General features: G+C 62.7%; 103 protein-coding genes, 1 tRNA gene, 1 other RNA gene and 1 pseudogene (2 of these 106 running past the window's edge). 30 read left to right on the plus strand and 76 right to left on the minus strand.

Going from position 1 to position 115,343, the window contains the following annotated elements; all coding sequences use genetic code 11:
• Positions 1-695, plus strand: the 3' portion of a protein-coding gene (locus NA29_RS14430) for a Bax inhibitor-1/YccA family protein (RefSeq protein ID WP_039399081.1). The gene continues 7 nt to the left of window position 1, outside the view; only the last 695 of its 702 coding nucleotides appear in the window; the start codon falls outside the window, past its left edge; it ends in the stop codon at positions 693-695.
• A 137-nt stretch (positions 696-832) separates the two neighbouring features.
• Here NA29_RS14430 and rlmD read toward each other — a convergent pair whose 3' ends face one another.
• The 12 genes and pseudogenes from rlmD to NA29_RS14485 form a co-directional block, all read right to left on the minus strand.
• A complete protein-coding gene (gene rlmD, locus NA29_RS14435) occupies positions 833-2,290 on the minus strand; it encodes a 23S rRNA (uracil(1939)-C(5))-methyltransferase RlmD (RefSeq protein ID WP_052252943.1) in 1,458 nt (485 codons plus the stop codon).
• 196 nt (positions 2,291-2,486) lie between these two features.
• Positions 2,487-3,263: a 3'-5' exonuclease gene (locus NA29_RS14440; RefSeq protein ID WP_039399083.1), complete on the minus strand. Its 777-nt coding sequence runs from the start codon at positions 3,261-3,263 to the stop codon at positions 2,487-2,489.
• Positions 3,264-3,370: 107 nt separating this feature from the next.
• Positions 3,371-4,351: pseudogene (gene rpoS, locus NA29_RS14445) on the minus strand (RNA polymerase sigma factor RpoS); the annotation flags it as partial.
• A 132-nt stretch (positions 4,352-4,483) separates the two neighbouring features.
• Entirely contained in the window at positions 4,484-5,269 is a 786-nt protein-coding gene (locus tag NA29_RS14450) for a peptidoglycan DD-metalloendopeptidase family protein (protein WP_084104235.1), read from the minus strand.
• An 85-nt stretch (positions 5,270-5,354) separates the two neighbouring features.
• Complete coding sequence (locus NA29_RS14455) at positions 5,355-6,506, minus strand: protein-L-isoaspartate(D-aspartate) O-methyltransferase (protein ID WP_371328935.1); 1,152 nt, start codon at positions 6,504-6,506, stop codon at positions 5,355-5,357.
• Between the two features lie 41 nt (positions 6,507-6,547).
• Complete coding sequence (gene surE, locus NA29_RS14460) at positions 6,548-7,309, minus strand: 5'/3'-nucleotidase SurE (protein WP_039399092.1); 762 nt, start codon at positions 7,307-7,309, stop codon at positions 6,548-6,550.
• A gap of 101 nt (positions 7,310-7,410) precedes the next feature.
• Positions 7,411-8,229 (minus strand): ABC transporter permease, encoded by an 819-nt coding sequence (locus tag NA29_RS14465; RefSeq protein ID WP_039399094.1) that lies wholly within the window; start codon positions 8,227-8,229, stop codon positions 7,411-7,413.
• 45 nt (positions 8,230-8,274) lie between these two features.
• Positions 8,275-8,397 carry a hypothetical protein gene (locus tag NA29_RS26345; protein WP_257125701.1) on the minus strand — a complete coding sequence of 41 codons (123 nt, stop codon included), beginning with the start codon at positions 8,395-8,397 and terminating at the stop codon, positions 8,275-8,277.
• Positions 8,398-8,403: 6 nt separating this feature from the next.
• On the minus strand, positions 8,404-9,216 hold the full coding sequence (locus NA29_RS14470) for an ABC transporter ATP-binding protein (RefSeq protein WP_039403543.1): 813 nt from the start codon (positions 9,214-9,216) through the stop codon (positions 8,404-8,406).
• The gene (locus tag NA29_RS14475) at positions 9,216-10,247 is read right to left on the minus strand and encodes an ABC transporter substrate-binding protein (protein ID WP_039399096.1); all 1,032 of its coding nucleotides are present in this window, start codon (positions 10,245-10,247) and stop codon (positions 9,216-9,218) included. Before NA29_RS14475 ends, NA29_RS14470 begins: the two co-directional genes overlap by 1 nt.
• A 108-nt stretch (positions 10,248-10,355) precedes the next feature.
• Entirely contained in the window at positions 10,356-11,558 is a 1,203-nt protein-coding gene (locus NA29_RS14480) for a CaiB/BaiF CoA transferase family protein (protein WP_039403545.1), read from the minus strand.
• 394 nt (positions 11,559-11,952) lie between these two features.
• Positions 11,953-12,678: a response regulator transcription factor gene (locus NA29_RS14485; RefSeq protein WP_052252944.1), complete on the minus strand. Its 726-nt coding sequence runs from the start codon at positions 12,676-12,678 to the stop codon at positions 11,953-11,955.
• Positions 12,679-13,055: 377 nt separating this feature from the next.
• Between NA29_RS14485 and NA29_RS14490 the strand changes: the two genes are divergently transcribed.
• Positions 13,056-13,481 (plus strand): hypothetical protein, encoded by a 426-nt coding sequence (locus NA29_RS14490; RefSeq protein WP_039399098.1) that lies wholly within the window; start codon positions 13,056-13,058, stop codon positions 13,479-13,481.
• Between the two features lie 21 nt (positions 13,482-13,502).
• Here the strand turns inward: NA29_RS14490 and NA29_RS14495 are convergent, their stop codons facing one another.
• The 12 genes from NA29_RS14495 to ffs all read right to left on the minus strand — a co-directional run bounded on the left by NA29_RS14495 (position 13,503) and on the right by ffs (position 25,628).
• On the minus strand, positions 13,503-14,834 hold the full coding sequence (locus NA29_RS14495; protein ID WP_039399100.1) for a hypothetical protein: 1,332 nt from the start codon (positions 14,832-14,834) through the stop codon (positions 13,503-13,505).
• 398 nt (positions 14,835-15,232) lie between these two features.
• A complete protein-coding gene (locus tag NA29_RS14500) occupies positions 15,233-15,982 on the minus strand; it encodes a hypothetical protein (RefSeq protein ID WP_052252945.1) in 750 nt (249 codons plus the stop codon).
• 12 nt (positions 15,983-15,994) lie between these two features.
• Positions 15,995-16,705 (minus strand): C39 family peptidase, encoded by a 711-nt coding sequence (locus tag NA29_RS14505; protein WP_371328936.1) that lies wholly within the window; start codon positions 16,703-16,705, stop codon positions 15,995-15,997.
• A 54-nt stretch (positions 16,706-16,759) separates the two neighbouring features.
• The gene (locus tag NA29_RS14510) at positions 16,760-18,136 is read right to left on the minus strand and encodes a FapB/FapC family functional amyloid domain-containing protein (RefSeq protein WP_052252947.1); all 1,377 of its coding nucleotides are present in this window, start codon (positions 18,134-18,136) and stop codon (positions 16,760-16,762) included.
• 30 nt (positions 18,137-18,166) lie between these two features.
• Entirely contained in the window at positions 18,167-18,808 is a 642-nt protein-coding gene (locus NA29_RS14515; RefSeq protein WP_039399102.1) for a FapB/FapC family functional amyloid domain-containing protein, read from the minus strand.
• Positions 18,805-19,308, minus strand: a complete 504-nt coding sequence (locus tag NA29_RS14520) for a FapA family amyloid fibril periplasmic chaperone (RefSeq protein WP_150660624.1) — start codon at positions 19,306-19,308, stop codon at positions 18,805-18,807. Before NA29_RS14520 ends, NA29_RS14515 begins: the two co-directional genes overlap by 4 nt.
• A 5-nt stretch (positions 19,309-19,313) precedes the next feature.
• Entirely contained in the window at positions 19,314-19,862 is a 549-nt protein-coding gene (locus NA29_RS14525) for a hypothetical protein (RefSeq protein ID WP_039399103.1), read from the minus strand.
• A 696-nt stretch (positions 19,863-20,558) separates the two neighbouring features.
• Entirely contained in the window at positions 20,559-21,917 is a 1,359-nt protein-coding gene (locus NA29_RS14530) for a sigma-54 dependent transcriptional regulator (protein ID WP_039399105.1), read from the minus strand.
• A gap of 251 nt (positions 21,918-22,168) precedes the next feature.
• Positions 22,169-22,771, minus strand: a complete 603-nt coding sequence (gene recR, locus NA29_RS14535) for a recombination mediator RecR (RefSeq protein WP_039399107.1) — start codon at positions 22,769-22,771, stop codon at positions 22,169-22,171.
• A gap of 34 nt (positions 22,772-22,805) precedes the next feature.
• Positions 22,806-23,132, minus strand: coding sequence for a YbaB/EbfC family nucleoid-associated protein (locus tag NA29_RS14540; protein WP_010807314.1), 327 nt, complete (start codon positions 23,130-23,132; stop codon positions 22,806-22,808).
• 147 nt (positions 23,133-23,279) lie between these two features.
• The gene (gene dnaX / locus NA29_RS14545; protein ID WP_039403560.1) at positions 23,280-25,217 is read right to left on the minus strand and encodes a DNA polymerase III subunit gamma/tau; all 1,938 of its coding nucleotides are present in this window, start codon (positions 25,215-25,217) and stop codon (positions 23,280-23,282) included.
• 312 nt (positions 25,218-25,529) lie between these two features.
• Positions 25,530-25,628, minus strand: an RNA gene (gene ffs, locus NA29_RS14550) — signal recognition particle sRNA small type.
• A gap of 302 nt (positions 25,629-25,930) precedes the next feature.
• Between ffs and trxA the strand changes: the two genes are divergently transcribed.
• The 3 genes from trxA (at position 25,931) to NA29_RS14565 (ending at position 28,977) form a co-directional block, all read left to right on the plus strand.
• The gene (trxA, locus tag NA29_RS14555; RefSeq protein WP_039399110.1) at positions 25,931-26,257 is read left to right on the plus strand and encodes a thioredoxin TrxA; all 327 of its coding nucleotides are present in this window, start codon (positions 25,931-25,933) and stop codon (positions 26,255-26,257) included.
• A 187-nt stretch (positions 26,258-26,444) separates the two neighbouring features.
• Complete coding sequence (gene rho, locus NA29_RS14560) at positions 26,445-27,707, plus strand: transcription termination factor Rho (RefSeq protein WP_039399112.1); 1,263 nt, start codon at positions 26,445-26,447, stop codon at positions 27,705-27,707.
• 238 nt (positions 27,708-27,945) lie between these two features.
• Positions 27,946-28,977, plus strand: a complete 1,032-nt coding sequence (locus NA29_RS14565; RefSeq protein WP_039399114.1) for a tetratricopeptide repeat protein — start codon at positions 27,946-27,948, stop codon at positions 28,975-28,977.
• A gap of 147 nt (positions 28,978-29,124) precedes the next feature.
• Here the strand turns inward: NA29_RS14565 and NA29_RS14570 are convergent, their stop codons facing one another.
• Positions 29,125-30,180 (minus strand): Fe(3+) ABC transporter substrate-binding protein, encoded by a 1,056-nt coding sequence (locus NA29_RS14570; protein ID WP_052252949.1) that lies wholly within the window; start codon positions 30,178-30,180, stop codon positions 29,125-29,127.
• Positions 30,181-30,639: 459 nt separating this feature from the next.
• On the opposite strand from NA29_RS14570, the gene NA29_RS14575 reads away from it, so the two are divergent.
• On the plus strand, positions 30,640-31,698 hold the full coding sequence (locus tag NA29_RS14575) for a patatin-like phospholipase family protein (RefSeq protein WP_052253268.1): 1,059 nt from the start codon (positions 30,640-30,642) through the stop codon (positions 31,696-31,698).
• 92 nt (positions 31,699-31,790) lie between these two features.
• On the opposite strand, the gene NA29_RS14580 is transcribed toward NA29_RS14575, so the two are convergent.
• The 5 genes from NA29_RS14580 to NA29_RS14600 form a co-directional block, all read right to left on the minus strand.
• Positions 31,791-32,483 carry a C40 family peptidase gene (locus NA29_RS14580; RefSeq protein ID WP_052252950.1) on the minus strand — a complete coding sequence of 231 codons (693 nt, stop codon included), beginning with the start codon at positions 32,481-32,483 and terminating at the stop codon, positions 31,791-31,793.
• Between the two features lie 322 nt (positions 32,484-32,805).
• A complete protein-coding gene (locus NA29_RS14585) occupies positions 32,806-34,401 on the minus strand; it encodes an ABC transporter ATP-binding protein (RefSeq protein WP_039399116.1) in 1,596 nt (531 codons plus the stop codon).
• Positions 34,398-35,492 (minus strand): ABC transporter permease, encoded by a 1,095-nt coding sequence (locus NA29_RS14590; RefSeq protein ID WP_039399117.1) that lies wholly within the window; start codon positions 35,490-35,492, stop codon positions 34,398-34,400. The genes NA29_RS14585 and NA29_RS14590 overlap by 4 nt, the downstream gene beginning before the upstream one ends.
• Before the next feature lies 1 nt (position 35,493).
• Positions 35,494-36,549 (minus strand): microcin C ABC transporter permease YejB, encoded by a 1,056-nt coding sequence (locus NA29_RS14595; RefSeq protein ID WP_039399120.1) that lies wholly within the window; start codon positions 36,547-36,549, stop codon positions 35,494-35,496.
• A gap of 2 nt (positions 36,550-36,551) precedes the next feature.
• Positions 36,552-38,567 carry an extracellular solute-binding protein gene (locus NA29_RS14600; protein WP_084103772.1) on the minus strand — a complete coding sequence of 672 codons (2,016 nt, stop codon included), beginning with the start codon at positions 38,565-38,567 and terminating at the stop codon, positions 36,552-36,554.
• A gap of 303 nt (positions 38,568-38,870) precedes the next feature.
• On the opposite strand from NA29_RS14600, the gene NA29_RS14605 reads away from it, so the two are divergent.
• The gene (locus NA29_RS14605) at positions 38,871-39,767 is read left to right on the plus strand and encodes an aspartyl/asparaginyl beta-hydroxylase domain-containing protein (protein WP_224786831.1); all 897 of its coding nucleotides are present in this window, start codon (positions 38,871-38,873) and stop codon (positions 39,765-39,767) included.
• Between the two features lie 117 nt (positions 39,768-39,884).
• Here NA29_RS14605 and NA29_RS14610 read toward each other — a convergent pair whose 3' ends face one another.
• The 8 genes from NA29_RS14610 to cysS all read right to left on the minus strand — a co-directional run bounded on the left by NA29_RS14610 (position 39,885) and on the right by cysS (position 48,873).
• Entirely contained in the window at positions 39,885-41,135 is a 1,251-nt protein-coding gene (locus NA29_RS14610; RefSeq protein ID WP_072633297.1) for an MFS transporter, read from the minus strand.
• Positions 41,136-41,290: 155 nt separating this feature from the next.
• The gene (locus NA29_RS14615) at positions 41,291-41,632 is read right to left on the minus strand and encodes an FKBP-type peptidyl-prolyl cis-trans isomerase (protein WP_039399124.1); all 342 of its coding nucleotides are present in this window, start codon (positions 41,630-41,632) and stop codon (positions 41,291-41,293) included.
• Positions 41,633-41,753: 121 nt separating this feature from the next.
• Positions 41,754-41,847 (minus strand) — tRNA-Ser (locus NA29_RS14620).
• A 257-nt stretch (positions 41,848-42,104) separates the two neighbouring features.
• The gene (locus NA29_RS14625; protein WP_039399126.1) at positions 42,105-43,355 is read right to left on the minus strand and encodes an aspartate kinase; all 1,251 of its coding nucleotides are present in this window, start codon (positions 43,353-43,355) and stop codon (positions 42,105-42,107) included.
• A 214-nt stretch (positions 43,356-43,569) separates the two neighbouring features.
• The gene (gene tilS, locus NA29_RS14630) at positions 43,570-44,898 is read right to left on the minus strand and encodes a tRNA lysidine(34) synthetase TilS (RefSeq protein WP_052252952.1); all 1,329 of its coding nucleotides are present in this window, start codon (positions 44,896-44,898) and stop codon (positions 43,570-43,572) included.
• A gap of 226 nt (positions 44,899-45,124) precedes the next feature.
• Positions 45,125-46,093, minus strand: coding sequence for an acetyl-CoA carboxylase carboxyltransferase subunit alpha (locus tag NA29_RS14635; RefSeq protein ID WP_039399128.1), 969 nt, complete (start codon positions 46,091-46,093; stop codon positions 45,125-45,127).
• 177 nt (positions 46,094-46,270) lie between these two features.
• A complete protein-coding gene (locus NA29_RS14640) occupies positions 46,271-47,443 on the minus strand; it encodes an endonuclease III domain-containing protein (RefSeq protein ID WP_084104237.1) in 1,173 nt (390 codons plus the stop codon).
• 26 nt (positions 47,444-47,469) lie between these two features.
• Positions 47,470-48,873, minus strand: a complete 1,404-nt coding sequence (gene cysS / locus NA29_RS14645) for a cysteine--tRNA ligase (RefSeq protein ID WP_039399129.1) — start codon at positions 48,871-48,873, stop codon at positions 47,470-47,472.
• A gap of 256 nt (positions 48,874-49,129) precedes the next feature.
• On the opposite strand from cysS, the gene NA29_RS14650 reads away from it, so the two are divergent.
• The 4 genes from NA29_RS14650 (at position 49,130) to NA29_RS14665 (ending at position 51,929) form a co-directional block, all read left to right on the plus strand.
• Complete coding sequence (locus NA29_RS14650) at positions 49,130-49,846, plus strand: tetratricopeptide repeat protein (RefSeq protein WP_224786832.1); 717 nt, start codon at positions 49,130-49,132, stop codon at positions 49,844-49,846.
• A 64-nt stretch (positions 49,847-49,910) separates the two neighbouring features.
• Entirely contained in the window at positions 49,911-50,516 is a 606-nt protein-coding gene (locus NA29_RS14655; protein WP_371328937.1) for a peptidylprolyl isomerase, read from the plus strand.
• A gap of 45 nt (positions 50,517-50,561) precedes the next feature.
• Complete coding sequence (locus NA29_RS14660) at positions 50,562-51,056, plus strand: peptidylprolyl isomerase (RefSeq protein WP_039399132.1); 495 nt, start codon at positions 50,562-50,564, stop codon at positions 51,054-51,056.
• Between the two features lie 135 nt (positions 51,057-51,191).
• Positions 51,192-51,929 carry a UDP-2,3-diacylglucosamine diphosphatase gene (locus tag NA29_RS14665; protein WP_231965071.1) on the plus strand — a complete coding sequence of 246 codons (738 nt, stop codon included), beginning with the start codon at positions 51,192-51,194 and terminating at the stop codon, positions 51,927-51,929.
• Positions 51,930-52,007: 78 nt separating this feature from the next.
• Here NA29_RS14665 and cysE read toward each other — a convergent pair whose 3' ends face one another.
• Positions 52,008-52,817 (minus strand): serine O-acetyltransferase, encoded by an 810-nt coding sequence (gene cysE / locus NA29_RS14670; protein ID WP_039399136.1) that lies wholly within the window; start codon positions 52,815-52,817, stop codon positions 52,008-52,010.
• A 317-nt stretch (positions 52,818-53,134) separates the two neighbouring features.
• Entirely contained in the window at positions 53,135-53,953 is an 819-nt protein-coding gene (locus NA29_RS14675; protein ID WP_052253270.1) for an RNA methyltransferase, read from the minus strand.
• A 422-nt stretch (positions 53,954-54,375) separates the two neighbouring features.
• Here NA29_RS14675 and NA29_RS14680 point away from each other — a divergent pair, with 422 nt between their 5' ends.
• Entirely contained in the window at positions 54,376-55,239 is an 864-nt protein-coding gene (locus NA29_RS14680; RefSeq protein WP_039399138.1) for an inositol monophosphatase family protein, read from the plus strand.
• Positions 55,240-55,377: 138 nt separating this feature from the next.
• Here NA29_RS14680 and gltX read toward each other — a convergent pair whose 3' ends face one another.
• The 6 genes from gltX to ssuE all read right to left on the minus strand — a co-directional run bounded on the left by gltX (position 55,378) and on the right by ssuE (position 61,041).
• Complete coding sequence (gltX, locus tag NA29_RS14685) at positions 55,378-56,769, minus strand: glutamate--tRNA ligase (RefSeq protein ID WP_039403596.1); 1,392 nt, start codon at positions 56,767-56,769, stop codon at positions 55,378-55,380.
• Positions 56,770-56,998: 229 nt separating this feature from the next.
• On the minus strand, positions 56,999-57,214 hold the full coding sequence (locus NA29_RS14690) for a TOBE domain-containing protein (RefSeq protein WP_039399140.1): 216 nt from the start codon (positions 57,212-57,214) through the stop codon (positions 56,999-57,001).
• A 99-nt stretch (positions 57,215-57,313) separates the two neighbouring features.
• Positions 57,314-58,333: an ATP-binding cassette domain-containing protein gene (locus NA29_RS14695; protein WP_039399142.1), complete on the minus strand. Its 1,020-nt coding sequence runs from the start codon at positions 58,331-58,333 to the stop codon at positions 57,314-57,316.
• Complete coding sequence (gene ssuC / locus NA29_RS14700; RefSeq protein ID WP_052252954.1) at positions 58,330-59,184, minus strand: aliphatic sulfonate ABC transporter permease SsuC; 855 nt, start codon at positions 59,182-59,184, stop codon at positions 58,330-58,332. The genes NA29_RS14695 and ssuC overlap by 4 nt, the downstream gene beginning before the upstream one ends.
• A gap of 70 nt (positions 59,185-59,254) precedes the next feature.
• A complete protein-coding gene (ssuD, locus tag NA29_RS14705) occupies positions 59,255-60,412 on the minus strand; it encodes an FMNH2-dependent alkanesulfonate monooxygenase (protein WP_039399144.1) in 1,158 nt (385 codons plus the stop codon).
• A gap of 14 nt (positions 60,413-60,426) precedes the next feature.
• Positions 60,427-61,041: an NADPH-dependent FMN reductase gene (ssuE, locus tag NA29_RS14710; RefSeq protein WP_072633298.1), complete on the minus strand. Its 615-nt coding sequence runs from the start codon at positions 61,039-61,041 to the stop codon at positions 60,427-60,429.
• A gap of 263 nt (positions 61,042-61,304) precedes the next feature.
• Between ssuE and NA29_RS14715 the strand changes: the two genes are divergently transcribed.
• The 4 genes from NA29_RS14715 to NA29_RS14730 all read left to right on the plus strand — a co-directional run bounded on the left by NA29_RS14715 (position 61,305) and on the right by NA29_RS14730 (position 65,905).
• The gene (locus NA29_RS14715; protein WP_039399146.1) at positions 61,305-62,069 is read left to right on the plus strand and encodes an AraC family transcriptional regulator; all 765 of its coding nucleotides are present in this window, start codon (positions 61,305-61,307) and stop codon (positions 62,067-62,069) included.
• A 163-nt stretch (positions 62,070-62,232) separates the two neighbouring features.
• Entirely contained in the window at positions 62,233-62,598 is a 366-nt protein-coding gene (locus tag NA29_RS14720) for a tRNA-binding protein (protein ID WP_039399148.1), read from the plus strand.
• Positions 62,599-62,813: 215 nt separating this feature from the next.
• Positions 62,814-64,454, plus strand: coding sequence for a phosphoethanolamine transferase (locus NA29_RS14725; RefSeq protein WP_224786833.1), 1,641 nt, complete (start codon positions 62,814-62,816; stop codon positions 64,452-64,454).
• A 104-nt stretch (positions 64,455-64,558) separates the two neighbouring features.
• Positions 64,559-65,905: an MFS transporter gene (locus NA29_RS14730; protein ID WP_084103780.1), complete on the plus strand. Its 1,347-nt coding sequence runs from the start codon at positions 64,559-64,561 to the stop codon at positions 65,903-65,905.
• 124 nt (positions 65,906-66,029) lie between these two features.
• Here the strand turns inward: NA29_RS14730 and hisC are convergent, their stop codons facing one another.
• The 25 genes from hisC to NA29_RS14855 form a co-directional block, all read right to left on the minus strand.
• The gene (hisC, locus tag NA29_RS14735; RefSeq protein ID WP_039399151.1) at positions 66,030-67,100 is read right to left on the minus strand and encodes a histidinol-phosphate transaminase; all 1,071 of its coding nucleotides are present in this window, start codon (positions 67,098-67,100) and stop codon (positions 66,030-66,032) included.
• A 16-nt stretch (positions 67,101-67,116) separates the two neighbouring features.
• Entirely contained in the window at positions 67,117-68,304 is a 1,188-nt protein-coding gene (locus NA29_RS14740) for an O-succinylhomoserine sulfhydrylase (RefSeq protein ID WP_052252956.1), read from the minus strand.
• A 276-nt stretch (positions 68,305-68,580) separates the two neighbouring features.
• Positions 68,581-70,101, minus strand: coding sequence for an amidophosphoribosyltransferase (gene purF / locus NA29_RS14745; protein WP_039399152.1), 1,521 nt, complete (start codon positions 70,099-70,101; stop codon positions 68,581-68,583).
• Positions 70,102-70,156: 55 nt separating this feature from the next.
• Positions 70,157-71,101 carry a CvpA family protein gene (locus NA29_RS14750; protein WP_052252957.1) on the minus strand — a complete coding sequence of 315 codons (945 nt, stop codon included), beginning with the start codon at positions 71,099-71,101 and terminating at the stop codon, positions 70,157-70,159.
• A 1-nt stretch (position 71,102) separates the two neighbouring features.
• Positions 71,103-72,068, minus strand: a complete 966-nt coding sequence (locus tag NA29_RS14755) for an SPOR domain-containing protein (protein WP_039403613.1) — start codon at positions 72,066-72,068, stop codon at positions 71,103-71,105.
• A 113-nt stretch (positions 72,069-72,181) separates the two neighbouring features.
• Positions 72,182-73,480 carry a bifunctional tetrahydrofolate synthase/dihydrofolate synthase gene (gene folC / locus NA29_RS14760; RefSeq protein WP_039403616.1) on the minus strand — a complete coding sequence of 433 codons (1,299 nt, stop codon included), beginning with the start codon at positions 73,478-73,480 and terminating at the stop codon, positions 72,182-72,184.
• A gap of 222 nt (positions 73,481-73,702) precedes the next feature.
• Positions 73,703-74,578: an acetyl-CoA carboxylase, carboxyltransferase subunit beta gene (gene accD / locus NA29_RS14765; protein WP_039399154.1), complete on the minus strand. Its 876-nt coding sequence runs from the start codon at positions 74,576-74,578 to the stop codon at positions 73,703-73,705.
• A 150-nt stretch (positions 74,579-74,728) separates the two neighbouring features.
• Positions 74,729-75,553 (minus strand): tryptophan synthase subunit alpha, encoded by an 825-nt coding sequence (gene trpA, locus NA29_RS14770; RefSeq protein WP_039399155.1) that lies wholly within the window; start codon positions 75,551-75,553, stop codon positions 74,729-74,731.
• A complete protein-coding gene (locus NA29_RS14775; protein ID WP_095178547.1) occupies positions 75,507-76,340 on the minus strand; it encodes a DNA-methyltransferase in 834 nt (277 codons plus the stop codon). Before NA29_RS14775 ends, trpA begins: the two co-directional genes overlap by 47 nt.
• 147 nt (positions 76,341-76,487) lie before the next feature.
• A complete protein-coding gene (gene trpB / locus NA29_RS14780; protein ID WP_039399156.1) occupies positions 76,488-77,690 on the minus strand; it encodes a tryptophan synthase subunit beta in 1,203 nt (400 codons plus the stop codon).
• Positions 77,691-77,756: 66 nt separating this feature from the next.
• The gene (locus tag NA29_RS14785; RefSeq protein ID WP_039399157.1) at positions 77,757-78,431 is read right to left on the minus strand and encodes a phosphoribosylanthranilate isomerase; all 675 of its coding nucleotides are present in this window, start codon (positions 78,429-78,431) and stop codon (positions 77,757-77,759) included.
• Positions 78,428-79,228: a tRNA pseudouridine(38-40) synthase TruA gene (truA, locus tag NA29_RS14790; protein ID WP_039399158.1), complete on the minus strand. Its 801-nt coding sequence runs from the start codon at positions 79,226-79,228 to the stop codon at positions 78,428-78,430. Before truA ends, NA29_RS14785 begins: the two co-directional genes overlap by 4 nt.
• Positions 79,229-79,347: 119 nt before the next feature.
• Positions 79,348-82,347, minus strand: a complete 3,000-nt coding sequence (locus NA29_RS14795; RefSeq protein WP_167370899.1) for a motility hub landmark protein FimV — start codon at positions 82,345-82,347, stop codon at positions 79,348-79,350.
• Positions 82,348-82,547: 200 nt separating this feature from the next.
• Positions 82,548-83,678 carry an aspartate-semialdehyde dehydrogenase gene (gene asd, locus NA29_RS14800; RefSeq protein WP_072617453.1) on the minus strand — a complete coding sequence of 377 codons (1,131 nt, stop codon included), beginning with the start codon at positions 83,676-83,678 and terminating at the stop codon, positions 82,548-82,550.
• Positions 83,679-83,738: 60 nt separating this feature from the next.
• Complete coding sequence (leuB, locus tag NA29_RS14805) at positions 83,739-84,806, minus strand: 3-isopropylmalate dehydrogenase (protein WP_039399163.1); 1,068 nt, start codon at positions 84,804-84,806, stop codon at positions 83,739-83,741.
• Between the two features lie 35 nt (positions 84,807-84,841).
• Positions 84,842-85,492 carry a 3-isopropylmalate dehydratase small subunit gene (gene leuD, locus NA29_RS14810; protein ID WP_039403621.1) on the minus strand — a complete coding sequence of 217 codons (651 nt, stop codon included), beginning with the start codon at positions 85,490-85,492 and terminating at the stop codon, positions 84,842-84,844.
• 119 nt (positions 85,493-85,611) lie between these two features.
• On the minus strand, positions 85,612-85,740 hold the full coding sequence (locus NA29_RS14815; RefSeq protein WP_023596599.1) for an entericidin A/B family lipoprotein: 129 nt from the start codon (positions 85,738-85,740) through the stop codon (positions 85,612-85,614).
• Between the two features lie 55 nt (positions 85,741-85,795).
• The gene (leuC, locus tag NA29_RS14820; RefSeq protein ID WP_039399166.1) at positions 85,796-87,205 is read right to left on the minus strand and encodes a 3-isopropylmalate dehydratase large subunit; all 1,410 of its coding nucleotides are present in this window, start codon (positions 87,203-87,205) and stop codon (positions 85,796-85,798) included.
• 283 nt (positions 87,206-87,488) lie between these two features.
• On the minus strand, positions 87,489-88,790 hold the full coding sequence (gltA, locus tag NA29_RS14825) for a citrate synthase (protein WP_039399168.1): 1,302 nt from the start codon (positions 88,788-88,790) through the stop codon (positions 87,489-87,491).
• Positions 88,791-88,819: 29 nt separating this feature from the next.
• The gene (locus NA29_RS14830) at positions 88,820-89,092 is read right to left on the minus strand and encodes an FAD assembly factor SdhE (protein ID WP_039399170.1); all 273 of its coding nucleotides are present in this window, start codon (positions 89,090-89,092) and stop codon (positions 88,820-88,822) included.
• A gap of 10 nt (positions 89,093-89,102) precedes the next feature.
• Positions 89,103-89,807 carry a succinate dehydrogenase iron-sulfur subunit gene (locus NA29_RS14835; RefSeq protein ID WP_039368514.1) on the minus strand — a complete coding sequence of 235 codons (705 nt, stop codon included), beginning with the start codon at positions 89,805-89,807 and terminating at the stop codon, positions 89,103-89,105.
• 12 nt (positions 89,808-89,819) lie between these two features.
• Complete coding sequence (sdhA, locus tag NA29_RS14840; protein WP_039399173.1) at positions 89,820-91,595, minus strand: succinate dehydrogenase flavoprotein subunit; 1,776 nt, start codon at positions 91,593-91,595, stop codon at positions 89,820-89,822.
• Positions 91,596-91,598: 3 nt separating this feature from the next.
• Entirely contained in the window at positions 91,599-91,964 is a 366-nt protein-coding gene (sdhD, locus tag NA29_RS14845; RefSeq protein WP_039399175.1) for a succinate dehydrogenase, hydrophobic membrane anchor protein, read from the minus strand.
• A gap of 1 nt (position 91,965) precedes the next feature.
• Positions 91,966-92,379 carry a succinate dehydrogenase, cytochrome b556 subunit gene (gene sdhC, locus NA29_RS14850; protein ID WP_039399176.1) on the minus strand — a complete coding sequence of 138 codons (414 nt, stop codon included), beginning with the start codon at positions 92,377-92,379 and terminating at the stop codon, positions 91,966-91,968.
• A gap of 218 nt (positions 92,380-92,597) precedes the next feature.
• Positions 92,598-93,458, minus strand: a complete 861-nt coding sequence (locus tag NA29_RS14855; RefSeq protein ID WP_039399178.1) for a GntR family transcriptional regulator — start codon at positions 93,456-93,458, stop codon at positions 92,598-92,600.
• A gap of 351 nt (positions 93,459-93,809) precedes the next feature.
• On the opposite strand from NA29_RS14855, the gene NA29_RS14860 reads away from it, so the two are divergent.
• The gene (locus NA29_RS14860; protein WP_039399180.1) at positions 93,810-94,793 is read left to right on the plus strand and encodes a malate dehydrogenase; all 984 of its coding nucleotides are present in this window, start codon (positions 93,810-93,812) and stop codon (positions 94,791-94,793) included.
• Positions 94,794-94,997: 204 nt separating this feature from the next.
• Here NA29_RS14860 and NA29_RS25795 read toward each other — a convergent pair whose 3' ends face one another.
• Positions 94,998-95,144: a hypothetical protein gene (locus NA29_RS25795; protein ID WP_157127405.1), complete on the minus strand. Its 147-nt coding sequence runs from the start codon at positions 95,142-95,144 to the stop codon at positions 94,998-95,000.
• 288 nt (positions 95,145-95,432) lie between these two features.
• On the opposite strand from NA29_RS25795, the gene NA29_RS14865 reads away from it, so the two are divergent.
• From NA29_RS14865 to NA29_RS14885, 5 genes are all read left to right on the plus strand, one after another.
• Positions 95,433-95,927 carry a hypothetical protein gene (locus NA29_RS14865; protein WP_039399182.1) on the plus strand — a complete coding sequence of 165 codons (495 nt, stop codon included), beginning with the start codon at positions 95,433-95,435 and terminating at the stop codon, positions 95,925-95,927.
• 241 nt (positions 95,928-96,168) lie between these two features.
• Positions 96,169-98,877, plus strand: a complete 2,709-nt coding sequence (gene acnA / locus NA29_RS14870) for an aconitate hydratase AcnA (RefSeq protein ID WP_039399184.1) — start codon at positions 96,169-96,171, stop codon at positions 98,875-98,877.
• Positions 98,878-99,269: 392 nt separating this feature from the next.
• A complete protein-coding gene (locus NA29_RS14875; RefSeq protein WP_039399186.1) occupies positions 99,270-100,766 on the plus strand; it encodes a DNA-3-methyladenine glycosylase 2 family protein in 1,497 nt (498 codons plus the stop codon).
• On the plus strand, positions 100,763-101,338 hold the full coding sequence (locus tag NA29_RS14880) for a methylated-DNA--[protein]-cysteine S-methyltransferase (RefSeq protein ID WP_052252959.1): 576 nt from the start codon (positions 100,763-100,765) through the stop codon (positions 101,336-101,338). The genes NA29_RS14875 and NA29_RS14880 overlap by 4 nt, the downstream gene beginning before the upstream one ends.
• A gap of 165 nt (positions 101,339-101,503) precedes the next feature.
• A complete protein-coding gene (locus NA29_RS14885; protein WP_039399188.1) occupies positions 101,504-102,682 on the plus strand; it encodes a DUF2863 family protein in 1,179 nt (392 codons plus the stop codon).
• Between the two features lie 62 nt (positions 102,683-102,744).
• Here the strand turns inward: NA29_RS14885 and trmB are convergent, their stop codons facing one another.
• Entirely contained in the window at positions 102,745-103,431 is a 687-nt protein-coding gene (trmB, locus tag NA29_RS14890) for a tRNA (guanine(46)-N(7))-methyltransferase TrmB (RefSeq protein ID WP_039403626.1), read from the minus strand.
• Between the two features lie 500 nt (positions 103,432-103,931).
• Here trmB and NA29_RS14895 point away from each other — a divergent pair, with 500 nt between their 5' ends.
• On the plus strand, positions 103,932-104,579 hold the full coding sequence (locus NA29_RS14895) for a BspC domain-containing protein (RefSeq protein ID WP_052252960.1): 648 nt from the start codon (positions 103,932-103,934) through the stop codon (positions 104,577-104,579).
• A 503-nt stretch (positions 104,580-105,082) separates the two neighbouring features.
• On the opposite strand, the gene NA29_RS14905 is transcribed toward NA29_RS14895, so the two are convergent.
• On the minus strand, positions 105,083-106,231 hold the full coding sequence (locus NA29_RS14905) for a M14 family metallopeptidase (protein WP_039399192.1): 1,149 nt from the start codon (positions 106,229-106,231) through the stop codon (positions 105,083-105,085).
• A 65-nt stretch (positions 106,232-106,296) separates the two neighbouring features.
• A complete protein-coding gene (gene yaaA / locus NA29_RS14910) occupies positions 106,297-107,076 on the minus strand; it encodes a peroxide stress protein YaaA (protein WP_039399194.1) in 780 nt (259 codons plus the stop codon).
• 58 nt (positions 107,077-107,134) lie between these two features.
• Here yaaA and NA29_RS14915 point away from each other — a divergent pair, with 58 nt between their 5' ends.
• Both NA29_RS14915 and NA29_RS14920 read left to right on the plus strand, forming a co-directional pair.
• Positions 107,135-107,647: a putative toxin-antitoxin system toxin component, PIN family gene (locus NA29_RS14915; protein ID WP_095178457.1), complete on the plus strand. Its 513-nt coding sequence runs from the start codon at positions 107,135-107,137 to the stop codon at positions 107,645-107,647.
• Positions 107,648-107,743: 96 nt separating this feature from the next.
• Positions 107,744-108,931, plus strand: a complete 1,188-nt coding sequence (locus tag NA29_RS14920; RefSeq protein ID WP_039399198.1) for a pyridoxal phosphate-dependent aminotransferase — start codon at positions 107,744-107,746, stop codon at positions 108,929-108,931.
• 96 nt (positions 108,932-109,027) lie between these two features.
• Here NA29_RS14920 and NA29_RS14925 read toward each other — a convergent pair whose 3' ends face one another.
• Positions 109,028-109,675: a glutathione S-transferase family protein gene (locus tag NA29_RS14925; RefSeq protein WP_039399200.1), complete on the minus strand. Its 648-nt coding sequence runs from the start codon at positions 109,673-109,675 to the stop codon at positions 109,028-109,030.
• Positions 109,676-110,124: 449 nt separating this feature from the next.
• On the opposite strand from NA29_RS14925, the gene NA29_RS14930 reads away from it, so the two are divergent.
• The 5 genes from NA29_RS14930 to NA29_RS14950 form a co-directional block, all read left to right on the plus strand.
• On the plus strand, positions 110,125-111,690 hold the full coding sequence (locus tag NA29_RS14930; protein WP_052252961.1) for a 3-hydroxyacyl-CoA dehydrogenase: 1,566 nt from the start codon (positions 110,125-110,127) through the stop codon (positions 111,688-111,690).
• 15 nt (positions 111,691-111,705) lie between these two features.
• Positions 111,706-112,485 (plus strand): oxepin-CoA hydrolase, alternative type, encoded by a 780-nt coding sequence (locus NA29_RS14935; protein WP_039399202.1) that lies wholly within the window; start codon positions 111,706-111,708, stop codon positions 112,483-112,485.
• 140 nt (positions 112,486-112,625) lie between these two features.
• Positions 112,626-113,381: a histidine phosphatase family protein gene (locus NA29_RS14940; RefSeq protein ID WP_052252962.1), complete on the plus strand. Its 756-nt coding sequence runs from the start codon at positions 112,626-112,628 to the stop codon at positions 113,379-113,381.
• Between the two features lie 137 nt (positions 113,382-113,518).
• Positions 113,519-114,637 carry a phosphotransferase gene (locus NA29_RS14945; protein ID WP_039399204.1) on the plus strand — a complete coding sequence of 373 codons (1,119 nt, stop codon included), beginning with the start codon at positions 113,519-113,521 and terminating at the stop codon, positions 114,635-114,637.
• A gap of 51 nt (positions 114,638-114,688) precedes the next feature.
• Positions 114,689-115,343: the 5' portion of an acyl-CoA dehydrogenase family protein gene (locus NA29_RS14950; protein ID WP_039399207.1), read on the plus strand. The gene runs 575 nt beyond the window's last position; only the first 655 of its 1,230 coding nucleotides appear in the window; it begins with the start codon at positions 114,689-114,691; its stop codon lies off the right edge, out of view.

A 115,343-nucleotide genomic window follows, 5' to 3' on the forward strand; every position in this document is an offset into this window, starting at 1 on the left:
AGGATTTCCAACGCTTCGGCTACGGCGGAACGGGGGGCGTCGCGACCGCACAGGTGCGCAACAAGGTGCTGCGTAATACGTATTGGCTGCTCGCACTGTCGATGCTGCCGACGATTGCGGGCGCCTGGCTGGGTGTGACTTACGGCTTCGCGCTGTTCGCGGGCAGCCCGATGGTCAGCGTGATCCTGTTCCTCGCGATTGCTTTTGGCTTCATGTTCGCGATCGAGCGCTTCAAGAATAGCGGCGTCGGTGTGGCACTGCTGCTGGGCTTCACGTTCTTCATGGGCCTGATGCTCACGCGTCTGCTGAGCTTCGTATTGGGCTTTTCGAACGGCGCATCGCTCATCATGCTGGCGTTCGGCGGCACGGCCGTGATCTTTACCGTGATGGCAACGGTGGCCACGGTCAGCAAGCGCGATTTCAGCGGCCTGGGCAAGTGGCTGTTCATGGGCGTGATCGTGATCCTGCTCGCCTCGATCGCCAACATCTGGCTGCATCTTCCGGCACTGATGCTGACGGTTTCGGTTCTCGCCATCGCAATCTTCTCGGCGTACATCCTGTTCGATGTGCAGCGCGTGGTGAATGGCGGCGAAACGAACTACGTCACCGCGACGCTCGCGATCTACCTCGATCTTTACAACATCTTCACCAACCTGCTCGCCATCCTCGGCGTGTTCGGCGGCAACCGCAACTAAGCGGCGAGCCAGCAGCAACAAAAAAAGCCAGTCCTTCGGGACTGGCTTTTTCTTTGGGGGAATCGGATTCGCGGCTAGCCGTCGCCCGCCCGGCGCGGAGTGCCCCGGCCTATCCAGCCGGGCCCTTCCGCGAATACTCAGGTGTTCTCGTGGATCACACCCTCTCCACCGACTGCACCGGCAATCGCTTCGACACCCTCGTCGGCAGCACCCTCGACGACATCCTCCGCCCCGTCCGACATGCGCACGCGCGGCACCCACGGCTGCCCGATGCTCTCGTGCTCGAAAACGGCCATCGATTCCACGTGCGAAGTGTGCGGGAACATGTTGACGACACCCGCAAGCGTCAAACGATATCCAGCCTCATGCACCAGCAAACCGGCGTCGCGCGCGAGGGTTGCCGGGCTGCAAGAGACGTACACGATACGCTTAGGCAGCCCCTCATATCCTTGTTGCGCCAGTTCGGCCAGCGCCTTCGACACCGCCAGCGCTCCCTCGCGCGGCGGATCGATCAGATAGCGGTCGAATGCACCGAGCGCGCGCATATCGTCCGCCGTGATATCGAACAGATTGCGGCACGCGAACTCCGTCCGTTCGGCCACGCCGTTGCGTTGCGCGTTAGCCAGCGCACGCTCGGTCAATGCCGTGCTGCCCTCAATGCCCATCACCGTGCCAGCACGGCGCGCCAGCGGCAACGTAAAGTTGCCCAGCCCACAGAACAGATCGAGCACGCGCTCGTTCGACTGAGGTGCGAGCAGACGCAGGGCACGATGCACGAGCACACGGTTGATCTGATGATTGACCTGCGTGAAGTCCGTCGGCTTGAACGGCATCCGGATCTGGTATTCCGGCAGCGTGTAATGGAGTTCCGGTTCGAGCGGATAGAACGGCACGGCCGTGTCTGGCCCCTTGGACTGAACCCAGAACTGGACGTGATTTGCATCCGCAAAGGCACGAAGAACGTCTTCGTCCGCCGGCGTCAGCGGTTCGAGAATGCGCAGCACGAGTGCCGTGACATCGGCACCGATCGCCAGTTCGATTTGCGGCAGACGCTCACGAATCGACAATGATTCGACCAGGCGACGCAGCGGAACCAGCATGTCCGATACGTGACGCGGCAACACTTCGCACGAATCCATATCGGCGACGTAACTGCTCTTGCGCTCATGGAAACCGATGAGCACACCGCCCTTCTTGGGCACGTAGCGCACCGTCAGGCGAGCGCGGAAGCGGTAGCCCCAGTCCGGGCCCTGAATCGGACGCAGCATCGCCTCGGCTTTAACTTTCCCGAGTCGGGCGAGGTTGTCCTCAAGAACGCGTTGTTTAATGGCGATCTGCGCGCGCGGCTCCAGATGCTGCATCGAGCAGCCGCCGCATTTGCCGAAATGTGGGCATTGCGGTTTGGCGCGCATCGGGCTCGACCGAAGCACGCTCACCGTTTCTGCCTGCTCGAATTTGGGCTTGCGGCGATAGCTCAGATACGTGACGCGCTCACCAGGCAGTGCGCCTTCGACGAAAATAACCTTGCCGGGCTTGAATTCCGGCGTACCCGGCTCGCCCTCAGGGGCGGCGCGGCCAACGCCGCGCGCTTCCATGTCGAGCGATTCGATTTCGATGATGCCGGGCTCGGCACTGGGCCGGCCGCGCGAGGAGTTTCGGGAGGAGCGGGTCACGTCTTTGTTCTCATATGCGACAGCAAACCCGGCATTTTAATCGATTCGTCCGCATGTGAGACACGGCGAATGTTTGCCGCCCCGCCCAATTCGTGTAAGTGGAAGAAAGTGCGACGGATCACCCCCAGGCGCCGAGATACTCCTTCCAGTGTGCAGCAGGCTCCTGCTCGAGCGAGCGTTTCACAAATTCGATCTCCTGCTCGTATTCAGCCTGACGCAGGCCGCCGCGCATTAGCTGATACCGGCAATAGACCAGATACGTATTCACCACGTCGGTCTCGCAATAATTGCGGATCTCTTCGAGTTTACCGTCGCGATACGCCTCCCACACTTTGCTGCCGTCCATGCCGAGCTTGCCCGGGAAACCACACAGTTTGGCGAGATCGTCCAGCGGTGCGTTTGCGCGTGCCTGATACATGGCGAGCACGTCCATCAGGTCCAGATGGCGCTGGTGATAACGGCTGATGTAGTTATTCCATTTGAACTCGCGGTCGTCCTCGCCCAGGTCCCAGTATCGCGGCGCGGAAATCCCATGAATCATGGCGCGATAGTGCAGCACCGGCAGGTCGAAACCGCCGCCATTCCACGACACGAGTTGCGGGGCGTACTTTTCGATGGTGCGGTAGAAACCGGACACCAGCGCCCCCTCCCCGTCCTCCAGCGTGCCCAGCGATTTCACACGAAAGCCGTCGCGGTCGCGAAAGACGCAGGAGATCGCTGCCACGCGCTGCAAATGCAGCGGCAGGAAGTCGTGCCCCACTTTTTCGCGACGAGCAGCAAACGCCGCTTCGGCAACGGCGTCGTCCGACAGCCCGGCGTACGCAGGCTCGAGCCTGCGAAGGCCATCGACATCGGGGATCGTTTCAATATCGAAGACGAGAACGGGAGATGGCATGATGAAAATCAGAAGAAAAAATCAGAAAACGTCGGCATTCGACGCCGATGCATCAGAGGAATGAGCAGCAAGTGACGGCCGCGCGCACAACAGCGACGTACCGAATATCAGAGCACCGCGTCCTTGCGCACGCCGTTCGAGGCGAAATAGCGCTTGAGCTTTACGAGTGCCTCCTGCTGTATCTGGCGCACGCGCTCACGCGTGAGGCCCATTTCGTCGGCCAGTTCTTCCAGTGTCGCAGGCTCGACACGGTTGAGTCCGAAACGGCGTTCGATGACATAGCGATGCTTGGTCGACAGACGCGACAACCATAGCCGCATAAGGTCTTCCAGCTCACGATGCTGGACCTCGTGTTCCGGCGCCTCACTGCGGTCGTCGGAAAGCAGATCGAGCAGACTGCTGCCGGGGTCGATTTCAAGCGGAGCGTCGAGCGACGCCACATGCTCGTTGAGCGCGAGGATGTCGGTGATTTCCTCGGGCGTCTTCCCCGTCAGATCGGCGATGTCTTCGATGCGCGCGTCACGCTGCTCGCCACCATCGACATAAGCGGCACTCTTCTCAAGGTGACGCTTCGCGCGCAACACCTGATTGAGTTCCCGAATGACGTGCACCGGCAAACGCACCGTACGCGCCTGATTCATGATGGCGCGCTCGATGCTTTGACGGATCCACCAGGTAGCGTACGTCGAGAAACGGAATCCACGCCCCGGATCGAACTTTTCGATGGCGTGCATCAGACCGAGGTTGCCCTCTTCGATCAGATCGAGCAACGGTACGCCGCGATTGAGATATCCCTTGGCGATGCTCACGACGAGCCGCAGATTGCGCTCGATCATGACCTGACGCGCCGCGAACTCGCCCGCTTGCGCGCGCGTGGAGTAGTCGAGCTCCTCAGCAGGCGTTAGCAGCGGTTTGACACTGATGCGATTGAGATAGTGCTGAACGGTGTCGGCCGTGAGTTCGGCCTGCAGCACGGTGCCGAAGTCGTCGGCGTCGGCGGACTTGCGTTTGCGCCCGGTGGCGGAAGAGGACGAACCCTCTTCCCCGCCATCGGATGACGAGGCGTCGTCATCCTCCGCCTCGCGCTCGTCGAAAGCGTCGTCCACGTCCTCTTCCTCCCGGGACGGCCGATCGTCTGCTTCCTGATCGGACTCCGGGACAGCGAGGTCTTCCTCTTGCGAAGTGCGACGCTTTCTCTTGAGCATTCGACCCTGCCTTTTTTATCGAGGCGGCAAATACTTCTCCGGATCCACAGGCTTGCCATCTTTACGCACCTCGAAGTGCAGCATCACGCGATCTGCATCCGAGTTACCCATTTCGGCAATTTTCTGACCCCGCGTTACGGAGTCGCCTTCCTTGACCAACAGTTTGCTGTTGTGCGCATACGCCGTCAAGAAGGTGCCGTCGTGTTTAATGATGACGAGATTGCCATAGCCGCGCAGACCCGCCCCCGAATACACGACTTTGCCCGCACCTGCGGCGAAGACGGATTCACCGACCTTGCCGCCGATATTCACACCCTTGTTCTTCGAGTCGTCGAAGTGACCGATCACGGTGCCGTTGGCCGGCCACGACAATTGCAGCGCACCGCTGGAGACCGCGGAAGGCGCGGTCGCGTTCGACGACGTCGCGGGGGGCGGCACCACGGCAGGCGGCACAGCGGCCGGGCTGCTGCCATTGGTTGGTGGCGTACTGGCCACCGGCGGCGGCAGCGGCGTACCGGTGTCGCCGGCAGGCGGCTTCACGCGCAATACCTGACCGACCTCGATCTGATCCGGGTTCTGGATGTTGTTCCAGCGCGCGATATCGCGGTAGTTCTGCCCGTTCTCCAGCGCGATGCGATATAGGCGGTCACCCGGCTTGACGCGGTAGAAACCCGGCGGCACCGGCGTATTGTCGATCACCGGCGCAGTCGCGCCCGGCAAGCTGCTGTCGGTCGTCGTACCGCCTACGGTACGGTCGACGACCGGCGCCCCGACTTGTCGCGATGCGCACGCTGCCAGCATGCTCAGCAACAGGACACTGGCGACGCGTTGTTGGAAACCCGCTCGCAAATTCACTCAATTCCTCCGCAGAATAGACCCGACGGGCTTAAATGATGCCCGATTTTAAGGGGACGAATAACACCCTATCAAGCTGCGTCTCGCGCCACTGGCGCGCACCGATGCGCTCGATGAGGGTCAAAATTTGTTGCTCGCCACCCACTGGGGCGACAAGCCGTGCGCCGACGGCCAACTGATCGACCAGCGCGTCCGGAATTTCCAGACCGGCGGCAGCGATCACAATACCGTCGAACGGCGCTACCGCAGGCAATCCGAGCCGCCCGTCGCCGTAATGCAGGCGAATATTCGGCACGCGCAACGGACGCAGATTGGCTTTGGCACGTTCATGTAACGGACGAACCCGCTCAATGGAGTACACGTCCCGCGCAACACAAGACAATACCGCCGCCTGATATCCACATCCGGTGCCGATTTCCAGCACCTTTTCCAGCGGACGTCCGCCCGCGAGCAGCAGTTCGATCATGCGCCCCACGACCGAGGGCTTCGAGATCGTCTGCCCATGACCGATGGGAAGCGCTGCGTCCTCGTAAGCCTGATTGGCGAGCGCGGCGTCGACGAAACCATGACGTGGCACTGTGGCGAGCGCCGCCAGCACGCCCGGGTGTTTGACGCCCGATGCCGCGACGCGTTCAGCCATGCGTGCACGCACGCGCTCCGACGTCAGTCCGATGCCCTCAGGCGAATTCAGGACCGACGCGGTATTCGTACGCACCATGGCCCCTGCGCCTACGCCCGCTGAAGGCTTGGCCGACCCGATGGGCGCCGTGGCCGCCTTCGTCATTGTCTTGACTGTGGCTTTGCCCACGACGCCACCAACGGCACCGCCCTTCTGGGCGACACCCGCGCCGTGCGCCTTGCCCACCGGCTTCGGTGCGTGCTTAACGGCATGCGAGGCATGCGCGGCATGCGGTGCCGGTTGCGCGTGCGGTGCGACGGCCGGACGCGCCAACCCCTTCGGCACAACCGTGTGCGAGGTCTGTGCACCCGTCGGTCGGGCAGACGCGCCCGCCATAGGCGTCGACGCCACCCGCAAATTGTTACTGTTACCGCCGGTCGGCGCCTTCCCACTTCCCTGATTCGCCTGCGACGTACCACGCGTCATCGCGGCAGGCGGCGCACCGGCCGGGCTCGCGCGCGACGCCTTATCGAGCACCGGCGCTTTGCGCTGCCGGCGGGTCATGACTTCGGCCAGAGGGAGAGGAAAACGCTTCGGCGGTGTCGTCATCGTTGGGCCACCCCTGCGCTGGCCAGCCAATCGTGCACGACACCAAGTCGTGCGGTATGCGTGAGATCCAGTTGCAAGGGGGTGACCGAGACGTAATCGTGCGCCACGGCATGGAAGTCGGTGCCTTCACTGCTGTCGCGCGCGTCGCCAGCCGGACCGATCCAGTAAATCGCTTCGCCGCGCGGATTCACCTGACGGATGACCGGCTGCGATTGATGTCGCTTCCCAAGACGCGTCGACAGCGCGCCTTTGAGGCGCTCGTACGGCAAATTGGGAATATTGACGTTTAACAAGAAGGGCGCGCCCAGCGGCCGCTCCATATAGCGCTCGACCACCTCGCGCGCCACACGGGCTGCGCTGTCGAGATGATCCCAGCCCTTATTGACTTGCGAGAAGGCGAACGAAGGGATCCCGAACAGGAAGCCCTCGGTCGCCGCTGCCACCGTACCGGAGTACAGCGTGTCTTCGCCCATGTTCTGGCCGTTGTTGATGCCGGAGACCACGATATCGGGCCGCTCGTCGAGCAGCCCGGTCAACGCCACGTGGACGCAATCGGTCGGCGTGCCGTTGATGAAAGTGAAGTCATTGGGCGCTTTGAAGACAGAAAGCGGCCGTTGCAGGGTCAGAGAATTAGACGCACCGCTACAGTTCTGTTCGGGCGCCACCACGGTAATGTCGCCAAGCGGCGCCAACGCTTCGTAGAGCGCGGCCAGGCCCGGCGCCTGATACCCATCGTCGTTGCTGAGCAGGATTCGCATGCGGCAATTGTAACCGAGGAAAGGTGCTCGGATATGACGCCATCAAGGCATCGGTGGTATTGCGCCCCGCCCGCCTCATGGCGTCATTCCGTCAAATCCGGTTACATTTTTTCGGTCTCTCCGGCTTGCGGTTGCCAGACCAGCAAACGGCGCTCCACGACACCGACGAGCCCATCGAGCGCCAGCGCAAAGGCCGTAAGAATCAGCACCCCGGCAATCACCGCATTGATATCGAACGTGCCTTCGGCCTGCAAGATCAGGTAGCCGACGCCACGCGACGACCCCAGATACTCGCCCACCACCGCACCGACGAACGCGAGTCCGACCGAGTTATGGAGACTGGAGAACACCCAACTGGTTGCACTGGGCAAATACACACGGCGCAATAACTGACGTTGATTGGCACCGAGCATCCGCGCATTGGCCAGCACCACCGGGCTGACTTCCTTGACGCCCTGATAGACGTTAAAGAAGACGATGAAGAACACCAGCGTCACGCCCAATGCCACCTTCGACCAGATACCGAGCCCGAACCACACGCCGAAGATCGGCGCGAGAATCACGCGGGGCATGGAATTAGCCGCTTTGATGTACGGGTCCAGCAAAGCGCCGGCGCTCGGCGAAAGCGCCAGCCAGAGCCCCACCCCGAGCCCGAACACGGTACCGATGGCGAACGCCAGCACCGTCTCGAGCAACGTGACGCCCAGATGCAGATAGATCTCCCCGCTGGCGAACCACTGCCAGATCTGGAGCAGCACCTTCTGCGGCTCCCCAAAGAAGAAAGCCGCTTTGTCGGGGCTATCGAAATAGAACGCAGGCAGTAGCGTCGGGCTGGTGAGGACATACCAGACGAGAAATGCCACGACCAGCAGCAGCCATTGCCACAGACGCAGGTGCCGCATGATGGAACGATTACGCATGACGAACGAATTCCGGGAATATCAGACGTGCGGCCGGACCGGTCATCAGACCAGCCAGTCGAACAGGCCAAAGCCGTCCGGCAAATCGAACCAGTCCATCCAGTCGAGCCATCCCGGCCAGTTCAGCCAGTTCAGCGAGACCGTGAGAATGCCGGCGATTTGCCACATGGCCACTCAGACCGCCTTTAACTGTTGTGCGTAGCCCTTAAGGACTTCCTCGCGAAGCACATCCCATATCTGGGCGTGCAACTCGGTGAAGCGCGGATGGTTACGAATTTCCGCCACGTCGCGCGGACGCGGCAGATCGATCCGGAACTCCCCGATCGGATGCGTACCCGGTCCTGCGGCCAGCACCACCACCCGGTCGGACAACGCGATCGCCTCATCGAGGTCGTGCGTGATGAACAGCACGGCGCGGCGCTTTGCCGCCCACAGCTCCAGCAACTCGTTTTCCATGAGCTGACGCGTCTGGATGTCGAGCGCCGAAAACGGCTCGTCCATCAGAATGATGTCGGGATCGAGGATCAGCGTCTGCGCCATGGCCACACGCTTGCGCATGCCGCCTGAGAGCTGATGCGGATATCGATCACCGAAACCGCCCAGGCCCACGCGCTTGAGCCATTCGTGTCCACGCGCCTTCGCTTCCTCCGGCGCGACACCGCGAAACTCCAGCCCGGCGGTCACGTTGTCGATTGCGTTGCGCCAGGGCATCAGCGCTTCGGCCTGGAACATGTATCCAGCACGCGAATTGATGCCCTTGAGCGGCTCACCGAAGACCTTGATCGATCCGGAGGACGGGGTGAGCAAACCTGCGGCCACATTAAGCAACGTGGATTTGCCGCACCCGGTCGGCCCGACGACCGAAACGAACTCGCCCGGCGCGATGTCGAGCGACGTGTCTGCCACGGCCGTATAGCGCTTGGCGCGATCGTCGCGGGCGACGAAGGTGCACGTAATGCTGTCGAAACTCAGAGCCGGCGCAGTCATCATTTGTACTTGGCGTCGGCCTTCTTAGTGAACTCGTTCGTGAACGTCTTCGACAGATCGATCGTCTTGCCCTTGACCGTCTCGTCGAACGCTTGCAAGGTACGCAGCGCTGTCGCCGGACCATCCGCCGGGATCAGACCGTCCGGAGAGATTGCCTCTTTCACACGGCTCCAGGCATCGAGATACAACGCGCGGTCGCCCAGCAGATAGGCTTCGGGCACCGTCTTGATCAGGTCGGCCTGTCCAGCCGTCTGCAGCCAGCGCAGCGTACGCACCATCGCGTTGGTCAGGGCTTGCGTCGTATTCGGATTTTTCTGGATGAACGACTCGTTCGTGTAGAGACAACCTGCGGGCATATTGCCGCCGAACACGGAGACGGTCTCCTTGAGCGTGCGCGTATCCGAGATCACGCGGATCTCCTTGTCGCGCTCCAGCATCGTGATGACCGGGTCGAGGTTGACGATGGCGTCGATGTTGCCCGAGCGAATCGCGGCCAGCGCGCCTGACGACGCGCCCACACCGACAAAAGCGACCTCATTGGGCTTGATGCCGCCCTTGGCCAGCACGAAGTTCGCCATGATGTTGGTCGACGACCCCGGTGCCGTCACACCGATCTTCTTGCCCCGCAAGTCGGCAATCGACTTGTAGTTCGGCATCGTCTTGTTTGACACGCCGAACACGATCTGCGGCGCGCGGCCTTGCAGCACGAACGCACGGATGTACTGGTTCTTCGCCTGCAACAAGATCGTGTGCTCATAAGCGCCCGACACTACATCGGCGCTGCCGCCGACCAGCGCCTGCAGCGCTTTGGAGCCACCGGCAAAGTCCGAGATTTCGACGTCGAGCCCTTCGTCCTTGAAATAATTCAGACGTTCGGCAATCGTGAGCGGCAGGTAATAAAACAGGTTCTTGCCGCCGACTGCAATCGCGACCTTGGTCTTCTCAAGCTTGTTTTGCGCGAAGCCGGGGCGAATGCCTGCGCCGATCAGACCGGTCGCGGCCAGTGCCGTGACGAATTGACGTCTTTGCATGATGTTGTTGTCTCCGTGGTTGCAGCGTTCTTTCTTTGTAAGTTCGACGTGCTTGATGACGGGGCGCGGTCGTTGCCGCGCCCGCAGCGCTTTGCGCGTAGTGCTGCGTCAGATGACGCCGTTCTCGCGCAATGCTTTGATTTGCCCGGCATCATAACCCAGTTGCCCAAGCACTTCGTCCGTGTGTGCGCCAAGTTCCGGGCCGAGCCACTGGGTCTGTCCGGGGGTCTCCGAGAGCTTTGGCGAGATGTTTGGCAGATCGATCGGCGTGCCATCCGGGAAGGTATGACGCTGGATCATCTGGCGCGCAATGAACTGCGGATCCTTGAACATGTCGGCCACGGTGTAGATGCGGCTCGCGGGCACGTCTGCGCCCTGTAGCACCGCCAGCGCTTCATCGATGGGACGCGTTTGCGTCCAGCCACCAATGGCGTCGTCGATCTCCTGCGTGCGCGGCACGCGACCGTCGTTATGCGCCAGCCCCGGATCCTCCGCCAGATCGGCACGACCAATGGCATGCATCAGCCGCTTGAAAATCGGATCGCTGTTCCCACCCACGACGATCATGCCGTCAGCGCACGGATAGGTGTTCGAAGGCACGATCCCCGGCAGCGACGCCCCGGTGCGCTCGCGCACCATCCCGGCGACGCTGTACTCGGGCACCACGCTCTCCATCAGGTTGAAGACGGCTTCGTAAAGCGCGACATCGACGACCTGCCCTCGCCCGCCATTCACGTTGCGGTGATGCAGGGCCATCATCGCGCCGATCACCCCATGCAGCGCGGCAATCGAGTCGCCGATGGAAATGCCGATGCGCGGCGGCGGCAACTCCGGATAACCCGTGATATGCCGCAATCCCCCCATCGACTCGGCAATGGCGCCAAACCCCGGCCGGTCGCGATACGGGCCGGTCTGACCGTAACCGGACAGGCGCACCATCACCAGCCCGGGATTGTCGGCAGACAACTGTTCGTAGCCCAATCCGAAGCGCTCCAGCAATCCGGGGCGGAAGTTCTCGACGACGATGTCCGCCTGCGCCGCCAGCTTGCGCACGATGTCCTGACCTTGCGCTGACTTGAGGTTGATCGTCACCGACTTCTTGTTACGTGCCTGCACGGCCCACCACAGCGACGTGCCCCCTGCGTCAGGGTGCAACTTGCGCCACTTGCGCAAGGGATCGCCATGCTGCGGATCTTCGATCTTGATGACCTCCGCACCGAACTCGCCCAGCATGCGTGCGGCGAACGGACCGGCAATGAGCGTGCCGAGTTCGAGCACCTTCACGCCAGCGAGCGCGCCGAAGCCCGGCAGTCCGGTCGACGGCTTGGCCGCGTTGGCCGATTCGGAAGTTTGACGGGAGGCGTCGGAAGACTGGTTGGCGGGTGCCGCGGACGCATTGGCGCCTTGTGGCGAAGTGGATGCGAACGGCGTAGACGACTTGGACAACGCTTGGACTCCTGAGCCTCGTCGACGGCCATCGTCGTCGAGTTCGGGACGCAGCCATGAAGACCGCGTCCGTGCATAAATGAAGTTCGTATAGTAATTCGGCAATCGGCGATCGGCCAATAGCCTCAAGGGGAATCCCGGACGATTCCGATGCAGTTCGTCGTCGATTCCGAAGCTTGCACCGGCTCAGCGACGATTCTGCGACGAGCCCATCGACAAATCGGCGCCGATACAGCGGGTGATGCGCGTCAGCGGTCGATCACGTCTCGAACAGATGACGCGCGCCACGTTGCGCTGCAATATAAATGGCCTCGCCACGATTGCGCGCCCCCAGACGCCGGTAAAGCGCCGAGACGTGCGTCTTAGCAGTGCCTTCCGAGATGACGAGCTGCTGGCAAATGGTCTTGATGGACAGCCCTCGGGAAAGCAGCGCCAGAATTTCGTATTGCCGCTGGGAGATGCCGAGCAACGCAGACTCGGCCAGTTGCGTCGCCTTGTCCCCGCCCAGCGGAAACACCGGCAGACGGGAAAGCGGCAGCGCCTCGCCCAAAGCCTCCTGACGCCACAACACCAGCAACGCCGAGAGCGCCTCTTCCGGCACAAAGCGCCCACCGGAGAACGCCAGATCGAACACCGAACGAATACGCGCCACCGAGTTCGGCCACGGCAGACACGCCGTGACGCCTGCTTGTAGCCAGCGAATGATCTCATCGGGAAAACCCGTCTCGCCGACGACGATGACCGGCACGGGAGGAACACACTCGGCGGCCGCCGAGCACAAGGTGTCGAGCGCCGGCGTGCGCGCCACGGACTCATCGAGTACGAGCGCACGACGCGAAGGCAACTCGCGCAGCCATACCCAGTCCTGCGTCGCCACGCTATCGACGTGACGCAAGACGGGTGGCGTCGCGTTCGCTTCGGTCTGCAACGCGACCTGGAGGCCGCTCAGCCAGGCGGCAGCCTCACCTAGGACCAGCACACGCATGATTTCCCCTGTCATTCCGGTCGGCATCCCCATGCCGCCGCCCCGCTTTCTTCTCGAACGTGCTGCGCCTTTAGCGTTGTTTTTAGCAGGACGAAATTGAAGAAAATCCGAAGAAATCCTCCAACCTTCGTCACGGTTCACACATAAGGCGTCATCTTGCTTTCAAGGCAGTTTATGCGCTAAGCCCGCATGGCGGCGAATCCACCTCTCGCAGAGCCTTATCCCTGTTGCCTCAGCGCGACAATCCGCAATTTGCGTAAATTATTTACTCAAATATCAGAAATTCCGCTATTACTTTTTCCCCTTTCTTTTCTCATCCGACGCAATAGAATACAAAAAGTCTGAGAGGACAGTCAGCGGAGGCCGGGGGGCACGCCATGTTCAAAATTTCCGTCAGCACGACGCGCAGTGCGGTGTTTTGTCTTGCCGCCGCGTGCTTTGCGAGTACCGCGCAGGCCGACGTCATCGGCGTGGGCGGTATGCCGGCGACAGTCAGCGACGCGTTGCTCGCCAGTACTCATGCCGCGAACATATCGCGAAGCCTGGTCACAAGCATCGGCAGCGCCGGTCCGACCACCATCGCCCCCGTCAATTCAACGACCGTCGCCAACAATGTTCGTCTCTGGGACGAAGTGATTCCACCCGCCCCGTCACCCAAACCAACTCAGGCTTCGCTGCCTGCCACTGCGCAGCCGCGCACGACGATGGCCGTTTCCTCGACGCCGCAGACGACCGTCGGCATGATGGCTACGAATCTCAAGGTCAACGCAAGCGGCCGCATGGGATCTGCGGCCGCTCGCTGATTTCTCTTCCCCGATCAAGCCTCAGAACGTGTACGGGAAACGAACGCCGATCACGTAATTCGGTGCGTCCGGCGACATGCCTGCGTTGACGTAACCGTTGACCGTCCAATGCTTGTTGATGGCGTAGTTGATACCGAAGTTGAGCGACGCTGCATTGGTCGTACTTCCTGCCACCGTGGTCCACGGCCCACCCGGCGAAGCCGTCTTCGTTGCGCGGGAGATCGCCGTCGAATACGAGATCGACAGCGCCGTCTTATCGTTGAGCGCCAATGCCATCCCCGCCCCGACCTGCACGATGTCGCCGAGCTTGACCTTGGCTGGCTGCACGACGCCTTCGATGGTCGAGATGTCGTCGAACGTCTTCGCTACGTTGTACGTGTACGCCACGTTCGCGAACAACACGATCGGGTCGTAGGTGCGAAGGAACGACAGGCCAGCTGTGATGGCCCAGATGCCATTACCCGTGGGCAAGCGTGACGGCGTCGTCAGGTTGTTGTTCGTCGGATCGGGCGTACCCAGCTTGATGCCGAACGGCGACGTGCCGGTCGGTGCGGTCACACGCAACGACGCCACAATATCGGGCCAGTTGGCGTTTTCCTTCATGAGCTGGTAGTACAACGACGCGTTCACGTCGCCGATATTCGCCGAGTTCTTGCTGATATCGCTGATGGACGACGCCGCACCGCCGACCCCGCCGGAGATGAAGTCCGAGTTGCGATACAGATACGGCACGTCGAACGCCACGCTCAACCGGTCTGTCACCCCATAACGCGTATTGACGTCAAACGTCCACACGTTGGCCTTGGTCTGGCCGAGGTTCAACTGACCGAGGAAAATGGCGTCAAGAGCGAGAAAGCCGCTCAGCACCAGTTGGCGCCGGTCGTAGTAGCTGTAGCTGATACCGGCATCGATGGTGAGCTTGCGGTCGAACAACGGCGCGTGCTGCGCCTGAACGACAGCCTCTTCCGCAGGCGTGCGTTGCGAGTCGGTCTCGCTCTTCTGCATCTGCTGCGTCTCGCCGATGGGCGTGGCAGAGGTCGGTCCGGCCGCCCCGGCAGCGCCGCCGCCGGGTGTGCCTGCAGAGCCAGCGGCCGAACCATCGCCCGGCGAGACTTGCGCAATCTGCGCGGTATCCCACGCGGTCAGACCGCGACCGCGTTGCGCCATCTCGATATCCGTGAGGCGCTGCTTCAGAGAAGAAATTTCCCGCTGCTGCCGGTCAACCATGTCCATCAACATCTGGAGACGGTTATCCGGCGATGGGTCCGTATGCTCCTGAGCCTGGGCCGATAGCGTGAAAAGCAGTACCCCCAACGGAATAGCGGCAACGGGAAAAAAGCGGTGAGTGTTCATGATCCCCCCCGGGTGAAAAAGCGGACGGGTGTCCGCGCGCAATCCAACAAACACGTGATGCAACAACGGTTGTCCTTGCTGCTCGACTGCGGGGTGATGCGTACGGGACACGAGACAAAGATCGCTGGCGTCAACAGCTCCACCGATGCCCCCTGCCCGGGCCCTGCCGACATCACCTTCTTGTACGCCGCGAGTGTTTTGCGGCGGCGCCCCACGTCTAGTTGTCATGGCGTCCGGCAAAGACCTGCCGGACGTTGCTGCCGGCGTCGCGCCGAATGCATCGACCACGACGCCGTCACTTCGCTTGCTGTGCCTTACCTTTCACTGCCGTTCACTTAAAATGCGTTCACGCGTTAAGTGCTTTAGGTACGTTAGGTGCGCCAGATGCGCCCATGCCATCAATGCCGAATCGCGACCATATTCGCCATCGCGTTCTGAATGCCGAGCTGACGCAGTCCGCCGGACGTCAGCGCCGCCGTCTGCAGGCTCAGTTGCATGGTGTTCATGACTTGCTGCGCATTCCCCGCCACCTGAACGACCTGCATGATCTGGTTCATGGCGCCACCCGCACCGCCGGCAATGCTTTGCCCCAGATTGCCGTTCGGGGTATTGAGCGAGAGCTGCATGCCGGCCGAGCTGATCGCCACACTCGCGCTCAGGTTGCCGACCGTTGTGCTCGAACTACTGGAAGACTGGTTGTGGATCGGCACCAGCAGCGCAAGCGACACGCCCGGACCGTATTGGATGATGGCCTTGTTCAGCGCGTTGTTGGCATCGCCCGCGACCTGCGTAATCTGTGCGACGCCGTTGACCAGTGCATTGGCGGCGCCGGTCACCGCCTGCGTGGTCGGGGCGACGGCATTCACGACGCCCGGGATGATGGCCGTCGACGACCCGGTTTGCACCTGCCCCTGATTCACACCAAGCACACCGGTAGCGAGCAGGCTCGCGCCGGTGGGCATTTGCCACTGCGACTGCATCACGAGCTGAAAGCCCGTGATCATGTTTTGTTGTGCGTACTTGCCGGTCGCGTGCGAGAGCACTTCATCGCTCACAGGCGTCCAGCCCTCAGGCACCACGTTGGATGCGAACGCCGGCACGGCGCTTGCAAACAACGGGATGGCCAGCATCGGGACGTATCGATTCATGATGGTCTGGTCTCAAAACAGGTCCGCCCGGATGATGCCGAAGTCCACCATCGGGGTCGGTGACGTCCCGGTCGCCAGCGCGCCATCGCGCAACTTGGCAGCCAGGGATTCGTTTCCTTTGAGCAGCGGTGAGTCCTCCAGGAACGGCTTGCCGATGACCGCCAGCACCAAGCCATTCCACTGCTTGGCAAAATCGGCCTGCTCGATGATTCGATTGCCCAGCGCCGGGTCGGACACGAACACACGTCCGTCCTTCGCTGCCTTGACGACCACAAAGTGCTGATAGCCGTTAACGTCGATAAGCGCGATGACCGGGATCTTCAGGTCGTAAAGCGCACTCACATCGACTTTGAATCCGCGCCCCTCGAGTCCGAGCGTCTCCACGAATTTCTTCATGTCGAGCATCGAGAACCCGTTCTTGATGACGGTGTCCGGGTTGGAGAACGCCATCATTCGCTGAATCATTTCGGTCTCGGGAATGTTGATCCCGTAGCCATAACGCAGCAGCGTTGACAGTGCTGCGGAACCACAACTGAAGTCGTATTCCTGCTGGACCAGATTCACGTAGTGCATCGATTTGAACGAGCGCATCTTCTTGACCGCCGGTACACCAGTCGAAGACTCCAGGTTCACCGATGCATACTGCGCGTGCCCGGCCACGCTTGCGCACGCCAGAGCGCAAACAGTAGCGATCCTCACAACGGCACGACGCGCATCATTCATGACACACCTCATGAAAAAACCGGTCCGGGAAGACTCCCGGACCGGTTAGCTACATCACTTGATTGCCGAGATCGACAGGCTGTTGGCCTGAACGTTGCCGATACCGGCAGCCACGTTCACACCCACGTTGCCCGTTGCCATCTTGAGAGCACCGGCGCCGAGCGAGGCATTGGCGACGAAGTCACCCGAAGCCTTCATGCTGGCCGACTGGTCGGTTTGAGCCGTTGCGTTAGCTGCACCGCCCTTGTACCAGCCGGTCGACTGCGACACTGCCGCAGCCATGCTGTTGCCCTGCACGTTGCCGATACCCGAAGCCACGTTCACGCCGACGTTGCCGCTGGCGTTGGCCAGTGCGCCGTCACCCACGCTGGCGTTGACCATGAACTGCGAGAGGCTGGCCGAACCCTTCGACGACTGGTTCGCAAACACCTGTGCCGAGGCATACACCGGTTGAGCATTGAGCGAAGCGATCGCGACGTTGTTGGCCTGTGCGTTGTCGGCACCTGCCGCCACGTTCACGCCGACGTTGCCGTTGGCGTTAGCCAATGCGCCGTTGCCGAGCGTTGCACCCATCGTCTGGTATTGCGCCGTGTTGACGTGATACGTGAGTGCGCCCTTCGCCCAGGTGGTCGACTTCGTGAACGTATCGGTGAAGCCCCACAGTGCCGCTGCCGCGACCGAATCGCTTTCGATAGAGCTGCTGCCGTGGTTCACAACTGCGTGGAAAGCGGCATCGAAGCTCTTCTGCGTGTTCAGGAAGCCTGCTGCGAGGAAGCCGGCGGCCTGTTGCGACTGCTGACCGTAGGCATAACCGCCCCACGCTGAGGCCTGACCTGCACCGAAGTTGCCGACCAGGTAGCCGCCGTACAGAGCGAGGCCGCCAGGAATCGGAATCACGCCACCACCGATGATGCCTCCGCCGCCGGCGATGTTCGAGTATTGATACCCGCCACCCGCGATGAAGCCACCCGAGCCGGAGCTCGACTGCCCGGCAACATAGGCTGCGCCGGCCTGGAAGGCTTGACTCGTGTTCAGATGGCCGTTAGCCGACGCGTTGACCCAAGACGTGGTGTTGTCGAAGTGCGTTTCCGTCTTGCCAGCCAGGAAGTACGCGCTACCCTGATTCGACACCGTGGTGGTCTTCGAATCGACGCCGTACGTCACCTTGCCAGTGACATAACTACCAAGCAGCGGTCCCTTCAGGTTGACGTGGTGCACGTCGACGCTCTGGTTGCTCTGCACGACGGCGTTGCCGGTGTTGTCCACCGTGACGCAGCCGCGAATGCCGACCAGACCGAAAATGCCGACCAGGTTCAGAACGTTGGTCTCGTTGCCGATGAACGAGAAGCTATATTGCTGGTGATTGGGGGAAGCCATGGCGGTTCCCGTTGCTACCAGCAGTGCAGCCGCTGCAATTGCTTTCGTTTTCATGACCATCTCCTTGACGAGAGAGTTACCCAGTTAAAAAGATGTGCCCGCCGGGGGACGGAGCACAAAAACATTTGCGGTTACATTGCCTATCCCAGCCGACTGGTTCACTTGCAACACACCGCTCACCCCGCGGAAGGCGTCACCGGAAATCGACGCCGTGCGGAACTGATCGTTGAGGTTGTTGTGGCCAGTCGGGCCACCCTTGGAGATCGCAGCGGATAGTGCCGTATCCGATACGCTCGCCACTCCAGACGCATCGCCAGTCACAATGACGGTCGCGTTGCGTTGAAGATTGCCGGCACCGCTCGCCTGGTTGACTTGCGTCACCCCCGAGGTGCCTGAAAATGCATTGCCCTGAATTGCGGCGCTTGCAGCGCCCGTCGTCGTCGTGACAAGGGCCTGTTGATTCGTGCTCGACGCGCCAGCCGTCAGCCCGCCGCCATTGGAAAGCACGGTGCTGTTCGCCTGTGCGTTATTCACGCCGGCCGCCTGATTCACCCCGAGGGCACCGGCCACACCGACCGCAGCGCCGTTCTCGATGGTGGCGTGCGTGCCGGTCAGCTCACCGTTCGTGATCCAGATGTCCTGTGCGTGAGACGTACCGCTGATGACAGTCAAACCGGTCGTCGCGGCCAGCGCGATGGCGCGCAAGGCATTGCGTTGTGCGCTCATTTCGCCGCTCCTGCTGCACCGATCGTGGAGAGCGGCGCGAGCGCCGAGTTGATCACCGACGGGACGAGCGTGCCGATGCTGCCGATGCCGCCGCCTGCCGATCCGGCCGCGAAACCACCGCCGACGCCGTTGCTGGTATTCAGCGCGTTACCACCGCGAGCGTTTCCGACGAGCACGCCCATCACCGGGTCCATCCCCGAGCGCACAGCACCGGTCACGAGCCCGGCCGAAGCGTGCGCCGTCAGATCGTTATCGGTCACCGCCGTCACCGCACCCAACGCGGTGCCGAACGGTCCCGTAGGAAACGCCGAGACGGCGAGACCGATCTTGTTTTCATCGCGCGGCAGGCCGCGATAAGCGATCCGCGGGCCGATGTTGCGCTCGATCACGATATCGCCCGGCGTCGCCGGTTCGGCCTTGGCCTGGCCGGGGAGCATTGCCGGCGTGAGCGCCACGAGCAAGGCGGCGAACACAGCGGGCGAGAATGAAAGTTGGGTCATGTCGATCACCGCGTGGTGTAGGTCACACGCGTCACCTGGACATTGCCCACGCCGTTCGACAGTTGCTGCGGACGCGGCGTCGGCGTGATGCCGCCGGGCAGTTCGTCCCACAACGTCACACCATTGGCGAGGGCCATGCCGGGCGACTTGACCATCGCGGCGCCCTGCAAATTGCGGCCGCGCTGGCTTCCCAGTTGTTCGTCGTCGATACGGGCAGCGGCGAGCGGCATATTCGACGCGCCGATGGTCTGGCTGTCGTCGTTGCCGGCCACTGCCGGGACTTGCTCCGGCGCCACAGCGGTGGCGTCGGCGACCGGCGCCGCGATGGCGGCATCCACATCGGAAATCAGGGCGGCGGGCACCGACGGCGTCGTGAACGATGCCGGCACCATCGAGCCAGTCAGCATTGCCAGCTGCATGAGCGGCGAGCGCGAGATGTTGTCCTGCGCTTGCGCCGGTGCAGCACACAGTCCGAGTGCCACAACGATGGCAGCACTCAGTGCGCCTGCGCCGTGTCGTACGCGGTACTGCAGATCGGTGGTGAGAATTCGCATCGCTGTGTCCTCCTTGCCCGGACCAATAAAGCGACTTCCGTGCCACCCTGCTTAAGTACTTGAAAACATTGACGTTAAATTTTCGGCCATGCTGGCACACCGGGACGAGTCGTCGAAAACGTTTCAGCATTGATACGTGGGGCCTGCCAGGCGACGCCTGTCATGCGATCGACGCACATCTCAAACATTCCGAACTACGAACGATATCGGCGCGAGCAGCGACGCATTCCGCAAATGCCCTGTTTACAAGGGTCTCGCGTGACAGATTTGCTGCAGTTTGTTGGGGCTGGAACGAAACGACACGGTGCCGTCACAGTGACTCGATTTTTTCAGCGCGGCGTTTTTCACCCCGGATGTTTCATCTTTGATGTGTGCTCGGGACAACCCTCGCACGCGACATTTCGAAACTCAAGGCAACGCAAAGCGTATGAAACGGCGGCGTCGAAAGACATCATGGGAATGCCCGGAATCGCCCGTCGTTATTGGCGATGGCAGCAGTCGCAAAATGCGACGACGGGGCAAAACGAGGGAGGGAAATGCGTTCGACGCGCGATGCTTGCACGCCTTGCGGACGCTTCGGTCGATGCATCGCGCACAGCACTGCACAGCGCATCGACCACACGATATTCAGGAGCCCAAAAAGAAACGACCGCCCTGCTCATCACAGGACGGTCGCCCTCTCTTCGCCAGAAGATATCAGGCCGGCACGCCCGATTCGTCACCGCGCAATCCGTACCGGCACATGAGGCGGTACAGCGTAATGCGCGAGATTCCCAACTCTGCGGCCACTTCCGTCAGACGGTGACAGTGGCGCAGCAACGCTTGCTCGATGGCCGTTTTTTCGGCCTCCGCGCGAATTTCCTCGAGCGTGCGCACCAGCGTCGGCACCCACGGCAAAAGGTCGAGATCCTTGGCCGAAATCATGCGGCTGTCGGCCATCACGATCGCCCGGCGCACGCGGTTGATCAACTCACGCACGTTGCCCGGCCAGTGATATTCGTACATCGCCTGCACCGCGCATTGCGTGAAGCCGCGGATCTTGCGATGGTTGTCGCCTTTGAAACGCTGGAGCACGTGATGGGCCAGAATCTCGATGTCCTGCCCGCGCGCACGCAGCGGCGGTTCGTCCACACGCAGCACGCACAGACGATGGAACAGATCCATCCGGAAGCGCCCTTCTTTCACGGCAGTCTCGAGGTCGACGTGTGTCGCGGAGATGATGCGCACATTGACCGGGATGACTTCGTGGCCGCCCAGACGCTCGATCGCGCCCTGCTGCAGGAAGCGCAGCAGACTCGCCTGACTCTCGATGGGCAGATCGCCGATTTCGTCGAGGAACAGCGTGCCGCCGTTGGCGGACTCGACGCGACCGACTTTACGCGCGTTCGCGCCGGTAAAAGCACCGCGCTCGTATCCAAATAGTTCGGACTGCATCAGATGCGGCGGAATCGCGCCGCAGTTGATGGCGACGAACGGCCCCTTCGCACGTAACGATCGCTCGTGGATCGCTACCGCGCTCAGTTCCTTGCCCGTGCCCGACTCGCCCGAGATGAAGACCGGTGCATCGGTGTTGGCTACCTTGCGAATGGTGCGAAAGAGTTGCTGCATCGCTTCGCACGTGCCGACCATTTCCTGATCGCCGCCGACTTGCGGCGTGATGATCGGCACTTCACACAGCGATGCCATGCCCCACGCATGTCCGATCGAATGCGCGAGCTGGTCGTTCGTGCAAGGCACGTTGACGTAGTCGAAGCAATAGTCGCGAATGAGGCGACGGATCGACGTCGTCGAAAGTTGTTCGGGATTTGTCGCGGCAACCCAGCCGACCGTGGCTGGTTGCATGCAGGACTCGAACGCGCCCATCTCGCGGTCGCTATAACCGCTCGCCAGGTCGATGAGTGCTGCGCTGGTGACCCCCGGATTGAGAATGCGACCGACGTCGCTGGCGCTCTTGGCCGGCACGACTTGCCAGCCCTGCTCTCCCAAAAACGACAGCAAGCCGTCGTTATGCTTTCGGGAAGCGTAAATCAGGGTGCGCCCGGTATCGTTAGCCATACCTTAACTCCCTGCCTAAGCAGTGCCTGCGCGCAAATTATTAGGTCTCAGACCGGGATATGCACGACAGGTTAAACGGCCCCACGCCGCCCGGGAGTTATGTTGTTCCCCGTGTTACTGGGTCCCCAAGTCGGCAGATTCAGCATAGAGGACGGGGATATGACCAGATATAGCGAATAACAACTAATCCGATTGGATGAGAGTGCGAGTACCTACGCGCAAAGGCGGACGGCGTCACGTCCGCGTCATGCTCAGAGCGTATGTCTGTCGAGGACTGCACGGGCGATTGTCCCTGCGTCCACATACTCCAGTTCGCCCCCCACCGGCACGCCTCGCGCGAGCCGGCTGACGCGCAAACCGCGCGCCTTGAGCGTCTGTCCGATGTAGTGGGCGGTGGCTTCGCCTTCGTTGGTGAAGTTGGTGGCGAGCACCACTTCCTTGACCACGCCGTCGGTGGCGCGGCGAATCAGTTGCTCGAAATGGATCTCGCCGGGCCCCACGCCATCGAGCGGCGACAGATGGCCCATCAGGACGAAATACAGCCCCTTGAACGTCATCGTCTGCTCAAGCATGTTCTGATCGGCGGGCGTTTCCACCACGCACAACAGGCTTGTATCGCGCTCGGGATCGAGGCAAGTCTCGCAGATTTCCACTTCGGTAAAGGTATTGCAGCGCGCGCAATGGCGGATCTGCTCGGAGGCATGCACCAGCGCCTCGCCCAGCCGCACCGCGCCTTTGCGGTCACGTTGCAGCAGATGGTAAGCGATACGTTGGGCGGACTTCGGGCCGACACCCGGCAACGCGCGTAAGGCGTCGACGAGTTCCTGAAGGCTCGAGAGCTGGAGCTGAGGCATGCGTCGTCTTTCTATGGAAGCTGACAGTTCAGGCTCAGAACGGCATCTTGAAGCCCGGCGGCAGCGGCAGACCGGCGGTCAGGCCACCCATCTTTTCCTGCGCGGTCGCTTCGGCCTTGCGCACGGCGTCGTTGAACGCGGCGGCCACCAGGTCTTCCAGCATGTCCTTGTCGTCGGCCAGCAGGCTCGGATCGATAGTCACGCGACGCACATCGTTCTTGCAGGTCATCACGACCTTCACCAGTCCCGCGCCCGACTGACCCTCAACTTCGATCTGAGCCAGTTGCTCCTGCGCCTTCTTCATGTTTTCCTGCATTTGCTGAGCCTGTTTCATCAGACCCGCGATGTTTCCTTTCAGCATCTTGACTCCTAGTAAATCGTGTGGGGTGCCTGTTGGGTGCTTTCACGCAGGGCGTTCATGGCCTGTCGGGTCGACAGGAAGTCACCAAACGCGCGTTTAGGGAGATGGATTCGAAAACCCGTCGTCCTTTCGCGAAAGCGAACTTGCTTATTGTACCGGGCGAATGCTTCCCGGAAGGATCTGGGCGTCGAATTCCTCGATCAGCTCACGCATGAGCGGATCGTCGGCAATCGCCTGTTCGGCGGCCCGCTGTCGCGCCGCGGCGGCTTCCGCTGCCAGCGAAGCGGCAGTGGTGCCGACCTGACCCAGTTCGACGTGCAGTTGCACGTCTGCGCCGAAGTGCTCCGAGAGCACCTGACGCAGTTTGTCGGTGGTCGCCGCGTCCGCCAATTGGCGCAGCGGCACGCGCAAGTGCAAGGCGCGCCCCGCCACTTCCGTCAGTTCGCTCTGGAAGGCCAACTGTTGCGCAAGCCCCCGTGCAGGGATTTCTGCAGCCAGTGCCGGCCATTCGCCCGTGAAGACCGGGGCGACGCCATCGGATTCGCGATAGACGCAGGCGCGCGGTGCCGCCGCCGGGGTGGGTGCTGCGACTGACGTCCCCGCAGATGTCGCAGGCTCGGGCTCCGGATCGGCACCGGCCGGTGCTTCGTCCGATGCGCGTGCCGTGCCCGCGCGATTGGCGTTCGTGCTGCCACCAGCGCGCCCTGCCGTGCCCTTGCGTCCTGCGTTCAGCGCAGCGAGCGCGGCACGTGCAGGCGACATCGGTGCACCGTCGGTCGGTGCACTGGTGCGCGCGGCAGGTGCACGGCGCGCTTCCGGTTGTGCTGCCGGTGCCGTCGATGCGGCGGCAGGAGCGGACGGTGCGGCCGATGCGCGTGGCGTCGACTCGCCGCCCATCGGTGCGCGCGAAGGCGCTGGCGCAGCCGACGCGGTGGCAGGCATCGCGCGCGCAGCACCTGCGGCCTGCGGCGTCGGCGGTTCGGCGAGCGTGCCGCCCGCGAGCAGCGGCGTGAATGCCGCCATGCGCAACAGCGCCATCGAGAAACCGGTGTATTCGTCGGGTGCCAGACCGAGTTCGCCGCGCGCACGCGTGGCGATCTGGTAATAGAGTTGAACCGCTTCGGGCGACAACGCTTCGGCCAGACGTCGCACATCTGCCGCCTCGGGCCAGTCGTCGGACACGGCCTGCGGCGCATATTGCGCCAGTGCAATCTTGTGGAGCAGGCTGCCGAGATCCTGCAGCCCCGACGCGAACGAGAAACTGCGCTCGGCCATTTCGTCGGCAATCGCGAGCAGATCGGTGCGCGACTCGTCTTTGAGGGCGTCGAGCAGACGCACCAGCACGCTCTGATCGATTGCACCGAGCATGCCGCGTACAGCCGTCTCGGTCAGCGGTCCGGCCGCGTAGGCGATGGCCTGATCGGTGAGCGACAGCGCATCGCGCATGCTGCCGCCCGCCGCTTTGGCGAGCAGGCGCAACGCTTGCGGTTCGTTATCGATCCCTTCTTCGCCGAGGATGTTCGTGAGGTGCGACACGATATGCCCTGCCGGCATCTGCTTCAGATTGAATTGCAGACAACGGGAAAGCACGGTGACCGGAATCTTCTGAGGATCGGTCGTCGCAAGAATGAATTTGACGTGCGCGGGCGGCTCTTCGAGCGTCTTGAGCATCGCGTTGAAGGCATGCCCGGTGAGCATGTGCACTTCGTCGATCATGTAGACCTTGAAGCGCGCGTCCGCCGGTGCGTAGACCGCCTTCTCGAGCAGCGACGTCATTTCGTCAACGCCACGGTTCGAGGCCGCGTCCATTTCGACGTAATCGACGAAGCGCCCTTCGTCGATGGCCTTGCACGCCTTACAGACGCCGCAAGGTTCCGCCGTAATCCCCGTCTCGCAATTGAGCGCCTTGGCCAGGATGCGCGAAAGCGTCGTTTTGCCGACGCCGCGCGTGCCGGTAAACAGATAGGCGTGATGCAGGCGCTGTTGCTCGAGCGCGTGCGTCAACGCACGCACGACATGCTCCTGGCCCACCAGGGTCGAGAAGCCTTTGGGGCGCCATTTGCGCGCGAGTACTTGATAGGTCATGCCAAATTGTAACAGTTCGGCGTTGGGCTTCCGCACCGATGTCAACGCCCGATCGGACGTCGATCGGACACGATTTTCCTACCGGATTCGGCAGGCTATCGCTGCGATAGAAAAAAATGTTGGGCGATTCTACCAAGCCCGTCCGCCCCACGCGAGGCGCGGAGCCACGTATTCGCATTCACCACGAAATCGAATGCGCAAACGACGGTGAACGCATCGCCGCCCATCGACAATGGGGACGATTCATGCAGGCTTCAAGCGGTGGAGATATTTGCGCAGAACGCGCGAGAACATCGGTAAAACAAGGAATTAGGTGACGAGCCTGACCCTCGGCACTGGTAGAAAACGGCTGTGGCTGCTTCGTTCCCGACCTGACCAGATTGGCCGCGCCACCATGCGAGGAGGCCCGTCAGGAAAAGATTCTACCAGAGTCGACGCGTCAGCAGAAGCCCAACGCGCAAGAAAGTGGGACGGGAGCCCCTCACGGAGGCGTCGCCGAGCATGGGAGCAGCGCGCGCAAGCCTCGGCGATTTCCGCTAAGATGAGCACAAACTGCATTGGCGAGGGCTATTGAAGCCCGCGATTGCAGCCTCCATATGGAGAATGCACGCCCGCGAAAGCCGGGTGACATCTCCAGCGTCGGTGAAAACAAACGGCGTATGGCGCCATTTTCATCGGACGTTTCCGAATAGTCAGACGAGGCAACAATACTCATGAGCGAAACTATCAAGCACATCACCGACGCCAGCTTCGACGCGGACGTTTTGAAATCCGACAAGCCGGTGCTGCTCGACTTCTGGGCAGAATGGTGCGGCCCCTGCAAGATGATCGCCCCGATCCTCGACGAAGTGTCGAAGGAATACGGCGACAAGGTGCAGATCGCCAAGATCAATGTGGACGAGCACCAGGGCGTGCCGGCCAAGTTCGGCATTCGCGGCATCCCGACGCTGATTCTGTTCAAGAACGGCGCTGTCGCCGCTCAAAAGGTCGGTGCCCTGTCGAAGTCGCAACTGACCTCGTTCCTCGACGGCAATCTGTAAAACGTCGATGGCAAGTGCCGGGGCCTTTGTCGCCACAGTGCGACACCCCGGTACGGGCCAAGCGGCTCAGTGCTTGCGCCTGACGCTGCTTGCTATATAATCCGCCCAAAAGCTCCTCAAAGTTCTTCGAGCGTTCGCTCACCTTTCCCTGATCATTCACTTGTCGTCCAACGGACGGCACCTCCGTATGCATTTATCCGAACTAAAGTCCCAGCACGTCTCCGAGCTGCTAGAAATGGCGAACGGTCTCGAAATCGAGAACGCCAACCGCCTTCGCAAGCAGGAGCTGATGTTCGCCATTCTCAAGAAGCGCGCAAAGTCCGGCGAAACCATCTTTGGCGACGGTACGCTCGAAGTGCTGCCGGACGGCTTCGGTTTCCTGCGCTCGCCCGAGACGTCGTATCTGGCCAGCACGGACGATATCTATATCAGCCCGTCGCAGATCCGTCGCTTCAACCTGCATACCGGCGACACGATCGAAGGGGAAGTGCGTACGCCGAAAGATGGCGAGCGTTATTTCGCGCTGGTGAAGGTCGACAAAGTCAACGGTCACCCGCCCGAGGCCTCGAAACATAAGATCATGTTCGAGAACCTCACGCCGCTTCACCCGAACAAGCCGCTGCTGCTTGAGCGCGACATTCGCGGCGAAGAGAACGTGACGGGCCGCATCATCGACATGATCGCCCCGATCGGCAAGGGCCAGCGTGGTCTGCTGGTCGCTTCGCCGAAGTCCGGTAAGACCGTGATGCTCCAGCACATCGCTCACGCGATCACGGCCAACCATCCGGAAGCCAAGCTCTTCGTGCTGCTCATCGACGAGCGCCCTGAAGAAGTGACGGAAATGCAGCGCTCGGTGCGCGGCGAAGTGATCGCATCGACGTTCGACGAGCCGGCCACGCGCCACGTTCAGGTTGCGGAAATGGTTATCGAGAAGGCCAAGCGCCTGATCGAAATGAAAGAAGACGTGGTGATTCTGCTGGACTCGATCACGCGTCTGGCCCGCGCCTACAACACCGTGATCCCGGCGTCGGGCAAGGTGCTGACCGGCGGTGTGGACGCCAACGCCCTGCAACGCCCGAAACGCTTCTTCGGCGCGGCGCGTAACGTCGAAGAAGGTGGCTCGCTCACGATCATCGCCACGGCGCTGATCGAAACCGGCAGCCGCATGGACGACGTGATCTACGAAGAATTCAAGGGCACCGGCAACATGGAAGTGCACCTTGAGCGTCGCCTGGCGGAAAAGCGCGTCTATCCGTCGATCAACCTGAACAAGTCGGGTACGCGTCGCGAAGAGTTGCTGATCAAGCCGGAAATCCTGCAAAAGATCTGGGTGCTGCGCAAGCTCATCTACGATATGGACGAAGCCGAAGCGATGGAATTCCTGCTTGGCAAGATCAAGCAGACGAAGAACAACGCCGAGTTCTTCGACCTGATGCGCCGCGGCGGCTGATCGTTACGATCCCACTCCCGCGCATCACGAAAAAAGCCGCGACACCCCGTCGCGGCTTTTTCATTGCACCGCTACGGCGCGTGCCTCCCCTGCCCCGAACACCCCACCGTGCCGCCCTCACACTACGTCGCGCCGCGACGATGCTGGGTGTCACGATGCCTGTTATATGATGGGACGATACCGTGCGCTGACTGCCGGTACGCCTTCCCCCAAAGCGGTTCCCGAAGGAGAAATTGCAATGTCCGAGAAAGACGAATTGATGGCGGAAGCCTTCGCCCACCTGGAAGCCGGCGATCCCGAAACGGCCCTGGAGATCGGCAAACGGCTTGAGTCGATGCAGTACTCGGGCGCCTATGAGGTGCAGGCGATGGCCTATGCCGACATGGACGAAATGGAACAGGCGGTGACGGTACTCGAAGCCGGTGTCGCCCACGCGCCCGGCGTCTGGCTGCTCTGGCAGTTGCTCGGCAACTATCGATCCGATCTCGGACGCTTCCCCGCCGCCATCGAAGCCTACGAGGCCGCAGGCAATTGCGCGCCGGACGAAGACCTCGTCATCGTCGACTTCAATCACGCCAACGCTCTCACCCGTCAGGGTGATTTCGCAGCCGCACAGACGCGCCTCGACCGCACGCTCGAGAGCCCGTATCTCGCCCAGACCGGACGCGCTTTCATCGAGAACGCCATCGCACTTCGCATGCACCTGTTCAACGCACAGGGCGAACCGAAGGCGGCCATCGCCACTTACGAAGCGCTGCACACGCAGGAGCACGACGAAGAAGGCAGCAACGTCTCGATGGCCGACGTGCTGGCCGAGCTCTCGCACGCTTACAAGCAGTCCGGCGACCACGACAAGGCGCTCGCGACCGCACTGGAAGCCGTGCAACTCTACAAGTGGAGCGACGCCGCCCTGTGGGCCCTGCGCGCCGCCCGCGACGAACAGTCCGACACCGCCCGCGCGATGCATCTGATCGTGGAAGGCCAATGGTACGAGCCGCTGGAAGACGAAGATCCGGATGGCCCCGCCCCTGAGTTCGTGACCACCTACGACGTCGTGGCGGACGACGAAGCCGAGGCACTGCGCCTGATCGCCGAATGCGAGCCGCCGCAGGTCCGCGAGTCGCTTCGCATTGCGGAAACGCATCCGATCGAGACCAATGACGACGAGGATGCCGAAGCCGCATCGTCGACGGCTTACAAGGGTGTCTACGCCACCGGTGATTACCACATGTATCAACCGGGCGAAGAAGGCGACTTGGTGGAAGAGTGAGCCGATATGACGTCGTTGCGCATCGCATGATCGACGTCATTCATGAGCGAGCAACACCCCAAACGAAAACGGGCGCCGGAATCTCTCCGGCGCCCGTTTTTTATGGAAAGGACGTCACGACTTCACAACGCCCTTCCCATCGCTTCATCACTTGTAGCCAGCACGATCCAGAATGCGCTGTGCTTCCGGCAGATTCTTGGCGATCGTGCCGATGGGCACGTCTTCCGCCTTGAACTCGCCGAGGGCTGCGAGCGCCGCGTTGTCGACCTTCGTCGTCGGCACGGCCGGCCATTCGTTATTGCCGTTGGCGAAGTATTGCTGCGCTTCGTCGCTCGCCAGATACTCGAGGAACTTGACCGCATTCGCGTGATTCGGCGCGTGCTTGGCAATGCCCGCCCCCGCTACGTTCACGTGCGTGCCCTTGCCCGCCTGATCCGGCCAGATGAAACCGACCTTCGACATGAGCGCCTTGTCTTCCGGCTTATCCGAGCGCGCCATGCGCACGTAGTAATAGGAGTTGGCAAGCGCTACGCCGCACTCGCCCGTCGCCACAGCCTTGATCTGGTCCGTGTCGCCGCCGCGCGGCGCGCGAGCGAAGTTCGCCACCATGCCTTCTGCCCACTTCTGCGTGGCCTGAGCGCCTTCACGTGCGACGAGTGCGCCCACCAGCGAGAGCATGTACGGGTGCGATCCGGAGCGCGTGCAGACCTGCCCCTTGTGCGACGGATCGGCCAGCGATGCGTACGTCTGCACAGTCTTCGGATCGACCTTGTCCTTGTTGTAGACGATCACGCGCGCACGCGTGGAGAAGCCGTACCAGTCGGTGCCTGCCTTAGAACTTGCTGCGTGCAGCTTGGCCGGAATACGCGCGTCGAGCGTGGCCGACTTGGTCGGCTGGAACAGACCCGCTTCGTCCGCCTTCGCCAGACGTGCCGCGTCGACCATGAGGATGACGTCGGCCGGGCTCTTCGCCCCTTCGCTCTTCAGACGCTCGAGCAGCGCCGCGTCGTCCGCCTCGATGCGATTGATCTTGATACCGGTCTGCTTGGTGAACGTGCCATAAAGCTGCTCGTCGGTCTGATAGTGACGCGCCGAGTACAGATTCAGCACGCCATTGGTGTCCGCTTGCGCGCCGAATGCCGCTGCCAATGCGGTGCCGAGCACCGTCAGTCGCGCCAGTTTGCCGATCGTCTTCGCCTTCATGGGCTATTCCCCTCGCAGTCATGGTTTTACAGAGAGGAACAGGATAATGAAAAATCACTTTCAACGCAAATGATTCCCATTTGCGTTGATTCATATGTTCACTATCGGGAACGGGAAAATCGCAGGCGGGAGGAAAGATGCCGAACGGCGAAGAGACGAGAAACGATGTCACTGGGCGGGACTTGACCGACCACGCGGGTAACGGCAGATAAGACGGGGCACTTCGCCAAAGGTTCCGCGTCAGGTCACCTTCCATTGATGACACCCTCGAAAAGTGAACCGATCGGTGTCTTCGACGCTCCAATCGCCGTAAAATTGCGCGTCGACGCACCCGCCACCCCATCACAACGATTCAAGGTGCCGCGCGCGTCTGTCCTGCCCTGCCGGAGTTTCCCCTTGTTGTCGTTGATTTCTATTTCGCGTCGCGCTGTGAAGTCCACAGCTGCCGATGCCCTCGTTGTGTCTGCCTCTGCCCCTGCTGCCCACCAGGCCAGCGGCACACGTCCGTCAGGTGCCGCACGAACCGCGCGCACCTCGTTCACCGCGCTCGCCGTGGCTGCCCTGATTGCCGGGTGTGCCAGTGCGCCGCCGACGGTTTTACAAGGCACGTCCTCTTCGGCACCACCGACCACGACGGTCCCGCCGGTCGCCCAGACGCCGACGACACCCACCACGCCCGTCGCCCCACCCAAGGTCATCCGTCCGCTGAAGATCGGTCTGGCCCTCGGTGGCGGTGCCGCACGCGGCTTCGCCCACGTCGGCGTCATCAAAGCGCTCGAAGCCCGCGGGATCCATGCTGACATCGTGGTCGGCACCAGTGCCGGGAGCGTCGTGGGGGCGATGTACGCCTCGGGCCTGAACGGCTTCCAGCTGAACCGTCTGGCTTCGACGATGGACGAGGCCTCGATCAGCGACTGGACGATGCCGTTCCGCTCGCGTGGCATGCTGCGCGGCGAGGCGCTCCAGTCGTACGTCAACAAAGTGCTCAAGGACCGCACGATCGAGCAGATGCCTCGTCAGTTGGGCATCGTTGCCACCGATTTGCAGAGCGGCGCACCGATTCTGTTCCGTCGCGGCAATACCGGGCAGGCCGTGCGAGCATCGAGCAGCGTACCGGGCGTGTTCGAGCCGGTGCATATCGGCAATCGAGATTACGTGGACGGCGGCCTGGTCGCACCGGTACCGGCGGAGTATGCGCGTCAGATGGGGGCGGACTTTGTCATTGCCGTCGACATCTCTGCCAATCCGACGGCGCAGGCCACGCAAGGTCAGTTCGACATCCTGATGCAGACGTTCACGATCATGGGTCAGTCGATCAAGCAGTACGAGTTGGAGAAGAACGCGGACGTCGTGATTCGTCCGTCGCTGGCGAAGATGGGTGCCTCGGACTTCCAGGGACGCAACCGTGCGATTCTGGCGGGCGAGGAAGCCGTCGCCAAGATGTGGCCGGAGATCCAGCGCAAACTGGCCGATGCACAGTCGGAAGCGCCTAAAGGTATGCCGCAAGCCTCACGCTAAGCCAGTGCGCCGCTCGGATGAAACAAAAATGCCGCCCAATGGGCGGCATTTTTTTCTGCATCGAACCCCGCACGGTTCGCGGGGATGACGACTTACATCGGGTGGTCGTTCTTGAAGAGCTGCTCAACGCGCGTGAGTTCGGCGCTGGCCTTGAGCGTCTCGACACGGCGAGCGCCGTTGTAGCGGGCCGACCAGTACGATTCGCGCAGGTCTTCCACGCGGATCTTGCCGCCCGTTGCCGGAGCGTGCACGAACTTGTCGCCGCCAATATAGATACCGACGTGGGAGAAGCTGCGACGCATGGTGTTGAAGAACACCAGATCGCCCGGCTTCAGATCGGTCTTGGCAATGCGCTCGCCGACCTGGCTCATTTCTTCCGAGCGACGCGGCAACATGAAGTTGAGCGTGTCCTGGAACACGTAGCGCACAAAACCGCTGCAATCAAGACCGCTGTCCGGCGTGTTGCCACCGTACTTGTAACGAACACCGATGTAATTCAGCGCGCCAAGTACGACGTCCGACGCCTTGTCCGTCACATTCGACAGCAGCTTCTGCGCACGTTGCACACGCGACTCTTCGACAACCGGCTGAGCGGCGTCGGTGGTGACGTTTGCAGTGTTCGGGGAAGCGTTGCTGGCTTGAATGGCCGCTGCGGCAGCGCGGGCTGCAGCGCTCGGGCCATTGTTGTAGTCGTCAGCCTTCGCCGTCAACGAGGCGGTGACGAGGCCAGCGGCAGTGAACGCGAGAAGGAGTGTCTTGCGGATGCGCGTAGGTTTCGTCTGCATTGGTCGCCGGGTTGGATGAGTCGGATGGCCGATGAGTAGCTCGTCAGTTGCAACAGGATGCCGCAGTGTTGATAACCTTCGAGTCACGCCCGGCTGACCCACCGCCGAACTTGTTGTATGAACCGACCTCTGACAAGGCCGGTTAACTCGTTGAATAATCAACTTAATTGGTACGCGATAGTAATGTGAACGTCACATGATGTCAAAAGGTAATAGAAAAAAACAATCAGCGCAATCAGGAAATTTTCATTAACAATCAATCGTTTGCGATTTAGCCGACGTTCTGCGACGTTATGTGACGTTTCACGCCTATGTCACGGACCTACAGCATGGCCGCTGCGACCAGCTCACGGGTGTAGGCGTTCTGCGGATCAAAAAATACCGATTCCGTATCGCCCTGCTCCACCAGATGCCCGTCCTTGAACACCAGAACCCGGTGCGCCATCGCCCGCATGACCGCCAGATCGTGGCTGATGAAGAGGTAACTCAAGTTGTACTTGATCTGCAATTGGGCCAGCAGATGGAGCACCTGCTGCTGAATCGACACGTCGAGCGCACTCGTCGGCTCGTCCAGCACGAGAATTTGCGGATCGACGATGAGCGCCCGGGCAATGGCAATCCGTTGCCGTTGCCCTCCGGAAAACTCATGTGGGTAGCGCGACATGGCGCGCGCGTCGATGCCGACTTCGCGCAGCGTTTCCGCCACCTTGGTCCGCCGCTCGTCCTCGCTCATCTGCGGGCGATGCAGCGCCAACCCCTCGCCTACGATTTCCTCGATCGTCATTCGCGGCGACAACGAGCCGAACGGATCCTGAAACACGATCTGCATGCGTGAGCGCAGGGTGCGCTGTTTCGTGCCGCGGTATGACGCCAGCGGCTCGCCCTGGAACTCGATCTGCCCCGCGCTCGTGTGCTGAAGACCGAGCATGGCCATCGCCAACGTCGTCTTGCCCGAACCCGACTCACCGACCACCCCGAGCGTTTCACCCTGACGCAGCGACAGATCGACCGGATGCACCGCCCGGAAGCGACCGCGCTGGAACCAGCCGCGCACGCCCGGCTGCGCAGTCGCATAGTCCACGGTCACGCCCCGTCCTTCAAGCAACACCGGCGCAATCGGCAGCACCGGATGAATCTCCCGCTGCGGACGGCTGTCGATGAGCTTGCGCGTGTACGGATGCTGCGGATTCGTGAACAGCGTCTCGGTGTCGGCACACTCGACCAGCACGCCCTTTTCCATCACCGCCACGCGCTGTGCGAAGCGGCGCACCAGATTCAGATCGTGGGTGATGAGCAGCACCGCCATACCGCGCTTTTCGGCAGCGTCGCGCTGCAACTCCAGCAGCAATTCGATGATCTGCGCTCGGATGGTGACGTCGAGCGCTGTGGTCGGCTCGTCTGCGAGCAACAGCTTGGGACGGCAGGCAAGCGCCATGGCAATCATGGCGCGCTGACGCTGACCGCCCGACAGCTCATGCGGGAAATGGGACACGCGACGTTCCGGCTCGGGAATGCCCGTGCGGCGCAGCAGTTCGATGGCGCGCGACCTTGCGTCCCTCTTGGAAAGCCCTTCGTGCAGCTCCAGCGCCTCGGCAATCTGTTCACCGATCGGATAGAGCGGATTGAGCGCCGTCATCGGCTCCTGGAAGATCATGGCGACGTCGTTGCCGCGCAGCCCACGCATTTCGCGCTCGCTCACCGAGGCGAGGTCCACGCCGTCGAGCAGAATTCGGCCCTGAATCTGCGCGTCCTGCAACAGCCGCAGAATGGCAAGCGCCGTCACGCTCTTGCCTGAACCCGATTCGCCCACGAGCGCGACCCGCTCGCCGCGCTCGATGGCAAGGCTCACATCCTTCACGGCCTCGGCGTCGCCGAAGCGCACCGAGAGGTTTTCGATACTGAGGAGCGGCGCGTTCACATCGCCCCCCCGGCCGCGGCCTGCTTGTCCGCGACACGCGTGTCGAGCGCATTGCGCAAGGCGTCTCCCATAAACGTGAGCAGCAACAATGTGAGCACGAGCACGACGAACGTCGCCAGCGAAATCCACCACGCGTCGAGGTTCGCCTTGCCCTGATTGAGCAGCTCGCCAAGGCTCGGTGTCGGCGGTGGCACGCCAAGCCCGAGGAAGTCGAGACTGGTGAGCGCCAGAATCGCCCCGCTCATGCGAAACGGTAGGAACGTGATCACCGGCGTCATGCTGTTGGGCAATACGTGACGACGGATGATCTGCCAGTTCGACAGCCCCATCGCCCTTGCCGCGCGCACGTAATCCAACTGACGGTTACGCAGGAATTCGGCCCGCACGTAATCGGACAGACCGATCCAGCCGAACAGCGACAGCAGCACGAACAACAGCCACAAATGCGGCTCGAAGATCGACGCGAAGATGATGAGCAGATACAGCTCCGGCAACGATCCCCAGATTTCGATCAGCCGCTGCAACGTGAGGTCGATGCGGCCGCCGTAAAAGCCCTGCACCGCACCGGCGAGCATGCCAAGCAGCGTGCCCGAGACCGTGAGCGCTAGCGCGAAGATCACCGACAGCCGGAAGCCGTATAGCAGCCGCGCGAAGACGTCGCGGCCACGGTCGTCCGTGCCGAGCCAGTTTTCGGACGACGGCGGCGCCGGGTTCGGCACCTTCGCAAAATAGTTGATGGTGTCGTAGCTATAGCGCACCGGCGGATAGATCGCGAAGTTATCGCCCGCGCGAATGCGGTCCTCGATGAACGGATCGAGATAGTCCGTCGGCGTCGGGAAGTCACCGCCGAAGGTCGCTTCGGGATACGTCTTCACCAGCGGGAAGTACCACTGCCCCTCATAGCGCACGACCCACGGTTTGTCGTTGGCGATGACTTCGGCAAACAGGCTGATGCCGAACAGCACGACGAAGGCGACGAGGCTCCAGTAACCGAGCCGGTGGCTGCGAAAGCGCCGCCAGACACGCCAGCGCGGCGAGCGCGATGCGGCATAGGACGTCGGGCGTTGCGATGGCGTGGCGGATGGGGTCACGTCAGTGCTCCACTCGATCGAATTGAATACGCGGATCGACCAGCACGTAGCAGAGGTCGGAGATGAGCTTGGTCACCAGCCCGATGAGCGTGAACAAATACAGCGAACCGAGCACGACCGGATAATCGCGGCGCTGTACCGATTCGTATGACAGACGGCCGAGCCCGTCGAGCGAGAACAATGTCTCGATCAGCAAACTACCCGCGAAGAACGCACCGATGAACGCCGCCGGGAAGCCGGTGATGAGCGGAATCAACGCATTGCGGAACACGTGCTTGAACAGCACCTTGCGCTCGGACAATCCTTTGGCACGCGCCGTCAGCACGTACTGACGGCGGATTTCGTCGAGGAATGCGTTTTTCGTCAGCATGGTGATGACGGCAAAGCTACCGACCACGGACGCCGTCACCGGCAACGTGATGTGCCACAGATAGTCTGTGATCTTCGCGGGCCACGACAGATCGCTCCAGTTGTCCGAGACGAGCTCACGCAACGGGAACAATTGCCAGAACGTGCCGCCGCCAAACAACACCAGCAGTAACACGCCGAGCACGAAGCCGGGAATGGCGTAGCCCACCAGCACCACGAGACTCGTGAGTGTGTCGAAGCGAGACCCGTTGCGCACCGCCTTGGCGATACCCAACGGCACCGATATCAGGTAAGTGAGGAAGAACGTCCATAGTCCCAGTGAAATCGACACCGGCAGCTTCGAGACGATCAGCGACCACACGCTCTGATGATGGAAATAGCTCTGCCCGAGATCGAAGCGCGCGAAGCGTTTGAGCATGAGCCAGTAGCGCTCCATCGGCGTTTTATCGAAGCCGTAGAGTGCCTTGATCTGGGCCAGTTGCTGGGCATCGATGCCACGACGTCCGCGATAGTCGCTGCCCCCTCCACCACCACTGGCCTCGCCGCCACCGCCACGCCCCTTGAGTTCGAGCATCACCTGCTCGACGGGGCCGCCAGGCACGAACTGAATCACTGCGAAAGTCAGCGTAATCACGCCGAGCAACGTCGGAATCATGATCAGCAGTCGTTTGAGAATGTAGGACCACATGATTAACGGGTCACTCCTTTCGTAGCTGCTGAAGCTGCTGAAGCTGCTGAATCTGCTGAAGTTGCCGGGGCAGACGCGCCTTGCGGTTCACCCTTCGCCGCGTTCGCACCGCCATCCCACCACATCGAGACGAGCCAGCCTTCAGCGGTGAAGTACAACGGCAACTTTTCCGGAAATTGCAGATTGCGTTTGTACGCCATGCGATGCGTCGACGAGAACCAGTGCGGCACGATGTAATACCCGTGCATCAGCACCCGGTCGAGCGCCCGTGCAGCGGCGACGAGATCGTCGTAGGTGTGCGCGCGCACGAGGCTGGCAAGCAGCGAATCGACCGCCGGATCCTTCAGGCCGATCACGTTGTCCGACCCATCCACGTTCGCCGATTGGCTGCCGAAACGGTCAAGTAGCTCCGTGCCGGGAATCTGCGAATCGGGATAGCGCAGTGAGATCATGTCGAAGTCGAACGTCTCGATGCGCTTTTGATAGAGCGCGAAATCGCTTTGGCGGAAATTGAGTGTGATGCCGAGCTTCGCGAGATTGCGGGCGTACGCCGAGGCTACCGGCCCCATCGCCCCGCCATCGTCGAGAAATTCGAAGACGAATGGCTCGCCCTTCGCGTTACGCAGCGCGCCGTCGCGATACGTCCAGCCCGCCTGCGCCAGCAGTTCACGTGCCTCGCGCAGGTTGTCGCGCAGGCTCGCGGGAGGCGTGGTCGTCGGTTGCACGACCATCGGCCCGAACACCGCCGGGTCGAGCTTCTTGCGCAGCGGTTCGAGCAGCTTCAACTCCGCCTCGCTCGGCATGCCGCGCGCGGCGAGGTCGCTGTTCGTGAAGTAGCTGTAGATGCGCTGATACTGGTTGTAGAACAGTTGACGGTTTAGCCACTGATAGTCGAGCGCGAGATCGAGTGCCTTACGTACTCTCACATCTTTGAACAAGTCGCGACGGGTGTTCACAATGAAGCCCTGCATGCCCGCCGCGTTGTGGTGCGAGAACTCGCGCTTGACCAGCTCGCCGTCCTTGAAGCGTTTGCCGACGTAACTGCGCACCCAGCTCCGGGCACGGTATTCGGTGATTGCGTCGAACTCGCCCGCCTTGAAACCTTCGAGCCGCACGATGTCGTCGGAGTACAGCTTGTAGACGATGCGCTCGAAGTTGTAGGTGCCACGCCGCACCGGCAGGTCGTTGCCCCAGTACTTCGGATCGCGCCGGAAAGTGATGCGACGCCCGCCGTCGTACGATTCGATCAGATAAGGACCACTCGCCACCGGACGCTCGAAGGTCAGCGCGTCGAACGCCTTCTTCTTACCGTCCGCCCCCACACTCCACTTGGGCGAGAAGACCGGCACCGACGCTACGAGCAGGGGCAGATCGGGGCTCACACGCTTGAAGTCGAACCGCACACGACGGTTGTCGAGCACGCTCACACCCTTCACGTCGGCCAGCATCACCTTGAAGCCGGGTGCCGACTGCGGGCTCATCAGCGTATCGAAGGAATACTTGACGTCCTGCGCCGTGACCGGGTCGCCATTGTTAAAGCGCGCCGCCGGGTTGAGGTGGAACGTGACGGAGGCGCCGTCGGGCGCGACGGCGATGTCGTCGGCGAGCAGACCGTAGACGGTCGCGGGCTCGTCGGCGCTGCCGATGCCGAGCGTCTCGAACATGAGACCGGACACGCCCGGCGCGGATGTGCCTCGCAACGTGAACGGATTGAATTTATCGAAGCTGGTGCGGCGATCAGGGTTCGCGAGTGTCAACGTGCCGCCGCGCGGCGCATCGGGATTGACGTAATCGAAGTGCGTGAACCCCTGCGGATACTTCGGCTCGCCGTACTGGGCGATGGCATATTTCGCGTGCGCCGGGGACGTTGCCAGCAGTCCGGCAGCCAGTGCCGCCGCGACAGGCGCAATGCGCGAGACCGTGAGCACCCGGGAAATGCGCCGGAAGCCAAAGCGTACGGCGCGAACGGAAGATACGGCTAGATCGGCGCGCGGCGTCGGGAGAAGCGATGACGCCATAGAGGTCACGAAACTGCGGAGCGACCCCCCGGTCGTGTGTGGATGCCGTGTTGTGCGCGCGTTCATGCGTCTCCTGTGTTGGTCGGCCAGCGCCAGCCTGCCCCGGGGTCCGGACGCATCCAGCCCCACCCCTTCGATCCGCGCGAAACATCCCGTAACCACTGCCTCACGCACATTTCCCGCATGAGGCTTGGCGTCACGGCCGGACCGCGCGACAATTGTACCCAAAAGCCCGGCGTTCACCGCACTGAAAGACACAGGCGCGCCGGCCCGGTTCCCTCATTTCCGCCCTGGAGGCCGACGTTGAGTGCCACACGATCGCCCGTGCAGAACCCCAACCGTACCCTGCCTCGCTGGCTCGCCAAATTTTTCTTTCAGTGTGTGGAAGCGGCGCAACGCAGTATTGCCCGTCACTCACTGGTTGGCGACAAGCCCATTTTCGATAACGCCCAGTTCCCCTGGGTCGAAGCGATCGAGGCTCAGGCACCGGCCATCGCCCGCGAACTCGAAGCCGTACTCGCTACACCAGGACGTCTGCCCGCGTTCCACGAGATCTCTCCCGACGTCGCCACCATCACGCAAGACCATCAGTGGCAAACGTTCGTCTTCCTCGGTTACGGTATGCGTGCCGAGCGCAACCTCGCCCGCTGCCCGGCGACTGCCGCGGCCCTCGATGACATTCCGGGCCTTCGCACGGCGTTCTTTTCGATTCTGTCGCCGGGCAAGAAGATTCCTCTGCATCGCGGCCCGTATAACGGTGTACTGCGGTTGCATCTGGCGTTGAAAGTGCCGCGCGAGCGTGAGAAGTGCTGGATCGAGGTCGATGGACAACGCTATGTGTGGCAAGCGGGTCGTGCAGTGATCTTCGACGACGCTTACGAGCATCAGGTGCACAACGACACCGACGAGACGCGTGTCGTGCTGTTCGTCGACTTCGAGCGCCCGTGCAAGGCGCCTGTCTCCTGGCTTAACAAGCTGCTGCTGTCGTTCGCCCCGCTCACACCCGAGTTGCAGCAGGCCAAGACCAATCACGAGAAGTGGGAGCGCGACTACTACGCGACGCCCGCGCCAGCGGCACCGACGTCGACATCGGCGGCCGTGTCGCAATCGGACGTGCCATCCGCCAACGCACCGACCCAGAGCGGCGCAGCGACGCACACGCATGTGGAAACCGTGGCCGACGAGCGCGCGCATGGTTGATCGCGTGCCTTAACGACACATCTGTCACCCATAAAAAAACGCCAGCGAATCGTGTTCGCTGGCGTTTTTCATTGTGACGAATGGAACCGTCGATGCTACGTCGGCGTCACCTCAGCATTACGCTTTTCGCGCGGGCTGCGCGAGCGCGTCCTGCGTGGGCGGCGGGACGAAATTCGCCGCGAGCACGGCCACGAGCGCCGCCGCCAGCATCGCACCGATGCCAAGCGCAGCATCGCCGAAATGCAGGTAAGCGAACTTCATCGCTTCGATTACGGCCACGGCCACGACGATGGTGATCATGCTGAGCATGCCTGCGACCGTCGCCCGGTTGGGACTATCGACGGCGAACAGCGACTGGCGATACACCACGCCGTAGCACATGCCCATACCGAACGCGTGCAGCGTCGTTCCGATGAGCAGCGCCGGATAACCCGGCGCGAGGATGGCCGTGCCGACGAGCGACACCGCCGCGCCAATCAGCATGGCCGCCACGCCAGTCGCCAGCAGACGTCCGTTCGACCAGCGCCCCACCTGACGTGCGAGCAGCACGTTGCCGAGAATCAGCGCAGCGAACACCGGCACTTGCAGCATGGCGTACTGCATCTGCGACAACCCGGCGCGCTCGATCAGGAACACCGGCCCCAGTGCGATCCACGTGAGCAACGGCGTCACTGCCAGCCCCGTGAGCACCGCGCCGCGCCAGAATCGTCCACTGGAAAGTGGCAGCTTGTAGCCCGCCCAAAGTTGCTTAGCGTTCAGCGCATTACGATCGTGACGCGACAGCTCCGGCATCGTGCGATACAGCCCGACGAACGAGAACACTGCGACGATGGCTATCAGCCAGAAGATGCTGCGCCACGGCCAGAACGACACGACGGCAGCACCGGCGAGCGGCCCGAACAGCGGCGAGAGCAGCGACACGTTCGCCATGAGCGCCATCACACGCACGGCGGTCTTCTCCTCGAACGCTTCATGCACCGTCGGGTACCCCACCGTCAGCACGAAGCAGCAGCCCATGCCCTGAAGAAAGCGCAGCGCAATGAACTGCGGCATCGTCTGCACGTAGTGCACCGCCAGACACGCGACGATGAACGTGACGAGGCCGGAGAGCAGTACACGACGGCGACCGAAGCGGTCAGCGAGCGGGCCGAGCAGCCACTGCAGACTCGCGTTGCCGAGCATGGCGGCGGTCAGCGCCAGCGTGGTCATTTCCGCAGACGCGCCGAACTCGCGCGTGACGAGCGGCATACCGGGCATGATCATGTCGTTCGAGATGTAGACCGCGAACTCGAAAAGCACCAGCGAGAAAGGAAACCAGAATCTCGAGACGGGAGACCTGGGGGAATGCGGACTTACAGAGTGAGACACCTCGTAAAGGCTCCTTTGTGCGACCCACGCTCGTGACGTCGGCACACATGTATTTGAACTCCAAAAGACAACACCCCCGGTGCCTGCGAGGCACCGGGGGTGTCTGTTGCTTCGACTGTGCCGCCTCAGTGTGGTTCGGGCGGCGTTTCGATGCTTCAGACGTCCAACAGATCGACCTCGAAGACCAGGGTGGCGTTCGGCGGAATCACGCCGCCTGCGCCGCGTGCACCGTAGCCAAGTTCGGCCGGAATAATGAGTTTGCGCTTGCCGCCAACCTTCATGCCGGCAACACCTTCGTCCCAACCGCGAATGACCATGCCGCCGCCAAGCACGAAGGCGAACGGATCGTTGCGGTCTTTGCTGGAATCGAATTTCTTGCCGTCGGTCAGCCAGCCCGTGTAATGCACGGTTACGGTCTTGCCCGGGGTGGCTTCAGCGCCATCGCCCACTTGCAGGTCTTCGTATTGCAGGCCGGAATCGGTAGTGACAGTCGACATGGTTGTTCTCGCTCGAAGAAGAGAGGATATCGACGCGCGAGGTATCGCCAACGCGCGAACTCGGGAAAGAAAAAACCCCCGGCTCTCCGCGAAGAGCCGGGGGTGTTCCGCCAAGGCGACTTGGCGGAGACGGAGGGATTCGAACCCTCGATCCAGGTTTTGGCCCAGATGCTCCCTTAGCAGGGGAGTGCCTTCGACCTCTCGGCCACGTCTCCCAAACTTGTCGTCGCACCAGGGAGGTGATGCGACGAGACCGTGATACTACCGGCTGTTCTCGATGCCGTCAAACATTATCCGCATCGAAACCCAACTTTTTTTGCGTACCTGTCATGCACCCGACACGTACACGGGAATTTTCCCGCATCGCTGCCCGAAAATTCCGTTACGCGCCGCATGCATCACGCGCACATGCGGCACGTCCTTTTGCCGTCCGAAGCGACGGCGTGCCATCGCTTCGATCGACAACCGTCACTTACGCCTGATCGAGTTCGAAGGCCTTATGCAGCGCGCGCACGGCGAGCTCCATGTACTTCTCGTCGATCAGCACCGAGATCTTGATCTCGGACGTGGAGATCAGCTGGATGTTGATGCCTTCTTCCGACAGCGTGCGGAACGCCTTGCTGGCGATACCCACGTGCGAGCGCATGCCCACACCAACGATCGACACCTTCGACACCTTCGGGTCGCCGATGACTTCGGCTGCACCGATATGACCTTGCACGTCACTTTGCAGCAGCGTCATAGCGCGCTGGTAGTCGCCGCGCGGCACGGTGAACGTGAAGTCGGTCTTCCCTTCGACGCTCAGGTTCTGGATGATCATGTCGACATCGATGTTCGCGTCGGCGATCGGGCCGAGAATCTGGTACGCAATGCCCGGGCGATCCGGCACGCCACGCACGGTGATCTTGGCCTCGTCGCGCTGGAATGCGATACCCGAGATGATGGCCTTTTCCATTTGTTCGTCTTCCTCAAAAGTAATCAGCGTGCCCGAGCGCGCTTCTTCGTCGAGCGCGATCATCGGGTCGGTCAGGCTCGACAACACGCGAGTCTTGACTTGGTACTTGCCGGCGAATTCCACCGAGCGGATCTGCAGCACCTTGGAACCGAGGCTGGCCATTTCCAGCATCTCTTCGAAGGTCACCTTGTCGAGGCGGCGAGCCTCGTCGACCACACGCGGGTCCGTCGTGTACACGCCATCGACGTCGGTGTAGATCAGGCACTCATCGGCCTTGAGCGCAGCAGCGACCGCAACGGCCGAGGTGTCCGAGCCACCGCGACCGAGCGTGGTCACGTTGCCGTTCGGATCGATCCCCTGGAAACCGGTAATGACGACCACGCGGCCAGCATTGAGATCGGCCATGACGCGCTTGTCGTCGATTTCCGAAATGCGAGCTTTGGTGAAAGCGCTGTCGGTCTTGATCGGTACTTGCCAGCCGGCGTAGCTCACGGCATCGACACCAGCCTCTTTGAGGGCCATTGCCAGCAGGCCAACGCTCACTTGCTCGCCCGTAGCGGCAATGGCGTCGAGTTCGCGCGGGTCCGGATTGGCCGAAATCTCTTTGGCCAGGCCCAGCAGACGATTGGTCTCGCCGGACATCGCCGACGGCACCACCACCATCTTGTGACCGGCCTTATGCCACTTGGCCACGCGCTTGGCGACATTCTTGATGCGCTCCACCGAGCCCATCGACGTGCCGCCGTATTTGTGTACGATCAGAGCCATAACATTGCTAACACATTGATTTAAAACCGTTTATGAATCCAGCGCGGATACCCCTTCATGGGTATCGGTGACGTTTTGATTCGCGGAACTTTTGATTATCGCACGAATGTATCGCGTTGGCGTCGGTTTGACGCACATTGCGCTGTGATGAACCCACAAAGCCGCATCTGGCAGCAGGTTATGCTGAATTTCGCGGAAGTTTTAGTCGGCGGTGCTATGCCTCGTCGCGCCACCGCATCGCCCATCGCGCGCCACCCTCGTCCCGCTGCGCTGCGCCGTCGACACCCAGCCTCGGGACAAAGACGATCGCCCCCGCCTGCCACACGATCGGCACGTTTCTCAACCACGCCGCAACACCCCGACTCTGATACCAATGCTTCAGCGACCGCGAATGCCCTTGCGCATGCTCTCGCCAGCGCTCGCCACCCGCCCTCGCCTTTGCCACCAACGCAGATGCGCGCAAGACGTGTTCGTCGATGCTGCCCGACGTCTCTTCATCGTCGCCCACCGGCGTGAAAACGATGCTGCCCTTCCACTGCGGCAAATGCCACGCTCGCTCGCCCGTCCAGCGTAGTACGACGTCGGACGCGACATCATCCGGATCCGCCACCTCGTAGATTGCAGTCCATTGCAATTCATCGCGATATAAGCGCAGCACCGCTTCGCCATGCGGCAATTCGAGCGACGCCTCCGCCTGCGCATCGCGAATCTGACGCACCCACTCATCAAGACGCGCTTCCGGTGGCGTCGCCAGGCCGCGACGTGCCGTCCAGTAACGCAGCAGGTTAGCCAGACGTGCAGCGTCGAGGCCCTGCAACTGCGTTCGCCGCAAACGCTCGTCGTCGCCCACAGTCGGCGCACGCGCCTTCTCGAAATCGAGCTGCGCCAACTGATCGAGCAATGTCTGCGCCTGCGCAGCATGACGCGCAAATCGTGCCAATGTCTCGCGATAAGCAGGTACGTGCGAAGCAATCGCAGGCATCACGTCGTGACGCAGCGCATTGCGCAAATAGTGACGGTCTTCGTTGGACGGATCTTCGACCCACGTCAGCGATCGCGCCTTGGCGTACGCGCGCACCGTCTCACGCGACACGTCGAGCAACGGTCGCAACAAACGCACACGATCCGAGCGATGCCCGACGACTGGCAGCGAACCTTCCACCGCCATCGCGGCCACGCCCGGCAACCCGGCACCGCGCAACATCTGCAATAGCACGGTCTCGGCCTGGTCGTTGGCGTGATGCGCTGTCAGCAGCCAGCCGACGTCATGCGCCAGACAGGTCGACGCCAACGCTTCGTAGCGCGCCGCACGCGCCGCGCCTTCGATGCCTTGTCGCGCATCGCCCGGCACACTCACGCGTCGCGCTTCGAAGGCGAACCCGCGCAGGCGAGCCTCGCGCTCGCACACAGCAAGCCAGTCGTCAGCATGCTTCGAAAGTCCGTGATGAATGTGGATGGCCAGCGGCTGTGGCATCGGCGCGCCCGGCGCCCCGGCTTCGCGGCGCTTTTGCACCCAATGCGCCAGCGCATCGAGCAGCACCATGGAATCGAGGCCGCCACTCAGCGCGAGCGCGAGACGTGGCGTGGGCGATGCGGGGGAATCGCAACGGGGCAGGACGTGCGCCGTTAATGCCAGACGTAAAGCGACGTCTACATGTGCAACTGCCGCGTCACATCGTGCAGATGCGAACGCGGCAGCAGAGGAATCGTGATGAGGCATCGGATTCGGCGTCATCGCCACGACGAGCGACGACGCATCGGCATGCGCTTTACTTCGCGCCGGCTTCCTTGAATTTGCCATAGCTCATCAGGCGCTCGAAACGACGCTCCAGCAGCTCCTTGTGGCTCATGCCCTGGAACTGGCGCAGCGAGTCGGCCAGTGCGCGCTTGAGCATACCGGCCATGCCGAGCGGATCGCGTTGCGCGCCACCCAGCGGCTCGTTGACGATCTTGTCGATCAGACCCAGCGCCTTCAGACGATGTGCCGTCAGGCCCAGCGCCTCGGCGGCCTCAGGGGCCTTCGCTGCGCTCTTCCACAGAATCGACGCACAACCTTCCGGCGAAATCACCGAATACGTCGAGAACTGCAACATCATGACCGTATCGGCGACGGCCACGGCCAACGCGCCGCCCGAACCACCCTCACCGATGATCGTGGTGATGATCGGCGTTTTGAGTTCGGTCATCGCGTACAGGTTGTGACCGATGGCTTCAGACTGCCCACGCTCTTCGGCATCGATACCCGGATAGGCGCCCGGCGTGTCGATGAACGTGAAGAGCGGAAGGCCGAATTTCTCGGCCATCTTCATCAGACGCAAGGCCTTGCGATAGCCTTCCGGACGCGGCATACCGAAGTTGCGCATCGCGCGCTCTTTGGTGTCACGCCCCTTCTGATGACCGATGACCATACAGGCCTGGCCATTAAAGCGTGCCATGCCGCCCACAATGGCGTGATCGTCCGAGAAAGCACGGTCGCCATGAAGCTCATGAAAATCGGTGAAGATGTCGCGGATGTAATCGAGCGTGTAAGGACGCTGCGGATGGCGTGCGATCTGCGAAACCTGCCACGGCGACAGGTTTGCGTAAATGTCCTTGGTGAGCTGCTGGCTCTTCTTGGAGAGGCGCTCGATCTCTTCGGAAATATCGACGGCTGAATCGTCTTGCACGAAGCGCAACTCTTCAATCTTCGCGTCGAGTTCGGCGATCGGCTGTTCAAAATCCAAAAAGGTGTTCTTCATCAGGTTTCCCCGGAAATGCGGCAGCGTATTGTACCGCCGGTAACGTCTACCCGGATGAGATAGGCAACTTTCATCGCCTCTCGATCCGCAATAGCCATCAAAAATGACTGGATGGGACGGAATGGACGCGGATTATACGTCCTCGAGCCTATAGAAACCGTAAATGATCGGCATCGATCAGTATTCGACCGGCACCGGTTCGAGACTCCGCCACATGTACCACGTGGCGACGGAGCGCCAGGGCTCCCAGTTGGCAGCGACTTCGCGTGCTTCGCTTCGCGTGACAGGCTCGCCGCTGAAATAGTTGACGCTGATGGCGTTGATCAGCCCGACATCGTCGAGCGGCAGAACGTCGGGACGCATCAGGTTGAACATCAGGAACATCTCTGCCGTCCACCGGCCGATGCCGCGAATGCCGGTCAGCTCGGCAATGACCGCCTCGTCGTCCATGGTGGCCCACGCATCCACGTGCAGCGCGCCCGACTTGAAATGCGTCGCCAGATCGAGAATGTACTCAGCCTTGCGACGCGACAGCCCACAGCCGGCGAGCGCGTCGTGCCCCGCCTTGATGAACTGCGACGGCGACAGCTTCGGGCAGATCGCCACGACGCGATCCCACACGGCCTGCGCCGCCTTCACGGAAATCTGCTGACCGACGATCGAGCGCGCGAGTGTGACGAACGGCTCGCCGCGCCCGGTCAGATGCGCCGGGCCAAACTGAGGAATCAGTTTCTTGAGAATCCGGTCACGCTTCATGAGATCGGCACACGCCTGATCCCAGAAGTCGGGACGCGTTGCGCCCGGCGCAACCGGCAAGGGCACAACGCCCGTCACCGCCTGCTCGACCACCTCATGGTCGAGACGCGCGATCTCCGGCGTGACGATGCGCGTCTCGCCGTCGCGCTTGGCGATAACGCGGCGCGTGGTGGCCGCACTGGACGCGTCCGGTTTCGCATCCGGTTTCGCGGAGGTCTTGCGCGGCGTCTTCACAGGCGTCTTCGAAACCGCCTTCTTTGCGACGACCGGCCCGGCCTTCTCAACTTTTTCGACCTTATCGACCTTATCGACCTTCGCAACCTTCCCGGCCTTCGACACCGAAGCCTTGCGGGCTGCGCCCACGCCGGACGACTTCGCAGGCGCCTTCGCGGTCTTGCCCGCCGCTGTCTTGCCGGTCGGCTTGATGGCGGGCTTGACGGTCGCCGTTCGCGTCGCGGTAGACTTCAGCGGACTGCGGCGCGCGCCGTCGACCGGTGCCGACACCGGCTTCGCCGTCGTCGCACCTTTTGCCGAACGCTTCGCCGCCGGGGTCCCGGCTGCGACCTTCGCGGCTACGGATTTACGAGTCACCATGAGTGTTTTGCCTCGATGCGTCGCGCTCAGGCACGACGCCATTCGGTGGCGCCTCCGGGACGGTCTTCCAGCACGATCCCCTCGGCCAGCAATTCGGCACGAATGCGATCGGCTTCCGCAAAATTACGATCACGCTTGGCCTGAGCACGCGCTTCGATACGCGCCTCGACCGACGCACGCAGCGCATCACCGTCGCCCGCCTCATCATCGCCCGTCGCCCCTTGCAGGAACGACTGCGGCTCGCGGCCGAGCAGGCCCAGCGTCGCCGCCAATCCCTTCAGTTGACGCACCAGCACAGGATCGCGCTGCTTATTGATTTCACCGGCCAGCTCGAACAACACCGAAATGGCGACCGGCGTGTTGAAATCGTCGTTCATCGCGGCGGCAAATCGCTGCGCGAACGGCTCGCTCCAGTCCAGCGGCGCACCGTCGCCCGCAGCATCCTTGAGCGCCGTGTACAGACGCGTCAGACCACCACGCGCATCGTCCAGATGGGCATCGCTGTAGTTGAGCGGGCTGCGATATTGGGCGCGCAAGATGAAGAAGCGCACAACTTCCGCGTCGAACTTCGCCAGCACTTCACGAATGGTGAAGAAGTTGCCGAGCGACTTGGACATCTTCTCGTTGTCCACGCGCACGAAGCCGTTGTGCATCCAGTAATTGACGAACGTCTCGCCCGTCGCCCCTTCGCTCTGCGCGATCTCGTTCTCGTGATGCGGGAATTGCAGATCCGCGCCGCCACCGTGAATGTCGAAATGGTTGCCGAGCAACTGGCAGCTCATGGCCGAGCACTCGATGTGCCAGCCCGGACGGCCGGCGCCCCACGGCGACGCCCACTTCGACTCTTCCGGCTCGGTGTCCTTCGCGCGCTTCCACAGCACGAAATCGAGCGGATCCTGCTTCGCCGCATTAGCCGCCACGCGCTCACCTGCGCGCAGGTCTTCGATGGACTTGCCCGACAACTGGCCGTACGTCGAGAACTTGCGCACGGCATAGTTCACGTCGCCATCTTCGGCCTGATAGGCGTAGCCGTTGCGTTGCAACGTGCCGATCATATCGACCATCTGCGGAATGAAGTCGGTCGCACGCGGCTCATGGTCGGGACGCTGAACGCCGAGTGCATCGGCGTCTTCGTGCATCGCAGCAATGAAGCGCGTGGTCAGCTCACGCATCGTCTCGCCGTTTTCGACCGCGCGCTTGATGATCTTGTCGTCGATATCGGTGATGTTGCGCACGTACGTCACACGATAGCCGAGCGTGCGCAACCAGCGCTGCACCATGTCGAACACCACCATCACGCGCGCATGACCAATGTGACAGTAGTCGTACACCGTCATCCCACAGACATACATGCGAACTTCGCCGGGAACGAGGGGTGCGAACGACTGTTTTTCTCGCGCGAGCGAGTTGTAGACACGGAGTGAATCCATAGATATGCGCTTGACCGGGCGGCAACAGCGCTGGACGCTGCGACGATATCCCCGTTTGAAACGAGAACGATATCGCGAGGCGGGCTGCGCGCCGTGCGGTAGAAAAAACGAACCTGCGAACCGCCTCCACCGCCACATCGAGAAATGGCGCGGGCCGGGCGCAGGTGTTTTGTTAGAATGCGGCCGAGTATAGCATCTCTTGCGCACCTCTCAGGTATCCCAAGCACCCACTATGACGCAACGAAGCCGGTCACTTTTGTCTCCCCTGACGCACGTTCCTTCGCGCCTTCTTTCCCATGTGCGCCCGCTCGCCGCTGTCACGCGCCGTGCACGCGCACTCACGCTCGCGGCCGCGACACTCGGCGTGGCCAGCGCGCTGTTCGCGCTGCCCGCCGGCGCGCAGGCCATCACCGATCCGCCCCCGCCCGCCCCGCTGCAAACGCCGCAACAAGCGAGCGAATCGGCCATCAACAAGCTGGTCGAAGCGGGCAAGTTCAACGAAGCCCTGACCAAAATCGACGAGCATCTGAAGCAGTACCCGCGCGATGCGCAGGTGCGCTTCACGCGCGGTCGTGTGCTGATGGAAATGGGCCGCAATGCGGAGGCCATCGACGCCTTTACGGCGCTCACACAGGACTTCCCGGAACTGCCCGAGCCGTTCAACAACCTGGCCGCGCTCTACGCGCAGGCCGGCGAGTACGACAAGGCACGTGCCGCACTCGAGAGCGCGATTCGCAACAACCCGAACTTCGCGGTCGCGTATTCGAATCTGGGCGACATCTACGCCAAGCTCGCGCAGCAGGCTTATCAGAAATCTCTGAAGCTCGCGCCGACGGCTCGCGTGTCGAACCGCGAAAAGCTGCTGTCCAATATGCTGAGCCCGCAACGCGCCACGCCTGTCAGCCAGACGCCGACGCCGCAAAAGCCCAGTGAGGACGCCGCCGTGAAAAACATCGGCAAGTCGGGCAACTAAGCCTGCGGCTGCGACTCGAACTCCGTTCCACCTTCCCCCTTCTCATCGATACAGGGAGACACGCATGTCCTTTCCGAATCGCCTGCGTCGCGCCATGCTCGGCGGCGTTGCCACCGTGGCGGCGGCCGCAGCCCTGACGGGCGCAAGCCTGCCCGCCTTTGCGCAGAACGCGCAGCCGCAGGTGCAATTCAAGACGTCGCTCGGCAATTTCGTGGTCGAAGTCAATCCGAAGGCAGCACCGAAGACGGTCGAGAACTTCCTTCAGTACGTCAACGATGGCTTCTACAACGGCACGATCTTCCATCGCGTGATCAACGGCTTCATGATTCAGGGCGGCGGTTTTACGCCGAACATGGACCAGAAGCCCACGCGCGCCGCGATTCCCAGCGAATCGAAGAACGGCCTGAAGAACACCATCGGCACCATCGCCATGGCCCGCACCTCCGATCCGAACTCCGCGACCGCGCAATTCTTTATCAATGTGAAGGATAATGCGTCACTGGATTACCCCAACCCGGATGGCTTCGGCTATACGGTATTCGGCAAGGTGGTGTCCGGCATGGACACCGTCGAGAAGATCAAGGGTGTGGCCACGACCCGCAAGGGCATGTATTCCGACGTGCCCGCCACGACGGTCGTGATCGAATCGGCCAGCGTCGTCAAACGCTGAAAATCCTCCGGCCCGCCGGGATCATTTCATTAGAAGGAAAGCATCATGGTTGAACTGCACACCAATCACGGCGTCATTCGCATCGAACTCGACGCAGCCAAGGCACCGAAGACGGTCGAGAACTTCCTGAACTACGTCAAGAACGGTTTCTACGACGGCACGGTGTTCCACCGCGTCATCAACGGCTTCATGGTCCAGGGTGGTGGTTTCGAAGTCGGCATGAAGCAAAAGCCGACCGAAGCGACCATCGAGAACGAAGCCAACAACGGCCTGAAGAACGACAAATACACGCTGGCCATGGCCCGCACGAACGATCCGCACTCGGCTACGGCCCAGTTCTTCATCAACGTGAACGACAACGACTTCCTGAACCACAGCTCGCCCACGCCGCAAGGCTGGGGTTACGCCGTGTTCGGCAAGGTCGTCGAAGGCCAGGAAGTGGTCGACGCCATCAAGGGCGTGAAGACCGGTTCGAAGGGCTTCCACCAGGACGTGCCGGTTGAAGACGTCGTGATCGAGAAGGCCGTGATCGTCGCGTAAGCGCCCTCACGCGAACTGCGACACTCGATGCCAGTATCGACTGCGCGGTGCCCGCAATGCCCCGTGACACCACGGGGCGACGGGCCCGCGCTTTTCATTTCCGATCTTCACCTCTCGCCGGCTCTGCCGCAGACGGTGCAAGTCTTCGAAGACTTCCTGCGCGGTCCTGCGCGCGAAGCGTCCATCCTTTTCATCCTCGGCGATCTGTTCGAATACTGGATCGGCGACGATATGCTCGACGCTGACCGCGACACCGAACATGCGCCCACGTCGGCCACGCCTGCCAGCGAACCGCTCGGCGTATTCGCACGCCGCATGACGGCTGCGATGGCCGAACTCTCCGCCAGCGGCGTGCCCATCGCGGTGATGCGCGGCAATCGCGACTTCCTGCTCGGCAAGCGCTTCGCGCGGGCGGCGGGCGCGGTCATGCTCGACGATCCCTGCGTATTCTCGTTTCTCGGTCAGGCGCTCGTGCTCAGCCACGGCGACCAGTTGTGCACCGACGACGTGGGCTATCAGCGCTTTCGCCGCGTCGCGCATTCACCGCTCGGCAAAGCCTTTTTCCTGACGTTGCCGCTACGCGTGCGCATGGGGATTGCAGATCGCATCCGCCGACGCAGCGCCGCCAAGGGTGCACATCGAATGGCCTACGCGGATGCCAACGCCAATGCCATCGCGGCGCTGCTCGACGCCGCCGGCGAGCGTACGCTGGTGCACGGCCACACGCATCGTCCGGCGCGTCACGTCGACGGGCGACGCGTACGTTGGGTCCTGCCCGACTGGGAGTTCGATGTGGACCCGCCACGTGGCGGCTATCTGCAATGGGACATGCACGGCTTACGTGCCGTCGACCTTGCACCCTCAGCGACATAGGCATTGCGATGTAAAAACGGCTCGTTGCCAAACGAGCCGTTTTTGCTTGAATCCGTGACGACGAAACGCCCCACTACGTCACATGTCCTGAATTTCCTTGCCGAGCTTGCGCAGTTCTGCGGTGTCGATCTTGCTTGCGCCAAGCGCTTCGAGATGCGCGCCGAGTTGGTTGAGCGCCGCCACCATGACGTCGATTTTGTGCGACTGGTCCGTGGCGTTCTCGATCAGACCGTGAATCGCGAGCGAGACCGGGTCATCCGCGTTGGGCGTAATGCCGTAGGCCGAGAACTCCGGTGTTTCCGGCTTATTCGGCTGGTTCGGCTGGTTCGGCTTACACTCGCCCTCGCCAACCTTTGCGCCTTCGCGCGACGCACCGGGACGCACGACGCGCGCCGGGTTGCCCACCGCCGTGCCACCCGCCGGGACCGGCTTGACGACGACCGCGTTCGAGCCGATCTTGGCGCCCGCACCCACCGTAAAGCCGCCGAGCACCTTCGCCCCCGCCCCGACGATCACCCCCGCCTCCAGTGTCGGATGACGCTTTGCGCCGCGCGCGAGCGACGTGCCCCCGAGCGTCACGCCCTGATAGATCGTGCAGTCGTCGCCGATCACCGCCGTCTCCCCGATCACCACGCCCATGCCGTGATCGATGAAGACGCGTCGGCCAAGCGTCGCGCCCGGATGAATCTCGATGCCGGTCAGAAAGCGAGCGTATTGCGAGATGTAACGTCCGCTCCATTTGAAACCCGACGTCCAGCAGCGGTGAGCCACCCGGTGCAACATCACGGCATGCAGGCCGGGATAGCAAGTGAAGACTTCCCAGTTGCTACGGGCAGCGGGGTCTTTTTGCCGGATGGCGGCGATATCTTCGCGAAGACGAGTGAACATAAGCCTGAGTTCGGTCCTGTCGTGCGGCGTCCGGCCGTCTTGGGGACGGATCGTCGCGTATTAGCGGGTAATGCCGGAAGTGAAGGAATGCGGCGATGTGCAGTGCGGCGGCCGTGGCGGGCGCGGCGGGTGCGCATTGCGAAGCGGTGACACACGCCGACGAGGCAATGCGTCACGCAGGTCAGCGCAGGGCTAACAACAGTGGACGTGGTAAGGCAGAGAGGCGGCGCAACGCTGGCGCAAACGATTCATATCCGCGAAAGGCGTATAAGCATATGACTGCCGATTGTAGGGCGTTTTCGCGATATTTGCAGCAATCAGCGTCGCACTTTGCGTTCCAGAATGTGCTTCGAGATGCCCCGCAGGATGTTGACCTCCTCGCGCTCCAGATGGCTCTTCGCGAAGAGACGCCGCAATCGCGTCATCAACTTCTTGGGATTGTCCGGGTCGAGAAAATCGAGCTCCACGAGCGCGCGCTCCAGATGCGTGAGCATGCCTTCGACGTCGTCGCGTGTCGCCAGCGCATCATGCGAAGCGGCATCGGTGACCGGTGTCGCCACCGTCACGACCTGTGGCGCGTCACCACGCGCCTGCGCCAGGCACGCCATGCGCATTTCCCAGGCGATCAATTGCACGGCCTGCGAAAGGTTGAGCGAGCTATAGACCGGGTTCGCGGGAATGTGCACGAGCGCGTTGCACCGGTCCACGTCTGCATTCGACAAACCGGTGCGCTCGCTGCCGAACACGAACGCCACGGCCTCTGCCTGCCCCGCGTGTTGCACAGCGATGGCCGCACTCTCGCGCGGCTCGGCGTTCGGGGGCCCGTACTCACGTGAGCGCGCAGAGAGCGCCACAGCCCAGCTCACGCCCTGCAAAGCAGTGACGAGATCGGGCACGATCAGCGTGTTGGCGAGCACGTCGTCGGCACCGCTTGCAAGCGCAATCGCTTCAGGGTCGCGCAGCACGTCTGCCCCCGCACGCGGCGCGGCAAGCACCAGTCGGCCAAACCCCATTGTCTTGATTGCACGCGCGGCCGAGCCGACGTTGCCGGGATGACTCGTCTCGTTGAGGACGAAACGCACCTGATCGAACAACGGCAACGGGGAATGGGGAGCGGACGCAGCAGACTGGGACATGAGACGGAGATGGACGGGAATCGAAATCGGGAACGGGAGCAAGCGCGGAAGCGACAGCGCAGCGCTGGAACCTGCGACGGCGCATAACGGCGCTATTTTGCCTGATTCGGCGCTACGGCGGGCCAACGCCGGACGGTAACGCCGCCGAAATGTCCAGCGAACACCCACCGACAGCGCTGCCGACGACGCATCGGATACGGTAAAAACGGCAAAAAGGGTCAGAACACGCAGGTTCCGAAGCGCACCTGCCGCATTTTTGCTAAAATACGCGTTTTCGCCCCTGCAAACGAGCCGCCACATAGTGCGCGGCGCTTGTCGGGGCATCGCTCTTGCTCAATTTGTTCGCTTTGTCTGCCACGCTTGCCGACCGGCCCAATGGGGGTCGCGCGTTACGCCAGCGATGGCCTTAACAGGAATCTGTCATGCAGCATCCCATGCTCAATATCGCGGTGAAGGCCGCGCGCCGCGCCGGCACCATCATCAGCCGAGCCTCCCTCGATATCGATACCGTCAAGGTCAGCAAGAAGCAGCACAACGACTTCGTGACGGAAGTGGACAAAGCGGCAGAGCAAGCGATCATCAGCGTCCTCCTCGAAGCCTATCCCGACCACGCCATCCTCGCCGAAGAATCGGGCGAAGAGCACGGCAATTCCGACTCGGAATTCCAGTGGATCATCGATCCGCTCGACGGCACCACCAACTTCATCCACGGCCTGCCCTACTACTGCACGTCGATTGCCCTCGCGCACAAGGGTGTCGTCTCGCAAGCCGTGATCTACGATCCGACTCGCAACGAACTGTTCACCGCCTCGCGCGGTCGCGGTGCGTTCCTCGACGGCAAGCGTATTCGCGTCTCGCGCCGCGATCGTCTGGCCGACGGTCTGATCGGCACGGGATTCCCGTTCCGTGATCTGCAAGGCGTGGAAAACTACCTGAAGATGTTCGGCACGATGACCGAGCATTGCGCCGGCATCCGTCGCCCGGGCGCCGCCGCGCTGGATCTGGCCAACGTCGCCGCTGGCCGCATGGACGGTTTCTTCGAGCAAGGCCTGAACCCGTGGGACATGGCCGCAGGCAGCCTGCTGATCACCGAAGCCGGTGGTCTGGTCGGCAACTACACGGGCGAATCGGACTTCCTGTTCGAGGGCGAAATCCTCGCAGGCAACCCGAAGATCTACGCACAGATGGTCAAGCTGCTCGAGGGTTATTCGCTCACGAAGCGCCCGGCCCCGTCAGCTAAGTCGGGGACGCTCTCCGTCTCGGTGGAAGGTAGCTCGCAGGCGTAAGCACCTGCAAAGTATCAGGGACGCAGCACTCGCGGCGTCTCCAGTAAAAAACCCCGGCGATGCTCACGCATCTCGGGGTTTTTTGTTTCCGGCGCCGCCGTAGCTGCGCCGGAATCTCTTGCGTTGACGTCGAATCGGTCAGGCGGCCAGACGCGCCAGCACGGCGTCGCGGCCCAGCAGTTCGAGCACGGCGTCGATGGCTGGCGTGTGCGTGGTGCCCACGACAAGCAGACGCACCGGCATCGCGAGTTGCGGCATCTTCATGCCGTGCTGCGCGAGCGTCGCCTTGAACGCCGGTGAAATGGCTTCTTTCTTCCATTCGGTCAGCGCGGCCAACGCAGCCGCCAGATCTTTCACGGCAGCGCGTGCGGCATCGGTCATATGTTGCGTCATGTCTTCAGCCGACGGAGCGGGTGCGCGGTAGAACATCTCGGCGCTCGCTGCGATGTCCTTGATCGTGTTGGCGCGATCCTTGAACAAACCGACGACACCGGCCAGCGACGGGCCACCCTCGATCGACACGCCCGCCTTTTGCAGGAACGGCTCGGTCAGCCCGGCCAGACGGTCGTTGTCCGCCTGCTTCAGGTACTGGTTGTTCAGCCACAGAAGCTTTTCCGGGTTGTGCTGTGCGGGCGACTTGCCAAGATGTTCCAGATCGAACCACGCCACGAACTGCTCGCGCGAGAACACTTCCGCGTCGCCGTGCGCCCAGCCCAGACGCGCCAGATAGTTCACCACGGCTTCCGGCAGGTAGCCTTCTTCGCGGTACTGCACGACGCTCATCGCACCGTTGCGCTTCGACATCTTCTCGCCCTGGTCGTTGAGCACCGTGGGCAAGTGCGCATACACAGGCCACTTCTTGCCCAGCGCTTCGAAGATGTTGATCTGACGCGGCGTGTTGTTCACGTGGTCGTCGCCACGAATCACGTGCGTGATGTCCATGTCGATGTCGTCGACGACCACGCAGAAGTTATACGTCGGGGTGCCGTCGGGGCGCGCGATCACCAGATCGTCGAGTTCTTCGTTCGAGATTTCGATGCGGCCCTTGACCGCGTCTTCCCACACGACGCTGCCGGTCAGCGGGTTCTTGAAGCGCAGCACCGGCTGCACACCGGCCGGCGGCTCGGGCAATACCTTGCCCGGCTCCGGACGCCAGCGGCCGTCGTAACGCGGCTTCTCACCACGCACGCGTTGCTGCTCACGCAGTTCGTCGAGTTCTTCCATGCTCATGTAGCACGGATAGACGTGACCGCCCGCCTTCAGTTGCTCCAGCACTTCACGATAGCGATCCATGCGCTGCATCTGATAGAACGGACCTTCGTCGTAATCGAGGCCGAGCCATTCCATGCCTTCCAGAATGACGTCCACGGCCTGCTGCGAGGAGCGCTCAAGGTCGGTGTCTTCGATGCGCAACACGAACGCGCCGTTGTTGTGACGCGCGAAGGCCCACGGATAGAGAGCGGAACGGATGTTGCCCAGATGGATGAAACCGGTCGGGCTAGGCGCAAAGCGGGTGCGGACAGTGGTCATGGTTTGGCTTCGATGCATCGCGTCGGCGACAAACAAAAACGCCCGCAGCGGAGGGATTCGCGCAGGCGGGTCGCCAACATTTGGAAGCCGTCATTATATCAGCCGAGTGCGTGCATTCGCGGCACAGTCCGAGACGGGACTCGGAATTTCCTGCAACCTGCATCGGACGTCGCCCCCGCGCGCACCCGATGCAGGCCCACTCCACAGGAAAAGCGGGACGGACAGCCCGTCAAAGCTTCGCGAGCGATACCTCGGTGGCCTTGACCAGTGCCACGACCTCGGAACCGATATCCAGACGCAGTTCGTCGATCGAGCGCGTGGTGATGACCGACGTGACGATGCCGCTCGGCGTCTCGACGTCCACTTCCGAAAGCACCGGGCCGCGCAGAATCTCGCGAATACGGCCCTTGAACTGGTTGCGCACGTTGATGGCGGTGATACCCATGATGAACTCCTGTGTTCGAAAAGATGTGACCGGGTAATCGGTCAGAAATGCGTTGCGAAGCGAGTTATGAAGCGAGTTGTGAAGCGCGTTGAGATGCGGTTAGATGGCCCACCGCACCGCGGCCGCGGGCCACAACGGCTCGCCGACCGGCACATGCGACGACGGCGCGACCTCGGTTTGCAGCACACGCGCCAGCACCTGTGCTTCGAGTCCCGCAAATTCGGCACTGCCGCGCGCTCGCGGACGTGCCAGCGACACCGTCTGATCGAGCCCCAGTTGCCCCTGTTCGATGAGCACGACACGATCGGCCAGCGCTACCGCCTCCTGCACGTCGTGCGTGACGAGCAGCGCCGTGAATCCGTGTGCGCGCCACAGGCGCTCGATCAGCGCATGCATTTCGATGCGAGTGAGCGCGTCGAGCGCACCGAGCGGCTCATCGAGCAGCAACAGATCGGGCTGATGCACCAGCGCACGCGCCAGCGCCACCCGCTGACGCTGACCGCCGGAGAGTTGACTCGGCCAGTCGTCGGCGCGCTCGGCCAGCCCCACTTCGCGCAGTACGTCGAGTGCCTTCGCATGCGAAGACTTCGGCAAACCGATGGCGACGTTCTCCAGCACGGTGCGCCACGGCAGCAGACGCGCGTCCTGGAACATGATGCGCGTGGCCACCTTGCCTGAGGCATCGCCCAGCGCGTGCCCGTCGAGCGTGATGCGCCCGGCGTCAGGCGTCTCCAGACCGGCGATCAGACGCAGCAGCGTGGATTTGCCGCAACCGCTACGCCCCACGATGGCCGCAAATCCACCGCGCGGAATCGTCAGCGAGAAGTCCGACAGCACCGAACGTGCGCCGTAGCGCTTACCAACGGCGTCGACACGCAACCCGCCGGAAGTAGCGTCCGCTAATGCTTGCGCGTCACTCGCCGGATGCACTACTTTAAGATTCGTCCCCACCGCGCCACGCTGCGCAGCCACGTTCGCCCCGAGCGGCAAGCGCGTGCCGAACGGATCGACCTGCGGATCGAGCGAGAGTCGGTGTGTATTGCCGGTGGCGCACTGCTCGGCCGTCCATTCGGCTTCGATGTCTGCACCCGCGACCGGTGCCAGTTGTTGTGCGCTCATGCGGCGGCTCCTCGTTGAAAGGCCGGATGCCAGCGCAACCAGCGAAATTCCAGCTCCTTGGCCAGCACGTCGGCCAGCTTGCCCAGCAGCGCGTACAGCAGAATCCCCACGAGCACGATGTCCGTTTGCAGGAACTCGCGAGCGTTCATCGTCAGATAGCCGATGCCCGATTGCGCCGAGATGGTTTCCGCCACGATCAGCGTCACCCACATCAGGCCGAGCGAAAAGCGCACGCCCACCAGAATCGACGGCAACGCTCCAGGCAGAATCACGTCGCGATACAGCGCCCAGCCGCGCAAACCGTAGCTGCGCGCCATCTCAACCAGCGCCGGATCGACGGCACGAATGCCCGCATACGTATTGAGATACATCGGAAAGAACACCCCGATGGAGACGAGGAACAGCTTCGCTTTCTCGTCGATGCCGAACCACAGAATCACCAGCGGAATCAGCGCCAGGTGCGGGATGTTGCGCAGCATCTGGAACGACGAGTCGAGCGCCGTTTCCGCCACACGCGACAGTCCCGTCAGCATGCCCAGCAGCAGCCCGAGACCGCCGCCGATGAGAAAACCGATAACGGCGCGCCCGGTCGACACACCGATGTCGCGCCAGATCTGCCCCGTGATCGCGAGTTGCCACGCGGCTTCCACAACGGCGGACGGCGCGGGCAGCACCCGCGTCGACAGCCAGCCCTGCTCTGCGGCAAGTTGCCAGAGCGCGACGAGCACGACAGGCACGGCCCACGGCGCAAGGCGGCGAGCGGCACTGCGTGCGTAGCGTTGCAACGCGCCGGGTGCCGCAGCACCGGTGGCGGCGTCGGTCGACGAAGTCGTCAGCGTAGATTGGGTCATGCGAATTTCCCCCGGGGCATCGTGGCCCCGATTCCGTTCAATCCAATGAAGTCGATGTGGCGTGCGCGAATCAGCTTTGCGAGGCCTGCGGCACGATGTTGTTGGCCATCACTTCGCCAATCGGCCCGGACAACGGACCGTGACCGTTCCCAAGCTTCTCGCGCACCTCGCGCGGCAGATGCGGGAACACCAGTTCGGCAAAGCGATACGCTTCTTCGAGGTGCGGATAGCCCGACAGAATGAACGTGTCGATCCCAAGATCTGCGTATTCGCGCAAACGCTGGGCCACCGTCGGGCCATCGCCCACGAGTGCCGTGCCAGCGCCGCCGCGCACGAGTCCCACACCGGCCCACAGGTTCGGTGCGACCACGAGCTTGTCGCGGCGTCCGCCATGCAACGCAGCCATGCGTCGCTGTCCTTCCGAATCCATCTTCGCAAACTGTGTCTGCACGCGCGCGATGGTCTCGTCGTCGAGCTTGCTGATGAGCGAGTCGGCGGCGCGCCACGCTTCGTCTTCCGTCTCGCGCACGATCACGTGCAAGCGCAGACCGAAGCGCAACGTGCGCCCGAGTTTGGCGGCGCGCGCACGCACGTCCGCGATTTTCTCGGCAACGTCGGCCAGCGGTTCGCCCCACGTCAGATAGACGTCGAGCTGCTCGGCCGCAATCTGACGCGCTGCCTCCGAAGACCCACCGAAATAGAGCGGCGGATGCGGCCTCTGCACCGGCGGATACAGCAGCTTCGCACCCTTCGCGCGCAGATGCTCGCCATCGAAATCCACGCTCTCGCCGCGATGCGACTTCTCCAGAATCGAACGCCAGATGCGCAGGAATTCGTCCGTCACTTCGTAGCGCTGCGCGTGGTCGGCAAAGAAGCCGTCGCCTTCGAGTTCACCGGCGTCGCCGCCCGTCACAACGTTGATCAATAGCCTGCCGCCCGAGAGGCGATCGAACGTCGCCGCCATGCGTGCGGTGAGCCCAGGCGATGCGATGCCGGGGCGAATGGCGACGAGAAACTTCAGGTGACGCGTCGCGCCGATCAGGCTCGACGCCGTCACCCATGCGTCTTCGCAGGAACGCCCCGTGGGCAGCAGGACGCCTTCGTAACCCAGGGTGTCGACCGCGCTGGCGATCTGTCGCGCGTAGTCGAAATCGAACACGCGCCCGCCGTCGGACGTGCCGAGATAACGGGCGTCGCCATGCGTCGGAATAAACCAGAAGACTTGCATACGGACTCCGGCGCTCAGGCAGCGAGCGTCGCGCCCACGGCGCGCGCACTGCGTGCATTCCGGATGCCTTCGGCGACCTTACCCGGCCACTGACGGATCACCTCGCGCTCGTGCAGCCATTGCGAGAGCTGATCGACGGTCGCGCCCAGACGCTCCGCGATGGCGGCGTCGAGCGTTGCGCCCTCCTCCTTCGGTACTTGCAGATCGACGGCAAACACACCGCGCAGAATGTGCTGCGCACCGAGCGCCGAAAGCACGGGCTTGAGCGCATAGTCGAGCGCGAGCAGATGCGCGGGGCTGCCGCCGGTCGCGAACGGAGCGACGAGTTTGTCCGCGAGGCCGTCTTGCGGCAGCACGTCGAGGAAGGCCTTCAGCAAGCCGCTATAAGCCGCCTTGTAGACGGGCGTGGCGACGACAACCGCCTGCGCCCCGGCCACCTGGGCGAGCGCATGACGCAGATCGTCGTGCGAGGTATCGGCGGCGAGCAGCGCTGCGGGCGAGAGTGCACGGATATCGATGCGGCGGACCTCGATGCCAGCCGAAGCCAGATCGGATTCGACGAAGCGCAGCAACCGGGCACTGCGTGAGGCGGCCGATGGGCTGCCGGAGATCGTGACGGCGTATGTCATACTTCCCTGCCAAAGACGGGCCGCGGCCCTGTGGAATCGAAGCGCACCGCAGACACGTGGGCGATGCCCGCAATGCCCGCGACGCAGACCGCAGGCGTCGATGAGTACGCGCCGTCGGCCACTGGTGAACCAGTGTAGCGAGGCGTCCCGCGTGCCCGAACCAATCAATCCGGGAAAGCTTTGCGCGTTTTTTCATAACCTGAAGTCATGCACCTTCGCCGCCTTATTCCATCTGGCGGTGATAATCGCACCACCTCATTGCCATGTCCGCCCCGATCCTCGAACTTCGCGAGTACCGTCCCACCGATAGCACCGACACACACGACTTCCATCAGGTCGTGATCGGGCTGTCCGGACGCATGTCGCTCTCGCTCGACGGTGTCGCCACCCAGCACGGCCGCGTGGGTGCGCGCAACGGCGTGGTCATTCCTGCGGGCGTACGGCACGGCTATCGGGGCGACGGGCCGAACCGGCAAATCGTGCTGGACGTCCCTGCCGCGATTGCCAACGCCACCGGCACGGCACGCGCCTTCTCGCGCGAAGCGTTCTTCGCGCTGGATGCAGGACTGCTGGCGCTGGTCCATCGGGTGAACGCCAGCGTTGGTGACGGACATCCGCTCGATGCCGACGACCCCGTCGTGCGAGAATGGCTCGCCGCGCTCGCGCCCCGGCTGGCACCGGCACGTCATGCCTCGCGCACTGTGCGGCTGGATTTATCGCAAGTCGACGCGCGTTTGCAAGCCGACCTTGCCACACCGCTCGACACCGCTACGCTCGCGCGGGAGGCGGGCATGAGCGTGCGGCATTTCCACGACTGCTTCGTGGCGATGACCGGCGAGACGCCTCACCGGCATCTCATGCGCCTGCGGCTCGCCCGCGCTGCGTCGCTGCTGCTCGATGAAGACGCACCGCTCGCCGACATCGCGCTGGACGTCGGCTTCAACGATCAAAGCGCCCTCACGCATGCCTTTCGTCAGCATTACGGCCTGACGCCCGCCGCCTGGCGACGCGCCCGGACCGCCAACTGACTGCCGCCTCAAGCCCCTAGCCCCTAGCCCCTAGCCCCTAAAGCCCTTACAGACCCTATTGGCCTTCTGCCGACGCTGTCTGCCGGATTTCACAAGCCATTGCCCCGCACGTCGCGTTACGCTCCTCTGTTCTTTCCCCATCGCATTGCGAACGGAGCAGCAAATGACGGATTCCGAGCACAAGACCGAGACCCCGAACACCATCGAATGGCAGGACTTCGAGAAGATCGAGCTGCGTGTGGGCACGATCGTATCGGCACGCGTCAATGAAAAAGCGAAAAAGCCCGCATACGTGCTGGAAGTCGATCTGGGTGAGTTGGGCGTGAAGACATCGAGCGCGCAGATCACAGTGCACTACACGCCGCAGGCCCTCGTCGGTCGACAGGTACTGTGCGTGTGCAACTTCGGGCCGAAGCGCATCGCGGGCGTCGTGTCCGAGGTGCTGGTGACAGGCTTTGCCGACGCCGACGGGGCCATCGTCCTGGCTGGTGTTGAGCGCAAAGTGCCCAACGGCGCCCGTTTGCACTGAGCCTCAACGACCTTCGCCGCAACAAGTTCCTGAGTCATTTCTGAATACCGAACGGCATTCGTCCCAAAAATAACGTCCCCACGACACCAAATTCGCGAACTGCGGTCGAAGCTGCGATCCAATTGCTGCCGTGCTCGGTCGGGCCACCCAAGGCTCCCGTGGCAGCAATCGACAGACACGCCCTGACGTGTCGGCAGCTTTGGGGGATGACCATCTTGAAATCACTGTTTTATCGCCTCGGACTCGGGCTCGGCGGACTCGCCCTGTTCTGGGTGCTCGGCATGCTCAGCGCGAACGAATTCGGCAAGAGTGCGGCGATCATGGCAACGGCCTTGCCGGGACTCGGTGGCCTGTGCCTTCTGCTGCGTGCGAGACCTGCGTGGCTCAGCGCCACCACGCTGGGCGTCATCGCCGTGTTCTTTCTCGACGCAGCAACCAAAGGATTCCTGCGCGATTATTTCGGTCTGCGTCCGAATCATCTGCTTGTGTTGCAGGCGGTGTTCAACACCAATCCGGCCGAGACGGGCGAGTTCTTTCGCCATAACTGGCGCGACGTGGCCGAAGCCAGCGCGGTCTTCACGATTTTGATGACGGCAGTGGTCGTACTTGAGCGCCGCCTGCCGCGCGCGGCGGCTCACCGTCCGCTGCGACGCCGCAGCAAGGTTGCCGTGGCCACGCTCTTCACTGGCTTCGTCGCGCTGCATCTGAACCCGACGATGGCCAAGGAAAATCCAATCCTCTACTGGCCCCTTCGTTACCTCGACTACAAGGGCCAGTTGGCGCACGCCGACGAATTGCAGCGTCAGCTCGAGCGCAATATGGCGCAGCGCGCCGACTGGCAAGTGCAGTATCGCGGACCAGCGCAAAAAACGGTGGTGTGGGTGATTGGCGAGAGTTCGAACCGCAACAACATGTCGCTCTACGGCTACGCACGCAACACCACGCCGATGCTCGACACGATGCGCGACGACCTCATCGTGTTCCGCGATGTCGTGTCCTCGGAACCGGCGACAATGGCTTCGCTCATGAAGATGCTCACGCCCGCACACCTCGACGACCCCGACGCCTGGACGAGCAAACCCGACCTCGTGATGCTCGCCAAAGAGGCCGGATTCCGCACGTACTGGATCTCGAATCAGATGCCCAACGACGGTTGGCTAGGGCTAGTCGCCAACCGTGCAGACGAGCGAGTCTTCATCAACAAGGGCGCCGGACGCGGCGAGAACAACTTTGACGGCAATTTGCTGCCAGACTTCGAAGCGGCGCTGGCGAGCGAAGCACCACGCAAGCTCATCGTCGTGCATTTGCTGGGCGCGCACCCGACCTACGATATGCGCTACCCCGACGAGTTCGCACGTTTCGACAATACCGACGACAGCGTGATGGCCACGCTTGAAGCGCAGGGGCGCTCGCTCTGGGTGCGTCATGCGCGCAACGACTACGACAACGCTATCGCCTACAACGACTTTGTCGTCTCCAGTCTGATTCGCAAGACGATGGCCGCGACCGGATCGTCGGACGCGAGTCTGCTGTTCAGCTCGGATCACGCGCAAGAGGTCGGTCACACGCGCAATCACTCGGGCCAGTCGGTGGCCGACGCCTCCGGTTACGAGATTCCGATGCTGGTCTGGTCGCGCAACGCCGTCGATGCGAAAGCACGCCTGGCGTTGGAGCAGCGACCGTACCAGACCGACCGTCTGGACCACACGATGCTCGGCCTGCTCGATATCGACACGCCGTACTACAACGCGTCGCACGACATACTGAGCGATGCATTCGTGCCCACGCCCCGCCGCATCAACGGCCGTGCGTATGTGCCATCAGGGCAAGCAGCCTTATCGGCCGACGCGGGCTAACGGCGGGGAACGTCAATTCGTCAATTCAACAGCAAGAACCGGAGCGTCTGCGAGTCGAGATCTGCCTAGACTCCCTTCGTGATATCGATCTCGAAGGGACTTCCATGTCAGACGCTCGCCCGCCGCTCCCGCCCTGCCCGACCACCGCCACAGTCGGGGGGGATCCGTTCATCGCCCCCGACTCCGCGTCGCCCGATGCACGCATCGTGTCGCTCGTCACGTCGCTCTCGCGTGCAAATCTCGCCGCACAGTTCAGCGAACAGATGACGTTGGCCGTCATTCCGATTGTGGCGGTGATTGCATTGCAGGCGTCTGCGCAACAGACGGCCTCGTTGCAAGCCGCCACGACGCTACCCTTCTTGCTGCTCTCCCTGCCTGCGGGTGTGCTCGCCGATCGGTACCGGCGCAAACCGCTGATGATCGCGACCGAACTGCTGCGTGCCGTCGCCTTACTGCTGCTGTTCGCGCTGTTCCAGATGAAGTGGCTGTCGCTCACGGCACTCGGAGTGCTGGGCTTCGCGATGGCCTCGGGGACGGTCGTCTTTGGGGCGGCTGCGCCATCGCTTGTGGCCATGCTCGTCGGCCCGGCGCATCTGCTCGCCGCGAACCGGCGGCTCGAAACCGCGCGCAGCGTCGCCTTCACCGCAGGGCCAGCCATTGGCGGTGCGCTCGCTGGGGTAGCGTCGGGCACGTTTGCGTTTGCGGCAGCCTTCGCGTTATCGCTCGGCAGCGCGTTCTGGCTGTCGCGTCTGCCTGAAGAAGCGCCCCGCGCGCCATCGCATCGCGACTTCAAGCGCGAACTGGCGCAAGGCATTCGCTTCATTGCCACAAATGCCTATCTGCGATCGATCGTCGCAACGGCTTTCGTGTTCAACACGTCGTGGTATCTGCTTCTGGCGATCTTCGCGTACTACGCCATCGACACGCTCGCATTCTCGGCGCAAGCCGTCGGCGCGGCATTGGGTGTGTATGGCTTCGGGATGGTGTGCGGCGCGATAGGTTACACGCGCATCGCGCAACGGCTGCCGTTCGGCCGACAGATCCTTTTGGGACCGGTTTGCGCGGCGGTCGCAGCGCTATTGATGGCGTCGACTTCGATGCTGGCCGTCGGCGATAAGCACGGTACTGCCCACGTGCTGGTCTTCATCGCGTTCTTTCTATTCGGCTTCGGCCCGATTGTGTGGACGATCTCGACGACGTCGCTGCGCCAGGTGGTCACGCCGGGCGGCCTGATCGCACGTGTGTCGGCAGCGACGATGACGGCGACCTTCGGTGCGCGTCCTCTCGGCGCTTTTCTGGGTGCGTGGGTCGCGTCGTCGCTCGGCATCAAAGCGTGCCTGATCGCGATGGCCTTGGGCTTCGCGCTGCAACTCGCGATCATCCTCCGCTCGCCTGCGGCGCGATTGAGATCGCTCACCTCACCCGTCAGCGTTACCAGCGAATCGAATTGACCGTCGTGACGTTTGGCGTGTAGAACGCCAAACAGCAAATGGGGGAAGGAAGCGACATCGCATCCTTCCCCCATCGTTTCGTGCTGACGGCAATTGCATCTTCGAACGGATGCGCGCTTATCGCTTACGCGCCGAGTACTTCCTTCAAGGCATCCGTCAACGCCTGACACTCGCTCTCCGTTCCCACCGTGATCCGCAGGAACTGCGCGATGCGCGCGTGCTTGAAGTGCCGCACGATGATCGAGCGCTCGCGCAGCGCAGCGGCCAGTTGCGCCGCGTCGTGCGCCGGGTGACGCACGAACACGAAGTTCGCCTTCGACGGAAGCACGTCGAAACCGAGCGCCGTCAATCGCGACGTCAAGGCCTCACGACTTTCAATGACGGCCTGACGCGTCTCGTTGAAATACGCTTCGTCTTCGATGGCCGCAACACCCGCCGCTTGCGCAAGCCGGTCGAGCGGATACGAGTTGAAGCTGTTCTTCACGCGCTCCAGCGCTTCGATCAAATCCGGATGACCGATGGCGAAACCCAGACGCAACCCCGCCAGCGAGCGCGACTTCGAAAGCGTTTGCACGACGAGCAGATTCGGATACTTCGCGATCAGCGTCGCCGCCGTCTCGCCACCGAAGTCGATGTAAGCCTCGTCGATCACCACCACCGAATCCGGGTTGCCTGCCAGCAGACGCTCGATCTTGCCCGACGCCAGCGCGCGCCCCGTCGGTGCGTTCGGATTCGGGAAAATGATGCCGCCGTTCGGTTTCAGGTAATCGTTGACGTCGATTTCGAACGTGTCGGTCAGCGGCACGTTCTCGAACGCCACGCCGTACAGCCCGCAGTACACGGGATAGAAGCTATACGTGATGTCCGGATACAAGATCGGCTTATCGTGCTTGAGCAGGCCCTGAAACACGTTGGCCAGCACTTCGTCCGAACCGTTGCCCACGTGAACGTTGGCCACTTCCAGACCGAAGCGCGTCGCGATGGCCTGCTTGAAGCGGCGTGCATCCGGGTCCGGGTACAGCTTCAGCGCATCGGCATCCGCGCCGAGCGCGTCGCGAATGGCGGCCAGCACGCGCGGCGACGGGCCGTACGGATTCTCGTTGGTATTGAGTTTGATGAGCCGCTGCATCTGCGGCTGCTCACCGGGGACATAGGGCGTCAGATCGGCGACGCCCGCACTCCAGAATTTACTCATGACGTATTCGACCCGCTCAGCTCACGAAACCGCGCGCCAGATCGGCCTGAATGTCGGCCGGCGACTCCAGACCGACGGCCAGGCGGATCAGCCCTTCGGTGATGCCCGCTGCGGCACGTGCTTCCGGCGTGATGCGGCCGTGCGTCGTGCTCGCCGGGTGCGTGATGGTCGTGCGCGTATCGCCGAGGTTGCCGGTGATCGAGCACACACGCGTGTTGTCGATCAGACGCCATGCGTTCTCGCGCTGCTCGGCAGGCGTCGCGCCCTTGAGTTCGAAGGCGACAATCGCGCCGCCCGCCTTTTGCTGACGCTTCGCGAGCTCGTATTGCGGATGCGAGGGCAGGCCCGGGTAGTACACGCGGCCGATCTGCGGCTGCTTCTCCAGCCATTGCGCGAGTTCCAACGCGTTGGCCGATTGCTTCTCGACACGCAACGACAGCGTTTCCATGCCCTTGAGCAACACCCACGCGTTGAACGCCGAGAGCGTCGGGCCCGCGCTGCGAACGAACGTGAAGACCTTGCCCATGATGAAGTCCTTCTTGCCGACGATCGCGCCGCCCAGCACACGGCCCTGACCGTCGAGGTACTTCGTTGCCGAGTGCACCACAACGTCTGCACCGTACTCGATCGGACGTTGCAACACCGGCGTGCAGAAACAGTTGTCCACGACGAACAGCGCCCCCGCTTCCTTCGCGATCTTGCCAATCGCTTCGATGTCGGCAATGTCGGTGAGCGGGTTGGACGGCGTCTCGAGGAAGAACATCTTCGTGTTCGGACGGATCGCGGCGCGCCAGGCGTCGAGGTCGGTCGGATCGACAAAGGTCGTCTCGACACCAAAGCGGCTGAAGATCTGCGAGAACACGTTCAGCGTCGAGCCGAAGATGCTCTGCGAGCTAACGAGGTGGTCGCCAGCCGACAGTGCCGTCATCACCACCGAGACGATGGCGCTCATGCCCGACGCCGTCGCCATGCAGGCCTCACCGCCTTCGAGCGCGGCCAGACGGTCCTGGAACATCGATACGGTCGGGTTGGTGAAGCGCGAGTACGTGAACCCTTCTTCCGAATGCGCGAAGCGCTCGGCGGCCTCGGCCGCGCTCTTGAATACGAAGCTCGAGGTCAGGAACAGCGCCTCGGAGTGTTCACCAAACTCGGAGCGTTGCGTGCCCGCGCGCACCGCCAGGGTATCGAAGTCGAAGGAATCCATCGTGTGTCTCGTCATTGGGTCGGCGCCCTCGCCGGCCAAAAAAAGAAAAGCCCGTTTCGCTTGTCAGCAAAACGGGCTCGAAATCCATCTGTCTAGGCCTCGCTTTAGCTGTTTCGGGGATATTCCCCCACGTCCGCAAGCTGAAATCAAATCGACGTGAGAAGCAGTGTAGCACGTTGCCGGAGGAGAAGGAAAAACTCCGCCGACCGCTCCGGTAACCTCGGCAGCCCCGGTCTGACAGGCCTTCCGACGGTGTCAGACCCGGCCGCGCATGGCTCAGAGGCCCAGTTGCGCGCCGCGCGGCTCGCCGTCGTCGCCTTCGCTCGCTTCCACGACCGGCGCCTTCGGTGCCTTGCGTTGCTGCTCCAGACGATTCAGGTACTCAGGCGTGACGTCGCCGGTGATGTAGTTACCGTCGAAGCACGAGGCATCGAAGTCCGACAGTGCCGGGTTGATGTCGCGCACCGCGGCCTTCATGTCCTCGACGTCCTGATAGATCAGTTCGTCTGCACCGATGATGCGGGCCACTTCCTCGTCGCTGCGATCGTGGGCGACCAGTTCGCTGCGCGTGGGCATGTCGATGCCGTACACGTTCGGGAACTTCACGGGCGGCGCAGCCGAGGCGAAGATCACCTTGCGGGCACCGGCGTCGCGCGCCATCTGCACGATTTCCTGGCTGGTCGTGCCGCGCACGATCGAGTCGTCGACGATCAGCACGTTCTTGTCCTTGAACTCGACGCGCATCGCATTGAGCTTCTGACGCACCGACTTCTTGCGCATCGCCTGGCCGGGCATGATGAAGGTACGGCCGACGTAACGGTTCTTGAAGAAGCCTTCGCGATAGTTCAGACCCAGACGCTTGGCGACTTGCATCGCAGCGGGACGGCTGGAATCCGGAATCGGCATGACGACATCGATGTCCTTGTAATCGATCTCGCGGCGGATCTTCTCGGCGAGGTAGTCACCCATGCGCAGACGAGCGTCGTAGACGGGCACGCCGTCGAGCACCGAATCCGGACGGGCGAGATAGACGAGTTCGAAAATACACGGATGCATCGACGATGCCGGCGCGCATTGCTGCGACGTCAGTTCGCCATCGTTGCTGATGAAGATCGCCTCGCCCGGCTTGACGTCGCGCTCGAACGCGAAGCCCATACCTTCGAGGGCCACCGATTCCGATGCAATCATCCACTCCGTGCCGTTCGGGCCGTCGAAGCGGCCGATACACAGCGGACGAATGCCGTGCGGGTCGCGGAAGGCGAGCAAACCGAAGCCGGAGATGATGGAGACGATGGCGTACGAGCCGCGCAGACGGTTGTGCACCTTGCCCACGGCCTGGAACAGCGAGTCCACGGACAGACCGTCGCGCGAGTTTTCCTGCAGTTCGTGTGCGAGCACGTTGAGCAGAACTTCGGAGTCGGACGTGGTGTTGATGTGGCGACGATCGACACGGAACATCTCGTCCTTGAGCTGTTCCCAGTTCGTGAGGTTGCCGTTGTGGGCGAGCACGATGCCGTACGGGGCATTCACGTAGAACGGCTGGGCCTGTGCTGCGCTCGACGAGCCTGCGGTCGGGTAACGCACCTGACCGATGCCCACCGTGCCCGGCAAGTCGCGCATGTTGCGCGTGCGGAACACGTCGCGCACCATGCCGTTGCCCTTGTGCATGTAGAAGGACTGGCCATCCGTCGTCGCGATACCGGCGGCGTCCTGGCCGCGGTGCTGCAGCAGCAGCAGACTATCGTAGATGAACTGGTTGACCGGGGATTTGGAGACTACACCGACGATGCCACACATGGCATGAATCCTTCAAAAAACATCGAAATCTGCATCAAACGGACTGTATTATCCGTCATTCGGAAACCTTGTGCAGGCCGGTCGATGGCGTAGGCGATCCGTTCGATCCGCCACTGCGCATTCCCCACCCCTGCTGCTGGCCATTCGCCGCGTCGCCCGCGCCCTGTGCGCTCAATCCCGTCCCCGCGCCACCCATCAGGTTCGACAATCGGGTCGAGACGGCCTTCGTCGCGCCGGCCTTCACTTCATTCACCACTTCGGTCGCTTCGTTCCCTACGCCGCGCGCTACCTGATCGACGACGCCATTCGACGCACCGCTCTGCCCATTCTGTCCACCCGACGGCTGGCCCGGGGCGCCGGGCCGCCCGCCCTGACCACCCTGCCCGCCCTGCTCACCTGACTCAGGCGCGCCGCGATAAGGTTCCATCTGTGGCAAGGGAAGTGTCTTTCCCAATGGATTGACGCTCGGCACGGCGGCGTCCGGCTTGCGCAGATAGTACTGCACCGGCTCCGGCAGATACGGCATCAGCCGCGCCAGTCCCGCCTCGACCCACGGGCGCGTCACCGAGTGCTGCCAGACCGGTTGTTGCGGCAATGCCGTTAACTTGGCGGCGACCATCAACAACATCAAGAGCAGAATGCCGCGAACTATGCCAAAAAGCATGCCTAACCCGCGATCCGCCGGACGCAGGCCGATCATGTCGGTCATGCGCCCCACGAGCGCGCTGACGATCCCGGCACCGAACACCACGGCCACCAGCACCAGCAGAAAACCCAATGCCCCTTGCGTCAGTTCGCCGCCCGGCAAATCGGCCGGGAGCCAGTGAGCGACGCTCGGACCGAAGGCGCGTGCGACGAAGAACGCCACCACCCAGCCCACGAGGTTGAACAACTCGCGCACCAGACCGCGCAGCATGCCCAGCAACATCGAGCCCACCAGAATGGCGATGGCCGCGTAATCCACCACGGTCAACAGACCGCTATGCACCGTATCGCCCAACTCAGCCTGCCTCGGCGACCTGCGCCGTCAGACCGGCGTCGCGAATCTTCTTGCCAGCCGCTTCGGCCGACATGCGATCCGGGAACGGGCCTGCCCGCAGCAAATACAGTTCACGGCCATCGACCGAACTCTTGACCATGTAGCTCGGCACGTTCACCAGCTTGAGTTTGACGAGCCATGCCTGGGCACGGTCCTGCGTCGAGAACGCGCCGATACGCACCAGGAACTTGCCGTTCGAGGCGGTCTTCTGCGCGGTGTCGTGATTGTCCGGCTTTGCGGCGGGTTTCGCGGCCGTGTTGTTCTGCGCGAACTGAGCGATCGGATCGGCGACGTTATTGTTGGCTTGCGCAGGCTTCGTCTGCGTCTTGGTCGTGTCATGCGAGTCCGACTTGGCCGTCGGCTTCGTGTCGGCGTGCTGCTCCGGCTTCTTGACGTCAGGCCTGGCTTCCGGCTTATGCTCCGGCTTGGCCTGCGCGACCTGCGGCTCAGGCACCACGCTCGGCGCAGGTGACGGGGCCGGTGTCGGCGCGGCGGCAGACGGCGGCACGGCAGTCGGTGCCGGTGCAGGCTTGGCATTATTCGCCAGCGTGCTGCTGTCGACCGCCTCTTCGCCCTTGTCGAGCGACGCGTCGGACTGCGGCACGGCAGCCGCCTGCGGCTTCACGCGCACGGGCGGCGTGTTGGCATCTTTACCGGGAATCTGAATGGCGATGTCGTCGGCCGTCGGCTTCGGCTCGGGTGCGAGCACCATCGGCAAAATGATGACGGCTGCGAGCACCAGCGCCAGCGCGCCCACCAGGCGGCGGCGCGCGCGTTGCTTTTCGGGCAGCAGCGGATCGAGTTGCTCGTGCTCGCTGTACTCGCCCCCTCCTCCCGCCGTACGGGTGCCGGTGCGGCCGCTCCTGCGGCTACCGCGCTTCGGGGGAACGGCTTCGGCGTCTTTCTTGCGGAAGGAAAACAATCCCATAGGCCCTTGGCTCAGGTCGAAACTTGCGTCGTTGGACTGATCATCGCGCATCCGGTGCGTCATGCGCATGACATTTCTCGTAAGCAAATGTCACTGCATACGCGCTTGCGCGCTCAATGGCGTTGCAATTTGCGGTGCGACATCACACCCGCCACCGTAAAGAACGATCCAAAAACCACAATTCTATCATTCTCGCCGCACTGCTCGAGCGCGGCAGCATAGGCTTTCTCAGGGGATTCGAAGGTTTCGACCGAATGATCGGCATCTTCGACAAACCCGACCGCGCGAAGCTTCTCTTCGAGCAGCGCCGGACTCGCGGCTCGCTCCGTCGGCAACGCGCACAAACGCCAGTGATCGACCTTGTCGACCAGATGCCGCAGCACGCCTTCGATATCCTTGTCGCCCATCGCCCCGAACACGGCGTACGTGTACGGAAAGAAACCCATGCCGTCGAGGTTGTGCCCCAGCGCTGCGGCGGCGTGCGGGTTGTGTGCGACATCGAGCACCACGGCCGGACGCCCCGGCAGCACCTGAAAACGTCCCGGCAGTTCGACCGACGCGAGTCCGAGTCGAATGTCCTGCGCCGAGACCGGTAATACGTCGCGCATCGATTCGAGCGCCGCGAGCGCCGCCGATGCATTGAGCAACTGATTCGCGCCGCGAAGCGCCGGATAGGCAAGCGCCGGGCGGCGCATCTGACGTCCGCCATAGCTCCACTGCTGCTTGTCGCCCTGATAGTTGAAGTCGCGACCGAACAGCCATAGATCGGCGCCGATGCGCTCTGCTTCGGCAAGCAGCGTGGCAGGCGGCATCGGATCGCCGCAAACCGCCGGTTTGCCCGCACGGAAGATGCCCGCCTTCTCGATGGCGATCGCTTCGCGCGTGTTACCGAGATACTGCTGGTGATCGATGTCGATGCTTGTGATGACGGCGCAATCCGGATCGACGATGTTCACGGCGTCCAGTCGGCCGCCCAGGCCTACTTCGAGAATGACGGCATCGAGCCCGGCCGTTGCGAACATATGCATGATCGCAAGTGTGGTGAATTCGAAGTACGTAAGCGAGACCGGCTCGTCGAAACTCGTGCGGGCTTTCTCGACGGCTTCGAAATGCGGCAGCAGCGTGGCGTCGTCGACGATCTCGCCATTCAGGCGCGCACGCTCGTTGAACGAAATCAGATGCGGCGACGTATGGCAGCCTACGCGATAACCTGCCGACAGCAGAATGGCTTCGATGATGGCGCAGGTCGAGCCCTTGCCGTTCGTGCCGCCGACCGTGAAGACGGGACACGGAAATTGCAGGCCGAGGGCGTCTTTCACGCGACCAATGCGCGCAAGGCCCATGTCGATGCCCACAGGATGAGCGGTTTCAAGATGGGCGAGCCAGGCGTCGAGAGTGGAGTATGTCGGCATGATGTGCGGGCAGAAAAACAAAAACGCGGACGTCACGAACGTCCGCGCTTCATATCCTGCTAAGTGATGCTTTCAGGCGCCGCGGGTGCAGCGCTTGCGTGGCGTTGCGACATTCTACGCCGTTGCACCGCCCTTTGGGGCACCGCAACCACGCGCATAACGTCATCGCCAGAGTGAGCACGCGCAAGTCATGTGCGACGCGCGCGCGCCGGGCATCGAGTATCAGGCAACGGCGTCTGCCGGCTGACGCTGCATCAGCGCGATCAGACGCGCGATCTCGTCACGCATGTCGCGACGGTTGACGATCATGTCGATCGCGCCCTTTTGCAACAGGAACTCCGAACGCTGGAAGCCTTCCGGCAGCTTTTCGCGCACGGTCTGCTCGATCACGCGCGGGCCGGCGAAGCCGATCAGCGCCTTCGGCTCTGCGATCACCACGTCGCCCAGGAAGGCGAAGCTGGCCGACACACCGCCCATCGTCGGATCGGTCAGCACGGAGATGAACGGCAGCTTGGCGTCGGACAGCTTGGTCAGCATGGCCGTGGTCTTCGCCATCTGCATCAGCGACAGCAAACTTTCCTGCATACGTGCACCGCCCGAAGCGGTCACGCAGATGAACGGCACGCCCTGCTCCAGTGCGTTCTGCGCACCGCGCACGAAGCGCTCGCCGACCACCGAGCCCATCGAGCCGGCCATGAACGAGAACTCGAAGCAGGCGACGACGACCGGCAGCGTGTGAATCGCGCCGCCCATCACCACCATCGCGTCCGTCTCGCCGGTATCGTCCATCGCTTCCTTGATGCGATCCGGGTACTTACGGCTGTCCTTGAACTTCAGTGCGTCGACCGGCACGATTTCCTGGCCCAGCTCATAGCGGCCTTCGGGATCGAGCAGTGAATTCAGACGCGCGCGCGCGCCGATGCGCATGTGATGATCGCACTTCGGGCAGACATGCAGATTCGCTTCCACGTCGGCGCGATACAGCACGGCCTCGCACGAGGGGCATTTGATCCACAGCCCTTCCGGGATGCTCTTGTTGCGCTGCGTCGGATCGGTTTGCTTGATCTTCGGGGGCAGCAGCTTGTCGAGCCAGCTCATAGTTTCTCCTTGCCAAACGCCCGCCCCAACAAGGGACGGGCGTTTCCGGGGCATTTCAAGGCGACCGCGTAATACGGTCGTTTCAATTCAGCGTTTTACCGGACGGATCTGCGTCGTGCAGCGCCATTCGGGCAAATTTCTGCCGCGAATTTACGCCGATTTGGCGCCCGAGTCGAGCGCCTGACGGATACCGCCGATAAATTCAGCCAGCGATTTTACCGCGTTCTGCCCCTCCAGATCACGCGGCGTGTTTTCCAAACGCTGCACGATGGCGCTGCCGATCACGACAGCATCGGCCACACTCGCTACCGCGCGGGCCGTTTCGGCGTCGCGAATACCGAAGCCCACGCCCACCGGCAGGTCGGCGACCGCCTTGATTTGGGGGATCTTCGACGCCACGCTGTCCAGATCCAGACTCGCCGCGCCCGTCACGCCCTTGAGCGAGACGTAATACAGATAGCCGCTGGCCTGACGCGCCACCGCAGCAATACGCGCATCGGTCGACGTCGGCGCGAGCAGGAAGATCGGATCGATGCCCTGCGCGCGCACGGCACCGGCGAAACCTTCGGCCTCCTCGGGCGGGTAATCGACGACCAGCACACCGTCCACGCCCGCTTTAGCGGCACGTTCGGCAAAGGCGTCGAGTCCCATCGCTTCGATCGGATTGGCGTAGCCCATCAGCACGATCGGCGTGCGGTCGTTGGTCTGACGGAAGACGGCAACATAGCCCAGCACCTCAGCCAGGCTCACCCCACGGGCGAGTGCGCGCTCAGAGGCGCGTTGAATGACGGGACCGTCGGCCATCGGATCCGAGAACGGCACGCCGAGTTCGATGACGTCGGCGCCGTTGTCGGCCAGTGCGTGCATTAGCTTGACCGTCCACCCCGGCTCCGGGTCACCGGCGGTAATGAACGGAATGAGGCCCTTTTTACCCTGCGCTTGCAAGGCTTGGAACGTCGCTTGAATGCGGGACATGATCGGAAAGTCTCTGAAGTCGTTGGTTTGCGAGCGCGTGGTAGTGCGCGTTCAGCTCATAGCCGACGAAACGTCGGCCGTGCAGCGCGCAAGCCACGGCAGTCGTGCCGCTGCCCATGAACGGGTCGAGCACGAGACCGCCGGGCGGGCAACTGGCCAGCACCATGCGCTCGATGATATGCAGCGGTTTCTGCGTCGGATGATCGACGCGTTCGGGGTCTTGCCGGTGCAATCGCGAGATCGACCACAGATCCTTGGGGTTATAGCCCAGCTCCAGCCACTTGCTGCCTTCGAAAATACGGCGCGAGCGCGCCTTCTTCGTGGCGGCGTCGTACGGCACGCGCACGGCGTCGAGGTCGAAGTAATAGTCCTTCGAGATCGCAAAAAAGCCGATGTTATCGTGCACGGACGAGAATCGCCGCGTACTGCCGCCCATGCTGGGCACGCGGCGATCCCAGATGATCTCGTTGATCATCAGCATGCGCTGCTTCAGGAAGACAAACAGTTCCGGGGCGTACTGCCACGTGCAGAACAGGTAGAGCGAGCCGCGCGGCGCGAGCTTCGGAATCGCCGCTTCGAGCCAACCGTACGTCCAGCCGAGGAAGTCCTCGCCGGAGCGCTTGTCGGAGTCGTTGCCGTAGTCTTTGCCAAGCCCATAAGGCGGGTCGGCAAGGATCAGGTCGACGCTGCCGTCTTCCAGTTCGTGCAGATGTTGCAGGAAGTCCGCATGACGCAACGTGATGTCGCCCGGCGCCCAACGCGCGCGCAACTCGCCGGCCGCTTCCATGGCCTCGAGACGTGCTGCGGCGGCTTCGGTGGCGTCCACGGGACGCTCGGTCCCGAGGACGTCATTCTGTGCCTTGCGATCAGTCAGATCGGTCATGCTGGTTCTGTTGTCCTTAACCTTAGGATCGATGGAGTCTCGCCGCGCCGCTCAGGTGCCCGAGGGTTCCGGCTTGGTCAGCGCCATCACGGTGTGCATGTCCTTGTCGCCACGCCCCGAGAGATTGACCAGAACGATCTGATCCTTCGGCAGCGTCGGCGCAAGCTTGCACGCGTAGGCGAGCGCATGGCTCGACTCCAGCGCGGGGATGATGCCCTCGATCCGGCAGCAATCGTGAAAGGCTCGCAGGGCTTCGTCGTCGGTAATACCCACGTACTCTGCGCGCTTGATGTCGTGCAACCAGGCGTGCTCGGGGCCGACGCCGGGATAATCCAGACCGGCCGAGATCGAGTGCGTCTCGGTGATCTGGCCGTTGGCGTCCTGCAGAAGATAGGTGCGGTTGCCGTGCAGCACGCCGGGCGTGCCGCCGATGATCGACGCTGCATGGCGGCCGGTCTCGATGCCGTCGCCTGCCGCTTCCACGCCCACGAGCTTCACGTTCGGCACGTCGATGTACGGATAGAAAATCCCCATCGCATTCGAACCGCCGCCCACGCAGGCCAACACGTAGTCCGGCTGGCGCCCGGCGAGTTCGGGCATCTGCACCTTGCACTCTTCGCCGATCACGCTCTGGAAGTCGCGCACGAGCATCGGGTACGGGTGCGGGCCGGCCACGGTGCCGATGATGTAGAACGTGTTTTCGACGTTCGTCACCCAGTCGCGCATGGCTTCGTTCAAGGCATCCTTGAGCGTCTTGGAGCCGGATTCCACAGGCACGACGGTCGCACCCAGCAGTTGCATGCGGTACACGTTGGCGGCCTGACGCTTGACGTCTTCTGCGCCCATGTACACCACACACTCCATGCCGAAGCGTGCCGCGATGGTCGCCGTGGCCACGCCGTGCTGCCCGGCACCGGTCTCGGCGATCACACGGGGCTTGCCCATGCGACGCGCGAGCAGCGCCTGACCGATCACGTTATTCACCTTGTGCGCGCCCGTGTGGTTCAGGTCTTCGCGCTTGAGGTACACCTGTGCGCCGCCCAGTTCCTGGCTCCAGCGCTTGGCGTGATAGATCGGCGACGGACGGCCGACGTAGTGCTTCAGTTCGTAATGGAATTCTTCGAGGAAGGCCGGATCGTGCTGATACTTGGCATAGGCCGCACGCAGTTCATCGAGCGCGTGGATCAGCGTCTCGGCAACAAAGACACCGCCGTATTGGCCGAAATGGCCGCTGGCGTCAGGTAAATCGTACATGGTCGTCACTCATCGGTTGCCGGTGGGCGGGAGACCTGGCCCCTGCGCCTACCCCGGCGGGTTGCTTCACTGTGCGTCGGCAGCGAGAACCGCTTGCACGAACGCCGTCATCCGGGCGTGATCCTTCACGCCCCGCGACGCCTCCACACCGCTCGACACGTCGACGGCGTAAGGCGCCACCCGGCGGATGGCTTCAGCAACGTTGTGTGCGTTCAAGCCACCACTCAAAACGGCCCGACGCGCGATGTCTTTTGGAATAAGTGACCAATCGAAAACCTTTCCTCCACCGCCGTAGCCCTCGACCAGAGCATCGAGCAAGATGCCCTGCGCGGCGGTGTATGCATTGGCGAATTGTAGCAAATCGCCGCTGTCTTTCGTCTCCGGGCCGATACGCATAGCGCGCATGTACGGACGGTTGCCTGCCGCCGCCGCCAACGCCGCGCATTGCCCGGGCGATTCGTCGCCGTGGAATTGCAGCGCGGTGAGCGGAACGGCGTCCACAGTGCGGGCGATCTCGTCGGCACTCGCGTTGACGAACAGTCCCACGAGGCTCACATACGACGGCACCCGGCGGGCCAGTTCCGCCGCACGCGCGAGGTCCAGGTAGCGCGGGCTCGGCGGGTAGAAGACGAAACCGATGGCGTCGACACCCAGCGCCACGGCGTGGTCGATGTCGGCGGCCTGCGACAGGCCGCAGATCTTGATACGCGTACGAGACTTCACAGTATTCGGGGATTTCATGACTTGGCCCACGGCATCGGGAACGGCCACGCAGCCAGGTTGGGCTCGGGCACTTCGAATCGCTCAGGATACCCGACGCGGGCCAAATACAGGCCCTCCGGCATGAAGGTCGGGGCGGCCTGACGGCGATCGCCGCTCGCGAGCACATGCGTCATCCAACTGGCCGGCTGACGGCCACGGCCGATCGCGACCAGGCACCCCATGATGTTGCGCACCATGTGGTGCAGGAAGGCACTCGCGCGAAAGCGGAAGAGGAAGAAGTCGCCGTGCTGCTCGACATCGATGGCGTACAGATGCTTCACAGGTGTCTTGGCCTGACATTCGGACGAACGGAACGCCGAGAAGTCATGCTCGCCGACGAGCGCCTGACTTGCCTCACGCATAGCCTCGAGGTCGAGCGGCGTATGCAGCCAGCCGCAACGGCCTTCGAGCAACGGCGAACGCACCGGATTCGCGTACAGGACGTAAAAATACGTGCGCTCGAAAGCGGCGAACCGTGAGTGGAAATCGTCCGGCATCGCTTTCGCCCACTGCACAGCGACGGTCTTGGGCAGGAAGGCGTTCACGCCGCGCACCCACGAGAACATCGCACGATCCAGATCGGTATCGAAATGCACCACCTGACCGATGCCATGCACGCCGGTGTCGGTGCGGCCCGCGACCGTGGTCGGCAGCGCTACACCGCCGAATTCCCGTAGCGCGGCTTCAAGCGTCTGCTGCACGGTGTTGCCGTGCGGCTGTGATTGCCAGCCGGAGAACGCCGTGCCGTCGTAATGGATGCCCAGTGCGATTCGCATATGAAAAAGAAAAATGGGCGCTCAACCAACGAGCGCCCCAAACTACGGTCAATCAGTCTTGTTCGGGTCAGGCCTTGCGACGCCCCGGCAGGCGCGTTGCGACACCTGGTGAACAGGGATTACTTGCCCAACTCAGCCAGACGCGAGCGCGCGACGGACTGCTGCGCGGCGTCGCCGCCAGCAATCACTTCTTCGAGCAACTCGCGCGCGCCATCGTCGTCGCCAATCGTCTGGTAAGCCGTCGCCAGTTCGAGCTTCGTGTGGAACTCGTCCGGGACACCGGGTTCGGCTGCCGGTGCTGCCGCAGGGGCCACTGCGGCAGCGCTCGGCGCGGTCTCGACCGGATGCGGGACGATCGCCTCAGGCGCATGCGCCACGGCTTCGGGTGCGCCCGCCTGGTGCTGTGGCGCTGCGGGCACTTCGGCGTAAGGCGTCTGCGGTGCCGACGCCTCCAGCGTCTCGTGTTCGACCAGCGCTTCCTCGCCAGTCACGTCCGGAAGCGTCGGGGCGCTGACGAATGCAGGTGTGGCGGGCTGTGCGTCGTCGCCCTTCAAGTCGAGGCTGAAGTCCGACAAGTCGAACGACATCGGACGCAGCGACGGGGCTTCATGCGCCGCGTCGGTATAGCTACGCGGCGCTTCCGTGGCGCTGGCGGCCTGCTGCATCGCGGCGTCGAAGTCTGCGTCGCTCAGCTCATCGTCAAGGTCGGCCATGTCCGTCATATCGCCGGAATCCGCCGTGTGACCGGCTTCCAGACGCGGGTCGCCCGAAGGCGCCATCGTGAACTGTACCGAGCCGATGCCCTTGCTCAGTGACGGCAAAGCGTCACTCGAAATCGTGCCGACATTCGCAGGCTGGCCCGGAATGCCCAAATCGAGATCGCCCAGCATGCCCGCGACACCGCCTTCGGGGGCGGCATGCGGCAGCGTCTCGGCGGCGACACCGCCGGTCACGGCAGCCGCGCCCAGTGCTTCGAGCGACGTCAGGGCATCGTCGGCGTGCGCATCGTGTGAATCCTGCGGGGCAGACGTCTGACCGGCTTCTTCAGCGAATGCCGCATCCCAATCGATCTCCGGCTCGCTGGCGGCTTCTGCCACCGGCGCCGACTCGTGGGTCGGCGCTTCATCCACCACAGGCTCGGCAGGCGCGTCGAAGGCTTCGGACGCGACTTGCTCGGCGTGTGCTGCGTCCTGCAACTCGCCGAGGCCTTCGGCATGCGCCGTTTCAGCCAGTTCGTCGGTCACCGGGGCTTGCTCGGCGTCCCACGCATCCAACTCGTTCGATGCGGCGGCCGTGGAATCCAGAGCGACTTCGTCGTGTGCGACCGCGTCCGTCTCCGGCTCGGTCCACGTTGCGTCAGCTTCCGGATGCAGATGTTCGTCGGCCTCTGCCTGATTCGCGGCGTACAACGCAGCGGCACCGGCGGCACCCGCAGCGGCGACGCCCGCAGCCGTCGCAACGCCGTGCGACGTCGGCTCAAGGGCTTCAGCCGCGTGCGGCTTGTCTTGCAAGGACGAGGGCTCGACGTTGCCGCCCTGTCCGTCACGACCGTCGTCGTACGGTCCCGGCTGGCCGACCGGCGGCTCGGCACGGCGACGGCGCATCAGCCACCACAGGCCCAGCAACACCACCAGCGCGCCAGCGCCCGGCAGCACATACGGATTCTGCGTGAGCGCGCGCCAGTTCATGGCGGCGTTCGGTGTCGGCTTCGATTCGGCCGCCGGTGCGCTGGCCGCTGCCGCAGACGCTGCAGCTGCATCGCTTGCCGAAGCAGCCACCGCCGTTGCCTCCGAGGCGTTCGCGTCAGCCGAAGCCGCCGAAGCGGCATCGTTCGCGGCAGCGCCGGACGCTGCCGCCGCCGTCGCATTGCTCGCAGCGGTATCTGCCGGTTTAGCGTCGGCATTCGCAGCCGCATTCGTCGCCGTTTGAGTGCCTGCGGCAGCAGGTGCGGTTGTCTTGCCATCGGCGGATTTCGCCGTCTTCTCTTGCGCAGACGCCCCGGAAGCGGTGGCGGCCTGCTGCTCCAGATTAGCGACGGCCTGATTCTTCATCGCCAACAGCTTCTGGAGATCTGCTACGTTCTTCTGCAACTCATTCACCCTGCCCTGAGCCTCGGCCTGCGCCTTGCCCTGGGCGATTTGCTCTTCTTCGTTGCCGCCGGCACGGCCCGCCGTGCCTCCCTTACCGGGTCGCGACAACTTCAACTCATCGCGTGTGGCGGGGGTGGCAGCTTCCGGTGCCTTGCCCGCCTCGATCGCGCCCTGTGCACTGCGGCCACCGGCCGGTGCTGCCTGCTGCGCCGTGGAATCGGCCAGCCGCGCGCGATACGCGTCAAACTGTTCCCGCGCAGCGGACACGAACTTGCGTGCCTGCGCAGGCGGAATGCTCTGCACTTGCGCATCGGCGGGACGATTCAACGTCGCCCCCTGGCGCAAACGGTTGGGATCGTTGCCGATAAACGCCGAACGATTCGATTCGAACAGCGCGGTCATCATCTGGGCCAGCGTCGTGCCCCCTTCCCCGCCCGTGTATTCGCGGGCAATCGACGACAGCGAGTCGCCGCGCGTCACCGTGCGGGCGTTCTCGCCCGAGGCCCCAACCCGGTTCTCTGCGCCGTTACCCGCAGGTGCCGCAGCGGCAGGCGCGGGCGTTGCTGAGCGAGACGTGGAAGCCGATGCGTCGGCACCGGCGGCAGAATTGGCCGCAGCGGCAGGCACGACTGCCTGCGGCTGCGCAGCGCTGGCTTCCGGAATGGCCGACAGCGTCACGGCATTCGACTGACGCCCCGTGCGCCATTCGAGCACCAGCAACAAATCGAGGAACGACGTGCTGACCGGCTCGGCCGAATCGACGTGCACGAGATACGTGCCGCTGTACCCCGCGTCGCGACCGCCCGTGGGCGTCACCGATACAGACAGCTTGTCGAGCGTGGGGTCGTAGCGCAGCCCGGCCTGCTTGAAGGCATCGCGCGGCGCGAGCTTCACCGACAAGCCATCGGCCTCGGCCTGCGAGACATTGCCCAGCACGATGACGGCGCGCAACGGCTGGCCCGGACCCGAGCGAACCTGTTGCGGACCGAACTCGGCCGCGCCGGCGTTCAGGAGCCCGAGGCTCCACAAGACAGCTGCCGCCGCACTCAAGCGAAACGAATTGCGGGACGAATTTGCGCGCTTGCCGGTCGAGTATTTCCGCACTGTGTCTTGTCTAGCCTGTCAGTCGTTTGTCATTGGCCACGCGTGCAATACGCGTGGCCTCCCAAAGCGCGGACGGCGGCCTCGCGGGCCGCCGTTCTTCACGCCTTACCGATACGCTGCAACGCTTACGCGTCGAGCAGGATCCGCAGCATGCGGCGCAGCGGTTCTGCCGCGCCCCACAACAGTTGATCACCCACCGTAAATGCCGACAGGTACTCCGGACCCATCGACATCTTGCGCAAGCGACCCACCGGGATCGTCATCGTGCCGGTCACGGCCGCAGGCGTCAAATCGGTCATCGACGCTTCGCGCGTGTTCGGCACCACCTTCACCCAGTCGTTCGCCTGGCCGATGATGTCGGTCAGTTCGTCTAACGGCACATCTTTCGTAAGCTTGATGGTCAGCGCCTGGCTGTGACACCGCATCGCACCGATGCGCACGCACAGGCCGTCGACCGGAATGGCACGCGTGCCCGGGAAGCCGTCGCCCAGACCCAGAATCTTGTTGGTCTCGGCACCGCCCTTCCACTCTTCCTTCGACTGACCGTTGCCCAGATCCTTGTCGATCCAGGGAATCAGGTTACCGCCCAACGGCACGCCGAACTGCTTCGTTTCGTCAGCCGTCAGCGCGTGTTGCTTGGCGAGGACCTTGCGGTCGATCTCGAGAATCGCCGAGTGCGGATCGTCGAGCAGCGCCTTGACTTCGGCGTTGATCGTGCCGAACTGCGTGAGCAGCTCGCGCATGTGCTGTGCACCACCACCCGATGCGGCCTGATACGTCATCGACGTCAGCCAGTCGACCAGGCCGTGCTGGAACAGACCGCCCAGGCCCATCAGCATGCAGCTGACCGTGCAGTTGCCGCCGACGAAGTTCTTCGTGCCCTTGGTGAGCGCGTTCTTGATGACGTCGAGGTTGACCGGATCGAGCACGATGATCGCGTCGTCCTTCATACGCAGCGTCGACGCTGCATCGACCCAGTAACCGTTCCAACCCGCTGCACGCAGCTTCGGGAAGATTTCTGTTGTGTAGTCACCGCCCTGGCAGGTAATGATGATGTCGCATTTTTTCAGCTCGTTGACATCATTGGCGTCTTTCAGCGAAGTTTCGTTCTTCGCCATCGACGGGGCTTTGCCGCCCGCGTTGCTGGTGCTGAAAAACACCGGCTCGATCAAGGCAAAGTCGTTCTCCTGCTGCATACGCTGCATCAGAACCGAACCGACCATGCCCCGCCAACCTACCAGACCTACGGTTTTCATTTATCCACTCTCTTATCGTTGCAATTGCGCCGAGGGGCGTCTCCCGACGCCCCGTCAACGTTATAGCGCAGCAACCACTGCTGCGCCCATTTCGCGCGTACCGACCTTGGTCGCGCCTTCCTGCCAGATGTCAGGCGTGCGCAACCCCTGCGCCAGCACCTTCTTCACGGCGTTTTCGATACGGTCGGCCTGTTCGGCACGACCCAGCGTATAACGCAGCATCATGGCCGCCGACAGGATCGTTGCCAACGGATTGGCCACGCCCTTTCCGGCGATATCGGGGGCCGAACCGTGCGACGGCTCGTACAACCCCTTGTTATTGGCGTCCAGCGAAGCCGACGGGAGCATGCCGATCGACCCCGTAAGCATCGCGGCCTCGTCCGACAGGATATCGCCGAACATGTTACCCGTCACCACCACGTCGAAGTTCTTGGGTGCCTTGACCAGTTGCATCGCGGCATTGTCGACGTACATATGCGACAGCTCGACCTCCGGATACTGCTTCGCGACCTCGATCATCGTGTCGCGCCACAGTTGCGACGTCTCCAGCACGTTGGCCTTGTCCACCGAGCAAAGACGCTTGTCGCGCTTGGCCGCAGCCTGGAAAGCCACGTGCGCGATACGCTCCACTTCGGGCACGCTATAGCGCATGGTATCAAAACCTTCGCGTGCACCTTCGAAAGCCCCATCCGGCGATTGACGGAAGCCCTTGGGCTGACCGAAGTAAATGTCGCCGTTCAGCTCGCGAATGATCAGGATGTCGAGACCTGCGACGATCTCCGGCTTCAGGCTCGACGCGTCGGCCAGTTCCTTGTACAGAATGGCCGGACGGAAGTTGGCGAACAGCTGAAGGTGCTTGCGCAGACCCAGAATCGCCTGCTCGGGACGCAGCGCGCGCTCCAGCGAGTCGTACTTCCAGTCGCCTACCGCACCGAACAGAATGGCGTCGGCTTCCTTGGCCAGCTTGAGCGTGGCGTCCGGCAGCGGATGCCCCGCAGCCTCATAGCCCGCACCACCCACCGGCGCTTCTTCCATTTCGAACTTCTCGCCAAGCGCGTTGAGCACATTGACGGCTTCCGTCACGATTTCCGGACCAATGCCGTCACCCGGCAACACAGCGATTTTCATGCAATCTCCTTGGATGTGCCTTGCCTGCGCGGGACTCAGCCCGGCAAACGCGTTGCGAGCCACGGCTGCTTGGCGAGCCGCTCGGCCTCATAGGCGCGAATCTTGTCGGCATGACGCAGCGTCAGGCCAATGTCGTCGAAACCGTTCAACAGGCAGTACTTGCGGAACGGTGCGATGTCGAACTCATAAGCGCGACCGTCTGCCGTAATGACCGCCTGCTTGTCCAGATCGATGGTCAACTGATAGCCGTTGAACGCGGCCGTCTCGTTGAACAGATGGTCGACCTGCATCTCGGACAGCGCGATCGGCAACAGCCCGTTCTTGTAGCAGTTGTTGAAGAAGATGTCGGCGAAGCTCGGCGCAATCACGGCACGGAAACCGTATTGCTGCAATGCCCACGGGGCGTGCTCACGCGAGCTGCCACAGCCGAAGTTCTTGCGTGCGAGCAACACGGTCGCGCCCTGAAAGCGCGGTTGGTTCAGCACGAAATTCGGGTTGAGCGGACGCGTACTGCAATCCTGGCCCGGCTGACCGACGTCGAGATAACGCCACTCGTCGAACAGGTTCGGGCCGAAACCCGTGCGCTTGATCGACTTCAGGAATTGCTTGGGGATGATCGCGTCGGTATCGACGTTTTCGCGATCCAGCGGTGCCACCAACCCCGTATGGACGGTAAATTTTTCCATCACGAACCACCTGATCAAAACAGTTCGGCCGCGGCCTGTCGCGTGTACAGCGGGCCGTCAAACCGGAAATTTGTAGGTGTGCGTGCGAGGCCTTTGCCCGCGCGACGCACACCGTCGCATCACTTCTTCGCGGCGTTTTCGAGCGCCGAGCCAGCGGCTTGCGTGTCCTTGCCGAGGCCCGCCATCGTGTTGCAACCCGCCACGCCCAACAGCAGCACCGCACCGATCAGCATCCACAGTTTCTTCATGGTCTTGTCTCTATCAAAGAAAATGTCCAACAACGGATAAATCGATGCTTGCCCGTCAAACGAGACGGCGCACGTCGACGAAATGGCCTTCGATCGCAGCAGCCGCCGCCATCGCCGGGCTCACCAGGTGGGTACGCCCACCCGCGCCCTGACGGCCTTCGAAGTTACGGTTCGACGTGGAAGCGCAACGCTCGCCCGATTCCAGACGGTCAGCGTTCATCGCCAGACACATCGAGCAGCCCGGCTCACGCCATTCGAAACCGGCCGCCTTGAAGACCTGATCCAGCCCTTCCTGCTCTGCCTGATGCTTGACCAGCCCCGAGCCCGGCACAACCATCGCCAGACGCACGTTCGACGCCACGCGTCGACCGAGCTTCTTCACGACGTAAGCCGCCGCACGAATGTCTTCGATGCGCGAATTGGTGCACGAGCCGATGAACACCTTGTCGACGTTGATGCTCGACATCGGGGTATCCGGCGTGAGCGCCATGTACTCGAGCGCACGCTCCATGGCGCTGCGCTTGACCGGGTCCTTTTCCTTCTCGGGATCCGGCACGCGATCTTCGATGCTCACGACCATCTCCGGCGACGTCCCCCAGCTCACCTGCGGACGCAGCGTGTTGGCGTCGATCTCGACCACGTGGTCGAACGTTGCACCGGCATCGGTATGGAAGCCGCGCCAGTAGGCTTCGGCTTGCTGGAACTCCACGCCGGTCGGCGCAAACGGACGGCCCTTCACGTAGTTGATGGTCGTATCGTCAACGCCCACCAGACCCGCGCGCGCACCGGCTTCGATCGCCATGTTGCACACCGTCATGCGGCCTTCCATCGTGAGCGAGCGAATCGCCGAGCCCGCAAACTCGATCGTGTAGCCCGTACCGCCGGCCGTACCGATCTTGCCGATGACGGCCAGCACGATGTCCTTCGCCGAGCAGCCGCGCGGCAGCGTGCCTTCGACCTTCACGAGCATGTTCTTGCTCTTCTTCATCAGCAAGGTCTGCGTCGCAAGCGTGTGCTCGACTTCCGACGTACCGATACCGAACGCCAGCGCACCGAAAGCGCCGTGCGTGGAGGTATGCGAGTCGCCGCACACCACCGTCATGCCCGGCAACGTTGCGCCCTGCTCCGGCCCGATCACGTGCACGATGCCCTGACGAACGTCGTTCATCTTGAATTGTGTAATGCCGAAGCTATCGCAGTTCGCGTCGAGCGTATCGACCTGCAAACGCGAGACCGGATCGGCAATGCCGTGCGTGCGGTCGGTGGTCGGCACATTGTGGTCCGACACCGCGAGGTTGGCGGACAAACGCCAGACCGGACGCTGCGCGAGTTTTAGACCCTCAAACGCCTGCGGACTGGTCACCTCATGCAACAGATGACGGTCGATGTAGAGCACGGTCGTGCCATCGTCCTCGGTATGCACGACGTGTGCATCCCACAACTTGTCATACAGCGTCTTGGCCATGATAAAAACGCGGGGGCGAAATATAGTTCTGAGAACGCAAATTACGGTTCTGTGAACTTTTGATTATGCCATAGCGCTTTCGCGCCGGCGGAATACGAAATCCCCGGAAAACCGGGCGGTAAACGCACGATGAACCGGGGATTTGTGCGAATCACGGCAGCTTGTGCCGTGGATTCGAATATAGCGCAACGAGGGCTCGTTGCGGGCCGCACCGCCTTGCCGTTTCGGCAAGGTTGCGGTGCCGGCACGGCAAGCGGGGGCCGTGCCGGACGCCTCGACAGGCTTAGCGCTTGTCGATCGGCGCGACTTCGCGCGGCGTGTGGCCGATGAACAGCTGACGCGGACGACCGATCTTCTGATCCGGTTCGCCGATCATTTCGTTCCACTGCGCGATCCAGCCCACGGTACGGGCCAGCGCGAAGATGCAGGTGAACATCGACGTCGGGATGCCCAGCGCGCGCTGCACGATGCCCGAGTAGAAGTCGACGTTCGGGTACAGCTTGCGCGACACGAAGTATTCGTCTTCCAGGGCGATCTTCTCGAGCTGCATGGCCAGCTTGAACAGCGGGTCGTCGTGCAGGCCGAGTTCGTTGAGCACTTCGTAGCACGTCTCGCGCATCAGCTTGGCACGCGGGTCGTAGTTCTTGTACACGCGGTGACCGAAGCCCATCAGCTTCACGCCCGAGTTCTTGTCCTTCACCTGCTTGATGAATTCGGGGATCTTGTCCGGCGAACCGATCTGCTCGAGCATGTTCAGCGCGGCTTCGTTCGCACCACCGTGCGCCGGGCCCCACAGACATGCGATACCCGCAGCGATACAGGCGAACGGGTTCGCACCCGACGAACCGGCCAGACGGACGGTCGACGTCGAAGCGTTCTGCTCGTGATCGGCGTGCAGGATCAGGATACGGTCGAGGGCGCGCACCAGCACGTCGTTGACCTTGTACTCTTCGCACGGGTTGGCGAACATCATGCGCATGAAGTTCGCGCTGTACGACAGGTCGTTGCTCGGGTACACGAACGGCTGACCGATGCTGTACTTGTACGCCATGGCGACGAGCGTCGGCAGCTTGGCGATCAGACGAATCGCCGAGACTTCGCGGTGATTCGGGTTATTGATGTCGAGCGAGTCGTGGTAGAACGCCGACAGAGCACCCACCGAACCCGTCAGCACGGCCATCGGGTGAGCGTCGCGACGGAAGCCACGGAAGAAGAAGTTCATCTGCTCGTGAACCATCGTGTGACGGGTCACCGTGTCGACGAATTCCTTCTTTTGTTCGGCGTTCGGGAGTTCGCCCTTGAGCAGCAGGTACGAGGTCTCGAGGAAGTCGCAGTTGGTGGCCAACTGCTCGATCGGGTAGCCGCGGTACAGCAGCTCACCCTTGTCGCCATCGATGTAGGTGATGGCCGAATTGCACGACGCCGTCGACATAAAGCCGGGGTCATACGTGAACTTGCCGGTCTGGCCGTACAGCTTGCGGATGTCGATCACATCCGGGCCCATCGTTCCCTGATAAATCGGCAGCTCTACGCTGGGCGAATCGTCGGAGAAAGATAGGGTGGCTTTAACATCAGACGGAGTCATATCGCTTCCTCAAAAAAATTCCAAAACCCCTACACGGCACGCAAAAGCGCCAGCAGGCGCTGCACGTCCGGCCCGTCCAGATCCGCCTCGGGCTCTTTACGCGCTAGCAGCAGATCCATCAAATCGTTGTCGCTCAAATCGAGCAGCTTTGTGAGGGCGCCCACATCCTCGTCAGTCAGCGAAGCCTCGTACTTGGCGAAGAATCGTTCGAGAATGAGGTCGTTTTCCAGCAAACCGCGGCGTGCCCGCCAGCGCAGGCGGGCACGTTTTACCGGATCGGACTGGTGATTGGTATCCGGCATGATCGTTGGGTCAGACGGCGCGACGCACCATCAGCTCCTTGATCTTGCCGATGGCCTTCGTCGGGTTCAGACCCTTCGGGCACACATCCACGCAGTTCATGATCGTGTGGCAGCGGAACAGGCGATACGGATCTTCCAGATTGTCCAGACGCTCGCTGGTCGCCGTGTCGCGGCTGTCCGCGATGAAGCGGTAAGCCTGGAGCAGACCGGCCGGGCCGACGAACTTGTCCGGGTTCCACCAGAAGCTCGGGCACGAGGTCGAGCACGATGCGCACAGAATACACTCGTACAGACCATCGAGCTCATCACGCTGTTCGGGCGACTGCAGACGCTCCTTCTCCGGTGCCGGCTCGGGGTTGATCAGGTACGGCTTGATCGAGTGGTACTGGTTGAAGAAGTGCGTCATGTCGACGATCAGGTCGCGAATGACCGGCAGACCCGGCAACGGCTTGAGCACGATCTTGTTCGGCAGATCGTTCATGTTGGTCAGGCAGGCCAGACCATTCTTGCCGTTGATGTTCATGGCGTCCGAACCGCACACGCCTTCGCGGCACGAGCGGCGGAAAGCGATGCCTTCGTCGATCTTCTTGAGCTTCACCAGTGCGTCGAGCAGCATGCGCTCGTGACCGTCGAGTTCAACCTCGTAGGTCTGCATGTACGGTGCGGCATCCTTGTCCGGATCGTAGCGGTAGACTTCAAAAATGCGTTTCATGATCTTGCGAATCCCTTAGAACGTCCGCGCCTTGGGCGGAACCGAGTCGACGGTCAGCGGCTTCATCTGCACCGGCTTGTAATCCAGACGGTTGCCTTCGCTGAAGAACAGCGAGTGGCGCATCCAGTTGGCGTCGTCGCGCTCCGGGTAGTCGCTGTGTGCGTGTGCACCGCGGCTTTCCTTACGGGCTTCCGCTGCGATCATGGTGGCCTTGGCCACTTCGATCAGGTTGTCGACTTCGAGCGCTTCCATACGCGCCGTGTTGAACACCTTCGACTTGTCCTTCAGGTGGACGTGCGACACGCGCTCGGCCACTTGCTTGATCTCGTCCACGCCTTCCTTGAGCAGGTCCGACGTACGGAACACGCCGGCGTGCTTCTGCATCGTCGCGCGGATGTCGTTGGCGATGTCCTGAGCGTACTCGCCCGAGCTGGAGGCTTCCAGACGGCCGAGGCGCGCCAGCGCGTTGTCGCCGGCATCGGCAGGCAGCGGCTTGTGCTCGCCGTGGTTCTTGACGAAGTCGACGATGTGGTTACCGGCAGCACGGCCGAACACCACGAGGTCGAGCAGCGAGTTCGTACCCAGACGGTTGGCACCGTGGACCGACACGCACGAGCACTCGCCCACAGCGTAGAAGCCGTTGACGGGCACCGACGAGCCGTCCTTCTGCAGCACGACCTGACCGTTGTAGTTCGTCGGAATACCGCCCATCTGATAGTGGATGGTCGGCACGACCGGGATCGGTTCCTTGATCGCGTCGACGTTGGCGAACTTCAGTGCGATTTCGCGAATCGACGGCAGGCGCTTCATGATCGTCTCGGCACCGATGTGCGAGAGGTCAAGCAGCACGTAGTCGCCGTTCGGGCCGCAGCCACGGCCTTCCTTGATTTCCTGGTCCATCGAACGCGACACGAAGTCACGCGGCGCCAGATCCTTCAGCGTCGGAGCGTAACGCTCCATGAAACGCTCGCCGTTCGAGTTACGCAGAATACCGCCTTCGCCGCGCACACCTTCGGTGATCAGCACGCCCGCGCCGGCCACGCCGGTCGGGTGGAATTGCCAGAATTCCATGTCTTCGAGCGGAATGCCTGCGCGTGCAGCCATGCCCAGACCGTCACCGGTGTTGATGAACGCGTTGGTCGAAGCGGCGTACACACGGCCGGCACCGCCGGTCGCGAACAACGTGCACTTGCCTTCGAGCAGGTAGACTTCGCCGGTTTCGAGTTCCAGCGCCGACACGCCGAGGACATCGCCCTCTTCGTTGCGAATCAGGTCGAGCGCCATCCACTCCACGAAGAAGTGGGTCTTGGCAGCGACGTTTTGCTGGTACAGCGTGTGCAGCAGGGCGTGACCGGTACGGTCAGCGGCCGCGCAAGCGCGCTGGACGGGCTTTTCGCCGTAGTTGGCCGTGTGGCCGCCGAACGGGCGCTGGTAAATCGTGCCGTCCGGGTTACGGTCGAACGGCATGCCGAAGTGTTCCAGCTCGTAGACGGCGTTCGGTGCCTGACGGCACATGAACTCGATCGCATCCTGGTCGCCGAGCCAGTCGGAGCCCTTGATGGTGTCGTAGAAGTGGTAATGCCAGTTGTCTTCGCTCATGTTGCCGAGCGAAGCGCCGATGCCGCCCTGAGCGGCCACGGTATGCGAACGGGTGGGGAACACCTTGGACAGCACTGCCACCGACAGACCGGCCTTGGCCAGTTGCAGCGAAGCGCGCATGCCCGAACCACCTGCGCCCACGATGACGACGTCAAAGCGGCGGCGCGGCAGCGAATTTTTAATTGCAGCCATTCTTTACACTCTCCACAAAATCTGCGCGGCATAGCCGGCACAAGCCAGCAGCCAGACGATCGTCAGCGCGTACAGCGCCAGTCGCACACTGACGGGCTTGACGTAGTCCATCCAGATGTCGCGAATGCCGACCCACGCGTGATAGAACAGCGCGAGCAGCGTAACGAACGTGGCCAACTTCATCCATTGATGCGAGAAGATGCCGGCCCAGCCTTCGTAGGAGAAGTTCTTGGCGGTGAAGAACCACACCAGCAGGATCACCGTGTACACGGCCATGATCACTGCGGTCATGCGCTGCGCAATCCAGTCGCGCAGGCCGTAGTGAGCGCCGACAACCAGGCGCTTGGAACCGATATTGTTCTGTGCCATCTTAGAACGCTCCGAACAGCTTGAGGGCGACGGCCAGCGTCAGCACCAGCGACACGGCCAGCACGACCACAGCCGAATTCTTGCCGCCTTCCTTGCTCACTGCGTCGTGATTGAAGTCCATGCGCAGGTGGCGCACGCCAGCACAGAAGTGGTGCAGGAAGCCCCACGACAACGCCAGGATGACGAGTTTGACAAACCAGTTGGAGGCGACGCTTCGAAGAGTTTCGAAGGTCAGTTCCGACGTGAGGCTCTGTTCGAACAGATACAGCGCGAACGGCAACAGAAGGAACAAGATGACACCGCTAATACGGTGCAGAATCGAAACGATACCAGCCGGCGGGAGACGGTACGAGACAATCTGTCCGATACCGATATTCCTGTAGACTGGCCGCTCTTTTTTTACCACTTCAGCCATGCTAGACCCCATGTAGTTACATCAGCCCCGGATTTTAGCGCCGATTCTAGTGCATTGCACCATACCGGTTCTAACGCTCCGGAAATTCCTGCCAACGGCGCACGACACGCCGCCCCCAAGCCTCGACTTTCAGGCACTTGCCGGCCACGACACCGGCGCATCCCTGGGGAAAGTCGCCCTACCCTCTCAACAATTTCACGTCAGACCCGACTTCGTCTTCAACTTAGTTCGTTCTGATAATGATGTTCCGTGGTGACATACCAACCCCGGCGCACTTCTACCGGTTTGTCTCCATAAGTGTAGGAAACGCGCTCCACACTCAGAAGCGGAAAACCCTTCGGCACTTTCAGCAGATCCGCCGTCATGTCGTCTGCGGCCACGGCGCGGACTTTCTCCACGGCGCGGATCATGCGCGTACCGAATTCGTCCTCGAACAGGCCGTACATCGGCCCTTTGTATTCATTGAGCTTTTCCGCCGTCAACCCACGGAACAGCGCCCCGGGCAGCCAGATTTCGTCGAGCACCGTCGGGCGGTCCGAGAAATCCATCATGCGACGAATCAGAATCACGCCGTCGCCTGCACGCAGATCCAGCTGACGTGCGATTTCCGCCGGTGCGCGCATTCGGCGGCACTCGATCAGGCGGCTGGGCGGGTGATGGGGTTCGCCCGAATCGGGCGCGAGACGCAGAAACCGGAATTGCACCCGGTCTTCATGATGGGTGGCCACGAACGTGCCGCGGCCCTGACGACGCACCAGCAGGTTCTCGGCCGCCAGTTCGTCGATGGCTTTACGCACCGTTCCCTGGCTGACCTTATACCGGCCTGCCAGATCGACTTCGCTGGGAATGATTTCGCCGGGCTTCCATTCGCCGGCTTGCAGGCTCTGGGTAATGAGTCCCTTGATCTGCTGGTACAGTGGACTGAAGGTCGGCGACGCTCCGGCGGCCACGCCACCCTGCACAGCCTGAGCAGCCGATGCAGCCGGGGAGACCTGAGCGACATCGCGCGCGCTGTCCGATCGCTGCGGCGCGTCGACAGGCGGCGTGGTGTTGGATGTGTCGCGAACGTTCGCATTCATGGCGGGGATTTGACCACAAATCAAGACCTTCGTCCATCGAATAACAGCAATAATCCTATGTCTTATATAAGACATAAGATAGAGTTGACATTCGTTCTGGCGACTCCTACACTGGCGCGGGCTAACAGGGGCCTGCAGCCGCAGCACGGCTATCTTATAAGATAAGAGAGTCCGGTGCTTCGCACATGTCGACGGCAGCACTCCCCGCGCAGCCCGCAAGCTTCCGTAGGTCAAGGAATTTTAGAAGCTTCATGTGACGCGGCGCTGTCAGCCTGGCAAAAGTTTGCCACCCGGACGGTGAGCCCATCCTGAGCTTCGCAGGATTATTTGTACACGTCTGGAGAGATTCTCATGGCAAAACCCGCAATGCGTGTCGCCGTCACCGGCGCCGCTGGCCAAATCGGCTACTCCCTGCTGTTCCGTATCGCCAATGGCGACATGCTCGGCAAGGATCAGCCCGTCATCCTGCAACTGCTCGACCTCCCGCAAGCTCAAGCCGCCGTCAAGGGCGTCGTGATGGAGCTCGAAGACTGCGCGTTCCCGCTGCTGGCTGGCGTGGTCGTGACCGACGACCCGAAGGTCGCCTTCAAGGATGCCGACGTCGCCCTGCTGGTTGGCGCCCGTCCGCGCTCGAAGGGCATGGAACGTAAGGATCTGCTCGAAGCGAACGGCGCCATCTTCACGGTGCAGGGCAAGGCCCTGGACGAAGTCGCCAGCCGCAACGTCAAGGTGCTGGTCGTCGGCAACCCGGCGAACACCAACGCCTACATCGCCATGAAGTCGGCCCCGAACCTGCCGAAGGAAAACTTCACCGCGATGCTGCGCCTGGATCACAACCGTGCCCTGTCGCAACTCGCCGCCAAGACCGGCAAGCCGGTCGCGAGCATCGAAAAGCTGGCCGTGTGGGGCAACCACTCGCCGACGATGTACGCCGACTACCGCTTCGCCACGATCGACGGCCAGAGCGTGAAGGCCTTGATCAACGACGACGTGTGGAACAATGACGTGTTCCTGCCGACCGTCGGCAAGCGCGGCGCCGCCATCATCGAAGCCCGTGGCCTGTCGTCGGCCGCTTCGGCTGCCAACGCTGCTATCGACCACATCCATGACTGGGTGCTGGGCTCGAACGGCAAGTGGGTCACGATGGGTATCCCGTCGGACGGCTCGTACGGCATCCCGGAAGACGTGATCTACGGCGTGCCGGTGATCTGCGAAAACGGCAAGTACAAGCGCGTGGAAGGCCTCGAGATCGACGCCTACTCGCGTGAAAAGATGGACTTCACGCTCAAGGAGCTCGAAGAAGAGCGCGCTGGCGTGGCCCATCTGTTGGGCTGATTTCCCAGGAATACCCAGGGATCCGGCCCCGCGCGACGCCAAAAGCGTCGCAACGGGCCGAAACTGCGCCGGCGGCTACCCCCAGAGCCGGCGCAACTCCCCCGCATCACCGGCAGCACCCGTACGTTCCTCGAATCCAGAGTGACGACATATCGCACACGTCAGCTTGCCAGCCCGCGACGGCGTTATGATCCCGCCACTCCCTCACGCATCATCGAGCGATTTCTTGGCCAAGCGAATGCAGCGTCCGATTGCCGCAAGCAGCGCACCACCCCGGATCTCCGGCGTGCGCGTAATGCCCGCAGCAAACGTCGTGAACGCCTCGCTGAATGCCGGACTGAACGCCGTCAAGCCCCGGTCCTCGCGTTCGTTTCGCCAAGCACTCCATCCCCAGCGCTTCCCTCATTGTTGTCGGAACGGTCTTCGACCGAAGCGCCGCCAGCCTTGGCGCGTTATCGATATAGTCCCTTTGCGCACCGCAGCACAATCCATTGCGACGCCGGTATTAACCGCCGTCGCTTGTCGCGCTGGCGTGAAAGGAATTGAAAAAATTTGTGTGGTGACGTCGAACGACGCAGACTTCGTACGATAATCTGCGCTTTTGCAAACGTCGGTTCTTACCCTCTGGAGAGACTCACCATGAAGAAGCTTTGTCTGACTGCGCTGGTTGCCCTGTGCTCCGCTGCCCTCGTCCCGACGGCCTTTGCCGCCGACGCGACCTCGAGCAGCAAAACCACGACCAAGAAGGCCGCTCCGAAAAAGAAGGCCCCGGCCAAGAAGAAAGCCGCTGTCGCTGCAGCCCCTGCGCAACCGGACGAAGGCTCGGAACTCTGGAGCTGCAAAGAGAACAATAAGTTGTACATCAAGGGTGACATGAAGCGCGATCAGATCCTGACGATGTTCTGGGAAGGCCGCAACTACCGGCTGCCGCGTCAGCAAACGACGACCGGCGCAGACCGTTTCTATGACGCAGCAAGCGGCATGGATCTGGTCGTGATTCCGACCAAGGCCATGCTCTTCACGCACCGCGATGGCGGCAACCGTCTGGCTGACGAGTGCATGACGCAAGCGATGTCGGAACAGAACAAGGCAGCACCGACGCAATCGAACGAGTTGATCCGGGTGACCAACTGAGCAGGCGCCGGGTTGATACCGGCGCAATTCACGTGATGCGCCAGCCGCTTTCCTGTTGCACTGTTGCACTGCTGCACATTTGGTTTTACCGGAAGTCATCGGAAGTCTTCGCAGTACCCGGCACGCCGGACGCATGACCTACCGGCATCGTAGCGGGCACCCAGGCAAGTGCCTGCGCGATACCGGCCCCCACTAATAGCATCACCACGCTTTGTTTTTCTGTATCACTCAAGGAAAGATCATGGCCCACAACCTCCACAAAACGCTTAAAGAGTTCAAGCTCGGCGGCAACAAGAAAGGCAAGTTCTACTCGCTGCCCCAACTGGGCAAGGCCCTGGGTGTGAATGTCGAACGCCTGCCGGTGTCGATCCGCCTGGTGCTCGAGTCCGTGCTGCGCAACTGCGACGGCAAGAAGGTGACCGAAGAGCACGTCAAACAACTTGCCAACTGGAAACCGAACGCCGAGCGCACGGACGAAATTCCGTTCGTCGTCGCGCGTGTCGTGCTGCAGGATTTCACGGGCGTGCCGCTGCTGGCCGATCTGGCCGCGATGCGTAACGTCGCCGAGCGTCAGGGCGCGAACCCGAAGCGCATCGAGCCGCTGGTGCCGGTGGATCTGGTGGTCGACCACTCGGTCACGATCGATCACTTCCGCGAGAAGAAAGCGCTCGATCTGAACATGAAGCTGGAATTCCAGCGCAACAACGAGCGCTACCAGTTCATGAAGTGGGGCATGCAGGCGTTCGACACGTTCGGCGTCGTGCAACCGGGCTATGGCATCGTCCACCAGGTGAACCTGGAATATCTGGCACGCGGCGTGCACAAGAAGGACGATGTGTTCTATCCGGACACGCTCGTCGGCACGGACAGCCACACGACCATGATCAACGGTATCGGCGTGGTGGGCTGGGGTGTGGGTGGCATTGAAGCCGAAGCCGGCATGCTGGGTCAGCCGGTCTACTTCCTGACGCCGGACGTCGTGGGCGTGGAGCTGACGGGCCGTCTGCGCGAAGGCGTGACCGCCACCGACCTGGTGCTGACGATCACGGAAATGCTGCGTCGCGAGAAGGTCGTGGGCAAGTTCGTCGAATTCTTCGGCGAAGGCACGTCGAGCCTCGCACTGCCGGACCGCGCCACCATCGCCAACATGGCGCCGGAATACGGTGCGACGATGGGCTTCTTCCCGGTCGACGAAAAGACGATCGATTACTTCCAGGGCACGGGTCGCACGAAGGCCGAAATCGACGCGTTCGAATCGTACTTCAAGGCCCAGAACCTCTTCGGCGTACCGAAGACGGACAGCATCGATTACACCAAGACGCTCAAGCTGGACCTCGGCACGGTCGCACCGTCGCTGGCCGGCCCGAAGCGTCCGCAAGACCGTATCGAAATCGGCAACGTGAAGTCGACGTTCAAGGACCTGTTCACGAAGCCGGTCTCCGAGAACGGTTTCAATCTGACGCAAGAGCAACTCGACGCCACGTACAAGACGGCCAGCGGCATCGACGTGAACAACGGCGATGTGCTCATTGCCGCCATCACGTCGTGCACGAACACGTCGAACCCGAGCGTGCTGCTCGCCGCCGGTCTGCTGGCGAAGAAGGCTGTGGAAGCCGGTCTGAAGGTCGCCCCGCACATTAAGACGTCGCTCGCCCCGGGAAGCCGTGTGGTCACCGAGTATCTGCACGCAGCCGGTCTGCTGGGATACCTCGAGAAGCTCGGCTTCGGCGTGACGGCTTATGGCTGCACGACCTGTATCGGTAACGCCGGCGATCTGACGGCCGAACTGAACGAGACGATTACGAAGAACGACATGGTCGCAGCCGCCGTGCTGTCGGGCAATCGTAACTTCGAAGCGCGTATTCACCCGAACATCCGCGCCAACTTCCTCGCCTCGCCTCCGTTGGTCGTGGCTTACGCCATCGCTGGCAACGTCACGCGTGACCTGATGACCGAGCCGGTCGGCAAGGGCAAGGGTGGCCGCGATATCTACCTGGGCGACATCTGGCCGACCAGCGAAGAAATCCACAAGCTGATGAAGTTCGCCATGAACGCGAAGGTGTTCAAGGCCAACTACGACTCGGTGAAGGAACCGAGCCCGCTGTGGGCGAAGGTCAAGGGTTCGAAGGGCCAGGTCTACGATTGGCCGACGTCGACGTACATCGCCGAGCCGCCGTTCTTCGACGGCTTCTCGATGGAGCCGAACGCCGACATCAAGCCGATCCAGGGCGCACGCGCACTGGGCGTGTTCGGTGACTCGGTGACGACGGACCACATCAGCCCGGCAGGCTCGATCAAGGAAACGTCTCCGGCTGGCAAGTGGCTGCTGGAAAACGGCGTGCTCAAGGCCGACTTCAACAGCTACGGCTCGCGCCGCGGTAACCATGAAGTGATGATGCGCGGCACGTTCGCCAACGTCCGTATCAAGAACCTGATGATCCCCGCAAAGGCCGACGGCTCGCGCGTGGAAGGCGGCCTGACGATTCACCAGCCGAGCGGCGAACAGCTCTCGATCTACGACGCCGCAATGAAGTACGTCGGCGAGAACACCCCGACGGTGGTGTTCGGTGGCGAAGAGTACGGCACGGGTTCGTCGCGCGACTGGGCAGCCAAGGGCACGCAGCTGCTGGGCGTGAAGGCGGTCATCACCCGTTCGTTCGAACGCATCCACCGCTCCAACCTGGTCGGCATGGGCGTTCTGCCCCTGCAATTCAAGGGCTCGGACAGCGTGGAATCGCTCGGCATCACGGGCGAAGAAACGTACGACATCGAAGGTCTGACGGCGGACATCAAGCCGCAACAAGACGTCACGCTGGTGATCCATCGCAAGAACGGCGAAACGCAAAAGGTGCAGGTCCTGCTGCGTATCGACACGCCGATCGAAGTGGATTACTACAAGCACGGCGGCATTCTGCCGTTCGTGCTGCGTCAGTTGCTCGCAGCGGCTTAAGTTCGGCCGCTGTCGATGTGACGTAGGGGGCTGGACGGCGACGTTGCTGTCCTCCACGTTGGTGTCCTCCAGTTCCCCGAAAGACGAAACCCGGCCGACGTGCCGGGTTTTTTCTTGGGCTTCGATCTCTGGCGCTCGCCCCTGAAAACCCTCCCGCACTCACCGACCTCACCCTCCCACAACGCAGCGGGACAGACGCAAGCAGGCACTTCCCGGCGCTCCACTGAAAGTCGCTTCGGTAAGCGCCTGCTTGCGTCTGCCTGTATTGCCCAGGGCCTCAAACCTCCTCCCTCATCCCTTTTTCTCCGGTGTGCTGTCATGTCCGAAAATGACTAGCCGGACGTCCGGCGCGCGCGTACAGTGGCACCATGTTTTCCCCTCCCCCGCACACCATGAAGCTCGATCCGGATGTCTGCTACAAAGCAGTCTCAGCACGCGACCGACGCTTCGACGGCTGGTTCTTCGTCGGCGTCTCCTCGACCGGCATTTACTGCCGCCCCGTCTGTAACGTTCGCACGCCCCGCTTCGAGAACTGCTCGTTCTACGGTAGCGCCGCCGCCGCAGAAAAGGCCGGATACCGCCCCTGCCTCAAATGCCGCCCCGAACTTGCACCCGGTGGCGCACGCTTCGACGCCTCCCGCGAACTCGCCGACGCCGCCGCCGCCATGATCGACGAAGGCTTTCTCAATCACGCCCCACTGCCCGATCTCGCCGCCCGCATCGGCATCACGGAGCGCCACCTGCGACGCATCTTCGCCGACGAATTCGGTGTCTCCCCCGTCGAATACGCCCAGACGCAGCGACTGCTGCTCGCCAAACGCCTGCTCACCGATACCGCGCTGCCGGTGACGGAGGTCGCGCTTGCCGCTGGCTTCGGTAGCGTCAGACGCTTCAACGGACTCTTCAAATCACGCTATGGCTTCGCCCCCGGACGCCTGCGCCTGAACGCACACAACGCCCGCATGGCCGCCATTCCCGACGGCGATCTGGTCTTTCAACTCGCCTATCGCCCTCCCCTCGCATGGCACGCCCTCCTCGACTTTCTCGGCGACCGCGCCATCGACGGCGTCGAGTCCCGTGAAGGCGACGTCTATACCCGCACGCTGAGCCTCCAGCGGCAGGACGGACAGACCGTCGCGGGCTGGTGCCGGATCTCGCCACTCACGAATCGCCACGCCCTACAGGTGACGCTTCCCCCCGTCCTCGCAGGCAGCGTGCCGCAAGTGCTCGGCAAACTCCGCCATCTGTTCGATCTCGGAGCTCGCCCCGATGTCATCGATGCCCACCTCGGCCCCCTCGCCCTCGCCACGCCCGGCCTTCGCGTGCCAGGCACCGTGGACGGCTTCGAGATCGCCGTGCGCGCCATCGTCGGCCAGCAAATCACCGTCAAGGGCGCACGCCGCCTGCTCGGACGACTCGCCGAGCGATTCGGCACTCCACTGCCGACACCCGTCCACGGTCTGACGCACACGTTTCCGAGTGCCGCACAAATGCTCGCCGTACCCGTCGATGCCCTCGGGGAAGCCGGTATCATTCGAAGTCGTATCGCCGCAATTCACGGTGTTGCTCAAGCGATTGTGGACGGCAAGCTGCGGCTCGATCCGCTCGCACCGCTGGACGCGACGATGGCGTCGCTCCTCGCCATCAAAGGCGTCGGCCCGTGGACAGCGCAATACATCGCAATGCGCGCCCTCGGCTCGCCGGACGCCATGCCGGTGGACGATCTGGTGCTGCGTCAGGCGCTCGGCGTACCCAACGGCCGCGCCGTCGAGGCTCGCGCCGCCCAGTGGGCACCGTGGCGCGCGTACGCCGCATTGCACGTCTGGCGTGCTGCGGCACAAGGACCGGCTGGCCAGCCGGTCATGAATTTGCAGGAGGTGGTTGCATGACCCGTACGACGACGCATTACGAAGCCTTTTACGACAGCCCGCTGGGTCAAATGCTGCTCGTCGCCAATGGCGACGCGCTGACCGGCGTCTATTTCACCCAGCAAAAGTACTTCCCCGGAGACGGCGAGACGCGTCTCGACGGCGCAGGCATCAAGGTGCTCGACGCCGCAAAGCAACAGCTCGACGAGTATTTCCACGACGGACGCCGTCTGTTCGAACTGGATCTCGCACCGGACGGCACCCCGTTTCAGAAAAGCGTCTGGGACGAACTGCGCCGCATCCCGTTTGGCGAAACACGCAGCTACGGCGATCTCGCCCACTCACTTGGCGATGCGAACAAGTCGCGTGCCGTGGGTGCCGCCAACGGGCGCAATCCGATAACGCTGATCGTGCCCTGCCACCGTGTAATCGGCGCTGACGGCACACTGACGGGCTACGCAGGCGGTGTGGAACGCAAGCTCGCCCTGCTCTCCCTCGAAGGCGCAGCACTCGCCCCCGTCACCGGCGCAAGCGTCGCCACGACGCGTCACACGCGCCTGTCCGCCCCCGCGAATCTCGCGTTTGACTTCTGATCCGGCGCCAAACGCCGTCGTCACACCGCCCGTTTGGCGCCTGCCCGTTGGTGACGAGGCTCGCCTGTCGCCATCGGCGTCGACGTGTTTGGTGACAGCGTCCCATCTATCGCGTTCACGCATGCCGTACAATCGTGAGTTCATGTGTTTCTGCTTTGCACGACTATGCGCTCACGCACCGCCAAACGACTGACCCCCGACGCCGAAAAGCTGGTCGGCCACGCGCTCGCGCTGGCCGCCTCAGGCAGCCGCATCGAAGACCGCTTCTGGGAAGCCCAGCTCGATACGCTGCTCACGCGCGTACTGCGCACCGGCAACCAACCGGCCATCGATGCCGCGCTCGACCATCTCCAGGCCAACCATAGCGAAGCCTACGGCGCGCTCGCCGATCTGATCGAGTCGCAAAGCGAATCCGCCGAACCCGAGGCCGACGGCCAGACGTGGGACGGCCTGCTCGTCGCTATTCCGATCCTCGCCTGGACGCGTTACGCCATTCCGTCCGGCGCGGTGAAGCCGGACGCGCTCATGCCGGTTCGCGCGCATCTGCACGCGCACGTCCTCGCTGAATCGGCACGCGTGGCCATTTCGCCGTACCTCTACAGCATCGACCAGCTCCCGCGTACGCATTGCGAATCGTGGAAGGTGACGCAGCAACTCGTGCAGGCCGCCGTCAGCAACGCCGAAGTCAAGCAGCCCGGCAACGACCTGCCGGAGACAGCCCCGATCCTCGCCGATCCGCGTTTCCTGCTCGCCGCCGTCGCCGTGCCCAAGGGCGCGGCCATGTTCCGCTGGCAGGAAGACGGCGCACGTCACGCAGAGCGCGGCCAGTGCCAGGAAGCCTGGTCGGCGCAAGGCGGGCCGAATCTGAATGCCCTGCTGCCCGGCTGCGAGATCGAGTGCCTCCTGCCCGACGCTTACTACGCCAGTTGCCGCGAAGCCGACGAACGCATTCGTCCGCATACGATCCGTACGGCGCTGCGCTATCTGGAAGATGTCCTCACGCTCACACCGCCGGAATTGCGCGCTGTGGTCGCGGGCTTCGGCGAACAGAATATCGACGAGTACCGCATCGGCTTCACGCAACGCGGCAGCAACGACGTGATCTACGGTGTGGTGTGGCCGCTCTACGGTCGCGAGAACGGTGAGGTCGAAGGCGGTGCGCTCGACGAAGTCACGGACCTGCTGAAGGCCTGCGGCGTGACCGAGATTCGCAAGCATCCGGGCCGCTTCGATCCGGAATATTGCGACGACTGCGGCGTGCCGCTCTATCCGGACCCCGTGGGCGAAGTCGTCCATGCGGAAATGCCGGAAGACGCCGAACCGAGCCGTCCGCACTTCCATTGATCGTGCATCGAAATAAATCGGCCGTAGATGATGAGCGCACGGCCGATTTGCTTTTGCAACGATCAGCGCGGTGGCAGCGTCACCACGCAACGATGCAACGAATGCCCTGACGCCAGATATTTGCGCTCGAACGGCGTCATGGTCGCGGCGCTGTCCTTCGGCACCCACGCTTGCACCTCAGCAGACACGCCGCTCAGCCATTCGACTGCAAGCGCGAATTCCTCGATGTAGATATCCCAGTTGCTGCGGCATTCGAGCACACCACCGAGCGCCACGACCGTCGGAAATACGGCGTGCGCATGCCAGCGGCGCGAGAGCTGTCCGATCTTCGGCCACGGATTCGGATAGAGGATGTAGTGACGCGCGGGGCGAATGCCCGCGTCGTGCAGTTGCCGCCAGAAATCCACGAGATCCGCGCGCACCCACACAAAGTTCTCGGGCCATTCGCCGTCCCACCAATCCTTGCCGCGCACAATACGGCTCTCCGACTGATCGATGCCGATGACGAAGTGATCGGGATACTGCGCCGCGAGTCGCAGCGTGCTCTCACCCACACCACATCCTGCGTCGATGATCAGCGGCACTGCGCCCGCGCTGCGCCACGCAGCGATCGCTGCGTCGAAGGCTGCGGCGCTGTAGGCCGCGAGTGGCTTGCGAAAGGCGGCGTCGCGATGACGGCTCACCAATTCCGCCAATTTGTCGTGTGGACCGGTCTGAGCACTGCCGACCGTGCGTGAATTTGCAAACATGCCGAATAGAAAAATCGCGAATGCCCAGAGGGCGATGCGCGAATGCACAGCGCATACGCTGCACTATCCGCGTGAAAAGCCACGAAATGTGCCGCTGTTCGAGCGATTGCGTCAACGTCTGCGATGACACAATGCGCCCCCTGTTGCCGCATAACCGCGGTAGAAGCTGCAAGAAACCTGCAAAACAAGAAGCGTTTTCCACGCCGACGCTCGCGTCGAAAAATGCTACTACGTAGCGTGGATGGCCCGCATTGTAGCGCGCCGTAACTTTCACGCGCGGCGCAATGACGTCTTCGGGCTTACCCGGCGGGCGTGAGCGGCTTTTTTTCGGTTAAGATGGATGCCGCTTCGCCGCTGTCTTTCAAAATGCGGTCAAGCTTCTTCGCGAGCGGCGCATGCCAGCGACTCATAAGATGAGTTATCGCATGCCCGCATTGCTCTGCAATGCTCAGGGCCGGTTCACACACACGGCTCTTACGCCCCCGAGAATACGTCAAGCAATGTCGAATCGATTTTTCCAACGCGCCGCAGGCGTCGTGATGCGAGCCGTGCGCCAGGTCGCAGGCATCGCATCCATCGCTGCGCCGCTCTGCCTGTCGGCCTTCACGGCCCCGGTACAGGCCTTCACGCTCGAACAGCATCGTGCGCTGGTCGAGCAATTTATTAACACGCGTCACGCCGATCCGATGGTGGCCGACTGCGCTGCGCATGCGAGTTTCGTCGTCGCTACGCTCCCCGGCTACGAGAGTGTCGAGTACGGCGAGACGGCACTTGATCCCGAACACGCGAAAATCGAACCCTGGAATGGACCGTTCGACGATCGCAAGCAACGGGTCGACGTCACGCAGATGGTCGAACTCGATGGTGTCGGCAAACGCACGTCCGGCCAGACCGACAACATCCACATTCGCTGCGGATACGCCGACGGTCGCATGATGGGCTTCGACTACACGTCGCCGCTCTCTCAGGTCGAGCAGCCGGTGAAGCGCGCTGCGCGCGGCAACACGCGCGGCAAGGCCGCTCACGCGAGCGCGAAGTCGGGCAAGAAAAGCACCACGGCCAAGTCGACGGGAAGCAAGTCGTCGGCAAAAGCCCCGTCTTCGAAGTCGAGCAGCGCTAAGAAGAGCACGACGAAAAAGAAGAACTGATCGCTGCGCGCGGGTACCTTAGCGAAGCGGTTTCAGAGCCCGTCGGAACGCGTAGCGCGAGAGATCGCGCTACGCTCCGTCACGCCTGTTTGTGCACATTCGAGAGGGCCGTCACTGTCGCGTCGCGCGCACATTGTGCCGACGTGTTCGACTCAAATCGCGCCAACGTGACGCGCCCCGGCCGTTTCAACTTCCCGCCACACGTGACGCAGTACCTCAGAAGGTGCGGCGCAACGCGTCGGTTGCTCGCCACGGCATCCAGTCCGCCCCCCGACGCGACGCCGTCCTTGCTTAGCGCCTGAATCTCCCTGAGCAACATCGGCGTGACTCTGGTGGTGTGGGACGGATCGGGAGTATGTCCGTTTCCCGCGTCGAATCCGATACGCATGCTGTCCCCTGACAAAACAAAATGGGAACGCGCTGCGTCCCCGTCACCTGTCAGATGCCGTCACGCCAAGGACACGTCCCTGGCGTGACATCATGCGTTTTGGGCCGACGGCTTGTTACGCCTGATCGGCTTGCATCTGCGCCCAGATCGCGGAGAGCATCGACGCGCCGAGGGCCGCACTTCGCGCACCACTCCAACCGACTTGCGAATCGGGTCGGTTGGCGTTGTCCTTGAACGGCATCTCAAGGGTGAGCGACAGGCACCCGAAGCGATGCGCCACCCACTTCGACGCCAGCTTGAGCGACTCCATGCCGTGCTTGCCCGGGGGGTAGCCGAACTTGTCCTGGAAGTCGAGGCTCGCCGCCTTGAAGCGCTCGCTGAACGCCCTCTCGCGTGCCAGCACCGCCTCCGTGCCCCATTCGACACCGTCGTTACCCGCCAGGAAAACGTAGGGCAGCGCTTCGTCGCCGTGGATGTCGAAGAACATGTCGCAACCGGTCGCTTCAATGGCCGCGCGCACGTGATGCACTTCGGGACTACGCACGAGGTCCGGCTCAAGCCATTCGCGGTTGAGGTTCGCGCCCGTCGCATTGGTACGCAGATTGCCGCGCGCCGAACCGTCCGGATTCATGTTCGGCACGACGTGGAACACCGCTTCGTCGAGCAAAGCCGTCGCGAGCGGATCGCCGGCCCAGTCCCCCGCACCGAGCAAACGACGCAGCATACCTTCCACGAACCACTCCGCCATCGTCTCGCCGGGGTGCTGACGCGCAATCACCCAGATATTGCGTTTGCCCGCGCGCGGCTCGCCCACCGTGAGCAACGTCATGTCGCGCCCGTCGACGGTCTGCCCCAGCGAGCGCGAACTCACTCGCGACGAATTCTGAGCGGTGCCGAGCAACGCCAGATGACGCTCCTCCGCATACGGCTCGAAATACGCGAGATAGACGCTGTCGTGTTCGGGTGTGAAGGCCACCGTCATCACTTGCCCGTCGTAAGACGTCGGCACGCGAAACCACGTCACACGGTCGTACGACGCCACCGCGCGATAGTTCTCCCAGCCGCGCGGATAGGACGTTTGCCCCGCGTTGTCGAAAACGATGCGGCACGGCGTCCCCCCCACCCCCTGCACGCGGAAATGGAACCACTGCGCGAACTCGGCCGCGCCATCTTGTGCGATGCGCACATGGATATCGTCGGCGCGCTCGGCGCTCACCACATGGATGGCGCCGCTGTCGAATCGGCTGCTGATTTGGACGGTCATGACGGATCTCGCTGGCGAAAATGAAAAGCCCCGGGATCTTGCCCGGGGCGGGGGACAGGCGGGCGTCAGGCCACGCGACGGCGGAACACCCAGAGCGAATCGTTCGACACGCTGTCGTCGAACGCGTAGCCCTCGGTATCGAACGCCTTGAGTTGCTGCACGTCGGTCACTCCACGCTCGATGGCGTAACGCGCCATCAGTCCGCGCGCGCGCTTGGCGTAAAAGCTGATGATCTTGTACTTACCGCTCTTCCAGTCTTCGAACACGGGCGTAATGACGGGCGCATTGACCAGACGGCGTTTGACGACCTTGAAGTACTCCTCGGACGCCAGATTCACGAGCACACGGCGCGCTTCGCTATGCTCGGCGAGCGACGCATTGATCGTCTGCGTGACACGCTCGCCCCAGAAGGCATACAGATCGCGGCCGCGCTTGTTCACGAAACGCGTACCCATCTCGAGACGGTACGGTTGGAGCAGATCGAGCGGACGCAACACGCCGTACAGACCCGACAGGATACGCAGATGCTTCTGCGCGAAGTCGAGCTGCGTCGCGTCGAGCGTGCGGGCGGAGAGACCTTCGTAGACGTCGCCGTTAAAGGCGAGCACGGCTTGTTTGGCGTTGGACGTATCGAAGCGCGGCGACCATTCGGCGTAGCGCGTCGCGTTAAGCGCGGCGAGCGGGTCGGAAATGCTCATCAGCGAGCCGACCTGCGCCGGGCTCAGTTCGCGCAAGCCCTCGATCAATTCGGCAGCGTCGTCGACGAACTGAGGCACGGTGTGCGTGCTCACGTGCGGCGGCGTTTCGTAGTCGAGCGATTTGGCCGGCGAGAGAACAATTATCATATCGGGTGAGGCGTTCCTGCCTGCGCAGGAAATTAACGTAAAACCGTCATTCTATCCAATGCTTCAAAACGCTGTTGCCACGCCCGCCGAGCGGGCCTTCGCCGAGCATCTCGACACCCTCGCCACACCACCGCGCGTGGTGCTCGACACCAATGTCTGGATCGATCTGCTCGTCTTCGACGACCCGATTGCCCGCCCCGTGCGCGATGCGCTCGTCGAGCACCGTCTCATCGCCCTTATGGCCCAGCGGTGTCGCGACGAACTGGCTGTCGTGCTGACCTACCCTCAATTTGCCTCGCGTGAGATCGACAACGACGCCGCCCTCGCGTGGGTCGATGCGCACACGCACCGAATCGTTGTCCCGGACGATGCCGCACCGCCTGCACAACTGCCACTCTGCCGCGACCGGGACGATCAGAAATTCCTCGAAGCGGCACGCGACGGACACGCGCACTGGCTCGTCAGCAAGGACAAGGCAGTACTGAAGCTGCGTAGCCGGGTGACGCGCCAGTTCGGCTTTCGCATTGTGACGGCAAGCGCATTTACGTCATTGCTCGTAATTGGCGGTTAGGCGGGCGACTGAGCGGGCAGTTAATCGCCCCCACCCGCAGGCAGGGCGCGACGGCGGTAGAATGACGGCCTGATCACTGCCTCGTCCATCGTTAACATGAACGCGCCTCACACTGGATCCACCACGCCTGCGCTGGTTGCCCCGCCGCTCGCGTCGCGTCTGCCGAACGTCGGCACCACCATTTTCACCGTCATGTCGGCGCTCGCTGCCGAGAAGCAAGCGGTGAATCTGGGTCAGGGCTTCCCCGATTTCTCGTGCGATCCGAAGATCGTCGACGCCGTGGCACGCGCCATGCGCGAAGACCACAACCAATACCCGCCGATGGCTGGCGTGCCCGCACTGCGTCAGGCCATCGCGGACAAGATCGGCAAGCTTTACGGACAGCACTACGACTGGAACACCGAAATCACGGTGACGGCCGGTGCGACGCAGGCGTTGCTGACGGCGATTCTCGCCACCGTGCATCCGGGCGACGAAGTGATCGTGTTCGAGCCGACGTACGACAGCTACGTACCGTCGATCGAGCTGGCTGGCGGCAAGCCGGTGTTCATCACACTCGAAGCCCCTGAGTTCCGTATTCCGTTCGACAAGCTGGCTGCGGCCATCACGCCGCGTACGCGTTTGATCCTGTTCAACACGCCGCACAACCCGAGCGGTACGGTGTGGCATGAGCAGGACCTCGTGAAGTTGTCCGAGATCGTGGCGGGCACCGACATTCTGCTGATCTCGGACGAGGTCTACGAACACATGGTGTACGACGGCAAGCGTCACGAGAGCGTGGCACGCCACCCGGAGCTAGCGCGCCGTAGCTTCATCGTGTCGAGCTTCGGCAAGACGTATCACGTCACGGGTTGGAAGGTCGGTTTCGTGGCCGCGCCGGCCGCCTTGTCCGCAGAATTCCGCAAGGTGCATCAGTTCAACGTGTTCACCGTGAACACGCCGATGCAGGTCGGTCTGGCCGACTACATGCGCGATCCGTCGCCGTATCTCGAACTGGCTGGCTTTTATCAGAAGAAGCGCGATCTGTTCCGCGAAGGTCTGGCCGGTACGCGCTTCAAGCTGCTGCCGTGCGAAGGCACCTACTTCCAGTGTGTGGACTACAGCGCGATCAGCGATATGAGTGAAGCCGATTTCGCGCTGTGGCTGACGGGCGAAATCGGTGTGGCCGCCATTCCGGTCTCGGCGTTCTATCACCAGCCGCATGAATCGGGCGTGGTGCGCTTTTGCTTCGCGAAGCAAGACGACACGCTGCGTGAAGCACTCACGCGTCTGGCGAAGATCTGAGCACGACGCCGGGCGCCCGGTCCCACCGGGTCGCCCAAACGAAAACGGCCGACATCCCCTGGATGGCGGCCGTTTCGTTTTTACGGTCGAATCAGCTTACCCGGCCTTCTTCGCCTGCTGATAAGCCTTCTGCTCGGCGCGCACGCGCTGGAACGATTCACGCTCGGCGAGTCGCTTCGTGTACGCCTTCCAGTCGATATCGGCGGCTTGCAGGAAGTCCTCGCCATAGACGGCTTGCGTCGCCATTCCGAGAATCGGCAGATGGATACCGGCTGCGATGTCGGCCATCGTGAACGTGTCGCCCGCGACGTACGGTGCGAATTTCGCGAGGCGCTTGAAGGCGACGATGTTCCGGCGCAGCAGCTTCTCCGTGCGGCTGCGTGTGCCTTCCGACGCCGTGCCGCCAAAGAATGCCTGCCCGTAGACTTCACGCACCACCAGTTCCAGATGCAGTTCCAGCATCGTGAGCAGCTCACGTTCCTTGGCCTGTCGCCACGGATCGCTGGAGAAGAGCGCCGGCGTCGGATGCGTCACCTCAAGGTAATCGCAGATCACCTGCGACTCCGACAGGAAACCTTGTTCCGTTTGCAGATACGGAACCTTGCCGAGCGGCGAGCATTGCAGCAGCGGCTCGTCCTGACACGGGATGGATTCGGACTCTTCGAAGGGCACGCCCTTCTCGTACAGCACAACCTTAACCTTGTTGTAATAGTTGCTTACCGGAAAGCCGTACAGCTTCAACATGATGTCTCCCATGTGAGTGAGCCGGTGGACGCGTCCACCGGTTACCGGAAGTGTACCGGCACGCCCTAGCCATGCGTGAATTGAATTCAACCGCAGACGTCCCGAATTCCGGCGCTCGGCCAGTGCGCATGCCCCTCCCGATCGCAGGACGGGCATCCACGTCATCGACCGCCCAGCGGAACAAGCGCTGGCAACGGCGGCGAGATCAGCGACAATAGCCGCAATGCGTTTTGGGCATCGGTTTGCATCGTCTGTCGATTGGTCAGGAAATTCATTTCCCGACCGACCGGTCGGACGATAGAATGGCAAGTCGCGCGCACTCAGTGCCTGGTTAGCGACTCGATAATGCCTCGATAGCACATGTTTAAACCGGATCAGGGCTCGCGCAGCCCCTGAGCGCTGACAAAATACCGATCGACGACATCGACACCAACTTCGAGACACTCCGAATGACTGCATCCCCCTCGTCTTCCTCGTCCAACGTCCCGGCCGCTGCCAGCCAGGCCATCGACGTTCTGGGCATCGTCGGCGCCGGCGCCATGGGGCGTGGCATCGCTCAGATCGCCGCGCAAGCCGGTCTGACGGTCAAGCTATACGACACCAACGCCGCCGCCGTGCAAGCCGCGCTGGGTGCCCTGCGCGACACGCTGGACAAGCTCGCCTCCAAGGGCAAGATCGACGCGGCGAGCGTCGATGCGACGATGGGACGTCTGCGCGCGTGCAACGCGCTGGAGGATCTGGCGGATTGCCAACTCGTCGTCGAGGCGATCATCGAGAAAATCGAGATCAAGCGCGACCTCTTCCGCGCGCTCGAAGGCATCGTTGCCGCCGATGCGATTCTGGCGTCCAACACGTCGTCGCTGTCGATTACGGCGATTGCGGCGGCGTGCGAGCGTCCCGAGCGCGTGGCGGGCTATCACTTCTTCAACCCGGTGCCGCTCATGAAGGTGGTCGAAGTCATCGACGGCCTGCGCACCGCGCCGGAAGTCGGCGACGCGCTGCTCGCCCTCGGCCAGCGCATGGGCCACACGGCCGTGCGTTGCAAGGACATGCCGGGCTTCATCGTCAACCACGCCGGGCGCGGCATGAACACCGAAGGCCTGCGCGTGGCGAGCGAAGGCGTGGCGAGCTTTGCGGACATCGACCGCATCCTGCGCGAGCAGGCAGGCTTCCGCCTCGGCACGTTCGAACTCCTCGACCTCACGGCGCTCGATGTCTCGCACCCCGTGATGGAGTCGATCTATCACCAGTTCTACGAAGAAGCCCGCTTCCGTCCGTCGCCGATCACCGCTGTACGCTTCGCGGGCGGACTGCTCGGGCGCAAGGTCGGCGAAGGCTTCTATCGCTATGTCGACGGCAAGCAGCAGGTGCCGCCCGAAGCCCCCGCGCCGGATGCGCTGCCCGCGAGCGTGTGGGTAAGCCGCGCGGATACACGCGGCTTCGCGGCGGTCGTCGAGCTGCTGGGTGCGACGGGTGTGACCATCGAAAGCGGTGAGACGCCGTCCGAGACGGCCCTGATCGTCGTCACGCCGCTCGGCTTCGACGCCACGACGTGCGCCGTCGAACAGGGTCTGGACGCGACGCGCACCGTCGCCATCGACACGCTGCTGCCGCTCGCTGGCGCGAAGCGTCACACGCTGATGACCACCCCCGTGACGACCGCCGACGCGCGCAACGCCGCCCATGCGCTGTTCGCCCACGGCGGCACGCCCGTGACGGTGATCCGCGACTCGGCCGGGTTCGTCGCACAACGCGTGATCGCCACCATCGTGAACATCGGTGCCGATATCGCGCAGCAACGCATCGCGACGCCGGGCGACATCGACCGCGCCGTCACGCTGGGTCTCGGTTACGCCAAAGGACCGCTTGCGTTAGGCGACGCCGTCGGCGCGCGTCAGTTGCTCACGGTCCTGCGTAATCTGCAATCGTTCTACGGCGACCAGCGTTATCGTCCGTCGCCGTGGCTCACGCGTCGCGCGCAACTCGGCGTGTCCCTGCTCACCGAAGAAGCGTAATCCGGAGACCGACTCATGGCTGCTGAACTGCTCGCCGAACGCGTCGACCAGACGCTGGTGCTGACGCTGTCCAATCCCGGCGCGCGCAACGCCCTGCATCCGGACATGTACGCGGCTGGCGTCGAAGCGCTGGCCACGGCCGAGCGCGACGCATCCGTGCGCGCCGTCGTGCTCACCGGGGCCGACAACTTCTTTTGCGCGGGCGGGAATCTGAACCGCCTGCTGGAAAATCGTCAGAAAGACCCATCCGTGCAGGCCGCCAGCATCGACGCGCTGGCCGAATGGATCGAGGCGCTGCGTGCGTGCCCGAAGCCGATCATCGCCGCCGTCGAAGGCGCGGCGGCAGGGGCAGGCTTCTCGCTCGCGCTCGCCTGCGATCTGCTCGTCGCCGCCGACAACGCCAAGTTTGTGATGGCGTATGTCAAAGTCGGCCTGACGCCCGACGGCGGCGGTTCGTGGTTCCTCTCACAGGCCCTGCCCCGCCCGCTCGCCACCGAGATCCTGCTCGAAGGCAAGCCGGTGTCGGCCGCGCGACTCGCGAACGCAGGACTCGTCAACCGGGTCGTCGCACCCGGACAGGCCCGCGCCGAAGCACTGAACTGGGCGACGGATCTGGCGCAACTGTCGCCGAACGCCGTCGGCCGCATCAAATCGCTCATCGACAGCGGTGCCAGCGAAACGCTGACCTCGCAACTCGGTGCCGAGCGCGATAATTTCGTCGCCTCGCTGCACCATGCCGACGGCCTGGAAGGAATCAGTGCCTTCCTCGAAAAACGTCCGGCAAAATACCCCTGAAACGCGTACCCGCAGAGGGCGTACCCGAACCACTGGCGTGCGCCCTCTCTCTATGCCCCGGCGCAGCCGCTGGCCACCAAGGCTCGCTAGCCCGCTAGTCCGCTAGTCCGCTGCCCGCATTTGTTCAGGAGAACCCTCGCATGAGTTCACTCGGCCAACTCGGCGCCCAGACCGGTCCGCTGACCTTCACGCCGTCGGCACGCCGCCGCATCTATCTGATGCGTCACGGCGATGTCACGTATTTCGACGACAGCGGTCACCCGATCGATGCCGACACCGTCCCGCTCAATGCGCTGGGACGCACGCAGGCCAGCGCCGCCGGACGCGCCTTCGCCGCCGAGAACATCCGCTTTGACCGGGTCATCGTGAGCGGCCTGCCGCGCACGCGTGAGACCGCCGAGCGCGTGCTCGCAGAAACCGGACAGGACGTCGAAATCGAGACGTGGCCGTGCTGGCAGGAAATCCGTGCAGGCAAGATCTCCGACCTCCCCCCCGCCGAACTGGCACAAGCGTTTCTCAGTGCGTTCGACGGTCTGGTGCCGGAAGACACACGCTTCATGAGCGGCGAATCGGTGCGCGAACTGCTCGACCGCGTCGTGCCGCCGATCGCGGAGCTGCGCGCCGATAAGTCGTGGGACACCGTGCTGCTGGTGTTGCACGGTGGCGTGAATCGCGCGATTCTGTCGCATGCCCTGCATCCGCTGGGACGCCTCTTCCTCGGCCAGCTCGCCCAGACCCCTGCGTGCATCAATGCGCTCGACGTCGGCGACAAACCGCAGGACTGGGTGGTGCGCCTGATGAATTTCGCCCCGCCGCAGCCGCTGCATCGCGATAACCGGCTCACGGTCATGGAGAAGATTTTCGCGTCGTTCGTCCGCACGCGCCAACGCGGCTAAACGACACGCGCCATCGTTATTCGGGGCCGGAGACATCTCTGGCCCATCACGTTCCATAGAACGTCGCCGTACAACAGCAAAAGCCGAACCTACGAATCAGTCTCGATCAACGCAGCACCGGAAATGCAGGAGACAGCATGGCCGAGGAGCTTGTACAGGACTTTTCCGCATTTGCAGGCGAACGAGCGCTGGGCAGTTGTGCGCCGTTCGACACCGACGCGCTGGCGCGCTGGCTGAGCGCCAACGTCGACGGCTTCTCCGGGCCGCTGACGCTCACGCAGTTCAACGGCGGACAGTCCAATCCCACCTACCGTCTCGCCACGCCCTCGGCCGCGTACGTGCTGCGCACCAAACCGGCTCCGGCGGCGAAGCTTCTCCCCTCAGCCCACGCCATCGAACGCGAATACCGCGTGATGGACGCACTCGCCAGCACCGACGTCCCTGTGGCCCGCATGCGGGGCCTGTGCGAGGACGAAAGCGTGATCGGACTGGCGTTCTATGTCATGGATTTCGTGGACGGGCGGGTGCTGTGGGACCCGTCGTTGCCGGGCATGACGGCGAAGCAGCGCGGCGAGATCTACGACGAAATGAATCGCGTCATCGCAGCGCTGCATCGTGTCGATTACCGGGCTGCCGGTCTCGAATCGTATGGCAAGCCGGGGGACTACATCGCGCGGCAGATCGCGCGCTGGAGCAAGCAGTACCGTGCGTCGGAGACGGAACCCATCGATGCGATGGACCGGCTCATCGAGTGGCTGCCCGCCCATCTGCCGGTCAGCACGCCGGACACGCCCGAACGCACGACCATCGTCCACGGCGACTTCCGTCTCGACAACCTGATCTTCCATCCGAGCGAGCCGCGCGTGCTAGCCGTCCTCGATTGGGAACTGTCGACGCTGGGCGACCCGATTGCGGACTTCAGCTATCACTGCATGGCGTGGCACGTGAGCCCCGGCGTGTTTCGCGGCATCGCCGGGCTCGACTGGACAGGACTCGGCATTCCGGATGAAGACGTCTACATCCGTCGATACAGCGAGCGCACGGGCATCGTTCCGCCCGCGCAATGGCACTTCTATCTGGCATACAACATGTTCCGTATCGCAGCGATCCTGCAAGGCATTATGAAGCGCGTAAGCGACGGCACGGCCGCAAGCCAACAGGCGCTGGACGCTGGCAAACGGGCTCGGCCGATGGCCGAACTCGCCTGGACGTATGCGCAGCGTGCAACGAACGCGACGCGCTCGCGCGATGCCTGACCACACGCCGCCACGCCCCGATTCAGCAGACAGTCACCGCCCGGAGACCTCATGAACTTCAGCTACAGCCCGAAAGTCGACGCGTTGCGCTCGCGTCTTTCAGCGTTCTTCGACGAGCACATCTTTCCGAACGAGCAGCGTTATCTCGAAGAGATCGAGATCGCCCGTCGTAACGGTGACGCATGGCAGCCCTCGCAAGTGATCGAGCGTCTCAAACCGCTCGCGCAGCAAGCCGGGCTGTGGAACTTGTTCCTACCCGATTCAGGGCGCGGTGCAGGCCTGACCAACGTCGAATACGCGCCGTTGTGCGAGATCATGGGACAGGTGCCCTGGGCGCCGGAGGTCTTCAACTGCAATGCGCCCGACACCGGCAACATGGAGACGCTCGAGCGCTACGCCACCGACGCCCAGAAAGCGCAATGGCTGGAGCCGCTACTGCGCGGCGAGATCCGTTCGGCGTTTCTGATGACTGAGCCGGACGTCGCATCGAGCGACGCCACCAACGTGCAATGCCGTATCCGTCGTGAAGGGGACGACTATGTCGTCAACGGCCGTAAGTGGTGGTCGACGGGGGCTGGCGATCCACGCTGTGCGCTCTACATCGTGATGGGCAAGACCGACCCCGACGCCCCGAAACACGCCCAGCAGTCGATGATCCTGATTCCGGCCGACGCGAAAGGCGTCTCGCGCGTGCGTCCGCTCTCGG

It is taken from the genome of Pandoraea sputorum, from assembly GCF_000814845.2.
Classification (GTDB): domain Bacteria; phylum Pseudomonadota; class Gammaproteobacteria; order Burkholderiales; family Burkholderiaceae; genus Pandoraea; species Pandoraea sputorum.

What these genes read in the sequence shown, in the direction of transcription:
- rlmD (WP_052252943.1), bottom strand. Translation starts at nt 2,290, where the DNA reads ATGGAAGCGCGCGGCGTTGGCCGCGCCGCCCCTGAGGGCGAGCCGGGT.
- NA29_RS14440 (WP_039399083.1), bottom strand. Translation starts at nt 3,263, where the DNA reads ATGCCATCTCCCGTTCTCGTCTTCGATATTGAAACGATCCCCGATGTC.
- NA29_RS14450 (WP_084104235.1), bottom strand. Translation starts at nt 5,269, where the DNA reads ATGCTGGCAGCGTGCGCATCGCGACAAGTCGGGGCGCCGGTCGTCGAC.
- NA29_RS14455 (WP_371328935.1), bottom strand. Translation starts at nt 6,506, where the DNA reads ATGACCCGCCGGCAGCGCAAAGCGCCGGTGCTCGATAAGGCGTCGCGC.
- surE (WP_039399092.1), bottom strand. Translation starts at nt 7,309, where the DNA reads ATGCGAATCCTGCTCAGCAACGACGATGGGTATCAGGCGCCGGGCCTG.
- NA29_RS14465 (WP_039399094.1), bottom strand. Translation starts at nt 8,229, where the DNA reads ATGCGTAATCGTTCCATCATGCGGCACCTGCGTCTGTGGCAATGGCTG.
- NA29_RS26345 (WP_257125701.1), bottom strand. Translation starts at nt 8,397, where the DNA reads ATGTGGCAAATCGCCGGCATTCTCACGGTCTCGCTGAACTGGCTGAAC.
- NA29_RS14470 (WP_039403543.1), bottom strand. Translation starts at nt 9,216, where the DNA reads ATGACTGCGCCGGCTCTGAGTTTCGACAGCATTACGTGCACCTTCGTC.
- NA29_RS14475 (WP_039399096.1), bottom strand. Translation starts at nt 10,247, where the DNA reads ATGCAAAGACGTCAATTCGTCACGGCACTGGCCGCGACCGGTCTGATC.
- NA29_RS14485 (WP_052252944.1), bottom strand. Translation starts at nt 12,678, where the DNA reads ATGCGTGTGCTGGTCCTAGGTGAGGCTGCCGCCTGGCTGAGCGGCCTC.
- NA29_RS14490 (WP_039399098.1), top strand. Translation starts at nt 13,056, where the DNA reads ATGTTCAAAATTTCCGTCAGCACGACGCGCAGTGCGGTGTTTTGTCTT.
- NA29_RS14495 (WP_039399100.1), bottom strand. Translation starts at nt 14,834, where the DNA reads ATGAACACTCACCGCTTTTTTCCCGTTGCCGCTATTCCGTTGGGGGTA.
- NA29_RS14500 (WP_052252945.1), bottom strand. Translation starts at nt 15,982, where the DNA reads ATGAATCGATACGTCCCGATGCTGGCCATCCCGTTGTTTGCAAGCGCC.
- NA29_RS14505 (WP_371328936.1), bottom strand. Translation starts at nt 16,705, where the DNA reads ATGAATGATGCGCGTCGTGCCGTTGTGAGGATCGCTACTGTTTGCGCT.
- NA29_RS14510 (WP_052252947.1), bottom strand. Translation starts at nt 18,136, where the DNA reads ATGAAAACGAAAGCAATTGCAGCGGCTGCACTGCTGGTAGCAACGGGA.
- NA29_RS14515 (WP_039399102.1), bottom strand. Translation starts at nt 18,808, where the DNA reads ATGAGCGCACAACGCAATGCCTTGCGCGCCATCGCGCTGGCCGCGACG.
- NA29_RS14520 (WP_150660624.1), bottom strand. Translation starts at nt 19,308, where the DNA reads ATGACCCAACTTTCATTCTCGCCCGCTGTGTTCGCCGCCTTGCTCGTG.
- NA29_RS14525 (WP_039399103.1), bottom strand. Translation starts at nt 19,862, where the DNA reads ATGCGAATTCTCACCACCGATCTGCAGTACCGCGTACGACACGGCGCA.
- NA29_RS14530 (WP_039399105.1), bottom strand. Translation starts at nt 21,917, where the DNA reads ATGGCTAACGATACCGGGCGCACCCTGATTTACGCTTCCCGAAAGCAT.
- recR (WP_039399107.1), bottom strand. Translation starts at nt 22,771, where the DNA reads ATGCCTCAGCTCCAGCTCTCGAGCCTTCAGGAACTCGTCGACGCCTTA.
- NA29_RS14540 (WP_010807314.1), bottom strand. Translation starts at nt 23,132, where the DNA reads ATGCTGAAAGGAAACATCGCGGGTCTGATGAAACAGGCTCAGCAAATG.
- dnaX (WP_039403560.1), bottom strand. Translation starts at nt 25,217, where the DNA reads ATGACCTATCAAGTACTCGCGCGCAAATGGCGCCCCAAAGGCTTCTCG.
- trxA (WP_039399110.1), top strand. Translation starts at nt 25,931, where the DNA reads ATGAGCGAAACTATCAAGCACATCACCGACGCCAGCTTCGACGCGGAC.
- rho (WP_039399112.1), top strand. Translation starts at nt 26,445, where the DNA reads ATGCATTTATCCGAACTAAAGTCCCAGCACGTCTCCGAGCTGCTAGAA.
- NA29_RS14565 (WP_039399114.1), top strand. Translation starts at nt 27,946, where the DNA reads ATGTCCGAGAAAGACGAATTGATGGCGGAAGCCTTCGCCCACCTGGAA.
- NA29_RS14570 (WP_052252949.1), bottom strand. Translation starts at nt 30,180, where the DNA reads ATGAAGGCGAAGACGATCGGCAAACTGGCGCGACTGACGGTGCTCGGC.
- NA29_RS14580 (WP_052252950.1), bottom strand. Translation starts at nt 32,483, where the DNA reads ATGCAGACGAAACCTACGCGCATCCGCAAGACACTCCTTCTCGCGTTC.
- NA29_RS14595 (WP_039399120.1), bottom strand. Translation starts at nt 36,549, where the DNA reads ATGTGGTCCTACATTCTCAAACGACTGCTGATCATGATTCCGACGTTG.
- NA29_RS14600 (WP_084103772.1), bottom strand. Translation starts at nt 38,567, where the DNA reads ATGGCGTCATCGCTTCTCCCGACGCCGCGCGCCGATCTAGCCGTATCT.
- NA29_RS14615 (WP_039399124.1), bottom strand. Translation starts at nt 41,632, where the DNA reads ATGTCGACTGTCACTACCGATTCCGGCCTGCAATACGAAGACCTGCAA.
- NA29_RS14625 (WP_039399126.1), bottom strand. Translation starts at nt 43,355, where the DNA reads ATGGCTCTGATCGTACACAAATACGGCGGCACGTCGATGGGCTCGGTG.
- tilS (WP_052252952.1), bottom strand. Translation starts at nt 44,898, where the DNA reads ATGGTGCTGCTCGATGCGCTGGCGCATTGGGTGCAAAAGCGCCGCGAA.
- NA29_RS14635 (WP_039399128.1), bottom strand. Translation starts at nt 46,093, where the DNA reads ATGAAGAACACCTTTTTGGATTTTGAACAGCCGATCGCCGAACTCGAC.
- NA29_RS14640 (WP_084104237.1), bottom strand. Translation starts at nt 47,443, where the DNA reads ATGGTGACTCGTAAATCCGTAGCCGCGAAGGTCGCAGCCGGGACCCCG.
- cysS (WP_039399129.1), bottom strand. Translation starts at nt 48,873, where the DNA reads ATGGATTCACTCCGTGTCTACAACTCGCTCGCGCGAGAAAAACAGTCG.
- NA29_RS14655 (WP_371328937.1), top strand. Translation starts at nt 49,911, where the DNA reads ATGTCCTTTCCGAATCGCCTGCGTCGCGCCATGCTCGGCGGCGTTGCC.
- NA29_RS14660 (WP_039399132.1), top strand. Translation starts at nt 50,562, where the DNA reads ATGGTTGAACTGCACACCAATCACGGCGTCATTCGCATCGAACTCGAC.
- cysE (WP_039399136.1), bottom strand. Translation starts at nt 52,817, where the DNA reads ATGTTCACTCGTCTTCGCGAAGATATCGCCGCCATCCGGCAAAAAGAC.
- NA29_RS14675 (WP_052253270.1), bottom strand. Translation starts at nt 53,953, where the DNA reads ATGTCCCAGTCTGCTGCGTCCGCTCCCCATTCCCCGTTGCCGTTGTTC.
- NA29_RS14680 (WP_039399138.1), top strand. Translation starts at nt 54,376, where the DNA reads ATGCAGCATCCCATGCTCAATATCGCGGTGAAGGCCGCGCGCCGCGCC.
- gltX (WP_039403596.1), bottom strand. Translation starts at nt 56,769, where the DNA reads ATGACCACTGTCCGCACCCGCTTTGCGCCTAGCCCGACCGGTTTCATC.
- NA29_RS14690 (WP_039399140.1), bottom strand. Translation starts at nt 57,214, where the DNA reads ATGGGTATCACCGCCATCAACGTGCGCAACCAGTTCAAGGGCCGTATT.
- NA29_RS14695 (WP_039399142.1), bottom strand. Translation starts at nt 58,333, where the DNA reads ATGAGCGCACAACAACTGGCACCGGTCGCGGGTGCAGACATCGAAGCC.
- ssuC (WP_052252954.1), bottom strand. Translation starts at nt 59,184, where the DNA reads ATGACCCAATCTACGCTGACGACTTCGTCGACCGACGCCGCCACCGGT.
- ssuD (WP_039399144.1), bottom strand. Translation starts at nt 60,412, where the DNA reads ATGCAAGTCTTCTGGTTTATTCCGACGCATGGCGACGCCCGTTATCTC.
- ssuE (WP_072633298.1), bottom strand. Translation starts at nt 61,041, where the DNA reads ATGACATACGCCGTCACGATCTCCGGCAGCCCATCGGCCGCCTCACGC.
- NA29_RS14715 (WP_039399146.1), top strand. Translation starts at nt 61,305, where the DNA reads ATGTCCGCCCCGATCCTCGAACTTCGCGAGTACCGTCCCACCGATAGC.
- NA29_RS14720 (WP_039399148.1), top strand. Translation starts at nt 62,233, where the DNA reads ATGACGGATTCCGAGCACAAGACCGAGACCCCGAACACCATCGAATGG.
- NA29_RS14730 (WP_084103780.1), top strand. Translation starts at nt 64,559, where the DNA reads ATGTCAGACGCTCGCCCGCCGCTCCCGCCCTGCCCGACCACCGCCACA.
- hisC (WP_039399151.1), bottom strand. Translation starts at nt 67,100, where the DNA reads ATGAGTAAATTCTGGAGTGCGGGCGTCGCCGATCTGACGCCCTATGTC.
- NA29_RS14740 (WP_052252956.1), bottom strand. Translation starts at nt 68,304, where the DNA reads ATGGATTCCTTCGACTTCGATACCCTGGCGGTGCGCGCGGGCACGCAA.
- purF (WP_039399152.1), bottom strand. Translation starts at nt 70,101, where the DNA reads ATGTGTGGCATCGTCGGTGTAGTCTCCAAATCCCCGGTCAACCAGTTC.
- NA29_RS14755 (WP_039403613.1), bottom strand. Translation starts at nt 72,068, where the DNA reads ATGGGATTGTTTTCCTTCCGCAAGAAAGACGCCGAAGCCGTTCCCCCG.
- folC (WP_039403616.1), bottom strand. Translation starts at nt 73,480, where the DNA reads ATGCCGACATACTCCACTCTCGACGCCTGGCTCGCCCATCTTGAAACC.
- accD (WP_039399154.1), bottom strand. Translation starts at nt 74,578, where the DNA reads ATGAGCTGGCTCGACAAGCTGCTGCCCCCGAAGATCAAGCAAACCGAT.
- trpA (WP_039399155.1), bottom strand. Translation starts at nt 75,553, where the DNA reads ATGTCCCGCATTCAAGCGACGTTCCAAGCCTTGCAAGCGCAGGGTAAA.
- NA29_RS14775 (WP_095178547.1), bottom strand. Translation starts at nt 76,340, where the DNA reads ATGGAAGCGGCCGGCGAGTTGCGCGCGCGTTGGGCGCCGGGCGACATC.
- trpB (WP_039399156.1), bottom strand. Translation starts at nt 77,690, where the DNA reads ATGTACGATTTACCTGACGCCAGCGGCCATTTCGGCCAATACGGCGGT.
- NA29_RS14785 (WP_039399157.1), bottom strand. Translation starts at nt 78,431, where the DNA reads ATGAAATCCCCGAATACTGTGAAGTCTCGTACGCGTATCAAGATCTGC.
- truA (WP_039399158.1), bottom strand. Translation starts at nt 79,228, where the DNA reads ATGCGAATCGCACTGGGCATCCATTACGACGGCACGGCGTTCTCCGGC.
- asd (WP_072617453.1), bottom strand. Translation starts at nt 83,678, where the DNA reads ATGAAAACCGTAGGTCTGGTAGGTTGGCGGGGCATGGTCGGTTCGGTT.
- leuB (WP_039399163.1), bottom strand. Translation starts at nt 84,806, where the DNA reads ATGAAAATCGCTGTGTTGCCGGGTGACGGCATTGGTCCGGAAATCGTG.
- leuD (WP_039403621.1), bottom strand. Translation starts at nt 85,492, where the DNA reads ATGGAAAAATTTACCGTCCATACGGGGTTGGTGGCACCGCTGGATCGC.
- NA29_RS14815 (WP_023596599.1), bottom strand. Translation starts at nt 85,740, where the DNA reads ATGAAGAAACTGTGGATGCTGATCGGTGCGGTGCTGCTGTTGGGCGTG.
- leuC (WP_039399166.1), bottom strand. Translation starts at nt 87,205, where the DNA reads ATGGCCAAGACGCTGTATGACAAGTTGTGGGATGCACACGTCGTGCAT.
- gltA (WP_039399168.1), bottom strand. Translation starts at nt 88,790, where the DNA reads ATGACTCCGTCTGATGTTAAAGCCACCCTATCTTTCTCCGACGATTCG.
- NA29_RS14830 (WP_039399170.1), bottom strand. Translation starts at nt 89,092, where the DNA reads ATGCCGGATACCAATCACCAGTCCGATCCGGTAAAACGTGCCCGCCTG.
- sdhA (WP_039399173.1), bottom strand. Translation starts at nt 91,595, where the DNA reads ATGGCTGCAATTAAAAATTCGCTGCCGCGCCGCCGCTTTGACGTCGTC.
- sdhD (WP_039399175.1), bottom strand. Translation starts at nt 91,964, where the DNA reads ATGGCACAGAACAATATCGGTTCCAAGCGCCTGGTTGTCGGCGCTCAC.
- sdhC (WP_039399176.1), bottom strand. Translation starts at nt 92,379, where the DNA reads ATGGCTGAAGTGGTAAAAAAAGAGCGGCCAGTCTACAGGAATATCGGT.
- NA29_RS14855 (WP_039399178.1), bottom strand. Translation starts at nt 93,458, where the DNA reads ATGAATGCGAACGTTCGCGACACATCCAACACCACGCCGCCTGTCGAC.
- NA29_RS14860 (WP_039399180.1), top strand. Translation starts at nt 93,810, where the DNA reads ATGGCAAAACCCGCAATGCGTGTCGCCGTCACCGGCGCCGCTGGCCAA.
- NA29_RS14865 (WP_039399182.1), top strand. Translation starts at nt 95,433, where the DNA reads ATGAAGAAGCTTTGTCTGACTGCGCTGGTTGCCCTGTGCTCCGCTGCC.
- acnA (WP_039399184.1), top strand. Translation starts at nt 96,169, where the DNA reads ATGGCCCACAACCTCCACAAAACGCTTAAAGAGTTCAAGCTCGGCGGC.
- NA29_RS14875 (WP_039399186.1), top strand. Translation starts at nt 99,270, where the DNA reads ATGAAGCTCGATCCGGATGTCTGCTACAAAGCAGTCTCAGCACGCGAC.
- NA29_RS14880 (WP_052252959.1), top strand. Translation starts at nt 100,763, where the DNA reads ATGACCCGTACGACGACGCATTACGAAGCCTTTTACGACAGCCCGCTG.
- NA29_RS14885 (WP_039399188.1), top strand. Translation starts at nt 101,504, where the DNA reads ATGCGCTCACGCACCGCCAAACGACTGACCCCCGACGCCGAAAAGCTG.
- trmB (WP_039403626.1), bottom strand. Translation starts at nt 103,431, where the DNA reads ATGTTTGCAAATTCACGCACGGTCGGCAGTGCTCAGACCGGTCCACAC.
- NA29_RS14895 (WP_052252960.1), top strand. Translation starts at nt 103,932, where the DNA reads ATGTCGAATCGATTTTTCCAACGCGCCGCAGGCGTCGTGATGCGAGCC.
- NA29_RS14905 (WP_039399192.1), bottom strand. Translation starts at nt 106,231, where the DNA reads ATGACCGTCCAAATCAGCAGCCGATTCGACAGCGGCGCCATCCATGTG.
- yaaA (WP_039399194.1), bottom strand. Translation starts at nt 107,076, where the DNA reads ATGATAATTGTTCTCTCGCCGGCCAAATCGCTCGACTACGAAACGCCG.
- NA29_RS14915 (WP_095178457.1), top strand. Translation starts at nt 107,135, where the DNA reads ATGCTTCAAAACGCTGTTGCCACGCCCGCCGAGCGGGCCTTCGCCGAG.
- NA29_RS14920 (WP_039399198.1), top strand. Translation starts at nt 107,744, where the DNA reads ATGAACGCGCCTCACACTGGATCCACCACGCCTGCGCTGGTTGCCCCG.
- NA29_RS14925 (WP_039399200.1), bottom strand. Translation starts at nt 109,675, where the DNA reads ATGTTGAAGCTGTACGGCTTTCCGGTAAGCAACTATTACAACAAGGTT.
- NA29_RS14930 (WP_052252961.1), top strand. Translation starts at nt 110,125, where the DNA reads ATGACTGCATCCCCCTCGTCTTCCTCGTCCAACGTCCCGGCCGCTGCC.
- NA29_RS14935 (WP_039399202.1), top strand. Translation starts at nt 111,706, where the DNA reads ATGGCTGCTGAACTGCTCGCCGAACGCGTCGACCAGACGCTGGTGCTG.
- NA29_RS14940 (WP_052252962.1), top strand. Translation starts at nt 112,626, where the DNA reads ATGAGTTCACTCGGCCAACTCGGCGCCCAGACCGGTCCGCTGACCTTC.
- NA29_RS14945 (WP_039399204.1), top strand. Translation starts at nt 113,519, where the DNA reads ATGGCCGAGGAGCTTGTACAGGACTTTTCCGCATTTGCAGGCGAACGA.